The organism is Amycolatopsis sp. CFH S0740 (assembly GCF_004522315.1).
Taxonomy (GTDB): Bacteria; Actinomycetota; Actinomycetes; order Mycobacteriales; family Pseudonocardiaceae; genus Amycolatopsis; species Amycolatopsis nivea.
Genome location: NZ_SDLS01000019.1, coordinates 56,930 through 172,272, shown reverse-complemented (window position 1 = coordinate 172,272; position 115,343 = coordinate 56,930). Strand labels below are relative to the sequence as shown.

Annotated in this window: 91 protein-coding genes and 1 pseudogene (2 of these 92 running past the window's edge); 50 read left to right on the top strand and 42 right to left on the bottom strand. The window is 69.9% G+C overall.

What is annotated here, in order from left to right; all coding sequences use genetic code 11:
• The 3 genes in view from EIZ45_RS28815 to fahA are tightly spaced (each overlapping or abutting the next) and all read left to right on the top strand, a layout consistent with a single transcriptional unit that may run on beyond the window.
• Positions 1–1,063, top strand: partial view of a homogentisate 1,2-dioxygenase gene (locus EIZ45_RS28815; RefSeq protein ID WP_134666715.1) — the 3' portion only. It extends 137 nt beyond the left edge of the window; the window shows 1,063 of its 1,200 coding nt (coding positions 138–1,200); its start codon lies beyond the left edge, outside the window; the stop codon is at positions 1,061–1,063.
• On the top strand, positions 1,030–1,887 hold the full coding sequence (locus tag EIZ45_RS28810; RefSeq protein WP_134666909.1) for a hypothetical protein: 858 nt from the start codon (positions 1,030–1,032) through the stop codon (positions 1,885–1,887). Before EIZ45_RS28815 ends, EIZ45_RS28810 begins: the two co-directional genes overlap by 34 nt.
• On the top strand, positions 1,884–3,053 hold the full coding sequence (gene fahA, locus EIZ45_RS28805; protein WP_134666717.1) for a fumarylacetoacetase: 1,170 nt from the start codon (positions 1,884–1,886) through the stop codon (positions 3,051–3,053). Before EIZ45_RS28810 ends, fahA begins: the two co-directional genes overlap by 4 nt.
• A gap of 395 nt (positions 3,054–3,448) precedes the next feature.
• Here the strand turns inward: fahA and EIZ45_RS28800 are convergent, their stop codons facing one another.
• Complete coding sequence (locus EIZ45_RS28800; RefSeq protein WP_037812570.1) at positions 3,449–4,078, bottom strand: CoA transferase subunit B; 630 nt, start codon at positions 4,076–4,078, stop codon at positions 3,449–3,451.
• Positions 4,075–4,785 (bottom strand): CoA transferase subunit A, encoded by a 711-nt coding sequence (locus EIZ45_RS28795; RefSeq protein WP_134666719.1) that lies wholly within the window; start codon positions 4,783–4,785, stop codon positions 4,075–4,077. The genes EIZ45_RS28800 and EIZ45_RS28795 overlap by 4 nt, the downstream gene beginning before the upstream one ends.
• Before the next feature lie 157 nt (positions 4,786–4,942).
• On the opposite strand from EIZ45_RS28795, the gene EIZ45_RS28790 reads away from it, so the two are divergent.
• Positions 4,943–5,710 carry an IclR family transcriptional regulator gene (locus tag EIZ45_RS28790; RefSeq protein ID WP_240690789.1) on the top strand — a complete coding sequence of 256 codons (768 nt, stop codon included), beginning with the start codon at positions 4,943–4,945 and terminating at the stop codon, positions 5,708–5,710.
• Positions 5,711–5,742: 32 nt separating this feature from the next.
• On the opposite strand, the gene EIZ45_RS28785 is transcribed toward EIZ45_RS28790, so the two are convergent.
• A complete protein-coding gene (locus tag EIZ45_RS28785) occupies positions 5,743–6,114 on the bottom strand; it encodes a helix-turn-helix domain-containing protein (protein ID WP_037812581.1) in 372 nt (123 codons plus the stop codon).
• A 141-nt stretch (positions 6,115–6,255) separates the two neighbouring features.
• Between EIZ45_RS28785 and EIZ45_RS28780 the strand changes: the two genes are divergently transcribed.
• From EIZ45_RS28780 to EIZ45_RS28770, 4 genes are read left to right on the top strand one after another with little or no spacing between them, the layout of a single operon-like run.
• The gene (locus EIZ45_RS28780; protein WP_134666723.1) at positions 6,256–6,651 is read left to right on the top strand and encodes a hypothetical protein; all 396 of its coding nucleotides are present in this window, start codon (positions 6,256–6,258) and stop codon (positions 6,649–6,651) included.
• Positions 6,648–6,821 carry a hypothetical protein gene (locus EIZ45_RS46235; RefSeq protein WP_167756585.1) on the top strand — a complete coding sequence of 58 codons (174 nt, stop codon included), beginning with the start codon at positions 6,648–6,650 and terminating at the stop codon, positions 6,819–6,821. The genes EIZ45_RS28780 and EIZ45_RS46235 overlap by 4 nt, the downstream gene beginning before the upstream one ends.
• Positions 6,822–6,871: 50 nt before the next feature.
• Positions 6,872–7,552 (top strand): response regulator transcription factor, encoded by a 681-nt coding sequence (locus tag EIZ45_RS28775; RefSeq protein ID WP_134666725.1) that lies wholly within the window; start codon positions 6,872–6,874, stop codon positions 7,550–7,552.
• The gene (locus EIZ45_RS28770; protein ID WP_134666727.1) at positions 7,549–8,901 is read left to right on the top strand and encodes a sensor histidine kinase KdpD; all 1,353 of its coding nucleotides are present in this window, start codon (positions 7,549–7,551) and stop codon (positions 8,899–8,901) included. Before EIZ45_RS28775 ends, EIZ45_RS28770 begins: the two co-directional genes overlap by 4 nt.
• Before the next feature lie 64 nt (positions 8,902–8,965).
• Here EIZ45_RS28770 and EIZ45_RS28765 read toward each other — a convergent pair whose 3' ends face one another.
• Entirely contained in the window at positions 8,966–10,192 is a 1,227-nt protein-coding gene (locus EIZ45_RS28765; RefSeq protein WP_037812591.1) for an LCP family protein, read from the bottom strand.
• Positions 10,193–10,350: 158 nt separating this feature from the next.
• Entirely contained in the window at positions 10,351–11,094 is a 744-nt protein-coding gene (locus EIZ45_RS28760; RefSeq protein ID WP_134666729.1) for an SDR family NAD(P)-dependent oxidoreductase, read from the bottom strand.
• 100 nt (positions 11,095–11,194) lie between these two features.
• Here EIZ45_RS28760 and EIZ45_RS28755 point away from each other — a divergent pair, with 100 nt between their 5' ends.
• Genes EIZ45_RS28755 through EIZ45_RS28745 form a run of 3 tightly spaced genes read left to right on the top strand, consistent with a single transcriptional unit; the run spans position 11,195 to position 14,390 of the window.
• Positions 11,195–11,803 (top strand): TetR family transcriptional regulator, encoded by a 609-nt coding sequence (locus EIZ45_RS28755; protein WP_134666731.1) that lies wholly within the window; start codon positions 11,195–11,197, stop codon positions 11,801–11,803.
• A gap of 28 nt (positions 11,804–11,831) precedes the next feature.
• Positions 11,832–13,388 carry an MDR family MFS transporter gene (locus EIZ45_RS28750; protein WP_134666733.1) on the top strand — a complete coding sequence of 519 codons (1,557 nt, stop codon included), beginning with the start codon at positions 11,832–11,834 and terminating at the stop codon, positions 13,386–13,388.
• Positions 13,389–13,403: 15 nt separating this feature from the next.
• Positions 13,404–14,390 (top strand): RNA polymerase subunit sigma-70, encoded by a 987-nt coding sequence (locus EIZ45_RS28745; protein ID WP_134666735.1) that lies wholly within the window; start codon positions 13,404–13,406, stop codon positions 14,388–14,390.
• 132 nt (positions 14,391–14,522) lie between these two features.
• Here the strand turns inward: EIZ45_RS28745 and EIZ45_RS28740 are convergent, their stop codons facing one another.
• On the bottom strand, positions 14,523–14,792 hold the full coding sequence (locus EIZ45_RS28740; protein ID WP_037812602.1) for a WhiB family transcriptional regulator: 270 nt from the start codon (positions 14,790–14,792) through the stop codon (positions 14,523–14,525).
• Positions 14,793–15,214: 422 nt separating this feature from the next.
• On the opposite strand from EIZ45_RS28740, the pseudogene EIZ45_RS47685 reads away from it, so the two are divergent.
• Both EIZ45_RS47685 and shbA read left to right on the top strand, forming a co-directional pair.
• Positions 15,215–15,652, top strand: a pseudogene (locus tag EIZ45_RS47685) (RNA polymerase sigma factor); the annotation flags it as partial.
• A gap of 48 nt (positions 15,653–15,700) precedes the next feature.
• The gene (gene shbA / locus EIZ45_RS46970; protein WP_240690795.1) at positions 15,701–16,381 is read left to right on the top strand and encodes an RNA polymerase sigma factor ShbA; all 681 of its coding nucleotides are present in this window, start codon (positions 15,701–15,703) and stop codon (positions 16,379–16,381) included.
• Here shbA and EIZ45_RS28730 read toward each other — a convergent pair.
• On the bottom strand, positions 16,358–17,221 hold the full coding sequence (locus tag EIZ45_RS28730; protein WP_037812605.1) for a LysR substrate-binding domain-containing protein: 864 nt from the start codon (positions 17,219–17,221) through the stop codon (positions 16,358–16,360). The genes shbA and EIZ45_RS28730 overlap by 24 nt on opposite strands.
• A gap of 100 nt (positions 17,222–17,321) precedes the next feature.
• On the opposite strand from EIZ45_RS28730, the gene EIZ45_RS28725 reads away from it, so the two are divergent.
• The 17 genes from EIZ45_RS28725 (at position 17,322) to EIZ45_RS28645 (ending at position 55,241) form a co-directional block, all read left to right on the top strand.
• A complete protein-coding gene (locus EIZ45_RS28725) occupies positions 17,322–18,347 on the top strand; it encodes a bile acid:sodium symporter family protein (RefSeq protein WP_205670130.1) in 1,026 nt (341 codons plus the stop codon).
• A gap of 40 nt (positions 18,348–18,387) precedes the next feature.
• A complete protein-coding gene (locus tag EIZ45_RS28720; protein ID WP_134666737.1) occupies positions 18,388–19,068 on the top strand; it encodes an SAVMC3_10250 family protein in 681 nt (226 codons plus the stop codon).
• A gap of 182 nt (positions 19,069–19,250) precedes the next feature.
• Positions 19,251–19,799, top strand: coding sequence for a DUF1062 domain-containing protein (locus tag EIZ45_RS28715; RefSeq protein ID WP_134666739.1), 549 nt, complete (start codon positions 19,251–19,253; stop codon positions 19,797–19,799).
• Positions 19,800–20,354: 555 nt separating this feature from the next.
• On the top strand, positions 20,355–20,693 hold the full coding sequence (locus EIZ45_RS28710) for a WXG100 family type VII secretion target (protein ID WP_037812610.1): 339 nt from the start codon (positions 20,355–20,357) through the stop codon (positions 20,691–20,693).
• Positions 20,694–20,723: 30 nt separating this feature from the next.
• Positions 20,724–21,023: a WXG100 family type VII secretion target gene (locus EIZ45_RS28705; RefSeq protein ID WP_037812613.1), complete on the top strand. Its 300-nt coding sequence runs from the start codon at positions 20,724–20,726 to the stop codon at positions 21,021–21,023.
• Between the two features lie 46 nt (positions 21,024–21,069).
• Entirely contained in the window at positions 21,070–21,621 is a 552-nt protein-coding gene (locus EIZ45_RS28700) for a WXG100 family type VII secretion target (protein WP_037812616.1), read from the top strand.
• A 45-nt stretch (positions 21,622–21,666) separates the two neighbouring features.
• A complete protein-coding gene (locus EIZ45_RS46515; protein WP_134736085.1) occupies positions 21,667–26,100 on the top strand; it encodes a hypothetical protein in 4,434 nt (1,477 codons plus the stop codon).
• The gene (gene eccCa, locus EIZ45_RS28690; RefSeq protein WP_134666743.1) at positions 26,097–30,110 is read left to right on the top strand and encodes a type VII secretion protein EccCa; all 4,014 of its coding nucleotides are present in this window, start codon (positions 26,097–26,099) and stop codon (positions 30,108–30,110) included. Before EIZ45_RS46515 ends, eccCa begins: the two co-directional genes overlap by 4 nt.
• A complete protein-coding gene (gene eccD / locus EIZ45_RS28685) occupies positions 30,107–31,492 on the top strand; it encodes a type VII secretion integral membrane protein EccD (RefSeq protein ID WP_134666745.1) in 1,386 nt (461 codons plus the stop codon). Before eccCa ends, eccD begins: the two co-directional genes overlap by 4 nt.
• Before the next feature lie 16 nt (positions 31,493–31,508).
• Entirely contained in the window at positions 31,509–31,742 is a 234-nt protein-coding gene (locus EIZ45_RS28680) for a type VII secretion protein EccB (protein ID WP_037812626.1), read from the top strand.
• A 17-nt stretch (positions 31,743–31,759) separates the two neighbouring features.
• On the top strand, positions 31,760–34,222 hold the full coding sequence (locus EIZ45_RS28675; protein ID WP_205670131.1) for a hypothetical protein: 2,463 nt from the start codon (positions 31,760–31,762) through the stop codon (positions 34,220–34,222).
• A 19-nt stretch (positions 34,223–34,241) separates the two neighbouring features.
• Entirely contained in the window at positions 34,242–37,529 is a 3,288-nt protein-coding gene (locus tag EIZ45_RS28670; protein ID WP_134666748.1) for a right-handed parallel beta-helix repeat-containing protein, read from the top strand.
• Between the two features lie 19 nt (positions 37,530–37,548).
• Positions 37,549–37,947 (top strand): YbaB/EbfC family nucleoid-associated protein, encoded by a 399-nt coding sequence (locus EIZ45_RS28665; protein ID WP_043834115.1) that lies wholly within the window; start codon positions 37,549–37,551, stop codon positions 37,945–37,947.
• Entirely contained in the window at positions 37,944–38,687 is a 744-nt protein-coding gene (locus EIZ45_RS28660; RefSeq protein WP_134666750.1) for a hypothetical protein, read from the top strand. Before EIZ45_RS28665 ends, EIZ45_RS28660 begins: the two co-directional genes overlap by 4 nt.
• Before the next feature lie 28 nt (positions 38,688–38,715).
• Entirely contained in the window at positions 38,716–53,469 is a 14,754-nt protein-coding gene (locus tag EIZ45_RS28655; protein WP_134666752.1) for a hypothetical protein, read from the top strand.
• Positions 53,470–53,512: 43 nt separating this feature from the next.
• Positions 53,513–54,022: a type VII secretion system-associated protein gene (locus tag EIZ45_RS28650; RefSeq protein WP_205670132.1), complete on the top strand. Its 510-nt coding sequence runs from the start codon at positions 53,513–53,515 to the stop codon at positions 54,020–54,022.
• A gap of 103 nt (positions 54,023–54,125) precedes the next feature.
• On the top strand, positions 54,126–55,241 hold the full coding sequence (locus EIZ45_RS28645; RefSeq protein WP_134666756.1) for a hypothetical protein: 1,116 nt from the start codon (positions 54,126–54,128) through the stop codon (positions 55,239–55,241).
• A 694-nt stretch (positions 55,242–55,935) separates the two neighbouring features.
• Here EIZ45_RS28645 and EIZ45_RS28640 read toward each other — a convergent pair.
• Positions 55,936–56,946: a helix-turn-helix domain-containing protein gene (locus tag EIZ45_RS28640; protein ID WP_037812648.1), complete on the bottom strand. Its 1,011-nt coding sequence runs from the start codon at positions 56,944–56,946 to the stop codon at positions 55,936–55,938.
• A gap of 168 nt (positions 56,947–57,114) precedes the next feature.
• Here EIZ45_RS28640 and EIZ45_RS28635 point away from each other — a divergent pair, with 168 nt between their 5' ends.
• The gene (locus tag EIZ45_RS28635; protein WP_134666758.1) at positions 57,115–59,007 is read left to right on the top strand and encodes a putative Ig domain-containing protein; all 1,893 of its coding nucleotides are present in this window, start codon (positions 57,115–57,117) and stop codon (positions 59,005–59,007) included.
• Between the two features lie 279 nt (positions 59,008–59,286).
• Here EIZ45_RS28635 and EIZ45_RS28630 read toward each other — a convergent pair whose 3' ends face one another.
• From EIZ45_RS28630 to EIZ45_RS28615, 4 genes are read right to left on the bottom strand one after another with little or no spacing between them, the layout of a single operon-like run.
• Positions 59,287–60,210, bottom strand: a complete 924-nt coding sequence (locus tag EIZ45_RS28630) for a ribokinase (RefSeq protein ID WP_205670134.1) — start codon at positions 60,208–60,210, stop codon at positions 59,287–59,289.
• On the bottom strand, positions 60,207–61,241 hold the full coding sequence (locus EIZ45_RS28625) for a phosphotriesterase (protein WP_134666762.1): 1,035 nt from the start codon (positions 61,239–61,241) through the stop codon (positions 60,207–60,209). Before EIZ45_RS28625 ends, EIZ45_RS28630 begins: the two co-directional genes overlap by 4 nt.
• The gene (locus EIZ45_RS28620) at positions 61,234–62,229 is read right to left on the bottom strand and encodes a DMT family transporter (RefSeq protein ID WP_043834132.1); all 996 of its coding nucleotides are present in this window, start codon (positions 62,227–62,229) and stop codon (positions 61,234–61,236) included. Before EIZ45_RS28620 ends, EIZ45_RS28625 begins: the two co-directional genes overlap by 8 nt.
• Positions 62,230–62,260: 31 nt before the next feature.
• The gene (locus tag EIZ45_RS28615; protein ID WP_134666764.1) at positions 62,261–63,013 is read right to left on the bottom strand and encodes a glutamine amidotransferase; all 753 of its coding nucleotides are present in this window, start codon (positions 63,011–63,013) and stop codon (positions 62,261–62,263) included.
• 111 nt (positions 63,014–63,124) lie between these two features.
• On the opposite strand from EIZ45_RS28615, the gene EIZ45_RS28610 reads away from it, so the two are divergent.
• Positions 63,125–64,114 carry a LacI family DNA-binding transcriptional regulator gene (locus tag EIZ45_RS28610; protein WP_037812660.1) on the top strand — a complete coding sequence of 330 codons (990 nt, stop codon included), beginning with the start codon at positions 63,125–63,127 and terminating at the stop codon, positions 64,112–64,114.
• Entirely contained in the window at positions 64,111–65,169 is a 1,059-nt protein-coding gene (locus EIZ45_RS28605; protein WP_134666766.1) for a M20 family metallopeptidase, read from the top strand. The genes EIZ45_RS28610 and EIZ45_RS28605 overlap by 4 nt, the downstream gene beginning before the upstream one ends.
• 267 nt (positions 65,170–65,436) lie before the next feature.
• Here EIZ45_RS28605 and EIZ45_RS28600 read toward each other — a convergent pair whose 3' ends face one another.
• Genes EIZ45_RS28600 through EIZ45_RS28580 form a run of 5 tightly spaced genes read right to left on the bottom strand, consistent with a single transcriptional unit; the run spans position 65,437 to position 69,949 of the window.
• Entirely contained in the window at positions 65,437–66,126 is a 690-nt protein-coding gene (locus EIZ45_RS28600) for a GntR family transcriptional regulator (protein WP_199817629.1), read from the bottom strand.
• 25 nt (positions 66,127–66,151) lie between these two features.
• A complete protein-coding gene (locus tag EIZ45_RS28595; protein WP_037812664.1) occupies positions 66,152–66,616 on the bottom strand; it encodes a ribose-5-phosphate isomerase in 465 nt (154 codons plus the stop codon).
• Positions 66,613–68,295 carry a dihydroxyacetone kinase family protein gene (locus tag EIZ45_RS28590; protein WP_037812667.1) on the bottom strand — a complete coding sequence of 561 codons (1,683 nt, stop codon included), beginning with the start codon at positions 68,293–68,295 and terminating at the stop codon, positions 66,613–66,615. Before EIZ45_RS28590 ends, EIZ45_RS28595 begins: the two co-directional genes overlap by 4 nt.
• 27 nt (positions 68,296–68,322) lie before the next feature.
• Positions 68,323–69,096: an SDR family NAD(P)-dependent oxidoreductase gene (locus tag EIZ45_RS28585; RefSeq protein ID WP_134666768.1), complete on the bottom strand. Its 774-nt coding sequence runs from the start codon at positions 69,094–69,096 to the stop codon at positions 68,323–68,325.
• Between the two features lie 31 nt (positions 69,097–69,127).
• Positions 69,128–69,949, bottom strand: coding sequence for a sugar phosphate isomerase/epimerase (locus EIZ45_RS28580; RefSeq protein WP_134666770.1), 822 nt, complete (start codon positions 69,947–69,949; stop codon positions 69,128–69,130).
• 187 nt (positions 69,950–70,136) lie between these two features.
• Here EIZ45_RS28580 and EIZ45_RS28575 point away from each other — a divergent pair, with 187 nt between their 5' ends.
• From EIZ45_RS28575 to EIZ45_RS28565, 3 genes are read left to right on the top strand one after another with little or no spacing between them, the layout of a single operon-like run.
• Entirely contained in the window at positions 70,137–71,480 is a 1,344-nt protein-coding gene (locus EIZ45_RS28575; protein ID WP_043834145.1) for an MFS transporter, read from the top strand.
• 27 nt (positions 71,481–71,507) lie between these two features.
• Positions 71,508–72,392 (top strand): transketolase, encoded by an 885-nt coding sequence (locus EIZ45_RS28570; RefSeq protein WP_308196535.1) that lies wholly within the window; start codon positions 71,508–71,510, stop codon positions 72,390–72,392.
• On the top strand, positions 72,389–73,384 hold the full coding sequence (locus tag EIZ45_RS28565) for a transketolase family protein (RefSeq protein WP_134666771.1): 996 nt from the start codon (positions 72,389–72,391) through the stop codon (positions 73,382–73,384). Before EIZ45_RS28570 ends, EIZ45_RS28565 begins: the two co-directional genes overlap by 4 nt.
• 25 nt (positions 73,385–73,409) lie before the next feature.
• Here EIZ45_RS28565 and EIZ45_RS28560 read toward each other — a convergent pair whose 3' ends face one another.
• The 5 genes from EIZ45_RS28560 to EIZ45_RS28540 are packed head-to-tail and all read right to left on the bottom strand — an operon-like array spanning position 73,410 to position 81,825.
• Positions 73,410–74,138 (bottom strand): TetR family transcriptional regulator, encoded by a 729-nt coding sequence (locus EIZ45_RS28560; RefSeq protein ID WP_134666773.1) that lies wholly within the window; start codon positions 74,136–74,138, stop codon positions 73,410–73,412.
• 19 nt (positions 74,139–74,157) lie between these two features.
• The gene (locus EIZ45_RS28555) at positions 74,158–75,690 is read right to left on the bottom strand and encodes an FAD-dependent monooxygenase (RefSeq protein WP_134666775.1); all 1,533 of its coding nucleotides are present in this window, start codon (positions 75,688–75,690) and stop codon (positions 74,158–74,160) included.
• Positions 75,687–77,366, bottom strand: coding sequence for a (2,3-dihydroxybenzoyl)adenylate synthase (locus tag EIZ45_RS28550; RefSeq protein ID WP_134666777.1), 1,680 nt, complete (start codon positions 77,364–77,366; stop codon positions 75,687–75,689). The genes EIZ45_RS28555 and EIZ45_RS28550 overlap by 4 nt, the downstream gene beginning before the upstream one ends.
• A 10-nt stretch (positions 77,367–77,376) precedes the next feature.
• On the bottom strand, positions 77,377–79,698 hold the full coding sequence (locus EIZ45_RS28545) for a hydantoinase B/oxoprolinase family protein (RefSeq protein ID WP_134666779.1): 2,322 nt from the start codon (positions 79,696–79,698) through the stop codon (positions 77,377–77,379).
• Positions 79,699–79,716: 18 nt separating this feature from the next.
• Entirely contained in the window at positions 79,717–81,825 is a 2,109-nt protein-coding gene (locus tag EIZ45_RS28540) for a hydantoinase/oxoprolinase family protein (protein ID WP_134666781.1), read from the bottom strand.
• A gap of 195 nt (positions 81,826–82,020) precedes the next feature.
• Here EIZ45_RS28540 and EIZ45_RS28535 point away from each other — a divergent pair, with 195 nt between their 5' ends.
• From EIZ45_RS28535 to EIZ45_RS28520, 4 genes are read left to right on the top strand one after another with little or no spacing between them, the layout of a single operon-like run.
• The gene (locus EIZ45_RS28535) at positions 82,021–82,767 is read left to right on the top strand and encodes a maleate cis-trans isomerase (RefSeq protein WP_134666783.1); all 747 of its coding nucleotides are present in this window, start codon (positions 82,021–82,023) and stop codon (positions 82,765–82,767) included.
• Positions 82,768–82,790: 23 nt separating this feature from the next.
• The gene (locus tag EIZ45_RS28530; RefSeq protein WP_037812693.1) at positions 82,791–83,411 is read left to right on the top strand and encodes a VOC family protein; all 621 of its coding nucleotides are present in this window, start codon (positions 82,791–82,793) and stop codon (positions 83,409–83,411) included.
• Positions 83,408–83,653: a hypothetical protein gene (locus tag EIZ45_RS28525; protein ID WP_134666785.1), complete on the top strand. Its 246-nt coding sequence runs from the start codon at positions 83,408–83,410 to the stop codon at positions 83,651–83,653. Before EIZ45_RS28530 ends, EIZ45_RS28525 begins: the two co-directional genes overlap by 4 nt.
• Positions 83,650–84,879 carry an alpha/beta hydrolase gene (locus EIZ45_RS28520; protein WP_134666787.1) on the top strand — a complete coding sequence of 410 codons (1,230 nt, stop codon included), beginning with the start codon at positions 83,650–83,652 and terminating at the stop codon, positions 84,877–84,879. The genes EIZ45_RS28525 and EIZ45_RS28520 overlap by 4 nt, the downstream gene beginning before the upstream one ends.
• A 39-nt stretch (positions 84,880–84,918) precedes the next feature.
• On the opposite strand, the gene EIZ45_RS28515 is transcribed toward EIZ45_RS28520, so the two are convergent.
• Complete coding sequence (locus tag EIZ45_RS28515; protein ID WP_240690790.1) at positions 84,919–85,863, bottom strand: hypothetical protein; 945 nt, start codon at positions 85,861–85,863, stop codon at positions 84,919–84,921.
• 143 nt (positions 85,864–86,006) lie between these two features.
• Between EIZ45_RS28515 and EIZ45_RS28510 the strand changes: the two genes are divergently transcribed.
• Positions 86,007–87,272: an MFS transporter gene (locus EIZ45_RS28510; RefSeq protein WP_134666789.1), complete on the top strand. Its 1,266-nt coding sequence runs from the start codon at positions 86,007–86,009 to the stop codon at positions 87,270–87,272.
• Between the two features lie 36 nt (positions 87,273–87,308).
• On the opposite strand, the gene EIZ45_RS28505 is transcribed toward EIZ45_RS28510, so the two are convergent.
• Together EIZ45_RS28505 and EIZ45_RS28500 are read right to left on the bottom strand one after the other, a co-directional pair.
• Complete coding sequence (locus tag EIZ45_RS28505; protein ID WP_134666791.1) at positions 87,309–88,388, bottom strand: DUF6801 domain-containing protein; 1,080 nt, start codon at positions 88,386–88,388, stop codon at positions 87,309–87,311.
• Positions 88,389–88,455: 67 nt separating this feature from the next.
• Positions 88,456–89,715: a DUF6801 domain-containing protein gene (locus EIZ45_RS28500; protein WP_134666793.1), complete on the bottom strand. Its 1,260-nt coding sequence runs from the start codon at positions 89,713–89,715 to the stop codon at positions 88,456–88,458.
• Between the two features lie 320 nt (positions 89,716–90,035).
• On the opposite strand from EIZ45_RS28500, the gene EIZ45_RS28495 reads away from it, so the two are divergent.
• Genes EIZ45_RS28495 through EIZ45_RS28485 form a run of 3 tightly spaced genes read left to right on the top strand, consistent with a single transcriptional unit; the run spans position 90,036 to position 92,257 of the window.
• The gene (locus EIZ45_RS28495) at positions 90,036–90,599 is read left to right on the top strand and encodes a hypothetical protein (RefSeq protein ID WP_238605386.1); all 564 of its coding nucleotides are present in this window, start codon (positions 90,036–90,038) and stop codon (positions 90,597–90,599) included.
• Entirely contained in the window at positions 90,596–91,780 is a 1,185-nt protein-coding gene (locus EIZ45_RS28490) for a lipase family protein (protein ID WP_134666795.1), read from the top strand. Before EIZ45_RS28495 ends, EIZ45_RS28490 begins: the two co-directional genes overlap by 4 nt.
• A 3-nt stretch (positions 91,781–91,783) precedes the next feature.
• The gene (locus tag EIZ45_RS28485) at positions 91,784–92,257 is read left to right on the top strand and encodes a GtrA family protein (protein ID WP_134666797.1); all 474 of its coding nucleotides are present in this window, start codon (positions 91,784–91,786) and stop codon (positions 92,255–92,257) included.
• Between the two features lie 28 nt (positions 92,258–92,285).
• Here EIZ45_RS28485 and EIZ45_RS28480 read toward each other — a convergent pair whose 3' ends face one another.
• Positions 92,286–93,467, bottom strand: a complete 1,182-nt coding sequence (locus EIZ45_RS28480; protein ID WP_134666799.1) for a helix-turn-helix domain-containing protein — start codon at positions 93,465–93,467, stop codon at positions 92,286–92,288.
• A gap of 198 nt (positions 93,468–93,665) precedes the next feature.
• Between EIZ45_RS28480 and EIZ45_RS28475 the strand changes: the two genes are divergently transcribed.
• From EIZ45_RS28475 to EIZ45_RS28460, 4 genes are all read left to right on the top strand, one after another.
• Positions 93,666–94,865 carry a CdaR family transcriptional regulator gene (locus EIZ45_RS28475; RefSeq protein WP_134666801.1) on the top strand — a complete coding sequence of 400 codons (1,200 nt, stop codon included), beginning with the start codon at positions 93,666–93,668 and terminating at the stop codon, positions 94,863–94,865.
• An 823-nt stretch (positions 94,866–95,688) separates the two neighbouring features.
• The gene (locus EIZ45_RS28470; RefSeq protein WP_134666803.1) at positions 95,689–96,642 is read left to right on the top strand and encodes an alpha/beta fold hydrolase; all 954 of its coding nucleotides are present in this window, start codon (positions 95,689–95,691) and stop codon (positions 96,640–96,642) included.
• A 196-nt stretch (positions 96,643–96,838) separates the two neighbouring features.
• Positions 96,839–98,173, top strand: coding sequence for a helix-turn-helix domain-containing protein (locus EIZ45_RS28465; protein WP_134666805.1), 1,335 nt, complete (start codon positions 96,839–96,841; stop codon positions 98,171–98,173).
• 31 nt (positions 98,174–98,204) lie between these two features.
• Entirely contained in the window at positions 98,205–99,401 is a 1,197-nt protein-coding gene (locus tag EIZ45_RS28460; RefSeq protein WP_134666807.1) for a CdaR family transcriptional regulator, read from the top strand.
• Between the two features lie 87 nt (positions 99,402–99,488).
• Here EIZ45_RS28460 and EIZ45_RS28455 read toward each other — a convergent pair whose 3' ends face one another.
• The 12 genes from EIZ45_RS28455 to EIZ45_RS28400 form a co-directional block, all read right to left on the bottom strand.
• Positions 99,489–100,109, bottom strand: coding sequence for a hypothetical protein (locus tag EIZ45_RS28455; RefSeq protein WP_134666809.1), 621 nt, complete (start codon positions 100,107–100,109; stop codon positions 99,489–99,491).
• Positions 100,106–100,612, bottom strand: coding sequence for a hypothetical protein (locus tag EIZ45_RS28450; protein ID WP_134666811.1), 507 nt, complete (start codon positions 100,610–100,612; stop codon positions 100,106–100,108). Before EIZ45_RS28450 ends, EIZ45_RS28455 begins: the two co-directional genes overlap by 4 nt.
• Positions 100,609–101,715, bottom strand: a complete 1,107-nt coding sequence (locus EIZ45_RS28445; protein WP_134666813.1) for an MlaD family protein — start codon at positions 101,713–101,715, stop codon at positions 100,609–100,611. Before EIZ45_RS28445 ends, EIZ45_RS28450 begins: the two co-directional genes overlap by 4 nt.
• Positions 101,715–102,686 carry an MCE family protein gene (locus EIZ45_RS28440; protein ID WP_134666815.1) on the bottom strand — a complete coding sequence of 324 codons (972 nt, stop codon included), beginning with the start codon at positions 102,684–102,686 and terminating at the stop codon, positions 101,715–101,717. Before EIZ45_RS28440 ends, EIZ45_RS28445 begins: the two co-directional genes overlap by 1 nt.
• On the bottom strand, positions 102,683–103,681 hold the full coding sequence (locus EIZ45_RS28435; RefSeq protein WP_134666817.1) for an MCE family protein: 999 nt from the start codon (positions 103,679–103,681) through the stop codon (positions 102,683–102,685). The genes EIZ45_RS28440 and EIZ45_RS28435 overlap by 4 nt, the downstream gene beginning before the upstream one ends.
• Positions 103,681–104,691 carry an MCE family protein gene (locus EIZ45_RS28430; RefSeq protein WP_240690791.1) on the bottom strand — a complete coding sequence of 337 codons (1,011 nt, stop codon included), beginning with the start codon at positions 104,689–104,691 and terminating at the stop codon, positions 103,681–103,683. Before EIZ45_RS28430 ends, EIZ45_RS28435 begins: the two co-directional genes overlap by 1 nt.
• Positions 104,688–105,704, bottom strand: a complete 1,017-nt coding sequence (locus tag EIZ45_RS28425; protein WP_134666819.1) for an MCE family protein — start codon at positions 105,702–105,704, stop codon at positions 104,688–104,690. The genes EIZ45_RS28430 and EIZ45_RS28425 overlap by 4 nt, the downstream gene beginning before the upstream one ends.
• 172 nt (positions 105,705–105,876) lie before the next feature.
• Entirely contained in the window at positions 105,877–107,061 is a 1,185-nt protein-coding gene (locus EIZ45_RS28420) for an MCE family protein (protein ID WP_134666821.1), read from the bottom strand.
• Positions 107,058–107,873 (bottom strand): ABC transporter permease, encoded by an 816-nt coding sequence (locus tag EIZ45_RS28415; protein ID WP_134666823.1) that lies wholly within the window; start codon positions 107,871–107,873, stop codon positions 107,058–107,060. Before EIZ45_RS28415 ends, EIZ45_RS28420 begins: the two co-directional genes overlap by 4 nt.
• Positions 107,874–108,668, bottom strand: a complete 795-nt coding sequence (locus tag EIZ45_RS28410) for an ABC transporter permease (protein ID WP_134666825.1) — start codon at positions 108,666–108,668, stop codon at positions 107,874–107,876.
• Positions 108,665–109,411 carry a hypothetical protein gene (locus EIZ45_RS28405; protein ID WP_134666827.1) on the bottom strand — a complete coding sequence of 249 codons (747 nt, stop codon included), beginning with the start codon at positions 109,409–109,411 and terminating at the stop codon, positions 108,665–108,667. The genes EIZ45_RS28410 and EIZ45_RS28405 overlap by 4 nt, the downstream gene beginning before the upstream one ends.
• A gap of 110 nt (positions 109,412–109,521) precedes the next feature.
• Positions 109,522–111,132, bottom strand: a complete 1,611-nt coding sequence (locus EIZ45_RS28400) for a DUF6801 domain-containing protein (RefSeq protein ID WP_134666829.1) — start codon at positions 111,130–111,132, stop codon at positions 109,522–109,524.
• Between the two features lie 254 nt (positions 111,133–111,386).
• Here EIZ45_RS28400 and EIZ45_RS28395 point away from each other — a divergent pair, with 254 nt between their 5' ends.
• Positions 111,387–112,322 carry an ATP-binding cassette domain-containing protein gene (locus EIZ45_RS28395; protein WP_134666831.1) on the top strand — a complete coding sequence of 312 codons (936 nt, stop codon included), beginning with the start codon at positions 111,387–111,389 and terminating at the stop codon, positions 112,320–112,322.
• The gene (locus tag EIZ45_RS28390; RefSeq protein WP_134666833.1) at positions 112,319–113,152 is read left to right on the top strand and encodes an ABC transporter permease; all 834 of its coding nucleotides are present in this window, start codon (positions 112,319–112,321) and stop codon (positions 113,150–113,152) included. The genes EIZ45_RS28395 and EIZ45_RS28390 overlap by 4 nt, the downstream gene beginning before the upstream one ends.
• On the opposite strand, the gene EIZ45_RS28385 is transcribed toward EIZ45_RS28390, so the two are convergent.
• The 4 genes in view from EIZ45_RS28385 to EIZ45_RS28370 are tightly spaced (each overlapping or abutting the next) and all read right to left on the bottom strand, a layout consistent with a single transcriptional unit that may run on beyond the window.
• The gene (locus EIZ45_RS28385; protein ID WP_240690792.1) at positions 113,149–114,291 is read right to left on the bottom strand and encodes a glycosyltransferase; all 1,143 of its coding nucleotides are present in this window, start codon (positions 114,289–114,291) and stop codon (positions 113,149–113,151) included. The genes EIZ45_RS28390 and EIZ45_RS28385 overlap by 4 nt on opposite strands.
• Entirely contained in the window at positions 114,267–115,043 is a 777-nt protein-coding gene (locus EIZ45_RS28380; RefSeq protein ID WP_134666835.1) for an alpha/beta fold hydrolase, read from the bottom strand. The genes EIZ45_RS28385 and EIZ45_RS28380 overlap by 25 nt, the downstream gene beginning before the upstream one ends.
• Positions 115,031–115,321, bottom strand: a complete 291-nt coding sequence (locus tag EIZ45_RS28375; RefSeq protein WP_134666837.1) for a phosphopantetheine-binding protein — start codon at positions 115,319–115,321, stop codon at positions 115,031–115,033. The genes EIZ45_RS28380 and EIZ45_RS28375 overlap by 13 nt, the downstream gene beginning before the upstream one ends.
• Positions 115,318–115,343 carry the end of a type I polyketide synthase gene (locus tag EIZ45_RS28370; RefSeq protein ID WP_134666840.1) on the bottom strand. It continues 3,811 nt past the right edge of the window, so 26 of the gene's 3,837 nt are visible here — the last part of the coding sequence; its start codon lies beyond the right edge, outside the window — the gene reads right to left on this strand; it ends in the stop codon at positions 115,318–115,320. The genes EIZ45_RS28375 and EIZ45_RS28370 overlap by 4 nt, the downstream gene beginning before the upstream one ends.

The following is a 115,343-nucleotide window of genomic DNA, read 5'->3' as shown; positions in this document are numbered from 1 at the left end:
CGGCATCCCGTCCGCGATCGTCGACGCGACGCCGTGGGAACTGCCGGACCAGACGCTCACCGAGAACCGGCCGCTCAAGCCGCTGCACCTCAAGCTGCACACGCTGTTCCCCGGCCAGGAGTGGAAGAGCGCGGACGTCGTGAACAACCGGCGGCTCGTGCTCGGCAACGGCGACGTGCGGATCTCCTACGTCGCCGCCGGCGAGGCTTCCCCGTTGTACCGCAACGCGATCGGCGACGAATGCGTGTACGTCGAGTCCGGCGAAGCGGTCGTCGAGACGGTGTTCGGCGCGCTGCCCGCCCGCACCGGCGACTACGTGATCCTCCCCCGCGCCACCACGCACCGCTGGGTGCCGAAGGGCCCGGAACCGTTGCGCGCCTACGTGATCGAGGCGAACTCGCACATCGCGCCGCCGAAGCGCTACCTGTCGCGCTACGGCCAGTTGCTGGAGCACGCGCCCTACTGCGAGCGCGACCTGCACGGCCCGGCCGAACCGCTGCTCGCCGAAGGCACCGACGTCGAGGTTCTGGTGAAGCACCGCGGCTCGCGCGGCGTCGTCGGCACGCGTTACGTGTACCCGACGCACCCGTTCGACGTGGTCGGCTGGGACGGCTGCCTCTACCCGTACACGTTCAACGTCTCCGACTTCGAGCCCATCACCGGCCGCGTGCACCAGCCGCCGCCCGTGCACCAGGTGTTCGAGGGCAACAACTTCGTCATCTGCAACTTCGTCCCGCGCAAGGTCGACTACCACCCGCTCTCGATCCCGGTGCCGTACTACCACTCCAATGTGGACTCCGACGAGGTGATGTTCTACTGCGGCGGGAACTACGAGGCGCGCAAGGGATCCGGCATCGGACAGGGCTCGATCAGCCTGCACCCCGGCGGCCACAGCCACGGCCCGCAGCCCGGCGCGGTGGAACGCTCGCTCGGCGCGGAGTTCTTCGACGAACTGGCGGTCATGGTCGACACGTTCCGCCCGCTGGAGATCGGCGAGGGCGGCCACGCGAGCGACGACCCCGGCTACGCCTGGACCTGGGCAGGACGGGGACCGCAGTCGTGACCGACGCTCTTACCCGCGGCCTCCTGGACGACGCGGCGGTCTTCCCGCCCGGCCTCGCACCGCTGCCGGACGCCGTCGCCGCCCACGACCGGCACACCGCTTCGCCGTACGCCGCGATGGTCGGCCCGCTGGTCGTCGCCGCGTCCGGCTTGGCGGAGCTCGCCGAAGTCGTGGCAGGCCGCGAAACTCCGTTGCCGCTCACCGTGACGCTGCCAGCCGGGCCGGGCGGGATCGCCGACGTGCTCAAGGCGGTCGACGGGCTTCCGGTGTCGGTCGAATCGCTGGAAATCGCGGTGCCGCAAGGAATGACGGTGGATGAGTTCCTGTCCGCAGTGGACGGATGCCCGGTGCCGGTCGCCGTGGAGATCCCGCGCGACGAACGCCGGGTTCCGTTGCTGCGGGCGCTTTCCGGCACTCCGCACAAGGCGAAGTTCCGCACCGGCGGGACGTCGGCCGAGTACTACCCGGACGAAGTCGAGCTCGCCGCCGCGATCCGCGCGACCGCCGAGGCGGGCGTGCCGTTCAAGGCGACCGCGGGCCTGCACCACGCGATCCGCAACACCGACCCGAACACGGGATTCGAACAGCACGGTTTCTTGAACCTCTTGCTCGCCGCCGAAGCGGTCGACCGCGGTGCCGGCGACGCGGAAGTCGTTGCCCTGCTTGCCGAACGCGACGGTGCCGCGGTCGCCGACCGGATCCGCGCGCTGGCCCCGGAGCGCCTGGCGGCGGCGCGCGCTAAGTTCACCTCGTTCGGGACCTGCAGCATCACCGACCCGCTCACCGAACTGACAGATCTAGGCCTGATCGGAGCCCCCGCATGACCGTGCTCGACATTCCCGCCGGCTCCCCCTTCGGCGTCGAAAACCTGCCGTACGGCGTCTTCTCGGCAGGCGGCGGCAGTCCCCGGGTGGGCGTGCGCGTGGGCGAGCACGTGCTGGACCTGTCGATCGCCCTCGGCGACGAGGTGTTCGCCGAGCCGACGCTGAACGCCTTCATGGCACAGGGTTACGACCGCTGGGTCGAGGTCCGCTCGCGGCTGCAGACGCTCGTGACCGGCGAGGTGCCCGCCGAAGCCGTGCACGCGGTCGCCGACGTCAAGCTGCACCTGCCCATCGACGTCGCCGATTACGTGGACTTCTACGCCTCGGAACACCACGCGTCGAACGTCGGCCGCCTGTTCCGTCCGGACGCGGAACCGTTGCTGCCCAACTGGAAACACCTCCCGGTCGGCTACCACGGCCGCTCCGGAACGGTCTACGTGTCCGGCACCGACGTGGTCCGCCCGAGCGGCCAGCGCAAGGGCGAGGACGGCCCGGTCTTCGGCCCGAGCACCCGCCTGGACATCGAAGCGGAACTGGGCTTCATCGTCGGGGCGGGCACTCCGGCCAACACCCCGATCTCGCCGGACGACTTCCCTCGCCACGTTTTCGGCGCGGTCCTGCTGAACGACTGGTCGGCCCGCGACATCCAGGCCTGGGAGTACGTGCCGCTGGGCCCGAACCTGGGCAAGAGCTTCGCGACGTCGATCTCGCCGTGGGTGGTCCCGGTGCTGGCGCTGGCCGAGGCGCGGGTGCCGCTGCCCGGCCAGACCTCGCCGGTACCGCTGCCCTACCTGCGGGAATCGTCGCCGTGGGGCCTGGACATCACGCTCGCCGTGGAGTGGAACGGCCAGGAGGTGGCGCGCCCGCCGTACCGCGAGATGTACTGGTCGCCGGCCCAGATGCTGGCCCACCTGACCGTCAACGGCGCCTCGGCCCGCACCGGCGACCTCTACGGCTCGGGCACGATCTCCGGCGCGGACCCGGCGGAACGCGGCTCGTTCCTGGAACTCTCCTGGGGCGGCCGGGATCCGCTGACCGTCAAGGGCGAATCCCGCACCTTCCTCCAGGACGGGGACGAGGTCGCGATCACCGGCGCCGCCACCACGAGCAGCGGCGCGAAACTGGGCTTCGGCGAGGTCCGGGGGCGCATTCTTCCCGCGCAGTAACCAGCGCAACGTACGTGAGGGGCCCCTGAGGGAATCAGATTCCGTCAGGGGCCCCTCACGTACGTNGTAACCAGCGCAACGTACGTGAGGGGCCCCTGAGGGAATCAGATTCCGTCAGGGGCCCCTCACGTACGTCCCCAATGCCACATTGGGTGCATCTGACGCACCCAATGTGGCGTTCGGTGCGTCTCACGCACCCAATGCCACATTGGGGCGCTCGCCCGGCCACCCCACCGCAGCCAGTGCACCCAACGCGCCAACGCACCCACACTCCCCCGCACCCCGATACGAAGCCGAAACGCGGCGCGGGGGTGCTTGTCAAGGCATCTTTCCCGCCTTGACAAGCACCCCCGCGCCGTCGTCACGATCAAGCTTCGGGGTGCCCCGACCGCCGCTTACTCCGCGACCGGCGCCCCAGTCTTCTCCCGCACCTCGTCAAGAGAAACCCCCGGCGCCAGCTCCACCAGCTTCAGCCCGTCGTCCGTAACGTCCAGCACCGCCAGATTGGTGATGATCCGGTTCACCACTCCGGCCCCGGTCAACGGCAGCGTGCACTTCTCGACGATCTTCGGCGTCCCGTCCTTGGCGGTGTGATCGGTGATGATCACCACCCGGCGAGCCCCGGCGACGAGATCCATCGCCCCGCCCATCCCCTTGACCAGCGCGCCGGGCACCGTCCAGTTGGCCAGGTCGCCGTTGGCGCCGACCTGCAGCGCCCCGAGCAGCGCCAGGTCGATGTGCCCGCCGCGGATCATCGCGAACGACTCCGCGGAGTCGAACAGGCTGGCCCCGGGCTGCAACGTGACCGTCTGCTTGCCCGCGTTCACCAGGTCGGGGTCTTCCTCGCCCTCCCAGGGGAACGGTCCCAGCCCGAGAATCCCGTTCTCGCTGTGCAACGTCACCTGCACGCCGTCCGGAATGTGGTTCGCCACCTGGGTGGGAATCCCGATCCCGAGGTTCACGTAATCGCCGTCCCGCAGTTCGCGAGCCCCGATCGTGGCCATGTCGTCCCGAGTCCAGCTCACGCCGACGCCTCCTCACGCACGCGCACGGTCCGCTTTTCGATCTGCTTTTCCCGCGCAGTCGCCTGAATCAGCCGCTGCACGTAGATCCCCGGCGTCGTGATGCGCTCCGGATCCAGGTACTCGTCCGAAACCTGCTCGGCCTCGGCGACGGTCACCTTGCCGCAGGTCGCGACGAGCGGGTTGAAGTTCCGCGAGGCGTACCGGTAGACCAGGTTCCCGGCCGGGTCCGCGACGTACGCGTGCACCAGCGAAAGGTCCGCGACGATGCCGCGCTCCTGCACGTAGGTGACGCCGTCGAACTCGGCGTGCGGCTTGCCCTCGGCGATCGGCGTGCCGACGCCGGACTTGGTGTAGAACGCCGGGATCCCCGCGCCGCCTGCCCGCATCCGCTCGGCGAGCGTCCCCTGCGGGGTGAACTCGACCTCGACGGTCCCGTCGAGGTACTGCTGCGCGAACAGCTTGTTCTCGCCCACGTACGACGCGATCACCCGGCGCACCTGCCGGTTGTCGAGCAGAATGCCGAGCCCGGCCCCGTCGACTCCCATGTTGTTCGAGACGATCGTCAGATCGCGCACGCCCGAGTCCCGGACCGCCTCGATGAGGTCGTTCGGGTTCCCGGTGAGGCCGAAGCCCCCGACCGCGATCGTCAGCCCGTCCTCGAGCAGCCCGTCGAGGGCCTCCGCGGCGCTGCGGTACTTCGTCGGCACGGCATCCTCTCCACTTCGTTCGGTGAGTGGTCAGTCCCCGCATTCCACCCAGCGCAGGGGAAACGGGTCAACCGACACGCCGGGATCCCCGGCAAACCTCTCGCGCACCGAACACCCGCGCCCGATGCGTCCACTGAGCGGACGTACCCTCGTTCCCGTGCCCACCTCGCCTCCCGACCACGTCGTAGGACGGGTGTCCGCGGTCCTGCGCGCATTGTCCGCCTTCCGCGACGGAGCGTCGACCTCGCAGCTGGCGCGCCAGTGCGGCCTGGCCCGGCCGACGGTGCACCGGCTGCTCGCGTCGCTGGCCGCCGAGGGCTACGTCGACCGCGACCGGCAATCCGGCCGCTGGTACCTGGGCCCGGAGCTGTACCTGCTGGGCGAGGCGGCCGCCCCGCGCTACGACGTGACGCAGCAGGCGCGCGCGAGCGTCCACCGGCTGGCCGCGGCGACCGGGGAGAGCGCGTTCTTCTCCGCGCGCCGCGGCAACGAGACGGTCTGCCTGCTGCGCGAGGACGGCGACTTCCCGATCCGGTCGTTCGTCCTGTACGAGGGCGCCCGGTTCCCGCTGGGCGTGGTGTCGGCGGGGCTGGTGGTGCTGTCGATGCTGCCGGACCGGGAGGTCGAGGAGTATCTGTCCACAGTGGACCTGACGGCCGAATGGGGCCCCGCGCACCGGGCGGCGGACGTGCGGGCCCGGGTCGCGCGGACGCGGGAGGACGGGTACTCGACCAACCCCGGACTGGTGGTCGAAGGAAGCTGGGGGATGGCCGCGGCGGTGTTCACGCCCACCGGGGAGCCCGCGTGGGCATTGACGCTGACCGGCGTGGAGTCGCGGTTCCGGGCGGAGCGGCGGGGCGAACTGGGGGCGTTGCTGCTCAAGGAAGCGCATGCGTTGACGAACTTGCTGCGGCAGCCCTCGTGAGTGGCGGTGCCGGTTAGAACCGGCACCGCCACTCACGAGGCGGTAGCGGCGTTCTCCGCGTCGTAAGCCGCTCGGGCGGCCGTCACCTGGTCCATGTTCTGGCGGGCCCACCGGTCCAGCAGGTCCAGCGGCTCGGCGAGGTTGCGGCCCAGCTGGGTGAGCTCGTACTCGACCTTCGGCGGGATCACCGGGTACGCGGTGCGGATGAGGATGCCGTCGCGGACCAGGCTGCGCAGGGTTTGCGTGAGGACCTTCTGCGAGATCCCGTCGACGCGCTTGCCGATCTCGGTGAACCGCAGCGGGCCGTCGGTCAGGGCGCCGACGATCAGCACCGTCCACTGGTCGCCGATGCGGTCGAGCAGCTGGCGCGTCGGGCAGTCGCGGTCGTACGGGTTTCCGAGCACGGCGGCCTCCTCACTCTCCGCGAGAGAGTAACACTCCCCCGGGCCGGCAGGCTTTACCGAACCCGAACATTCGTCCCACACCCCTCGTACACCCGCGCGCGAGGGTGGTCTCCAGAACACCGACGCAGGAGGACGAGAACGATGCGAGGAACGAAGCGGCTGGCACTGGCGGGCTGCGGGATCGCGGCCGGACTGCTCGTGGCCGCGCCGATCGCCAGCGCCGACACGCAGGCGCCGGCCCCGGCTCCGGTCACGCTGAGCCCGCAGGAGGTGCAGCAGATGTGCACGGCCTGGGTGCCGAAACTGCACAAACAGGCCCAGAACCTGGCCAACCGGATCAACGGCGGGCCGGAGGTTTCCGGGTCGGTCGCGAATCTCAAGGCACGCGCGAACGACGCCCGCACGAAGGGGCACACCGCGCAGGCCGACCGGCTGCAGAAGCGGGCGGACAAGCGGCAGAGCCGGATCGGGGAGCTGGCGAACGCGACGAAGCAGCTCGACGCGTTCACCGCGGCGCACTGCCAGGCGCCGAAGTGAAACGGCTGATCGCGATCGCCGCCGCGGCCGCTGTCGTCTGGCTCGGCTGCGCGGCGTGCGACGACAGTTCGGCGCCGTCGTCGGGGGCGGCGCCGGACGGCGACCTGAGCAGCATCCAGTCCACGCTGGACTCGATCCAGTCCGACATGGCGGGCGACGGGCAGCGGTGACGCGCGTACCGTTTCCCCCGACGTAGCCGGCCGGAGGAACGGGAGCCCGCATGGGGTCAGCTGGCCGCGGTCTCGTCCTCGTCGTGGAGGACGAGACCGCGATCGCCGAGCTCGCCGCGCTGTACCTGCGGCGCGACGGGTTCGGGGTGGAGGTCGAGCCGGACGGCGCGAAGGCGCTCGACGCGATCCGCCGGTTGCGGCCGGTCGCGGTGGTGCTCGACATTGGACTGTCCGGAATGGACGGCATCGAGATCTGCCGGGCGCTGCGCGCGGCGGGCGACTGGACGCCGGTGCTGTTCGTGACCGCGCGCGACGACGAGCTGGATCGCTTGCTGGGCCTCGAAATCGGCGCGGACGACTATCTCACCAAACCGTTCAGCCCTCGCGAACTCGCCGCCCGCGTGCGGACTGTGCTGCGCCGCGCGTCCGGCGGTCCGGCCACGACACTGGCTTGCGGCGGTGTGCGCATCGACGTTCCCGGCCGTCGCGCTTGGGCAGGCGAGGCGGAGGTCACGCTCACCTCCACGGAGTTCGATCTGCTCGCTTACCTGCTGCGCCATCCCGGCCAGGTGTTGTCGCGCGATCAGCTGCTGAGCGCGGTCTGGGGCTACGCCGCGGCGGCCGGGACCCGCACGGTGGACGTGCATGTCGCGCAGCTGCGGGCAAAACTCGGCGACGACAGTCCGATTCGGACAGTCCGGGGCATCGGTTACGCGGCGGACGCCGGATGAAAACCACGCTCGCGCTCCGGATCACCGTGGTGTGCCTGGCAGTTGCCGGGATCGCGGTGCTCGTGGCCGGGCTGGTCGCGTCCCGGCTGGTCCGCAGCACCGCCGATTCGGTATTGCAGCAGTCGTTGCGGGACCAGGCGGACGTCGTCGCCGGGCAGCTCGACGGCACCGGCATCGGCAACCGGCTCGCGATCGGCAAAGTGGCCGCGGTCGTGCGGGGGCAGGGCATCGAGGTCGTCGTGCACCGGGTCAGCGGCCAGAATTCCGGGCAGGCGACGGCGGTGCGCGCGGCGGAACGGGCCGGGCTCACGTCCGGAAAGGACCGTTCGACGCGGGTCACGATCGGCAGTGTCGACTACCTCGTGGAGGTGCGCCCGGTCGGCCCGGAAGTCGCGTTCGCGCTCGTGCAGCCGGTGCGCAGCGCCGAATCCACGCAACATGCGTTGCTGCGCAACATCCTTCTGGCATTGGGCATCGGGCTTTTGGTCGCCGCCATCGCCGGATACGTCTCCGGTCGCTTGCTCGGCCGCCCCCTGCGCCGCGCGGCCGCCGCCGCGGGCAGCCTCAGCGCGGGCCGGCGCGACGTCCGGGTTCCGGTCGAAGGCCCAGCCGAGGTCGCGCAGGTCGCGGGCTCGTTGAACGAACTCGCCGACGCGCTGGCCCGCAGCGAATCCCGGCAACGGGAGTTCCTGCTGTCGGTGTCGCACGAACTTCGCACCCCGTTGACCGCGGTGACCGGTTTCGCCGAGGCGATCGCCGACGGAGTCGCGGAAGGCCCGGACGCCCGCCGCGCCGGCGAGACGATCCACCGCGAGGCCCAACGCCTGGAACGGCTCGTGTCCGACCTGCTGGAGCTCGCCCGTCTCGGGGCCGACGAATTCCAGCTCGACCTGGACGTTTTCGACTTCGCCGCGCTGGTCCGGGACTGCGCGGAGGTGTGGCAGCTGCGGTGCGCGCGCACGGACGTCCCGCTGACCGTCCAGACGCCCCCGGGAGCCGCGATGGTCACCGCCGACGCCCGGCGGCTGCACCAGGTCGTGGACGGGCTGGCGGAGAACGCCCTGCGCGTCACGCCCGCGGGTGCGCCGATGGTGTTCGCCCTGGCGGTCGCGGACGGCCACGCCCACCTGTCAGTCCGCGACGGCGGGCCCGGGCTCGCGCCGGAGGACTACCCGGTGGCTTTCGAGCGGGGCGTGCTCAATGCGCGGTACCGCGACAGCCGCCCCGTCGGATCCGGCATCGGGCTCGCGCTGGCACACGGGCTGGTGACGCGGATGGGCGGGACGCTCACTGCCGGACCGGCGCCCGAAGGCGGGGCCGCATTTACGATCACGCTGCCACTGGCCTAATTCACGCACCAGCAGCCCGTCGTCACCCCCGGGACCCGGCGTTCACCATCACACTGCCGCTCGCCTAATTCACGCACCCGCTGGCCGCCGTCATCTTCGGCTGCGCCGGGGTGCCTGCCGGAGGGGTCGGCGTCGTGGTCTCCGCGATCGGCCGCACCACCCCGCCGCTCGATGACGGGTGGACGGTGCCCGGGTCGGAGGTTCCTCCGGATGCCGCGGCGTCCGGCGAGCTGATCTGCGTCTGCACGAATTGCCGCACCTGCGCTGGATCCACCTTCACCGCGTCGCCGTCGGACGGGGTGGCCAGCGACAGGCTCTGCACCGGGATCGTGCCGAAGGAGATCGCGCCTGAGCTGAGGCCGTGCAGTTGCTGGGCGAAGCTCAGCAGGTTCCAGCCGTGGTCGAGCGTGACCGAACCTTCCAAAGCGTCCACCAGGGACGAAAGCCGCGCCGGATCGGCGAAGGTGCCGGAGCCCAGGACGGTTTTCGCCATCGCCGACATGAACGCCTGCTGCCGCGCGATCCGGTCCAGGTCGCCGTTGGGCAGGCCGTGCCGCTGCCGGACGAAGGCGAGCGCTTGCGTACCGGAAATGGTCTGCGTCCCGGCGGGGAAATCCGCGCCGGAGAAGGAATCGTGCACGGGGGCCTTCAGGCACACCTGCACCCCGCCGACCGCCTGGCTCAGCGCGGCGAATCCGGAGAGATTGACCGCCGCGTAATGATTGATGGTGAGCCCGGTGAGTTTCTGCACCGCGGCGATCGCCGATTTCGCCCCCGCGGCGTCCGCGGCGACTTCCAGTTCCGGGCCGCTCATTCCTTGCTGCGCAAGCTTTCCGCGCTGATCGGCCCGAGCGCGGCTGTACGCCGAATTGATCTTGTGCTTGCCGTACCCTGGAATGTCCACATAGGAATCGCGCGGGATCGAGATCGCGGTGGCGGCCGCCCCGCCGACCGGGACGTGCACCACGATCATCGTGTCGGTGGTGTTGCCGCCGTCGTCTCCCCCGCCCGCGTGCAGCGCGTCGAGCACGTTCTGCGGCAGCGGCGTCCCGTCCGGTTTGGTGCGGGAATCGAGACCTACCAACAGAATGTTCTGCGCGACGGTGAGCGGTTCCCCGGCCGGGGTGTCCGGGACCTGCGCGGACGGGGCGATGACGTCGGCGGTGACGAGGCTGGTGTCCAGCCGGTGCAGTTGCGACCACGCGAATCCGGTGGCGCCCAGCACGAGGGTGGACACCACCCCCAGCACCGCACGGCCGCCGATCCGGCGGCCCCGGGACGTGATCAGCACGGCCGGTTCCTCGCTTCCCGGGGGACGGATTTCGACCCCCGCGTTCGAGGATCACCGCGTTAGCTGGGAATAGCCTGAGAAACCTGTCGCGAACATGTGATGCTGCCCGTTCGGCGGAGTGCGCGGCGACAGCCGGTATCCCTTCGGGCACCGGGAGTTCAGCGCGGCATGCGCCGCCACACCGCGCGCGGCACGAACCGCATCGCCGCGAACACCAAGCGCAACATGCCCGGCACCCACACGACTTCCCGGCGGCGGCGCAAGGCGGCGACAGTCGCGTCGGCCACCTGATCGGCGGTGCTGGAGAACGGCGCGGGAGACATTCCTTCGGTCATCCGGCCGATCACGAAACCCGGGCGCACGAGGAGCAGGTGGACGCCGGTGCCGTGCAGCGCGTCGGACAGTCCCGAGGCGAACCCGTCGAGACCCGCTTTCGCCGAGCCGTACACGTAGTTCGCCCGCCGCACGCGAATCCCGGCGACGGACGAGAAGACGACCAGATTTCCGGAACCCTGAGTGCGCAACAGTTCCGCCGTGTGAGTGAGCACGGACACCTGTGCGACGTAATCGGTGTGCACGATCGCGGTGGCGTGCGCGGCGTCGGTCTCGGCGCGGGCTTGGTCGCCGAGGATGCCGAACGCCAGCACGACCGTCTCGAGCGGTCCATGCTCCTTGAGGACGCGCTCGAGCAGCGGACGGTGCGCGGAGAGGTCGTCGGCGTCGAAGTCCTCGGTCGCGACAACCTCCGCGCCCGCTTCACGCAGGGCGGCGGTCTGCTCGCTGAGGTCCGCGCCCGGTCGCGCGGCCAGCACGAACCGCTTCGCTCCCCCGCGCGCCAGCCGGACGGCCACCGCCGTCCCGATTTCGCTGCGTCCGCCTAGTACCAGCACCGTTCCGCTCACGGTGGGTGAGTCTGCCAGCCCGCTCCCGGAGCGGCACGAGGTGCCCTGATTCACAAACTGCAACTTTGCAGACTCTGCAAGATCTGGCTACGCTGATCAAGTGCCCTCTCCCGGACTTCGCGAGCGCAAGAAGCTCGAAACCCACCGCACGATCGCGCTCGCGGCGCTTCGGCTGATCGACGAGCGTGGTCTGGACCAGGTCACCGTCGACGACATCGCCGCCGAGGCGGGCGTGTCCGCGCGCACGTTCTTCAACTACTTCCCGGTCAAGGAAGACGCCGTGCTGCTCGCGTACGCCGACCACGCGGAGCGGGCCGAGCAGACGATCGCCCGGTTCCTCGCGCAGCCGGACGGGATCGACGCGTTTCCCGCGTTCATCGCGACTGTCCGGGACGACCTCGCCGACATCGAGCGGGACCGCGACGAGTGGCTGACCCGGCTGCGGATCATCCACGGCGACCCGTCGCTGCTCATCCGCGCGACGACGCTCAACTCCGGCTCGCGCGATCCGATGATCGCGGCCATCGCCCAGCGCTCCGGCACCGACGCGGAGAAGGACCTGTTCCCGTCGCTGCTGCTGGCCGTCGCGGGCGGAGTGCTCAACACCTCGCTCAGCCGGTGGGCCGCCCGCGACGGCGCCCAGCCGCTGCTCGAGATCTTCGACGAGGCCGCCGCCGCCGCTGCCGCCGGCCTGCCCGACCCGCGCTGACCCCTCCCGAGTCCGGAAAGGACTGTCCATGTCCCTGTCCACCGCGGAATCTCCCGCGCCTTCCCCGGCGATGAGCCACCGGCAAGTGCTGCAGGCGATGTCCGGCCTGATGATGGGCATTTTCGTCGCCATCCTCGCGTCCACTGTGGTCGCGAACGCGCTGCCGCGGATCGTGTCCGAGCTGGGCGGCAGCCAGTCGTCCTACACCTGGGTCGTCACCACCGAACTGCTCGCGATGACCGCGACCGTCCCGCTGTGGGGCAAGCTTTCCGACCTGTACAACAAGAAACTGCTGATCCAGCTCTCGCTCGGGCTGTTCGTCGTCGGGTCGCTGGTGGCCGGGTTCGCACAGAACATCGACGTGCTGATCCTCAGCCGGATCGCCCAGGGCATCGGCGGCGGCGGGCTCACCGCGCTCGCCCAGGTGATCATGGCGGCCATCGTTTCGCCGCGCGAGCTGGGCAAGTTCTCTGGCGTCTTCGGCGCGGTCTTCGCGGTCGGCACGGTCGCCGGACCGCTGATCGGCGGCGTGCTCGTGGACACCTCGTGGCTCGGCTGGCGCTGGTGCTTCTTCCTCGGCGTGCCGTTCGCGCTCGCCGCGATCCTGTTGCTGCAGCGCACCCTGGACCTGCCGACCCTGCGCCGCGAGGTGCACGTCGACTACCTCGGCGCGTTCCTGATCATGCTCGGCGTGTCGACGCTGCTGGTGTGGTCGTCGCTGGCCGGCTCGACCTTCGCATGGGGTTCCTGGCAGACCGCGGTGCTCGTGCCCGCCGGCGTGCTCGTGCTGGTGCTCGCGGTGTGGGTCGAGTCGAAGGTGCGCGAGCCGGTCGTGCCGCTGAAGCTGTTCCGCAACCGCACGGTCACGCTCGCCACTGTCGCGAGCTTCCTGGTCGGCGTCGCGATGTTCGGCGGCACCGTGTTCCTCTCGCAGTATTTCCAGCTGGCGCTCGGCAAATCGCCGACGGTGGCCGGGCTGATGAGCCTGCCGATGATCTTCGGCCTGCTGGTTTCGTCCACGGTGTCCGGCCAGCTGATCAGCCGCACCGGCAAGTGGAAGCCGTTCCTGCTGCTCGGCTCGGTGCTGATGGCGGCCGGGCTGGGCCTGCTCGGGCTGATCGACGCGCACACCTCGCTGGTGGAGCTGAGCCTGTTCATGCTGGTGCTCGGCGTCGGCGTGGGCATGCTCAACCAGAACCTGGTGCTGGTGACGCAGAACGACGTGCCCGCCGCCGACCTCGGCGCGGCGACCTCGACGCTGTCGTTCTTCCGCAGCCTCGGCGGGTCGATCGGCGTGAGCGCGCTCGGCGCGGTGCTGGCCAGCCGGGTCGGCACGCTCATCGCCGACGGGCTCGGGCCCGCCGCGTCCGCCGGGTCCGGCAGCGGCGGGAAGGTGCCCGACCTGGCGCAGCTGCCCGCTCCGGTCGTGACCGTGATCCGGGAGGCCTACGGGGTCGCGACCAGCGATCTGTTCCTGATCAGCGCGCCGATCGCGCTGCTCGTGGTGGTCGCGGTCGCGTTCCTGAAGCACCTGCCGCTCAAGACGAAGAGCGGGCTGGAACGGCTGGCGGACGAGGCCGCCTGAGCTACCGTTGCCCGGGTGACCAGCGACGAGGAGTTCGGCGCCCTGATCGAACGGCACCGGCGCGAGATCCGCGTGCACTGCTACCGGATGAGCGGTTCGTTCGAGGAGGCCGAGGACCTCACGCAGGAGGCGTTTCTCCGGGCCTGGAAAGGCCGCTCCGGCTTCGCCGGGCGGGCGAGCGTGCGGACGTGGCTGTACCGGATCGCCACGAACGTCTGCCTCGACGCGCTCGCCCGGCGGCCGCGGCGGGTGCTGCCGGACGAACTGGGCCCGGCGGCCGACCCGGCGGGCGCGATCTCCGCGCTCGACGTGCCGTGGCTGAGCCCGTTCCCCGATCTTCTGCTCGACCCCGCGGCGCCGGACGACACCGGCGCCGCGGTCGTCGAACGGGAAACCATCGAACTGGCGTTCCTCGCCACCATCCAGTTGCTCCCGCCGCGGCAGCGGGCCGCGCTGATCCTGCGCGACGTGCTCGATTGGTCCGCAAAGGACACTGCCGAACTGCTGGGCACCTCGGTGGCCTCGGCGAACAGCGCGCTGCAGCGGGGCCGGGAGACGTTGCGCGCCAAGCTCCCCGCCCGGCGCGCCGAGTGGTCCGCTCCGGACAGCACGACCGCCGAGGAAACGGCGCTGCTGCGGAAGTTCATCGCCGCCTACGAATCGGCGGACGTGCAGGCGGTGGCCGCTGTGCTCAGCGAGGACGCGCGTGCGGTGATGCCGCCGTACTCGTTGTGGTTCGACAATCGCGATCGGATTCTCGGCGCGCTCGGACCGAGTTTCGATCCGCGCTCGCCGTACTACCGGGGCAGTTTCCGGATGGCGCCGGTGCGGGCGAACCGGCAGCCCGCGGTCGCGACTTATCTGCGTCGGCCCGGCGAATCGGTTTATCGCGCTTTCGGCGTCAGCGTCCTCACCGTGCGAAACGGACTGGTCACGGCGATGGCCGCGTTCGAAACGGCGGCATTGGCGCCCTATGGACTCGCCGAAACGTTCGACGAATAAAACGCCCGGGCGGCGATCGCTGTGCTGCGATCGCCGCCCGGGCGCAACCACCGAGTTCCGGGCTTTGCGGCCGGTCGTGGTGGGGGAAACTGCTGGCGCCCTCGCCGCCGGGAAATGGTCACCGGCTCGCGGTCAGGCGACTCGATGCCGTGCGGCGGCGGAGCCGGTTCGCACCAGCTTCCGGCGCTCCAGCTCGGTAGTTCCCCCGAAGATCCCGTTGCCGAGACCGTTGTCGAGAGCATAGGAAAGGCATTCCGCGCGGACCGGGCATCGCGCGCAGACCGCCTTGGCCTTCGCGACCTGCTGCGCCCCCGGACCCATGTCGGAAATCGGGAAGAACAGTTCCGGGTCCTCGTCCTGGCACGCCGCGCGGGCGAGCCAGCTGGTGGCCGTGAGTTCCATTGTTGCTTTTCACCTCCTGTCCTCATTGTCGAACCGTGGTCAACCGACTTCTCCGCGCGCACGGGCACGCCATGCCTTCGGAGGGTGTTCGGTGGGCTTTTCGGCCGAACCGCCCCGGGCCGCGAAGGACCCGGCGGACGACCGGCTTTCCAAGTTACCACCGATCACCGCCCGCGCGCGAAATTTCGATTCAGCTCACATCGCGGACGCGGTTGGCACCGGACGTGCTACGGCCCCCGCGCCGGGCGCTCTCCGGGTCCGGAGAGTCCGGGTTTTCCTTTTCCGCGCACCGTTTCCCCCTTCCGCCGCGTCCGAGGCCGGCCTGCCCGTCCGACCCAGGTACCCGCCCGTCCCGGGGTTAACCACATTTCCGTGACCGGATCGTTACATCCCACGGGCGCGCCACCGCACCTGTTCGACAAGTGCGGGATCGGGAGGGGGTGCGCGTGGCGGGGTTCGACGGCTTCTTCCGGGGCGAATTCCCTCGCCTCGTGGCGTTCCTGTGCGCGGGCGGGCTCGGCCCGGCCACCGCGCGCGAGGTGGCGGTGGAGGCGTTCGTCCAGGAAACCGGGACGTGGCCGCCGCCGGGCGACCCGCGCGTCGCGGTGCGGCTGACCGCCGTCCGGCTCGCCGCCGAGCAGACGTGGTTCGACGGCGGCACGCCGTCCGCGGACCCGCCGGGCGACCGGCTGACCTCGGTCGTGGAACGGAACGCGCGCGGGGTCGAACTGCTTTCGACGCTGCCGGAAACCCAGCGCACGGTGCTGACCTGGTCGCTCAACGGGTTTTCGCCCGCCGCAATCGCCTCCGCGCTCGGCATGGCGGGCACCACAGTCCGCTCGAATCTGCGGCACGCGCGGGAACGGCTGAAGCACCGGCTCGGCCTGGCCGGGCGCGAGGAGTCGCTGATGACCGAGCTGCGCGAAGCCGAAGCCGCACTGGTCAACGCGCTGCGCTCGGCGCTCGACGTCGAAGAAGCGTTGACCCGGGTGAAAACCGAGGCGACCGCCTTGGCCGCGCCGCGCGCCCCGGCCGGCCGGTTCGGCTTCGACGGCCCGGTGCGCGCGGCGGTCGAGGGCGACCCGGACGCCGCGCAGGACCTGCTCGCCGCGGTGCAGCCGCTGATCGTGCGCTACTGCCGGGCCCGGCTCGGCGGCGCCGACGCATATTCGTCCGCGGACGACGTGGCGCAGGAAGTCTGTCTCGCGTTGCTGACCGCGCTGCCCGGTTACCGGCATCAGGGGCGGCCGTTTCTCGCTTTCGTTTACGGGATCGCGCAGCACAAAGTGGCGGACGCGCACCGGGCGCACGCGCGCAACCGGACCGAGACGGTGGCCGAGATGCCGGAGGCGGTCGATCTGGCCGACGGACCGGAGGAACGGGCGCTGCGCGCGGAGCTGAACCGGCAGCTGGCTCGGCTGCTGCAGCTGCTGCCGGAGCGACAGCGGGAGATTGTGTTGCTGCGCATAGTAGTCGGGCTCTCTGCCGACGAAGCGGCCGAAGCGGTCGACTCCACCCCGGGCGCGGTACGGGTGGCACAACACCGCGCGCTGCTGCGGCTCCGCTCAGCTCTCGAACGACGCCGCTGACCCGATCCGCGCCACCACGAACTCCGCCAGCGCCGCCACCGGGCCCTCGCTGCCGTCGCGCGACAGCAGGATGAAATCGACGTCGCCCGGATCCGGCAGGCCGAGTTCGGCGGGCAATTCGACCAGGTCGGACGGCACCAGGCTCCGCGCGTGCACGGTGATCCCGAGCCCGGCGGCCGCCGCCGCGCGCAGGCCGGTCAGGCTCGAGGTCTGGCAGGCCGCCCGCCATTCCAGCCCGGCGCGCTCGAGCGTTTCCACCGCCAGCTGCCGGGTGACCGACGGCATCGGGTACTGCACCAGCGGCACCGGATGGCCGGGCGTGAGGTCCGTCGCCGCCGAGCCGATCCACACCAGGGGTTCGCGGCGCAGCAGCCGCCCCGGGCCGGGCGCGCCCGGGCGGCGTTTGCCGAGCACCAGGTCGAGGCGGCCGTCGGCGATCCGGCGGGCGAGCACATCGGACAGTTCCACGTGCAGTTCGACGTCCACCAGCGGATGGCTTTCCCGCAGCCGCCGCAGGATGTCCGGCAGCTCGCCGAGCGCGAAGTCCTCCGACACCCCGAACCGGACCCGGCCGCGCACCTGCGCGCCGCGGAAATGCCGGGCCGCGCGGTCCTCGGTGTCCACAATGGTCTGCGCGAACCCGAGCATCGCCTGCCCGCGCGCGGTCAGGTCGACCGCGTGCGTGTCCCGGGCGAACAGCAATCCGCCCGCCTCGGACTCGAGCCGCCGGATGTGCTGGCTGATTGTGGGCTGCCCCACACCGAGCCGCCTCGCCGCCGCCGTGAAGCTGCGAGTTTCCGCCACGGCAAGGAAAGAACGGCACAACCGCGGATCCAGCATGCGTCACATCTTATCGGCTTTCACAATGACAGTCAGTACGGTCATCGGGGTTCCGAATGACCGTCGGCGACGGGAGAATGACCGGGAAAGGAGATCCACCGTGCTCGCTTCGTTCGCCCGCCCCGTCTCGGCTTTGCTCGCCAAGCTGCGGATCGACCCGTTCATCGCCCTGATCCTCGTCACCGTGGGCATCGCCTCGCTGCTGCCCGCCTCCGGCGCGGTCGCGACCGGATTCGGCGTGGTGACGAAGATCGCGGTCGGTCTGCTGTTCTTCCTTTACGGCGCAAGGCTTTCCAGCCAGGAAGCGGTCGAAGGGATGCGGCACTGGCGGTTGCACGTCACGGTGCTCTGCGCCACTTTCGTGCTCTTCCCGTTGCTGGGGCTCGCCGCGTCGTTCCTCTCCCCCGGGCTGCTGACCTCGCCGCTGTACACCGGCGTGCTGTTCCTCTGCCTGCTGCCCTCGACCGTCCAGTCGTCGATCGCGTTCACCTCGATCGCGAAGGGCAACGTCGCCGCGGCGATCTGCAGCGCGTCGCTGTCCAATCTGCTCGGCATCGTGCTGACGCCGCTGCTCGTCGCGCTGCTGCTGGCCACCGACGGACCGGGCGTGAGCGGTTCGGCGGTGCTGGACATCGTGCTGCAGCTGCTGGTGCCGTTCGTCGCCGGGCAGCTGGCACGCCGCTGGATCGGCGGATGGGTGCAGCGGCATTCCGCGCCGCTCAAGATCGTCGACCGCGGTTCGATCCTGCTGGTGGTCTACACCGCGTTCAGCGAGGGGATGACCGAGGGGATCTGGCACCAGCTGGACGTCGGCCCGCTGCTGGCGCTGGTCGCGGCCTGCTGCGTCCTGCTGGCGGCGGTGCTCGCCGCGACGAGCGGCGGCGCGCGGCTGCTCGGGTTCGCCCGCGCGGACCGGATCACGATCATGTTCTGCGGTTCGAAGAAGAGCCTGGCGAGCGGCCTGCCGATGGCGACGGTGCTGTTCGGGCACGCCGAGGTCGGGCTGATCGTGCTGCCGCTGATGCTGTTCCACCAGATTCAGCTGATCGTGTGCGCGGCGATGGCGCGCCGGTACGCCCGGCAGGAGGCCGCGCAGGAGCCGGGAGAACTGGCGGCGGTCGGCTGACGTTGACCGGGTGCCTCCGGGCCCGCCAGGATCGGTTCCCATGCGGGAACTGGTGTACGTCTCCGAGGCCAAGCTCAGCCAGTTCGAGAGCCAGGGGCTGGACAAGCACCTGGCCCGGGCGTCGGAGGTCGCCGGGAAGGTCCCGGGCGTCGAGCTTCGCGTGCACCTGTCCGGCCGGGCCGCCCATCCGGGGCTCGACCGGGCGGTCCGGAAGATCGGGACCTCCGCGCGGTGGTACACCGACGACGAGCTGGTCCCCGGGCAATGGGTGCAGTTCGAGGCGCGGCTGAACTACCGCGTCGTGCACGGCGGAAGCCACGGCGGACAGTCGGCCGCGCTGCTTTTCTGGGAGCCCGCGAACGGCGACGAGCCCCGGCTGCTCCTGCACGGTTCGCCGGAGCATCTGGTCGGCACGCGCACGCCCCCGCCCGCCGAAATGATCGGGCTGCCGATCTCGCACAGCGGCGGGATGGCGGATTTCCTCGACGAGCTGACCGGGAAGTCCTTCTCTCAGGCGCTGCACTTCCTGCTCGGGGACCTGGACCGGCGGACGCCGCCCGAACTGGCGGGCTGGATGGCGGGGTACGCGCGCCTGACGGCCGATCTGGCCGTCACGAACACCCCGGCCCATTTCACCCGGGAGGAACGCACCCCGCCGACCCGGGTGGTGCTGGCCAGTCCGCTGTATGTCGAGTACACGAGCGCGCCGGAGCCGGGCTGACGGAAAATCCGGTGGAGCCGCGCCCGCGTCCGCGGCTACTGTCGCCCGACCAGTGTCGGCTAGGCGAGGACGTGCCGTTGTACATCGCGTGAGGCATCCCAAGCTCTGATCCCGTCGCGCGCCGCGTTCGAGCGTCGCGCTTCTTCGTGCTGCGGAATTCTCACTGGAATCGGTGTACTCCTGTGCTCTTTCACTGGACAGTCCTGCCCACTTGCCTGCCGCTCGTCCGGCGGCGCTGCCATACGTGCTCGTCCGGGCTTTTCCGGGCGGACGGCAAGTTCCGGGTCAACGCCAACCACAAACTCGTCGACGCCTGGCTTCTCGTGCTCTGCACCGGTTGCGGGGAAACGGCGAAACTCACCGTGTTCGAACGGGCGAAGGTGCGCTCGGTCCGGCCGGATCTGCTGGACCGCTTGCACCACAACGATCCCGGCCTCGCCGCCGAACTCCTCCGGGACCCGGTCCTGCGACGGCGCAACCGCGTCGCGCTCGACTGGGAGGGCGCCTGGCGGCTCGACACCGGTGGTCCGGACCACTTGGACCAGGACGCGATCGACGTCTCGGTCGGCTTCGCGGCCCGGATCCCGGTCCGCCCGGTTCGGCTCATCGCCGAGGGCTGCCGTCTGCCCCGGGCTGAGGTCGAGCGGTTGCTCGCCGAGGGGAAGGTCGTGTCGGGAGTCCGGCTGAGCGGCAAGCTCTCCGGCGACTTCGCCTTCACGCTCAAGTACTGACCGCCGTGCGGGGAACCCTGATTCTCGCGGGTTCCCCGCCCGGACGGTCGGCGACGTCCGTCCACAACGGACACCGCAAGTCCGCCCGCGATTTCCGCTCGCATGAGCGCGAACCGCGAACGCGGGCACCAGCCAGTGCCTGAACGGGCAATCCGCAGCGGCCCCGCACCTCCAGGGGCCCTTCGCGGCTGATCGCGGAGGCGGCGTCCGTCCACAGAGGACCGCGCAAGTCCACTCGCGATTCCCGCTCGCATGAGCGCGAACGGCGAACCAGGGCAACGGCGGTGCCTGAACGGGCAATCGCGCGTAACCAGGTCCCGCGGAAAGCGTTGCCGCTGCCCGCGCCCCCCGGGTGGAGGAGCCCCTTGCCCCGCCGTCCGCGCACTGGTGTTCAGAAGGGAACAACGCGGCGACAACCCGTAGACCGGCGCTTACCGTAAGTCCGCAGTCTCCCCGTGCTCTGTCGTATCGGCCGAACGAAGGGCATCCGCGGCGACATCGGCGGTCTGGCATGCCAGTCCGTCATATCCGGAGAACCCGACCAGAGGAGAAAGCATGGCTTCGCAGGACGGCGCCCGCGTCGACACCAGCGTCATGCGCAAGGGCGCGCAGACGATCAGCGACACCGGGCAGAACATCACCGGGGTGAACCAGAAGGTCGACGGCACCATGCAGACGCTGTTCGGCACCTGGCGGTCGGACTCGGCGAACGTGTTCAACCAGGCGATGGGCCAGTTCGACCAGACGGTCCGCAAGATCGTGCAGAAGCTGGACGAGCTCGCGCAGAACGTGCAGACCTCGGCGAGCGAGTACGACAGCCGGGACTCGGACAACACCTCCACCGCCCACAACGCCGCGACGGTCATCGGCGGCGGCGGTCTGCAGGGCTTCTGATCCCCTTCCTTCCCACGAAAGGACATTCCCATGGCTTTGGGCCAGTTCCAGATCAGTTTCGCCACCATGCAGGACACCGTCGGGCAGGCGAAGCAGCAGTCCAACCAGATCACCGAGCTGCTGGACCAGATGAAGGCCGTCATCGAGGGCCAGCGCGAAAACTGGACCGGTGTCGCGGCGGACATGTTCCACGAGACCTACAACTACTGCCACCAGGCGGCGCTCACGCTGCCGCAGGCGCTCGACGCCGCCGCGCAGACCCTCGGCCAGATCAACGAGGGCACCTCGAACACCGAGGGCAACAACGCCAAGCGGTTCGCCGCCAACTGACGCCGCCCGCCTCGCCGCAACTGACCAGAAAGGAGGGTGAACGGCCATGGTCGCGCCAGGTGACACGAACTACGGGATGAACAACGATTCGCACACCCATCAGAAGACCTCGGACGACGGGAAGTTCCACAGTCCGGGCGACCAGACCCCGCCGGACGTGAAGAACGAGTGGATCCCGCCGGGCGACGTCGGCAAGCCGCCGCCGGTGCCGGGCGGTTCCGAGCATCCGGGCCGGGGCGTCACCGCGGTCAACACCGAGGCGATGCGCACGTTCGCGAAGAACATGCAGGCGCTCGCGGACGGGCCGCTGAAGGACCTGCCGGCGAAACTCGACGGCATCCAGCTCAAGCCCGGCGTGTTCCTGACGGCGCAGAGCAAGATCTTCACGCCGATCCAGGGCACGAACGCGCTGCGGGACACCACCCGCACGGCGATCCACGACCTCTGCAAGGCGCTCGACGAGGTCGCGGACGCGGTGAACAAGGCCTCGAAGGCGTACGACAACGCCGACGAGGTCAACAAGATGTCCGCCGACGACTACAACCAGTACTTCAACACCGTCAGCGGGCACATCACCGGCGCCGGTCAGAAACCCTGACCGGACGGGCGGCGGTCTCTCCGGGTTCGAAGCGATCGAGGGAAGATGGCGGACGACAACAACACCCACGGGTTCACCTCGGACGACAACGGGGTCTGGCCCGACACCACGCAGACCGGCAACCAGAACACCACTGGTGACCCGTCGAAGGATTTCGACGGCCTGACGTGGAAGCAGATCGAAGCGGCGATCCTCGGCGGCGGTTCGCTGTCGGGCGGCCAGGACAACCGGGACAAGGCCTACGGCAACGTCAACTGGCAGTCGCTTCAGGACGCGGCCGGGGTGTTTCAGGAGACGCAGCAGAACCTCGCGATGGTCGCTCAGTCCATTCAGGACCAGACCGCCGCCCTCGCCGGACCCGACGGTCCGTGGAAGGGCGACGCCGCGACGAAGTTCAAAGACATGATGACCGCGCTGGGCAACAAGTTCTCCGATCTGGCCGACCGGATCGGCGACGGCGGCGGGTCGAACAACGTGCCGACGAACCTCGTCAATTCCGCGGCCTATCTCAAGTGGGCGCAGGACACGATCCGCTACATCGACAGCTATTACGCCAGCCAGGTCCTCGCCCAGGGCAGCAAGTACCACCTCAGCGACGGGCGCGCGTACATCTCGCAGTTCCCCGAGGCCGTCGAGATGATGACCAACGACATGCGCAAGGTGGGCGGGCAGCTCGCGCAGAAGTACAACACCGTGCACGTCAACGCGGGCAAGACGACCCCGCCGCCGACCCCCGGCGGCGGTGACGTCAACACGCCCAAGCCTCCCCCGCCACCGCCTGCTCCGCCGCCACCGCCCACACCGCCGCCGCCTCCGCCGCCGGTGACTCCTCCTCCTCCCCCGCCGCCGGCTTCTCCGCCGCCGCCTCCGGTGACGCAGCCGCCGCCGACCCCGAAACCGCCGCCGGTGTCCCCGCCGCCGGGCGGTGGCAACGGCACTCCACCGCCGCCGGTGAACAAGGCCGCGATTCCGCCGCCGCCGAACGGCGTGAACGGTCCTGGCGGGAGCAATGTGCCGCCGCCGATCAAGAACGCGATGGTGCCGCCTCCGCCCGGGGACGTGAACGGTCCCGGCGGGAACAACGTGCCGCCGCCGATCAAGAACGCGATGGTGCCGCCTCCGCCCGGGGACGTGAACGGTCCCGGCGGGAACAACGTGCCGCCGCCGATCAAGAACGCGATGGTGCCGCCTCCGCCCGGGGACGTGAACGGTCCCGGCGGGAACAACGTGCCGCCGCCGATCAAGAACGCGATGGTGCCGCCTCCGCCCGGCGACCTCAACGGTCCCGGGGGCAACGGCACGCCGCCGCCGGTGAACGCTGCCTCCATTCCGCCGCCGCCCAACGGGGTCGGCGGGAACAACGTGAAGCAGCCGTCGGTCAAGCCGCCGGCCATTCCCGCGCCGCCGGGCGATTCGACGGGAGGGAACAACCTCAAGTCGCCGTCGATCCCGCCGCCGCCCGGGGCCTCGGGCAACAACCTGGGCGGGAACGTCAATCCGCCTTCGATCCCGGCTCCGCCGGGCAGCTCGGGCGGGTCGGGGCATGTGAACCCGCCTTCGATCCCCGCTCCGCCGGGCAGTTCCGGCGGATCCGGGCACGTGAACCCGCCTTCGATCCCCGCTCCGCCGGGCAGTTCCGGCGGATCCGGGCACGTGAACCCGCCTTCGATCCCCGCTCCGCCGGGCAGTTCCGGCGGATCCGGGCACGTGAACCCGCCTTCGATCCCCGCTCCGCCGGGCAGTTCCGGCGGATCCGGGCACGTGAACCCGCCTTCGATCCCCGCTCCGCCGGGCAGTTCCGGCGGATCCGGGCACGTGAACCCGCCTTCGATCCCCGCTCCGCCGGGCGATGCCGGCGGCAACCTGGCGAACAACGCGCTCAACCCGGCGCATCTGCCGCCGGGCCTCAACACCCCGCCGGGCAACCAGACGCCGGGCGGCAGCGGCATCCCGATGATGCCGCCGGGCGGCATGGGCGGCGGCGGTGGGCTGAACCCGCCGTCGGCGGAACGTCCGGACTCGTCCGGGCTGCTCGGCAACATCAAGAAACCGTGGGTGAGCCCTCCCCCGGACGGCATCGGCAACCCCGACGCACACGGCGACACCCCGCCGCTCAGCTCGGCCAAGTGGGCTCCGCCTCCTGGCGCGAGCGGAGGCGTCGGCGGACCCAGCACCAACGGTCTCGGCGGCCCCGGCGATGGCGTCGGCGGCCCTGGCGACTCCGGTCCGGGCGCGATCAAGGGCCTCGGCGAGAGCGATCTGCCGAAGATCCCGGACCCGGTCGGCAACCACGAGCAGGTCCCCGGCGGCGGAACCCCGCCGATGATCCCGCCGGGCGGCATGGGCGGCGGCAGCGGCTTGAACACGCCCTCCGCCGAACGTCCGGACTCGTCTGGATTGCTCGGCAACATCAAGAAACCGTGGGTAGGCGCTCCCCCGGACGGGATCGGCAACCCCGACGCGCACGGCGACACGCCGCCGCTCAGCTCGGCCGAATGGGCCCCGCCACCTGCCGCCGTCGGCGGCCCGGGCGGCGGAGCACCGGGCGTCAACGGTCTGGGCGGCGAGGAACCGACTGGGCCCGGAGTGAAGGGGCTCGGCGAGAGCGATCTGCCGAAGATGCCGGATCCGGTCGGCAACCACGAGCAGCAGCTTCCGGCTTCGGGAACGCCACCGATGGTCCCGCCGGGCGGCATGGGCGGCGGCAGCGGACTGAACACGCCCTCCGCCGAACGCCCGGATTCGTCTGGGCTGCTCGGCAACATCAAGAAACCGTGGGTAAGCGCTCCGCCAGAGGGCATCGGCAACCCCGACGCACACGGCGACACCCCACCGCTCAGCTCAGCCGAATGGGCCCCGCCGCCAGCCGCCATCGGCGGTCCCGGCGGCGAGGAACCGGCCGGGCCGGGAGTGAAGGGCCTCGGCGAAAGCAACCTGCCGAAGATGCCCGACTCCGTCAGCAACCACGAGCAGGCTTCCGGCGGCGGAACACCGCCGATGGTGCCGCCGGGCGGCGGCAGCGGTTTGAACACGCCCGCCGCGGAACGTCCGGATTCGGCTGGACTGCTCGGCAACGTGCAGGAGCCGTGGACGGCCGATCTGCCCGGCGGCGTCGGCGATCCGAGCGGCTTCGGGGAGACCCCGCCGAGCGAAGCGGCGGACTGGGCGAAGAACCAGGAGCCTCAAGGGCCTGGCATGCCGATGGTCCCGCCGGGCGGTGCCGGTGGCGGAGCGAACACGCCTGCCGCCGAACGACCCGACTCCGCCGGGATGCTCGGTGACGTCCAAGAACCGTGGGCAGCAAGCACGCCGGTGGGCATCGGAAATCCGAGTGCGCAAGGCGAAACCCTGCCCAGCGTCTCAGCCAGCTGGGCAAACGACCGGCAACCCGGCGGCGTCGGGAACGCCAGCGCCCCGAGCACCTCAGCCGACTGGGCAAACAACCGGCAACCCGGCGGCATCGGGAACCCCGGTGCCCCAAGCACCTCAGCCGACTGGGCGAACGACCGGCAACCCCGCGGCGTCGGCAATCCCAGCGCCTCGAGCACGGCCGACTGGGCGAAGCAAGCCCAAGGACCGGGCATGCCGATGGTCCCGCCCGGCAATGCGGGCAGCGGAGCGAACACGCCCGCCGCCGAACGACCCGACTCCGCCGGGCTCCTCGGCGACGTCCGGCAACCCTGGACGCCAGCCACACCGGTCGGCATCGGAAACCCCGGCGCACAAGGCGAAACCCCGCCCAGCACCGCAACCAGCTGGGCAAACGACCAGCAATCCGCCACACCCGTCGGCATCGGGAATCCCAGCGCCCCAAGCACCTCCGCCAACTGGGCAAACAACTGGCAACCCGGCGGCGTCGGGAACCCCAGCGCCCCGAGCACCACAGCCGACGGGGCGAACCAAACCCCGGGAGCCGCCATCCCGATAGTCCCGCTGAACACCCCAGGCAACAGCACAAAGCCCCCAGCCGAACGTCCCGACGCGGCCGAAATGCTGAGCGAGGCCCGGCAATCCTGGCTTCCTCAGTCCACTGTGGACACACCCGCGAACACCGGCTGGGGAACCGCAGCATCCCCCGAAGACGAGAGCGTGCGGATTGCCGTGGTCCAACCCCTCGACCACGAGGACATCTCCGCCTGGGACGTAGGCACCGCCGACTTCCTCCCCGCTCTCCTGCCGGTCACCACGCCAGCGGAGGACCGGGCTGAGGAGATCACCACCGACCACGTCCAGCGCTCCGACGAACCGTGGCGGCCCGACGAAGCGCTCGGCACCTACCAGCGGGTCCGCGGCGGACCGGCCGAAATCCTGCCTGACGAGCTGCCCACCTGCGGCGACGCACCAGAACCCCTGGAGCCCGAAGCCGACGAGGCGGACGAAGAGACCGAGGAAGAAGAGGAACGCACCATGGCCGACCTGCTCCGGCAGGACGATTCAGCCTGGGGCAGGCACCGCAGCTCTCCGGGGGTGCTCGAATGAGCACGGAAACCGTCAAGCGGGGCCCGCGCGCGGCGGGTCCGGAAATGCCCGAAGGACAGGAAGAACTGCAGGAACCGCCCGTCATGGCGGAACCGGCGGCGCGCGATTTCAACTCGCTGCTGATGATGCTGCCGATGGCCATCGGGTCGCTGGTGATGGTGCTGGCGTTCTCCGGGGTCGCGGGCAGTTCGCCGTTCACCTACGTGATCGGCGGCGGCATGGGCGTGTCCATGATCGCGATGAGCCTCGGACAGCTGTCCCGCGCGGCCGCCGAGCGCAAGCGCAAAATGCAGGCCGAGCGGCGGGACTACCTGCGCTACATCGGGCAGGTCCGCGAGCGGGCCCGTTCGACCGCCGAGGACCAGCGGCACGCGGTGGCCTGGAACAACCCGTCCCCGGACTCGCTGTGGTCGCTCGCGATGGGGCCGCGGCTGTGGGAGCGCCGGATCAGCCACGAGGACTTCGCGCGGGTGCGGATCGGGCTCGGCACGCAGCAGTCGGCGCTCGAACTCGTGCCGCCGGTGACCAAGCCGATCGAGGACCTCGAACCGCTGTCGGCGATCTCGCTGCGCCGGTTCACCGAGACCTACCGCACGTTGTCGGGCATTCCGACCGCGGTGGGGCTGCGCAGCTTCACCAGCGTCGAGTTCGACGGCGATCCGGACGCGGCCGTCGGGCTGGTCCGGGCGATGCTCGCGCAGCTGGTCGCCTTCCACTCGCCGGACGAACTGCGGCTCGCGGTGCTCACCACGGAGGCCGCGCAGGCGCAGTGGGACTGGGTGAAGTGGTTGCCGCACAACAACCATCCGACTCTGCGCGACGCGGCGGGCCCGCTCCGGCTCCTCGCCGCCGACCACGACGAGCTGATGGATCTCCTCGGCCCGGACGTCGCCGACCGCGACGACCACGACAAGACCGTCGGGCCGACGACGACCGAACCGTTCGTGGTGGTCGTCGCGCACCTGGCGACGATCCCGGAGTCCTCGCGGCTGGTCGGCGCGGGACTGCGCAACGTCGTGCTGCTCGACGTCACCGGCACGCTCCCGGGCGGCCCCAAGGTCCTGCGGCTGACCACCAAGGACGATCTGGTCGAGTTCCCGGCGGGCAGCGGCGTCGGTTCGGCGACCCGCGACGAGCTGTCGGTGACCCAGGTCGAGGGCCTCGCCCGGCTGCTCGCCCCGAAAAGGACCAGCGGCACCCTCGAGATCGCCGACCAGCCGCTGGAAAGCGATTTCGGCCTGACCGCGCTGCTCGGCATCAAGGACGTGCACACCTTCGACATCCCGGGCCAGTGGCGGCCGAGGTCGGCGCAGCGGGCCCGGATGTCGGTGCCGATCGGCGTGACCGAGGACGGCGAGATCGTCGAGCTGGACCTGAAGGAATCCGCGCAGGGCGGGATGGGCCCGCACGGGATGCTGATCGGCGCGACCGGTTCGGGCAAGTCGGAGCTGCTGCGCACGCTCGTGCTCGGGCTGGCCGCGACGCATTCGTCGGAGATCCTCAACTTCGTGCTCGTCGACTTCAAGGGCGGCGCGACGTTCCTCGGCATGGACCGGCTGCCGCACACCTCGGCGACGATCACCAACCTCGCCGACGAACTGCCGCTGGTCGACCGCATGCAGGACTCGCTCAACGGCGAAATGGTGCGGCGGCAGGAACAACTGCGCGCGAGCGGCTACCCGTCGCTGTACGAATACGAAAAGGCGCGCGCGGCCGGCGAACAGCTGGCCCCGATGCCGACGCTGTTCCTGGTGGTCGACGAGTTCTCCGAACTGCTGAGCGCCAAGCCGGAGTTCATGGAGCTGTTCGTCTCGGTCGGACGGCTGGGCCGCAGCCTCGGCGTGCACCTGCTGCTCGCCTCGCAGCGGCTGGACGAGGGCCGCATCCACCGCGTCGAAGGCCACCTGTCGTACCGGATCGCGCTGCGCACCTTCTCCTCGATGGAGTCCCGCAGCGTGATCGGTGCGGGCAGCGCCTACGAGCTGCCGCCGGAACCAGGCAACGGCTACCTGAAGATCGACACCACGAACCTGGTGCGGTTCAAGGCCGCTTACGTCTCCGGTCCGGTCCCCGCGGGCAACGGCGAAACGCACGTGGACGCCGCGCGCGTGAGCCGCGAGGTCGTCCCGTTCCGCACCGAGGCCCGGCCCGCCAAGCTGATCATCCGCGACGACGAACCGGAACCGGCCGAGAAACAGTCCGATGTGGACGCTCTCGAGGCCGCCGTGCCGGGCGGGCCGACGCTCGCCGACGCGTTCATCGACCGGCTGACCGGCGCGGGCCCGGCGGCGCGCCAGGTGTGGCTGCCGCCGCTGGCCGAATCGCCGAGCCTGGACTCGCTGCTGCCGAGCGTCACGCCGGACCCGGTGCGCGGCATGGCCGTCGCCGACCCGGCGCACTGGGGCAAGCTCCGGGTGCCGATGGGGATGATCGACCGGCCGTTCGAGCAGGTCCGCGAACTGCTGACGGCGGACCTGTCGTCGGCGGCCGGGCACGTCGCGGTGGTCGGCGGGCCGAAGACCGGCAAGTCGACGCTGCTGCGCACGCTCGTGCTGGCGCTGGCGATGACGCACACCCCGCAGGAGGTCCAGTTCTACGGGCTGGACTTCGGCGGCGGCGGGATCATGTCGCTGTCCGGGCTGCCGCACGTCGGTTCGGTCGCCACCCGCCTCGAACGCGACCGCGTCGTCCGGACCATCGAGGAAATCTCGCAGGTCATGGAAGGCCGCGAGACGCTGTTCTCCGAGCACGGCATCGAATCCATGGACGCTTACCGCGCGTTGCGCCGCAAGGGCCAGATCGAGGATCCGTTCGGCGACGTGTTCCTGGTGGTCGACGGCTGGTACAGCCTCAAGAACGACTACAGCGACCTGGAACAGAAGATCGGCGAGCTGGCCTCGCGCGGCCTGTCCTTCGGCGTGCACGTGGTGATCGGCGCGACCCGCTGGTCGGAGATCCGCCCGTACCTGCGCGACCTGCTGCAGACGCGGTTCGAGCTGCGGCTCGGCGATCCGATGGAGTCGGAAATCGGCTCGCGCAAGGCGAAAACGGTGCCGAACCAGCCCGGTCGCGGCCTGACCCCGGACGGACTCCATTTCCTGGCCGGGCTGCCGCGGATGGACGGCAGCGGGAACACCGACGACCTCGCCGCAGCGGCCAAGGCGGTCGCCGAGGAGGTCCACCTGTTCTGGCCGGGCGCGCCGGCCCCGGCGGTGCGGCTGCTGCCCGCGAAACTGCCGATGGCCCAGCTGCCCGCGCCGGACGGCGACCTGCGGATCGCGCTCGGCCAGGACGAGCAGCGGCTGCTGCCGGTGTGGCACGATTTCGCGGCCACTCCGCACCTGCTTGCCTTCGGCGACAACGAAACCGGCAAGACCAACCTGCTGCGGGTCGTCCTGCGGTCGGTCCTCACGCGCTACTCGCCGAGCGAGGCGAAGATCGTGCTGGCCGACCCGAGCCGCCAGCTCGACGCCGAAGTGCCCGAGGCCTACCGCGTCGGGTACGCGACCACCACCGAGGCACTGCAGGAATTGGCGCAGCAGGCCAGCGTTTCGCTCACTCCGCGGGTGCCGGACCAGACCATCACCGCGGACCGGCTCAAGCGCCGCGACTGGTGGACCGGTCCCCGGTTGTTCTTCGTGGTCGACGACTACCAACTGCTGACCAGCGGCATGGGCTCGCCGCTGGAACCGCTGTTGTCCTTGCTGTCGCAGGGTTCCTACATCGGGTTCCACCTGATCCTCAGCCGCAGCACCTCGGGCGCGATGCGGGCGCTGAGCGATTCGGTGGTCCGCCGGATCTGGGAGCTCGGCAGCCCGGGCGTGGTGTTCTCCTACCCCAAGGAGGAGGGCAAATTCCTCGGCGAGGCGGCGCCGCGCCCGCTGCCCGCCGGACGCGCGCAGCTGGTCACCCGCCGCGGCGTGAAGCTCGTGCAGACCGCGATCGCGGAAGAAGAACGGACCGGCGAGGGCTGGTCCCCGCTCGCGACGACCGAAGGAGGCGTGCGATGACCGCGTCGACCGGCGAACTGTGCCGGATCACCGTGTACGGGCCGCAGGGCAGGGCGGATCTGGCGGTGCCGATGTCCGTCCCGCTGACCAGCCTGCTGCCGGTGCTGCTGGAGCACACCGGCGGCCGCGACGACCTCGGCGAGGCCTGGGTGCTGCAGCGGCTCGGCGAGGAACCGCTCGACGCGTCCGGCACGCCGGAGTCGCTGGACTGGAAGGAGGGCGAGGAATTCCACCTGCGCCCTCGCGCGGATCCGTTGCCGGAACTGGACTTCGACGACATCGCGGACGGCATGGCCACCGCGGTGAGCCGCCATCCCGGCCGCTGGCGCCCGGAATTCAACCGCGGCCTGTTCCTCGGGTTCGCGATCTTCTCCCTCGTCGTGCTGGCCAAAGTGCTGCTTTACCCGGGTTCGTCCGGGCTGAGCGCGATCGGCGGCGGCGTGGTGTCGCTCGGGCTGCTCGTCGCGGCCGTGGCGACCGGGGTGCGTTCGGACGACAAGGCGCTGCTGGCCCTGCTCGGGCTCGGCGGGTGCGGGTTCGCGTTCCTCGCGGGCGCGGTCGCGGTGGCCGGGCTCGAGCCGGCGTTCGACCTCCAAGGCACGCCGGTCCTGACCGGCTGCCTGGCCTTCGCGCTGGCCGGCGGTCTGGTGCTCGGCGGACGGGCCGCCTGGTCGCACGCCATCCCGTTCGTGCCGTTCGGCGCGGTGGTCGCGACCGGGCTCGCCGGGGCGATCTCGCTGTGGCTGCACCTCGGCGCCGGGTTCACCACCGAGCAGGCGGCCGGGCTGGTGTCGTTCGTGCTGGTCGGGCTCATGGTGTTCGCGCCGCGGATCGGCATCCGGTTCGCGCGCATCCGCGGTCCGCAGCTGCCGCGTTCGGCCGGCGAACTGCAGTACGACATCGAGCCGATGCCGGCTGCGCAGATGGCGCGCCAGACCGGGTACGCCGACGGCTACCTCACCATCGCCTGCCTCGCCGCCACCGCCGTTTTCGTCGGCTGCTTCCCGTTCCTGGTCGGCCACGGGCTGTTCCCGGCCCTTCTCGGCGGTCTGGTGTCGGCGGCGGTGCTGATGCGGTCGCGGGCGCTGCTCGGCGTGTGGCAGCGGGTTCCGCTCGCCGTCGCCGGCGCGATCGGCCTGGTGCTGCTCGGGCTGGCGCTGATCCAGCCGCTGCCCGCGCAGTGGCGGGGCGCCTGCCTCGCCGGGCTGTGCCTGGTGTTCTTCCTGCTCCTGCTGGCGATGCTGCGCCCGCCGCCGCGGCGGCTGCTGCCGATCTGGGGGCATCTGGCGAACTGGCTGGAAACGCTGAGCGCGGTGGCGATGATCCCGATCCTGCTGCAGCTTTTCGGCGTCTACGCGTGGGCCGTCGGGCTCACCGAATAAGCGAAGGAGAGGTGCCATGGTGCAGACGCAGAAGGACCACGTCGAGGCGTATTCGTTCCTGATCGGGCGGATGACGTCGGCGCTGGTGCTCGGCGACGCGAGCCACCTCGACGTGCCCGCTCGGAGGGCCTGGGTGGGCCTGCTGGTCGGGCTCGTCCTCGGACTGCTGATCGCGGTCGGGTTCTTCGTGTACGGGCTGATCGCGCACCACACCGGCGGGGCGGCGCCCGCCGTCGGCCGCCGAGCCTGAGCGGAAGGAGGACAGCCATGGAACTCTCGCTGATCCGGCGCGACGACGGCGCTTTGGAGAAGAAGACCGTGGGCAACGCCCTGGTCGTGCACCTCGCCGAGGGGATGACCGGCGAGGCGCAGTCGCTCGCGCTCGGCGTCGCCGCCGATCCCGACCACGACCTGGTGGTCGTGGACCTGCCGGTGGATTCGCCGATCACGATGTGGGAATCGGTCGCCAAGGCGCTCCCCCGGCGCCGCCGCGGCGTGCGGCTGGTGATCGGCGGCCGTTCGCGCGAGACCACCGCGCTGGCCGGGCAGTGGCTGGCCGAGCGGATCAACCGCCCGGTGCTCGCGCCGGACGGGTCGGTGATCCCGAGCGCGGGCGGCGCGCTGTTCGTCCACGCCGGGCGCGGCGGCGGCTGGGTGCGCTTCCGGCCGGGCCGTCCGCCGACGTGGGAGGCGAAGCGGTTCCCGCGTCCGGCCTGGGATTCCGGGATCGCCGCCGAGCTGACCCCGACGAGTTCGCGCGGCGTCGCCGAACCGCTGCCGGGCGGCTTGTGGGTCCGTCCGGTCGGCTTCGACGCGCCCCAGCGGCACCACCGCCGCGCGCTGATCTCCCGGATGCCCGCCCAGCACGACACCATGACGATCGTGCTGGGCTGCCCCGGCTGTCCGCCGCTGGCGCTGGACGACGCGGCCCGGCTGTGGGTGCAGCTGCCGGAGAAGGTGCGGGCCAAGGCGCGGTTCGTCCAGTACGGCCCGATGCAGGTGCCCGGCGAGGCCGCGATCGGGCAGGCGCTGGCCGATCTGCTCGGCAAGCCGGTCGCGTTCTACGCGGGCGTGCCGGTCGGTTCGCCGCAGCTGCCGACCCTGCGGACGGTGCTGTACGACGGACGGCTCGGCTGGCGTCCGTTCACCACCGAACTCGGCTACGAACCGGGTTCGGATTCCGTCTTGCCTGAGCTGCTGTCGCACCGTCCGCCGATCCACGGGCTCGACCAGGTCTCTCCGGCGGTGTACTGGTACTCGCCGGACGCGGTGGTCGAGGTCGTGCAGTCCGGGCTGCTGGTGCGTCCGCCGCAGGGCGGTCCTTCGTCGGCCGCGATCCGCGAGATCGGCCTCGATGCCGCAGTGCACAATCTGACCTTTGACGCGGCGGACGAGGGCTCGGCGTCGCGGATGCGGTTGCTGGCGGAGGATTTGCTGGCGCGGCTGGACGAGCAGACTCGCCGGATGAGCCGGGTGCTGCCTGCTGCCGCGCTGCTTGCGGAGCGTGCGCGGCCGCGGGTGGTGGCGCGGGCGTTGGACGCGATCGAGTCCGGGCATCCGGTGCCGGTGGTGGCTGCGCCTGCTCCGGCGGCTTATCTGCCTGCGGCTCCGGCGGCGTTGGGGATTGCCGCGCCGACGGAGGTTCCCGGGGCGATCGCTGCTCCGGTTGCTCCCGTTGCTGCTCCGGTCGCTCCGGTCGCTGCTCCGGCGGAAACGCCCGCCGAGCCCCCGGTCAAGGTCTCCGCCGCTCCTCCGGCCGCGAAGCCGCTCACGCACCTCGCCCCGGCCGACGTCGCACCGGCCAAGCCCGTCGAACCACCGGTCGACAAGCCCTCGATTCCGGCGTCCACTTCGGACCAGCCGGAACCTCCGGCCAAAGCGGAGCCCGCGCCGAAACCGGCGAAAGCCCCGGCAGAGCTGCGTTTCCAGGAAACCCCCGGTGCGGAATCGACAGCGTTGCTGCCCAAACGCGGTGCCGACAAGGAACGCCAGTGGCTCCGTAAATCGCTCGGCGCGGAATACGGCCTGATGTCGAACACCGTCGCGCGGATCCTGTCCGAGCACCCGGGTTTCCAAGGCGTGCTGTCGACGTCGTCCTCGGCCGAGGTGCTGACCGACGCGGTAGCCGTGCAGCTTTACCTGTCCCCCAAGGGATCGACGATCGACGCGGGGCTGCGGCGCGGCGCGAACGGCCCGCACGTCCCGGTCGCCCGGTGCGTCGTGGCGGGGCTGAGCAGGCTGCCCTCGCACCGCGGACCGGCGACCTTCGCCACCGAGCTGCCGCCGTCCGCGTGGCCGCTGCTGGACGGGCGGAAAGTGCTGACCGAATGGGGTTTCCTCAACGCGCTGACCCAGCCGTCGTCCACAGTGGACGGGGAGACGGACGTGCTGGTGTGGTCGATCACCGGACGGCGCACCAAATTGCTGGAACCGAGCGAGGGCGGCGTCGAAAACCGCGTGCTGTTCGTGCCTGGGACCAGCTTCAAGGTGCTGGAAACGCGCAAACCGGCCGCCGGTGCGCGCGGCGCGGTGCTGCTGCGGGAGCTGACCGCGAGCGAGATCGACGAGACCGGACGGGTGGCGAACGACCGGGCTTCGCTGGACGAGCTGGCCATGAATTCGCTCCGGCAGACGGTGCAGACGTGGGCGGAAGCGGGCGAGGACCTGGTCCGGACCGTGATGGACGAGCAGGCCGCGGAGCGGTTCGGGGCGCTCCCGGGCCTGGCGTGAGTGCGGAGAGGCGGAGACGATGAACCGACAGCTGCTCGTGGTCGGCGGCGACCGGCCGGGTGCCTTCGGAACCATCGGCGCGGCGCTGGCGCAGGCGCAGCCGGGGGCGACGATCAGCGTGCACCCCGGCCGGTACGAGGAAAACCTCGTGGTGGACCGGATGGTGTCGCTGGTGGCCGAACAGGGCGCGGGCACCGTGGAAATCGTGGCGAACACCGGGAGCGTGCTCGTCGCGAACGCCGAGGCGGTGCAGCTCAGCGGGTTCGTCCTCACCGGCGTCGACGACCAGCTGGTCACGGTGGACGTCGTGCGCGGCGAGGCGGCGCTGGACGGCTGCCGGCTGTCCGGGACCTCGTGGGCGACGCTGCTGGCGCGGTTGGAGGGTTCGCTCGCGCTGCGCGGCTGCACGGTGACGAGCACCGGCGGTGCCGGGGTCGTGGTCGCGTCGCCGGCGCAATCGGCCATTGAGGACACTGAGATCGTCGACGCCGCGTCGTCCGGCGTTGTGGTGGCCGAGACCGGCTCGGTGCTGCTGCGCCGCTGCGTGGTGCGGGGCGCGGCGGGCAACGGGGTGTGCGTCAACGGCGAGGCGGTCGCGATTGTCGAGCAGTGCGAAATCGTCGGCGCGCAGAAGCCGGCGATGGTCGTGGAGCAGCAAGGACGCGCGACGATCACCGGGCTCACCGTGCGGGACAGCGCGAATGTCGACCTGTACGTGACCAGCAAGGGCCGGGTTTCCGTTGCGTCGTCGCAGTTCCGTTCGGCGCCGATGCAGGCCGCGCACATCGCCGCGTCCGCCGAGCCGTTACTGCGCGAATGCGTGTTCGCCGGGGCAGGTGCGAACGCGGTGCAGGCCACCGGAGCTGCCGCGCCGCAGTTCGTGGACTGCACTTTTGAAGGCTCGCCGGTCACGATCCTGGTCGACGATCAGGCACGGCCGCGGTTCGAACGCGCGACCGTGCGGGGCTCGACGCACACTGCGATGTCGGTCAGCGCCGACGCCGCGGTGACCGTCGGCGGGCTGCGGATGACTCCGGACAGCGGCGTCGGGATCATCCTTTCCGGACAGTCCACCTTGGACCTCGCGGACGCCTCCATCGACACCGGCCGGGAAACCGGGGTGCAGGTCACCGAGGACGCCCGGCTGACCGTGGCCGACCTTCGAGTCGATTCGACCTCCGACAAGGCGGTCTCGTTCGCTAGCGGCGCGCCGTCCTCGGCGAAGTCGGTGCAGGTGCGCGGCGGCGGTCTGCACCTTGGCGGTACTGCGGAAATCTCCTTGCAGGATTGCGAGATCATCGATTCCACTGGGGACGGAATCACCGTCGGTACGACGCTGACCGCTTCCCGCTGCCGGGTGCGCAATGCGCGCGGCAACGGCGTGTACGTCGCTGCTCAGGCGTCGTTCACCGAGTGCGAGATCCTCGGCGCGGGCGAGGACGGCTTCCACGTGGAAACCACCGAGCCGGTCAGCATCCGCGATTGCGTGGTCAACGACGCGTCGGGCGAACTCGTGAGCGGCGAGCACGCGGATGTGGACAACCTGAGCACCGATTCCGCCCGGACCGCGGAGCCGGTGCCCGCTGGTCCGCCGAGCGACTTCGCGACCGCCGACCAGACCGTGAGCGAGGCCGCCGGAGAGGTGCTCGAAGGCCCGTTGGGCGATCTGGAGGCGCTGGTCGGGCTCGCCGGGGTGAAGAAGGAAGTCACCGGCCTGATCAACCTGATCAAGATGTCGCAGATGCGCGAGCGGATGGGCCTGCCGATGCCGCCGATGTCGCGGCATCTGGTGTTCGCGGGACCGCCCGGCACCGGCAAAACGACCGTCGCCCGGCTGTACGGCACGGTGCTCGCCGAACTCGGGATCCTGTCGAAGGGGCACATGATCGAGGTGGCCCGCCAGGACCTGGTCGGCCAGTACATCGGGTCCACCGCGATCAAGACGACCGAGGTCGTCGAGAAGGCCGTCGGCGGGGTGCTGTTCATCGACGAGGCGTACACGCTGAGCGCGCCGACCGGCGGTTCCGGTCCGGACTTCGGGCAGGAAGCCATCGACGCGCTGATGAAGATCATGGAGGACCAGCGCGATTCGCTGGTGGTGATCGTCGCGGGCTATTCCGAGCAGATGGAACAGTTCCTGCAGTCGAACCCCGGTCTCGCTTCGCGGTTCACGCGCACCATCGAATTCCCGAACTACAGCGTCGACGAACTGGTCACCATCACGACCGGCCTGACCCGCAAGCACTACTACGAAATGACCGACGACGCGCTCGCCGCGCTGCGCGAGTATTTCGAACGGGTGCCGAAGAACTCGACATTCGGCAACGGTCGCGTCGCGCGCAAGCTGTTCGAGGCGATGGTGAACAACCAGGCGTCGCGACTGGCGCTTTATCCGCCGTCCAAAGACATCGAGCTGAACCGCCTCACCGCCGACGATCTTCAGGCCGAGCTGGCGCAACTTCCTTCCGCCGCGAAGTCAGCGGTTTCGGTCACTGCTGATCCCGCCGCCGCGGTTTCGACCAGCGCGGGCTGGAAACGCCTCAGCGGCTTGGTCGGCCAGAAATCGGTGCGAGAGAACGCCGAACGGCTGCTGCTCAAACTCGGCAGGCTCACCCACGAACGGCAACCGTTCGGCCACCAGGCCAACCTGGTGATCAGCGGCAAACGCGGCACCGGACGGTCGGAGTACGCGAAACTGTACGCGCAAATCCTCTCCGAATTCGGCATGGCTCCGATGGGCCAGCTGGTGCACCGCAACCTCGCCGAAGAGCTTTCCCCGCAATGGCCCGGCCAAGCCGAACACCTCGTCCGGGCCGCCGTGGAGGACGCTTCCGGCGGCACCCTGGTCGTCGACCTGGACGGCGATTGGGACACCTCGCCGCACACCCCCGGCATCGAAGCCCTGGAAGCACTGTCCGAAATGATCGCCCGCCGCCCCGCCGATCCGGTCGTGGTGTTCACCGGCGAAAGCGACCGCGTCGGCGAACTGCTCGCGCAACTGCCCACCCTGCGCGACGCGTTGCCGTACGGCTGGCAACTCGGCGAGTACACAGTGGACGAACTCGCCGAGATCGCCGTGCGGTTGCTGGTCCGCCGCGGCCACGAGGTCCCCGACGACGTCCGCGACGCCCTCGCCCACGAGTTGTCCGCCGCGTCCGACCACACCGCCTACGCCGCGCACGAACTGGCCCGCACGCTGTCGGCCGCCGCCGCGTCGCGCACGCTCGCCGCCGCCGACCTGCGCGGCATCCGCCCGCCCGACACCGGCGCCATGGCCCTCGGGCCCGGCCTCGCCTCGGTCGGCTGACCCCTCGGGAGGAGACCCGATGAGCACGCACTACGAAAAGATGCTCGAGGACGCGATGGCCGCTTACCAGCACCAGCGCGACCATTTCGACCAGGCCCGCCAGGACGTCGAAACCGCCACCAGCACCGTCACTTCGGCTCGCCGCGAGGTGACCGCGACCGTCGGCCGTACCGGCGAATTGACCGAACTTTCCTTCCCCACCAGCGCGTACAAACGCATGGCTCCCGCCGAACTGGCCTCGGTGATCGTGCAGACCGTCTCCGCCGCCCGGCAGAAATCCGTCGCCGCGGCCGCGGAAATGATGGCGCCCATGCTGCCGCCGGGCATTTCCGCGGAGGATCTGATGAGCGGAAAAGTGGACGTCAACGCCCTGTTCTCGGCGCGGGTGCCGGGATTCGACGAAGGGAACCTGCCGTGACCGACCAATTTTTCGTCGACGCCGACGGCCTGGACGGAGGCCGCGACGGCTTCGACGGCAAGAGCGCCGAACTGCGCACGCTGGCCCAGCGGGTGCAAAGCCTGGCGAACCCCAGCCGGATCCAGGACGCGGCCGGGAATGACAAGAACGGCAACGAATTCTCCAAAACCCACATCCAGTCGGCGGCCGAGATCTACAACGGCATCAACGCGTGGGCACTGGCGGTGGAAGCGACCCGCGACGCGATCGGCGACATGGCGACGTCGTTCCGCGAGGCCGACCAGGGTGCTTTCGACGGGTCGAATGCCCTGTTCAAGAACTTCACCGACCTGCACGAGAAGGTCACCAAGGCCGACCCCGGCGGCGGTTCGGACGCCCCTCCGACCGAGTACCGGCGCGGCGTGCGAATCCAAAACAGAGTGCTGGGCAAATCCCCGGAAGCCGAAGACGGCGACTGGACCGCCGCGAAGAGCGTCCGGGCCCGGATTCCGGATCGCGGCCAGGAGCCGTTGCCTGACGAGGAACCGCGTTTGAAGCACCTGTCGATCGGACGCCCGGTTCAGCACAAGGTCGTGACCCCGCTGCAGCCGACCGAATCGACCGTCTTCGTCCGCTCGCAAAAGCCGGTGGACGCGGTCGAGGGCGAAGTCACACACCCTCTGGAGCCCGCCGAACTCTGGGAACCCGCGAAGTCGATCCCCGCCCAGCCGCCGATCACCCCGGAAGAACCTGTTTCCTGATTTTTCGCGCTAAGGAGGTGCCCCCGCGATGAGTCTCATGGTGGACCCCAGCCTGAACTGGGTGTTCTACATCATCGCGGGCGACGCCTGGCCGCAGGGCGACGAGGACAAAGCCCGCGAACTGGCCGCCGAGTGGGATCAGGTCGCGCAGGAGATTTCCGCCGCTGGAACCGGTTTCAGCCAGCTGGCGGAGCAGGTAGTGTCCAATGTGGGCGGTGAGGTAGCGACCAACTTCGCCGACTACGCCAACAAACTCAGCACCATGGGCGCCGGTTTCTCCTACCGTGCCCAGCAGCAGGCCGCCGCCCTGCGCGAATACGCGTTGAATGTGGAAAACGCCAAATACGGCATCCTCATCTCCATCGCGGTCACCGCAGCGGATCTGATCTGGGCGATGACGAACCCGTTCACCGCCCCGCTGATCCCGGGAATCTGGGCAGCCGGGCGGACCGCGGTGATGCAGATCGAACGCTCGCTGATGTCGCGCCTGATGAGCCTGCTGTCGAGGGTCGCGCGAGAGGCCGCGCAGGAAGCCGCGGAAGAGGCGGCGGAGGAGATGCTGGCCGAGTTCATCCAGATCGCGCAGGGCAACCGGGACGGCTTCGACTGGAAACAAATCGGCCAGAACGCCGCGCTGGGCGCGATCGGCGGCGCGTTCGCCGCGGGCGCGCACAGCGGCCTGGGCAAATGGGGCCACAACGTCTTCGGCGCGGCCGGCGTCGAAGCGGCTACTGAGGTGGTAGTCGGCCTGGCCGGCGCGGGTTTGTTCGGCGGAGACCTGGACAGCCTGGGCTGGGGCGCCCTGAACGGCGGCCTCAGCGGCGCTGCGACTCACGGTGCCCATCACGCGGGCCAAAACCTGCACGACAAACTCACCGGCGGCGGTGGCGGCGGTGAGGGGAAGGGCCCGAACGACCCCGGCGGGGAGAACGGGACCGGGAACATCAAGGTGGACCCGGTCAACGGCCCTAACGGCCTTGGCGGTTCCGGCGATCCGAGGGGTCTCGGCCCTGGCGATTCGGGCGGCTCCGGTCCTGGTGGCTCTGGCCCTGGCGGCTCCAACGGCTCTGGCCCCCATGGCTCCGGCGGCACCGGCCCTGGCGGCGCTGGCCCTGGCGGCTCCAACAGCTCCGGTTCCCATGGCTCCGATGGCACCGGCCCTGGTGGCACCGGCTCCGGCGGCACCGGCCTGGGCGGCACCAACAGCTCCGATCCACACGGCTCCGGCGGCTCCGGTTCCCGTGGCTCTGGCCCTGGTGACGCCAACGCCCCCGGCAATTCCGGCCCGGGCGGCGCTAATAGTTCCAGCAACTCCGGCAACAACGCCCCGCACAGCGACGGCCAGAACAACTCCACCTCCCCAGACACCAACTCCGCCAGCAACTCGCCTGGCAGCCAGAACTCCCCCAACGGCTCGACGACCGGCGGTGCCTCGAACTCCGCGCCCGGCACGCCCAACCCCACACCCGACGCACACTCGACGAACGGCAACCCGTCGACCGGAGACCCCGCCACCAACTCAAGCTCAGCGAACGCCTCCCACACCCCAACCTCACCCGGTGCCAACTCCCCTTCAACGGGCGACCCCAACTCCGCGAACAACGCCCCCCACTCCGACCCCACCACCAGCAACGCTCCCGCGAACGGCTCGGCCAGCAATCCCGCGCCGCAGTCACCCGGCAGCAACCCCGCTGGTTCGTCCGGCAGCACGAACGACAACACCCCCGCCACTGGCTCGACCCCTCCCAGCAGCGGCCCCAGCACCGGAAACCAGGGCGGGAGCAACACCACCAGCCCCACCCCCGACCAGAACCCCGGCACGAATGGCGGCCACAACACTGGCCCTGGCACGAGCGCTGGAAACCCGAGCACCAGTCCCGACGCAAATGCCGGAAACCCCAGCACTAGTCCGAACCCCGGGGCAAACACCAATCCCAGTGGCAGCACAAGCCCGTCAACCAGCACAAACACCAGCCCAGGCTCCACTCCCGCCAGTCAAGGCACGAACGGTGCCGACCACCACGCCGCCCCGCCGCCGTCCACGCCGGACTCGGTCAAGACCGGGACCCCCACCCCGCCACCGTCCACACCCACCCCCGCCGGGCCACGAGACTCGACCCCCTCGACGGCGGATTCACCGGCCAACCCCGCCACCAGCCCATCACCGAGCGGCCACCCTGTCTCGCCGCCCGCGACCGGCGGCACCCACACGCCCACCCCGCACCACGACACCGGACTCCCCGGCTTCGGCGGCCAGAACGCGTCCCCGGACTCCGCCACCGACAACAGCCAGGCGAACGGCTCCTCGAACCCGAAGCCCCACCCCGGTCCGGACACCGCCCCCAACCCCTCCGGCCACACCGGCCCGGTCCCCGCGACCAACGCTTCTTCACACTCGTCACCCGGCCCGAACGTCACAGCCTCCCCGACCCCGTCCGCTCAGCACGGCCCCGAGACCAACTCATCCCCCGACTCCGTCCGCACCCCGAACACCAGCCCGAGTTCCACCAGCACCAACCCGGACCCGGCGACCGCCCAGCAGACCAAGCCGGTGCCTCCGCCGACGTCAACCAGCGTCAAGGGCATCGACTCCACCCCAAGCCCCTCCCCGAAAACCACCGTCGACGGCCCGAACCCCGCCACCGACCCGAGCCCCATCCGGACCTCGGTCACCGGCCCGACGACCGGCAACCTCAACCCGGCAACCAACCCGGGCTCCAGCACCGATCCGAACCCAGCCGCTAAACCCGTCTCGAGCCCTGCCCCCGGTCCGGAGCCGACGACCAAGCCGAGCCCCACCCCGGACCCGAGCCCCACCGCCGACCCGAGCGCCCACAGCAATCCGGCCACCAACCCCAGCCCAAGCCCGGCCCCCAGCCCGGATCTGGCAGCGAAGCCCAGCCCCGCCGCGGATCTGAATCTCACCCCGTCTCCCAACCCGAACGTCACTCCCAACCCGGGCACCGATTCGCATCCCGCCACTAACTCCGACCCATCTCCGGCGACCAAGCCCAGCCCCGCCACAAACCCGAACAACGCTGGCAACCTGGGCACCCGCACCAATCCCCATCCGGCCACCAACCCGAGCCCGACTACACACCCGGACCCGGCCGCCAACCCGAGCCCGGCTACCCGGCCGGACCCGGCCAGCAATCCGAACCTGGCACCGTCTCCGGGCCCGAACCTGACCACCAACCCGGATCCGAAGACAGGCACTAACCCCGCTGCCGAACCCAGCTCGAGGCCGAACGCTCCCGGCAGTCCAAGCCCTGACCGCTCCGCCAATCCCACCGGTGACCCGGTCACCGATTCCAGCCCGAAGCCGTCCGCCAACCCGGCGCCGGCCGTGAATCCGCGCGCAGCCACATCACCGAAACCCGGCTCGGATTCCACCAGCTCTGCGAAGCCCCAGCCGACTCCGGACGACGCCAACAACAACCAACCGCCGAACCCGGCGAAGCCGATCGGCACGAAGCCCACTCCGGCCCCGCGCTCCCGCGACAACACCACGCCGCGCCGGGACCTTCACACTCCAGTCGCGTCACCCAAGAGGCCCGCGGCAACACCCGAGAGCCCCAACCTCCACACCCCAGTCGCAGCGCCCAAAAAGCCCGCGACAACACCCCAAAGCAGCAACCTCCACACCCCAGTCGCAGCACCGAAAAAGCCGACCCCCGCCGCCGGCCCGGGGCCGAATGTCGGCAAGCAGCCGCCTATCACCGGCGGGAAGGGCGACTTCGCTCAGCACCTCAAGAACTTCAAGTTCACCGTCGTGCACGAAACCGGCATCATCGGCAACCTCGGCACCCGCAACGAGAACAACCAGGACAGCATCGGCGTCGTAGCCACCGTCGCCGCGACTCCGGACGACAATCTCCAGGCCATCGCGGAAAAGTACGCAGGCGGGTTCACCGGGAACTCCGCCGACGGACGGTTCGGCCTGGTCATCGGGATCAACGGCACACCAGGCTCGGAACAAGCGATCAACCAGAAAATCCAGCAATTCCAGAATACCTGGGACAACCGCTTCCCGGTAGCGATTATCGGATTCACTTGGAAACACCCGAGCAACCCGAACATCGACCAGAAGACCATCCCGTACGGCGGCATCCGCGAAACGATGGTCCGGAATCCAGTCACCGAACAGCTCGTCGGGCAAATCCGCGAAGCGGGCGGGATCAACGAGGTCTACCTGCACACCGGCGACGCCGACGTCCACTCCTTCAACACCCGCACCGGGCCGCTGTTCGACGCGGTCAATACCGTGGTCCAGCAGAACCCCGAAGGGCCGCCCGAGGTGATCAGCGGCGGGTACAACGTCCGGCCCGAGGACGGGGATCTCGCGAATCGCGCAGCGCAACTGGATCTCGACGTCCGGCAGGCGCTCGCCGGGGTCGATTCTCGGGCGGTTTACTTCCCGGAGCCGAACACTTTTGTCCGGATGGAGGGCAACAGGCTCGAGAACGACGCGACTTTTGGCACCAAGAATCCGAACACGGGGAATTTCGATTACGGAGCCAAAGAAGGCCAGGGTCTGGTCGATTCAGTGCTGTCGCAACGCAATCCGAGCTGGCAATACAGCGACCATCCGACGGCGATCGCGAAGTTCTCGTCCGATCTTGCCATCCAGACCAACGGCACCCGGATCGCGAGCAAGGTCGGCACCGATCCGAACGGGATCACCGCACTGACTCAAAGCCACGCCAACGAAACGACGTGGTCCGACCTCCTCGGCCACTATCTCGGCAACCACACGACGCTCGATCCCAATCTGGCGAAGATCGCCGCGAAAGCCGCGTTCCACGGGATCACTCCGAGCGGGCCGAATCCGAACCGGCCGGAGGTGTTTTCCGAGGTTGTCGCGAATCTGCCCAAGAACGAGCGCATGTCGCTGGTCAAAGGCATGAAGGAGAACGTCGAGGACGGCAAGAAGCTCGCCGATCTGACGCTCGCCACCCGGCAAGCGCTGGTCGACAATCTCAGCGGCAATCGTCCGGCGAACACGCAGACTCCCGCTGCTGCGCCCAAAAACAATGGGCAGGCAAAGGAAACGCCGAAGCCGAATCCGAAGACGCTGCCCGGGCCGAAGGACTGGAACGGTCGTCGCGACACTGCGCCGGTCACGCGGTTTTCCTCGGAGCGGTTCGATCCGATCAAGAAGATCGCCGATCAATTCACCGGAAACCGCGACGGGCTCAAGGGCGGGCAACTCGCCGGGGCGATGGCGCACATCCGGTTCGACGTGCGCCGGTTCGAGATCGCGCCGGGCCAGTGGGTGCGCGAGCACACCATCCCGATCGACCTGACCTCGCATTCCGGGTCGGTCACGCCCCAGCAGCGAGAGCAATTCGTCCAGGACCTTCGGCAGCATCTCGAGGACTGGGTCAACCAGTCGTCCCGGCTGCCCGGCGGAGACCAGCTGCATCTCCGGCTCGACGTCCGCGTCGCCGACGACATCCACCCGGACGACACCGGCTGGCAGGCTGACCCCAGCCGCCGGGTCCCGGTCAACGTGCACGATTCCACTGTGGACCCCGACACCCCGGACACGAACCAGCTCAACTGGGACGTCCACGACTCGCCCTTCGGCGTCACGCACGAGCTGATGCACTTCATCGGTCTCGGCGACGGCTACAAGAACGACGAAATTCTCTTCAACCGCCAGGACCAGCCTGGCGTGATGGGGCCGGACGCGTGGCACGATTCGCGGCTCAACCCGGGCAACCTCGCGCAGATCGAGCAGGTCTCGAACACCGCGAACATCCGCGACCACCACCTCGGCGACGCCCCCGCGCCGAACCCGACGCCGCACCAGGACGACCACCGCTCGGAGCCGGATCCGGACGGCAGGCCGAACCTGCACACCCCTATCAAGGCCCCGCAACCCGACAGCCAAACACCGAACCAGGACCACGCTCAGCCCGGGCCAGACCACAACGCCCCCACGAACACAGCGGAGCAAAACCAGAACCAGCAGGACGCCGTACTCGTAGCGGACGAGCAATCCGAGGAGGAGCCCGACACCCGTCCCCTCGCCGACCGGCTGCCCGAGTTCGTCCGCGACGGCAAAGCGCTCGGCTCCGTGGTCCCGGTCGACGTCCGCGGCGCCAAAGACGTCGGCACGAGCATCGAAAACCTGATCCAGCGCCTCAACCCGAAGCAGCAGAACCCGCCGCAAATACACGGCATCGACGCGATCACCGATTCCCTGTCCGGCCCTGAGTTCGAGTCCTTTATGGGCGACGGCCGCAAGCAAATGGTGCGCGCCGGCGAGAAATGGTACGAGGTGCACGTCACCGCGGAGCCGGACTTCAGCTCCGTCAACGCCGACCAGATCACCAAACTCCCGCAACCGACCATCGGCGACGTCAAGAACGAGGTCAAGACCACCCACGCAAGCCCGAACACCGACACTACCGCGAAAGTCGTCGGCTCCTCGTACTTCGCGTTGTTCCCGGCCGGACCGTACGCGTCCGTCGGCGGCACCGCGCAGCTCGCCAGCCCGTCCGCGGAGCACACCGGCACCACGACCGGGACCGACCAGCGGGTGATCCGCACGGCGGGCGACATGCAGCGGGCCGACGCTCCGGTCACCTACCGCATCACGGTCCGCAACGAAACCGGCGGCCTGGTTGGCTCCACAGTGGACGGACAAGTTGGACTCGTCCTCTCCACCGACCTGTCCAACCTGAAGCAGGAACCGACGGTCGGGCCCGCGGAGCCGAAGCCGGACTGGGCCAAGAAGATCGAATTCCTTTCGCCGGAAGCGGTCGACTTCGACGAGAACGCGCTCTTCGATCAGGTGAGCAAGAACCTGCATCCGTCGGTGACCAAATTCGGCGCCCCGGGCCGTACCTCGTTGCGGGAATTCCTCAGCCGCGGCGGGGTGCGCAGCATGCTCGGCACCGCGATGCAGGGCAGCCCGGTGGTGTCGAACGACCTGCTCAGCCCGCACGGTGCCCACCGTGACGCGGTACAGCTGGCGGCGCGGCCGACGAAGGTCGAATACCTCGGCACAATCCCTGGCGACAGCGAACTGCGCTTCAACGATTCCTCGGTAAACGGCGGAAGCACCACCGTCTCGTCGAAATACGGCGGCGAGGTCAATGCGATCTTCGGCGGCGGTTCCTATGTACCCGGGACGGTCGGCGGCGTCGGCGGGGTCAGCGGCAGTTATTCCCGGAAGGTCAATCAACAGTCCACAAGCGGCACCAGCTTCACCAACAAGTCCACAGTGAACGCGAAGGGCGACATCGGCCTGTACAAGGTCACCGTCGACCTCGATGTCACCACCTCAACCGGGGAAACGACCACGATCCAAGCCACTTCGTACACGCGAATGGGCTTGCCCGAGGCGAAAGCCCAGGGGCTTCCGGTGCCGAAGAAGACCTCGCCGAAGTTCAAGGACGTCGGCGCGCGCTACGAACCGCCCTATCTCGCGGCGGCCATGGCGGCGGGCACGGCGCGGCCCGGATCGTTCGAACCGGCGACGCGCGTCCAGCCGCAGATCGAAAACGCGCTGCGGAACCTCCCGGGTGCGGACAAGTTCCTGCCCCGCTGGGACAAATTCCAGGGCGACAACCAAGGCTCCAGCCGGGACATCTCCGAGCGGTTCGCGAACCTGCGGAAGATCGCCTCCACGTTCTCGGTCGCCTCGCTGCGGGGCAAAATGGACAGTCTGTTCACGCAAGGCGTTTCAGCGCAGTTGAAGCGGCGCGGGCTGTTCACCGACGAATACATCAACGTCACGGTGAAGGCGAAGCCGGGACCTGGCCGTCACCTCGGTCAGGCGGACGGCCGTTCGGTCAAGAACAGCAACGAAACCAGCCCCTCGCTGACCAGCGCGACCACCACCGAACGAGGCTGGTCGGTCGGTCTCGAAGGCCGCGTGATCATTCCGGGCGCCAGTGCCGGCGCGAACCTCGGCATCAGCCCGACCGTCAGCCCGCTGCAGTACTCGGACAACCGGACCTGGAAGAATTCCGGTGGCCCGACGGTGACCACGACGACCGGCAAGGGCGGCAGCCCGGATTCGCAGGTCTTCGAGCACGACGTCGAGTTCGAGGTCGAGATCACCAGCTACACCCGCCACCGGCCGTGGGTGCGGCGGCTGACGCCCGGCTCGCCGTTCCGGGTCACGCCGAAGGTGTCCACAGTGGCCAAAACCGGCGATCCCGGCCTGCCGAAGATCGACGGCAAAGTCGACTTGTGGATCAACGACGGCGCCGCGCTCGCCAAGGACCCGGCCGAATTCACACCGGGCAAGCCGGGCGTCGTCTCGATGTCGCCGAACGATACCCCGAGCATCGACGACCTGCTGACCCAGCAGCAGAACCAGACGCCGCCGAAGTTCCTGCACGTGGAAGCGTTTGCGAACACCGAGGCGCTGCGGGACGAGGCGCTGCGCCAGCTCCAGCGCGCGGCCGGCGGCGACGCGGTGCTCGGCCTGCCGGGCAGCGAAGCGCGCGCCCGCGTGGACCGGATGTTCTCCCCGGAAAACTTCCGCGGCCTCACGCCGAAGCTGCTCAAGCAGGGCGGTACCGCGAACGGATTCCGCTACGACCGCCGCGTCGCGGACCGAGTCGGCGGCCTCGGCGTGGGCGTCTCGCTGAGCAATCCGAAGCTCGTCGCGGTTTCGGAAACCGGCGGCGGGGACCGGACGTATTCCGGCGGCTCGAAAGCCAGTTACGAAGGCACGCACAAGCAATCCGTCGAAGCCAACGTGCAACTCGGCCTCACCATCCGGCCGCCGGGCAGCGACACCCACGGCCAGGGCCAGTTCTTCGGCACCGCGAAATGGAGCCCGTGGCAGCGCAGCTCCGGTTCGTCCCAGGAGATCACCGCGAGCGTCGACCACACCAACCGGTCCTCTTCGGACAGTCGCACCGTGCTGGTGCAGTACGATTCGAATGTCCGGCTGATCGCGGAAAGCCGCCAGGAAGGCCTGGTCAACGGATCGATTTCGCGCGCGGGTGCGGACGTCCATCTGCCGGGTTCGGTCTTCGTGGCGATGACCGAGGACGAGGCACGCGCGGAAGGATTGCTGCCGCCGGTCGAACCGCGCACCCCGGCACCCGGCACACTTTCGGCTCCGCCGCTGGTAGGCGGCAAGTCCAGCTCGCTCGGCTCGGCGGTGCTGGAAGACGCACCCAACCTGACGAAGCTGGTGCAGGACGCCCGGCAGCAGCTCGGCAAACTCGGCGACAGGCTGCTGCCGAAATCGGTGCTGAACGATTCGATGAACAACCTCCAGCGCACGCTCGACACTGCCTCTCCGGAAGCAGTCACGTCCCTTGTGGACAGTGCGCTCGACGGCGGCGTGTCCTTGCTGGCACAAGACGCGGGCGTGCTCTGGACCGACAATTACCAATTGCAGCTCAAAGCGAAGATCCTCGACACGCAGTTCCTGGGCGTGAAGCACGACGGCAGCGAGGTCGACCACGTCGTCAACTCGACTCAGACGGACAAAAAGAATTCCGGCCACGGCTCGTCTTACGGCGGACAAGTACGAGGCGCGGGCCGCGGTCTGTTCCAGGACAGCCAGCCCAAGGTCAGCGGCTACGACGGCGCGTACCTCGGCGCTACCGGGACCCGCGCGAAGACCGACCAGACCGTCGAGGCCAAGACCACGACCACCGCGTTGACCTCCTCCTCGAGCGGACCGTCGGCGCGGTACCAGCACCAGGTCCAGTTCGAGCTGGTCGTCGCCCGGGACGGGCGCACCTACCCGGTCGCTTCGCAGGAGGCGACCGTGACGTCGCGGTCGTCCGCGGACGACCACCGGATCTCCGGCGACGAGCAGTACCACACCAAACTGTACGGATCGCGGACGACCGAACTCAGCGCCACGGAGTCCACTCAGGACCGTCTCCAAGCGTGGCAGCAGGAAGGTTTCGGTCCCCTGCCGAAGTCTTCGACCGTGGAAGGGATCCGTGGCGCCGCGGATGTGCGGGCCGGCGCCATCCGCGCGTTGCGGCTCGCCGGCGCGGGCAACGGCCTCACCGGACCCGGCACTGGCGCGCACAACACGCTCTCGTCCTCAATCACCAACGAAACGCTGCAAGCGCATCTGCCGAACATGGTCGGCAAACCCTTCGCGACCCCGGATCTGCATTCCTCCGCGGTAACCGGCAGCAGCCACGCCTCGGTGAAGGTCTACACCCGCGTGGTGAAACCGGATCTGACCGGACTGAGCGATTCGGTCAAATTGGAGCGTTCGGACCAATCCGGATCCACTTTCACCGGCGAGGCCAAGGAAACGGTCACCGGCGAACAGCAGGGCAATATCGGCACCGGCGGCATCACCGACCCGGGCCGGAACACGCATGCCTGGGGCGGGCTCGACGTGCGCGGCCCGGTCGGGCAAAGCGATCCGACGTCCAGCACCGCCGCGGCGCAGCGGTCCGTCGTCGGCAAGGACAAGGGCCGGACCGGGCTGGTCGGGTTCGACGTCGAGTACCGGATCGTCGCGACGGTCGACGGCAAGACCGCGGCGGTCGAGGTGCGGGTGCCGCAGTCGTCGCGGACGCGGATGAGCGAAACGGACCTGGAACAGTCGCTCGGCCAGCCCTTGCCGGAGACGCTCACCTCGGCGCAGGACGCGGTGAAGAAGGCCGCCGAGGATTGGCGCACGGCGGAAGAGGAACTCGAAAAGGCACAGCGCGACTACGACGATGCGTGGCTGTCCGAAAACGACAACGTCCGCACTACGACCGACGGCGCACGCGGGCTGCACCTCCCGGCCGACGGCAATCCCGTGCAGCAAATGCGGCAAGCCGTACAGACGGCGCAGAACGAAGCTCGCGACGTGGGCCAAGCCTTGCGCGCAGGCAATGACGAGATCACCCGGCTCAACGAACTCGACGAGCAGCTTCTGTCGCTGGCTCTCGGCGAGGAACCGGGTTCTGTCGACCAAAGCGATCTGGTCGCGAGGGCCTGGGACGCGCAACGGCAGGTCCAGCAGATCCGGAACGAGCAGGCGAACCTGGTCCAGCAGCGGCAGGCCGCGCAGGATCGCGCCGCGGAAATCCTGGCTGTGCTGGACGAGTACCGCAACAATCACACCGACCACACCGCGCGGCAGGACGATGCGGCCAACCGGATCCAGGAAGCCCGCGACAAAGCCGACGAGGCGCTGCGGAAATGGTGGCAGGCTAAGTCCGAAGTGGACAGCCAGCTCAACGCGCACACCTGGCCGCGTCCGGCGGAGAACACTGTCGAAGAACATCGCGAAGGCACTGTCGAAGCGAACGACACAGTGTCCGGTTGGGACACTGACACCGACCGGCCGTACAGCTTCGACCCGCACGACATTCAGGTCCGCCAGATCACCGACGCCTCCGGCCGGGTTCGTGCTGTCTCGTTCCTTCCGGCGAACGAGCACACCGAAAGCGTCGAACGAGACTGGGTAGCCAGCAATTCCGGTACGGTCAGCACCCTTCCGGAGGGCGCGACGCCGGAGAAGTTCGATCCGCTTCTGAAGCAGGCCAACGCCAACGGGGCCACGCCGGAACTGTCCGGCCGCCGGTTCGGCGAGTGGGCCGACCACACCGCGGCACCGTGGGACGACGACTCCCTCTTCGTTTTCGCCCACGGACGCGAACAGTCGGTCAAGGTGACTTTGCTGGGCGGCAAGACTGTGCGAGTCGACGGCGATACGTTCGCCCGGATCGTCGCGCAGGCCGCGCCGCTGGCGCAGTCCCATTCGGTCACGCTCATCGCGTGCAGCACCGGCCAGACCGACGGACCAGGCGGCCTGGCCCACGACTTCCAGCGAGCACTCAGCGAACTCGGCGGTCCGTCCACAGTGCACGCGCCGACCAAGCCTGCGTTGTTCGGCCGGGATTCGGCGACACTCGGCAAGGCCATCGGCGCGAAGGACAGCTTCACCGCAGTCACCGACGGCGGGCATTTCCACACCTTCGGCGACCCTTCAGTGCAGTCCACAACAGACAGCGCGCCGCCCGTCGAGGAAACCCGCTATTCCTCGCCCGAGGACCTCGTGGCAGACCTTCGGCAGACCGCGGTCAACGGTCCGGCGCCAGCGCCGTTGCTGGGACCAGACCTGTTCGGCCTGTACCGCGCCCCGGAACCGCCGGAATTCCTGCGCGGACACGACTTCCGGACCCTCACCGCCGGACAGGGCATCAGCTTCCTGGACCTGCTGGACCTCGCCAAGGGCTACCAGCTGAGCAGCGAACACTTCGATCCCGCCAACCTGGACGACAATCGCGACTGGACCCTCGAGAAGGAACGACCCGACGAGAAACTGTCCACATGGGCGCCCGGCAACGTCGAACCGCTCGCCAAGACGACGTCCACCCCCTTGCTGATGCACTCGATCTGGCTGGGCGGACCGCTCAAGGACACCGGCACGATGCACGCCTTCCGCCGCAACTTCGGCGACGCGGCGGACCGGCTCGGCGACGGCATCGTCCCCGTACTGTGGACGGACGTCCCGCGCTGGCAAACCGAACTGGCTCTGACCACCACCGCCCCGGAAGAGGGCCCGGATCCGCTGCACGACGTCCGGGACCTGCTGCGCTGGGCCGGCGAGCACCGCGTCCAACTGGTCAATGTGGACGAAGTGTTCACCAGCGAGCATCCCATGCGGACACAGGAGTTCTATCTGTCCGAAGTGGCCAAACAGACCGGCCCAGGGTTCGCGGCGGCGAGCGACATCCTGCGGCTGGAGCTGATGCACCGGTTCGGCGGTCTCTACACCGACGGCGACAATGTCGTGCACGGCCTGGACGACGTCGTCCGCGCCGCCGAGTCCGACGCCGGCTACGCGGTGCACCGGGTCGGCGGGAACATCGCGAACTCGGCGTTCACCATGTCGAAAGGACACCCGTTCGCCTCGTCCTATTTGGACCAGCTGCGGGACAACTACGGGCAGACGCAAGCGAATCTGATGCCGCGCGAAGTGGACTCGCTCGGCCAGGGCTTCTTCGCCACGCCGCTGGGCCGGGTGCACCGGCAGTCGGTGATGTACCGTTCCGGCCCGGTCGCGATGACCGAAACGGCCCGGCGGATCGGCCTGAGCTCCGCGCTCGAACTCCCGGGCATGACGGAGATCCGGATGAACAGCGACCACAGCTGGCTCCTGCCGCCGCAGGGCGATCCGGCCCCGCTGGCGGACCGGTTCGAGACGCTGGAGCTAACCCAGCGCGTGATCCAGACGCTGGTGCGCGGCCTGCACAACCGGGACGGTGACCTGCATCTGACCGCGGTCGAACCCGCGGTGCGCCGGCACGCCGACCCAGATCTGGTGTGGCACGCGGCGTTGTCCTACATCGCGGCGAACCCGGAGCTGTCCGCCCTCGTCCGCACCGTGACCGACCGCAGCAGTTACACCGGCAAGGTGCACGACGTTCCGCTCCCGCCCGCTGCCCGCGCGCTGCTGACCGTCGACGACAGCCGCGTGCACTACCACCTCGGCGAGGTCCAGCGCGGCGCGACGATGCAAGCCGCAGACGCCGTCCTGGTGGCAGATACGCCGCTGGATAACCTGATCTCCCGCCTGCGTTCGACGGACGGCCCGGTCCCGCCGGTCGAGGTCACCGGAACCGGACCGAACGGCCGAGCACACGCCACCGCCGCGGCGCGCGAACTGGCCGGCAAGCTCGCCGATGCCTTGGGTTCCGACGTGCTGGACCGCGTCCCGGTGAAGATCCGAGTGTCCGAGGGGGACGGTCAAGTCAGGATCGCTTTCGGCCCGGGTATGTCGACTGGCACGCCAACGCCGAGGGTTTTCCGCGGCCTGGACGACTCCCCCGCACCCGCGACACCTCGGCCATGGACACCTGACGGCCGTACCGTGGGGGTCCACTACGGACCGTCCGATGTGTCCGTCCCTAATGGATCGTCCTTCTTGACCACTGACGCAACAGCGATCCGAAACTTCACCGAGCAGTTGCGTATCGACGGCACAGACCGTCCAGCCGACGCCGTCCGGCTGCCCGCGGCCGAACACCCGACTGCGGATTACTTGCTCAGCGGCACCCCCGACGCGGACCTGATGATCGAAGAACTGGTGCGCACCGCCACGCACCGCTGGTGGTTCCGTCCGACGCCGCCGGCCGGGCCGATCCCGCTGAACGACCGGGACGGCACCGCCAAGCTGCTCGGCTGGGTGCTCGCGGAACTCGGCCGCGGCGAATCGGCGGCTTCCCTCGCCGAGGACGTCGCGCGGCACGAACGACCGGACCTGATCTGGACCGCCGCCCGCGAACTCGCCGCGCTGTCCCCGCAACACGCCGACCTGGCCGAGCAGCACGCCGTCCTCCATCTGCACGGCGTGACCGACACCTTGCTGGGCAAGCCGGACGCCGCCGGAGTGCTCTCCGACCTCGCCCAAGCGACCCGAGACGGCGCGGACGTCACGCGGATCGCCGAGGCAGTCGAGGTCCTGGAACGGCATGGCGCCCTGGACGCCGTCCTGAGCGCCCCCGGCGGCCGAGCCTTGCTGCTCGAAGAACTCACCCGGCTCGCCAACCGTCCGAACCCCGATGGTTACGCCCGCGACCTGGCCGCCGTCATCCAGAAACTGGCCGCGAAGGATCTGCCCGCGGCCGCCTTCCGCACTGCGCTGCGGAATGCCCTCGACGGCCCGAGGACGCGCCCGAGGCCGCACCGGCTGAGCGTCGTCGGGCTGGGCTGGCTGGACCGTTGGCATACGGCCGCAGCCATCCGCCGGTACCAGGCGGAGGAACGCGCGGCGTCCGCTCGCCAGGCCGCTGAACTGGCCGAACTGGCGCAAGGAAGTCCCAGCCATGAGTGAAGCCCGCCCGGTAGATTCATCGGACGCGAAGGAGGCGCCAGCGATGTCCGAGGACCAGTGGGTGCTGCTGGTCGACCCAGCGTGGACGGCCGACGGCAGCGAGGCCCCGACCCCGCCGCCGGAGGCCGTGGTCGGCGGCTGGCTCGCGCGCGAAGACGGGTCCGTCAGCCGCTTCGAGCCCAACCCGTCCTACGAACCGTCGGCGGAAGACTCCCCGACCGACCCGCTGGACGCCGTGCTCCGCCTGACCGCGCGCGGCGAGGCGGACTTCGATCAACTGGCCGCCGTCTTCCGCGAATCGGCCTTCGCGGTGGCTGTGGATACCGATGAGTCTCCGCTCGTCGCGCCGTCGCCGGACAACATCCCTTGCCTGCTCGTCACGACCGCCCCGGCACACCGTCGCCGAGTGCGCGCCGCTGGTTGGCGTCCGGCTGGTCCTGTCGATCTGCTCCGTTTGCTGAACGACTACGACGGGGTTGACCTGCTTCTCAATCCTGGGGCGCCGGGGTGCCTTCGGCTGCTGGCTGACAGCGTGCGGGAGATCATGGGCTGACCAGAACTGGTTCACCCGCTCGGGTTCCCGCCGGGGCCCCGGTTTTTGTCGGTGGTGCGCGCGATGATGTGCCGGACAGCAGCCGACTTGGGGAGGAACGGCGATGAGAGTGTTGATGAGCGGCGAGGTCAGAGTCGAGTACGGACAGCTCTATGTGCGGACCTGGCCGGATCTGCCGGGGTTTTCCGAATGCTTCGGCGGGCAGCGAAACGGTCTGTGCGGTGCGGCAGTGCCGGGCGCGCTGTCACTGGTCACCGGACTGAGCCACGGCTACGTCCGCTTCCGGGCGGAACTGCACGACGAGGCCCCGCCCGTGGACGAAACATGGGAAGACATCGTCGAGGCGCCGTTCCGGCCGCGGGGCGAAACCGCACTGGTCGGCTTGAACGGCGAGAAACCCTGGCCGCTCGATCTTCCGGCCACCGGATATCGGGTCCGCTACAGCGGCAGCCGGATGGACGAGGCGCACCGGCTGGGCATCCCGGAGGGCGAGGAGTTCGAGCCTGACCGCTATCTGCTGCAGTTCTGGCCGGGTCCGCCGGAACCGGACCGGGTGATCAAACAGACCAGCGCGGCGGCCGCCTACTGGCATGGGGTCGCCAGGGAAACACCGCCGCCCCCGACTCTGGAGGAGAAAGCCGAAACCCGGCGCCGCGCCCGGCGGCAACGAGAACAAGCCACCGCGGAAGCGCGCCTCGAAGCCGAGATACGGGAGTGGGGCGGAAGCCTGCCGATCGAACGGCTGCGTCAACTGCGGGGCCACGCGCTGAGTGTGGCGAAGCTGGACCGGCCATTGGCCGACGCGCTCGCGGAGACGGACCCGGCGATCCAGCGGCAGGTCGCCCGGTGGACAGTCAGGCGCGCGTACGCCGAGGCGCAACTGACCGAGGTCGAGTGGATAGCACCCGCGCTGGCGGCGATGGAGCGGGACGACCCTCTGCCCCCGCCCTTCGACGACGACCGGCAAGCGTGGAACCTACTGCTCACTGACGAACGGGTCCCGCGCACGTTGGCCACGTCGCCGGACGGAACGAACGACAACTGCCTGCAGCAAGCGATGGCTTTTCCGGCGCTGTTCTCGGCTCGGGAACCGGACCCGCTCGCCGCTGCCTTCGAGGCGCTCTGGTCAGCCGCGGTGGCTTTCGGCTACGGACGGCACGGCGTGCTGTTCGCGAAGCTACGGCAGGCCTTTCCGGCGCTCGCGGACGGAGAGGGGTGAGCTGCGCCTGCCAGACGTCGGCCGGGTACTGGTGATTCGCGCCGAGGGGCCGCTGCTTGAGTGGGAAAACTGTTCGGCCGCAACCGCATCGGTGTAATCGAGGCGCGTTCCGATCGGAGCGGGACCGGCCGTGGCGGGCAAGATGCCGGGCTGGCTGTCCGCCGAAAGCCAGCCGGTTGCGAGGCGCTGTGCGGGGCGCGTCGAACGCGGTTCGCTGCTCGCGCGCGCCAACCGGGCATCCGGCACGCCGACCGCGCGCCGCTTTGGCGTCCATTCGGCCTAACCGGGACCGCACCGGGCTAGGGCGGGCCGGAAGGCAGGCAGCGGTGGCGAGTCGCCGTGCAGGGCGAGTCGAAAGCAGTTCCCAGCACGCCGACCGCGCGCAATCTTGCTGCCCATTCAACCCGAGAGCCAGCCGTTGCGGACCGCGTGCAGAGCGAGCCGGAAACGGTTCACCGCCCGCACGCGCCAACCGGCTCCCCAGCACGCCAGCCGCGCGCTACTCGGCGTCCATTCAGCCCAACCGAGACCACACCGACGAAGCACGGAGGAGACAAACCGAAAACCAGCCGTTGCGGGGCGCGTGCAAGGCGAGCCGAAGGCGGTTCACCCTGCACACGAGCCGCCCGGCTCACCAATACACCGAACCGCGCAGCTCATCGCGTCCGCTCAGCCCCGCCCGGAACCACCCGGCTCACAACGGCACCGACCGCACCGGCGAAGCGCCTGGCTGGCTGTCCACCGAAAGCCAGTCGTTCCGCGTTGCGTGCAGGGCGAGCTGGAACCGGTTCGCCGCGCCCGTGCGAGCCATCAGGTTTTCCAGGTACCGGAACATCGTCCGCCTGCTCACGCCGAGCACCCGGGCGACCTGGTCGTCGGTGAGGCCGGCGGCGAGCAATGCCAGCAGCCGTCGTTCGCTGGGGCGGATCTCCGGGCCGGAGGTGTCGTCGGCGAGGCCTAACGGCAGCGCGACTTGCCAGCACATGTCGAACAAGCCGGCCAGTGCGTCGAACAGGCCGCACGAGCGGATGAGCAGGACAGTGCGGTCCGCGCCGGACAGAGCTGCGCAGTCGTCGACGATCAGCAGTTTCACCGGGACCTCGGGCAGCACCCGGGCCTCCTCCCCGCGTTTGCCGCAGGGCAGGATGTTTTCCTCGACGTACTCGGGGCGTTCCAGCGCGAGCCGCCCGTAGACGGCGCGGTAGCGGACGCCGCGGGCCAGGTTCTCGAGTTCGATCTCGTTGGCGTCCGCGTCGGCGTAGTACGGCGGCGAGTCCAGGCCGCGGACCTCCTTCCGCGCCGCTCGTTCCAGTTGCTGCACCCGTTCGGCGGCGGTGGTTCCGCTGACCACCTCGATCATCGAGTCCGCGTCGTAACGCACCGCATGTCTTCGGTATTGCTCGTACAACCGGGTCATCGCCGCGCGGGCTCCGGCCAGCTCGGCCTCGCGTTGCCTGCTCAGCACTTCCAGCACCGGTTCCGGGCGCAGCGCGGACATCGGCGAGCCGGGGCCGTCGACCGGGCCGGCCAGTCCGATTCCGGCGAGCACCGTCAGCACGCGGCGCACTTCGCCGGGGTCGCGGCCGGTCTCGTGCGCTAGCCGATCAGGCGGAACCGGTCCCGACGAAAGTAGGTCGAGATAGATTTCTGCTTCGTCCGCTTTGAGCCCGAGCGTCAGGAGATGGCCGATTGCTTCGGGAACCATTCGGAGGCACCTCCACCGGGCTTGCCGACACCATTGCGCCACTGGCACCAGCGCGTCACCGCCAGGGCTGAACGAACTGTAGACAACGGGGCACCGAATGGCCCGACGCCGTTCGCAGGAAATTCCCTGGGAGGGATCGTGTCCCGTTCAGCCCGAAGAATCCTTGCCATGGCCGGTTTCGCGGCCTTGGCCTTGACCGCCCCGGCCCTGCCCGCCGTGGCCGCGCCCGCCGCGGCGCATCCGACCGCCCGCGTCTGCGCCGAGAAGGCGAAGCCCGGCATGGTCACGTGTTTCGCCGAACGCCAGACCGACACCATGCGCGCGCTGCTCTCCCCCGGCGCGCTGCCCAGCGGGTTCGGCCCCGCGGACCTGCGCTCCGCCTACAACCTCACCGCCGCCGGCAGCGCCTCGGCGACGGTGGCGATCGTCGACTCCAACGACGACCCGAACGCTGAATCGGACCTCGCGAGCTACCGCTCCACCTACGGGCTCCCGCCCTGCACCACCGCGAACGGCTGTTTCAAGAAAGTCAACGAAAACGGGCAAACCAGTCCGCTTCCGTCCGCCGATTCGGGCTGGGCGGGCGAAATCTCGCTCGACGTCGACATGGTTTCGGCGATCTGCCCGAATTGCCACATTCTGCTCGTCGAAGCGAACCAGCCGAGCATGGCCGATCTCGGCACCGCGGTGAACACCGCCGTGTCGATGGGCGCGAAGTACGTCTCGAACAGCTACGGCGGCGGCGAGGACGGCTCCGAACCCTCCTCCGACTCGAGCTACTTCCACCACCCCGGCGTCGCGATCACCGCGAGCACCGGCGACAACGGCTACGGCATCAGCTACCCGGCCTCGTCGCAGTACGTGACCGCGGTCGGCGGCACCTCGCTGACCCGCAACAGCAGCGCCCGCGGCTGGGGCGAAACCGCGTGGAGCGGCGCGGGCAGCGGCTGCTCGGGCTACGTGACCAAGCCCGCCTTCCAGAACGTGACGACCGCTTGCAGCAAGCGCGCGGTCGCCGACGTCTCGGCGGTGGCCGACCCGCAGACCGGCGTCGCGGTGTACCAGACCTACGGCGGCAGCGGCTGGGCCGTGTACGGCGGCACCAGCGCCTCCTCCCCGATCATCGCTTCGGTCTACGCCCTCGCCGGCACGCCCGGCGCGTCCGACACCCCCGCCGCCTACCCGTACTCGCACACCGGCAACCTCAACGACGTGACCTCCGGCAGCAACGGCAGCTGCTCGTCCTCGGTGCAGTGCAACGCCGGCCCGGGCTGGGACGGCCCGACCGGTCTCGGCACCCCGAACGGCACCGCGGCCTTCACCGCGGGCACCCCGAGCGGCGGCGTCACGGCGAACAACCCCGGCAGCCAGAACGGCGTCGTCGGCACCGCGGCGAAGCTGCAGCTCTCCGCGTCCGGCGGCAGCGGCGGCTACACCTGGACGGCGACCGGCCTGCCCGCCGGACTGTCGATCAGCTCCGGCGGCCTGATCTCCGGCACGCCGACCACCGCGGGCACGTACTCGGTGACCGCGACCGCCAAGGACTCCTCCGGCGCCACCGGCTCCACCACGTTCAGCTGGACGATCGCCCCGACCGGCGGCGGCACCTGCTCCGGCCAGAAGCTGGGCAACCCCGGCTTCGAGAACGGCACCAGCCCGTGGACCGCGTCCAGCGGAGTCGTCAGCACGTCGTCCAACGGCGAGCCCCCGCACAGCGGCAGCTACCTCGCCTACCTCGACGGCTACGGCAGCGCGCACACCGACACGGTCTCCCAGTCGGTGACCATCCCCTCGGGCTGCCACGCGACGCTGAGCTACTACCTGCACGTCGACACCGCCGAGACGACCACCTCGACGGCGTACGACAAGCTCACCGTCAAGGCTGGGTCGACCACGCTCGCCACCTACTCGAACCTGAACCAGGCGAACGGATACCAGCTGCGCACCGTTGACATGTCGGCGTACGCCGGCCAGACGGTGACGCTCACCTTCACCGGCACCGAAGACTCGAGCCTGCAGACGTCCTTCTGCCTCGACGACACGGCGCTGACCGTGAGCTGACTCTGTACCGACGGAAGGGCCGTCCCGTACGCGGGGCGGCCTTTCCTTGGTGGGCAAGGAACTTTCACCTCGCGCGGGTGCGGAATGCCTCAGCCGGGCTCGGCGGCAGGCGGATCCAGCAGGACGCCGCCCGGTCACTCGCCGAGCACCGCGCGGCCCTCGGCGCCCATCGGCGACCGGTTCAGCACACTGTCGCCGTCGATCATTGCCACGCCGTTGCCGTAGAACAAATCCGAGGCCACTCACCGGCGGCCGCTTCCCGGCCAGGAAGCCGCGGCGTCACACCTCGACCACCTCCGCCAGAGTCGGCAGCGAGGGATGCGCCCCGTGCCGCGTCACCACGACCGCGGCTACTTTCGCTGCGAAACCGCAGGCCGCCACCACATCCGCGGTCGTCGGCTCACCTCGGATTTCCGCGAGCCGGGCAGCCAGCGCCCCGACGAACGAATCCCCCGCGGCCGTGGTGTCGACCGCCCGGACCACAACGGCAGGGACATGCGCGGACGACGACGCGTCGAGCACCGCGCATCCCTCAGCCCCCAGCGTCACGATCACCCATCGGCAGCCCGCCGCGAACAGTTCGGCACTGCCGCGCCGCATACCGTTGCTGTCGAAGGGATCCTGGCCGGTGAGCTGCCGGAACTCGATTTCGTTCGACACCACCACATCGCTGAACGGCAGCAGCTTCCCGGCCACGTCGGCGGCGGGCGCGGTGTTGAGCACCGTCAGCACCCCGCGTGCGCGAGCAGCCGCGAACGCCCGTTCCGTCGCGTCGGCCGCCGCCTCCAACTGCCCTACTGCGACTCGAAGTCCTGGCATCGCGTCGATCGCCGCTTCGGCCGCTGTTGCGGGGATGTCGGCGTTCGCCCCGGCCACGACGACGATCGAGTTGATGCCCGCCGCGTCGACGGTGATCGCGGCCCGGCCGGTGGGCAGCGGCGACCTTCGCACGTGGGTGACGTCCGCGCCCTCGGCGGCGAGGGCTTTCAGGTACTCGTCGCCGTCCTCGTCCTGGCCGACGCATCCGATCACCGCGACGTCCGCGCCGAGCCGGGCGGCGGCGACGGCTTGGTTGCCGCCTTTTCCGCCCAGTTCCCGGCTCGCCGAGAATCCCATGAGGGTCTCCCCTGGTTCGGGAATCCGCGGTGCTTGGACGATGTGGTCGACGTTGAGCGACGCGACGACCGCTACGACGGGGCTCATGCGGTCAGCCATCGCGCCGGGACGTCCCGCATCAGCCGGGCCACCGCGTCGGCCGGGACGCCTTCGGCTTCGAGCAGATCGGCGAAAACAGTCGGCACGAAGACCAGCCCGTTCCCGCCGTTGTGCGTCCACATCTGCTTCAGGAACAGGTCGTGCGACAACATGATCTGCTCCCCGAAGCCCTCGTGCACCCACCGCGCCACGGCGTGCGCGGTCTGGGAAACCGTCGGGGCCACGCCTTCGCCGGGGAACGAAATGTCGAGGCCGATCATGTCGAACTCCAGCAGCACGCCGCGTTCGAGCAGCTCGCGCTGGTAGCCGGGATCGTCGCCGGACGGATCGCTGTGCGCCAGCGCGACTTTGCCCGGCAGCGCACCGCATTCGTCCAGCACCAGGTCGAGCACCTCGTGCCCGCGGCGTTGCCAGCCCGGCATGTGGATGTTGAGCCCGACGTTCGGCCGGGCCGCCTGCGCGAGCGCCGCGGCGCGCAGCGAAGCCCGTTCCCCGTCGGTGAACAGCGGCGAGACGCCGACCTCGCCGATGACGCCGGCCCGGATTCCCGTTTCGCCGACGCCCTCGTCCAGTTCCGAGAGAATGCGCGCGGTCTGCGCTTCGACGGCGACCGCGGTGATGCGCTCGCCCTCGAATTTCTCCAGGTACGCACCGGTGCCCATGATGACGGTGACCCCGGTGGCCTCGGCCACCGCCGCCAGCGCTCGCGGGTCGCGGCCGATCGCCGCGCTGCCGGTCGCGTCGACCACCGTGCCGCCGCCTGCCGCGGCGAACGCGGCCAGCTCGCGCACGACGCTCGCGTGGTCCTTCACCGCCACGTTGTCGGCGCAGCAGTAGGGATCCTGGCGAAGCAGGAACTGCCAGGCAGGCCCCACTTCCGCTTCGACGAGCCGCCGGGTGGAGGCGTAGGACGGTTCGGCGACGGCGGAGGACAGGTCGTTGAAGAGGTGCTCGTGCGGCAGCACCAGCCCGAGGTCCGCCGCGTCGACCGCACCGAGGACGCCGCGCACCTCAGCCACGATGCACCTCGGCGGGCTGGGCGAGGACCGCCGGTTCGGCCGTGTGCCGGGACGGAATCATCGCGATCGCCGCGGCGGCCAAAGCCACGAGCGCGCCGAGGACGGTGACCAGGTGCAGGCTGGATCCCGCCGCGGGAGCGACGACCTCGAGCAGCAGCGACCCGATGAGCTGGCCGGCTGTGGAGGCCAGCCCCAGCAGCAGCAGGCCCAATCCGCGCACCAGCAAGGCCATCAGCGCGATCGACAACAGGCCGAGCGGCCCGCCGAAGTACATCCACCACGTGCCCGGCAACGCGAAGTGCGCGCCCGAAGCCGCCATCCGCACGACGTACACGAGGCCGAGCGCCACGAAGCCGATGAGGAAGTTCCAGGTGATGGAGATGAACATCGAGCCGGACAGCAAGCCGATCTCGGAGTTGCCCGCGGGCTGCCAGCCGGCGAGCAGGCCGCCGACGAACGGCATGATCGCCAGCGCGATCATGTGCGGGGCCGACCAGTTCGGGGACACGACCAGCACCGTGGCGCAGATGGCGAGGATCGCCCCGGCGATGCGCGGCGCGCTCATCGCCTGCTTGAACGGGACGCCGATGCCGAGCCGGTCGCACACCACGCCGGAGATGACCATGCCGGAGATCAGCGAGGTCTGGAAGATCGCCACGCCGAGGAAGCCCACCGTCACGCCTTCGGAGAGCACGATCACCGCGCCGCACAGGCCCGCGAAGAAGTTCCACCGCGGGATCTCGCCGCGTACGAGCTGACCCGGCAGCCGGAAGAACGCGGCGCGCGTCCGGGCCCGCGCCAGCACGATGACCAGCATCAGCACCAGGCCGGTGCCGAAGGACACCAGCGCGGCGGCGTGCCCGTCGCCGAGTTCGGTGCCGAGATGTCCGTTGACCAGCGACTGCAACGGGCCGAGCATGCCGGCGAAGACGGTCGCGATCGTCAGCACGACGACCGAGGTCGCGCGCCGGGTGGGTGACGTACTCATCGAATCCTCCTTGATCCCGAGTGCGCGCGGCTCAGCTGTCGCGTCCGGCGAGCCAGGTCAGCGCCTGGGCGAAGAGCTTGCGGTAGCCGTCCCAGCTCATGAACTCCTCCGGAGCCCAGTGCGGGGAGATGTCCGAGGTGAACGCGAGGGTGCGGCCCTCGCCGAACCGCCGCGCGGCCAGCATGACGTCGCCCTCGACGGTGGCGAGCAGTTCGGCGTCCGGCTTCAGCGTGGTGTGCTGGTAGCCCAGCAGGATCGGCCATTCCTGATCGAGACCGGCGACCACCGGGTGGCCGGACTGCACGACCTGGGCGCGGACGCCCTCCGGGGTCTCGACGCGGTCGTCGAACGGGTCGATGTCGACCGGGAGGATCTCCTCGATCGGCGTCCGGTGGTAGTTGGCCTTGCCCTCGAAACCCTGGAAGCTCAGGTAGCCGCCCGCCATCATCAGGCCGCCGCCGCCCCGGACCCACTCGCGCAGCAGCTTGAGCCGGTTGGGCGTCGGGCGGCCGCGGGTGAACGTGTCCGGGTGCAGCAGCAGCGTGTTGGAGCCGACGTCGGAGAGCAGCACGACGTCGTAGGCCCCGAGTTCCTCCAGCGTCTGCGGGAACTTCTCGGCCACGTCGTGCGAACGCAGGTGAGTCACCTCGACCCCTTCCGCCGCCAGCACCGCCAGCAGCCGCTCGCACCCGATCTCCACCTGCGTGTGCGCGAACGGGTCGTATCCCTTGTGGTCGATCGTCGCACTGACCCACGACTCCCCGGCTAGCAGGACCTTGACCATCGACGACTCCTTCGGGCGAAAGCTTTAGCGTGTGTTGCGCAACATAGCGCAACAACGCCAATATAGGATGCGGTTGCAGTCGCCGTCAACGCTCGAACGGGGAGGAGCCGGATGTCGCTGGCGAAGGTGGCCCGAGAGGCCGGGGTGGCGGTGTCGACGGTGTCGAGGTACGTCCGGGGCGAGCTCAACGTCGCCTCCGAGACGGCCCGGCGCATCGATGCCGCACTGTCCGCCGAAGGGCATCCGCCCGTCCAGAAACAGGTGACCGGGCTCAGCCTCGGCCTGGTGGTCCCGTCGCTGGACAACCCGTATTTCTCCACGCTGGCGGACGCGGTGGCCGACGCCGCCGCGACGGACGGCATCGACGTGTTCACCGCGCTCACCGGCTCGTCGCCGTCGCGGGAGCGCGCCAGCGTCGAGCGCCTGATGCGGGTGCCGGACGTGGGCGGGCTCATTTATCTGGGGATGAACAGCACCAACGAGGCCTTCGCGGGCCGGCTGGCGGGCGATTTCCCGGTGGTCTTCCTCGACAAGTACGTCGAAGCCGCCGGACCGAGGATCGCGCACATCACCGCGAACAGCTTCGGCGGCGCGTACCAGGCGACCACCCACCTGATCTCCCAGGGCCACCGGCGCATCGCCCACGTCGGCGGCCCGGCCGGGCTGCGGACGGCCGACCAGCGCGAGGCCGGGTACCGCGCGGCGCTGAAGGCGCACGGGATCGAGGCCGACGAGGCGATGATCGTGCGCGGCACGTTCAGTTCGGCGTTCGGCATGAACTTCTTCGCGCACATGGCGCGAGCCGGCGCGGAGCCGACCGCGGTGTTCACCGCCAGCGACATCGCCGCGGTAGGCCTGCTCGAAGCCGCCCGCCGCGCCGGGGTCGCGGTGCCAGGGGACCTGTCGGTGATCGGCTGCGACGGCATCACCCTCGGCGAATGGACCTCGCCGCGCCTGACGACCGTTGCGCAACCGACCGAGCAGATGGCCCGCAAAGCAGTCGACGAGATCACCCGCCTCGCGGCCGGGGACAGCCCCGCCGACCACGTGCTCTCGATGCAGCTAGTCGTCCGCGAATCGACCCGGGAGTACTCCGCATGACCGACGACGCCCTTGACCTGCTGCGCGACCTCGTGCGCCAAGACACCACCTCCGGCAGCAACGCCGCACAGGCCGCCGCCCAGGAACTGGCGACCTCCTACGCCACGGCTATTGCGGGCGTACGCGTGCTGCAACGTTCCACCACCGGCCGCCCGTGGGTACTGCTCGGCACCGGATCGGGCAGCGGGCCACTGTTCGTATGCCACATCGACACCGTCCCGGTCGGCTCCCCCGATCTGTGGGACCGCACCCCGTTCTCCGCGGACACCGACGAGAAGTACCTGCACGGCCGAGGCAGCGTCGACATGAAGGGCGGCCTGGTAGCCGCCCTGGAAGCGTTGCGCAACGCCGCGGAAGCCGGTGCCGACGCACAAGTCCTGATCACCAGCGACGAAGAAATCGGCTGCCGCGGCGCGGCAGAGGCCGCAAACTCGCTGGAGCTGACGCCACAGATCGTCGTAGTACCCGAGGCGACGCAAAACCGCGTCTCGCTCGGCCATCGCGGAGCCACGTGGCTGCGCCTCGCCGCGTCCGGCCAAGCCGCTCACGGGTCCACACCGCACCTCGGCCGCAACGCGATCCAACTACTCGCCGAGCGGGCCCTAGGTGCGCTCGACTCGTTTCCGTTGTCCGATGAGGACTATCTGGGCAAGGAGACCGTCAACGTCGGCACCTTCGAGGGCGGAACCGCGACGAATATCGTTCCCGCTGCGGCAGTTCTGACGCTGGACGTGCGCACCGTAGACGGAGGAGCGCCCGCGATCGCCTGGGCGTCTTCGCTCGATCCGGCAATCAGTACCGAGGTGGATCTCGACCTGCCCGCCGTCCGGACCCCACGCCTGCCGGACGCGCTCTCCGACCAAGTCACCGCTCCAGCCGCCACCTACTTCACCGACGCCTCAGCATTGGCCGGATCGGTGGCCGGAGCCCCGATCGTGATCTGGGGACCAGGAGACCCACGCGAGATGCACGCAGCGAACGAAAAACTGGAACTGAAATCCTGGCAAGAGGCGTCGCGCAACTATCAAGAACTGGTACTTTCCGCCGCACGGTGACCCCACAGTCCAATATGGACTGAGACCCCGCCGCTCGACCCCCCAACCCAATACGCCCCCGCACCGATGCACCCAACGAGCGAGGCACCCACACCACCCCCGCACCCCGATACGAAGCTCTCCTGCGGTCTGGGGTGGCTTGTCAAGGCATCTTTCCCGCCTTGACAAGCCACCCCAGACCGTCAGCACAATCAAACTTCGGGGTGCCCCACGCAACCAATGGGCGCAATGTCGCCGCCAGGCGACGAGCCGAAGAAGAACAGCCGACTACCCAAGATCAATACGAGGCCGAGTCCGCACAGTCCCGAACAACAACGCCTGCCCAGTAGCCGCCATATGATCCGAAATCACCTGCTGAGTCTTAACCGGATCCCCCGACTCAATAGCAGTGACGATCTCCAAATGCCGCCCAGCACTCATATTCGACAGCGCCCGCTCAAGCCCCCGATACATGATGCACATCCGAATCGCCCCCTCGAGCAGCTTCCAGGACCGCACCAGCGCATCGTTGTCCGTAAGCTCCACAAGCAGCTCATGGAACGCCAGATCAGCCTCGATCTGCGCCTCCAGCGACACCCGCTCCGCACGAGCCATCGCATCGACCGCTTTCCGCAGCTTGGCGCAGTGCTCCTCCCGGTAGTAACTCGAGGCCAGCGTCTCCCCCGCGAGCGCCTCCAGCGCGGCGCGCACGGTGAAGGTGTTGATGATGTCCTTCTCGTTGATCGAGCGCACGGTGACGCGACCCCGCTCGCCGTACGAGACCAGGCCTTCCTGCTGCAGCTCGCGCAGTGCCTCGCGCAGGGTGCCCCGGCTGATCCCGAGCTGCTCGGACACCTGGACCTCGCCGAGGTGGCTGCCGGGCGGGAACTGGCCGGTGGTGATCGCCTCGCGCAGCGTGTCGACCGCCATCTGGCGCAGGTTGCGGCCGGGTTGGCTGGCCGAAGCCGGACGGCTCACCGCACGCCTCCTCTCTGACTCGGCGTCAGCACCGTTCGTAGTCGTCGAGCAACTGTACCTTCGCCGCGCTCGGCGACCGGTCGTCGAAGGCGTACCCGAGCCATTCGCGCACGAGCCGGCGGGCGAGTTCGAGACCGATCACGCGCTGGCCCAGGGCAAGCACCTGGCAGTTGTTGGACAGCACCGAGCGTTCCGCGGAGAACGAATCGTGCGCGGTGGCCGCGCGGATCCCGGGCACCTTGTTCGCCGAGAGCGCCATGCCGATCCCGGTCCCGCACACCAGCACCGCGCGGTCGACCGTGCCCGCCCGGATCGCCTCCCCCGCGGCGAGCCCGATCTCCGGGTACGGCCGGTGTTCGTCCTCGGCGCCGCGGTGCACGCCGAGGTCGAGCACCTCTGACACCCGCGGATCCGCGCGCAGGTCGCGGGCGAGTTGTTCCTTGTAGTCCAGGCCGGCGTCGTCGCAGCCGACCGCGATCCGGTAGGTCATCGGATTCCTTCCGCGAGAGTGCGCACGATCAGTGCGAGGGAAACGGCACCGGCGTCCGGGGTGCCGACACTGCGTTCGGCCAGCGGGCGCGCCCGGCCTTTCTTCGGGGTCAGCGCGGCGGTGTCCCGCGCCGCGGCTTCCGCGACCGCGGCCGCTTCCGCCCACGGCTTCCCCACCACCAGCGCGGTACGGAACGGTTCGAGCGCGTCGACCATCGTCTTGTCGCCCGGTTCGGCGCCGCCGAGTCGCACGACCCGGTCGGCGAACGCGTCGACCACGACCCGGACGTCGACGACCCCCGATTCCGCACCGATGGCCTCTCCTGCCGCGCGCAACCCGGCGCCCCACAGGACACCGGACGTGCCACCGGCCCGAGCGGCCCACTCGTCCCCGGCGGCCGCGAGGCAATCGCCCGCGCCCGCCCCGTCGTGCCAGGCGGACTCGGCGCCCGCGAGAGCAGCGTCGATGCCGCGGACCATGCCGCGTCCGTGGTCGCCGTCCCCTGCGACGGCATCGATGGCACCCAGCTCGGTTTCGGCTCCGTGCAAGGCTTTTCGGACCGCGCGCAGGCCGTCCAGCACCGCTTCGGCGAGCTTTCGCGACTCAGGCGAGGCAGCGGCGTAACGCGGCGCAGCGGGTTCGGCCACGACCTCGGCTGCCGGAGCGGCGGCCGGTTCGTGCCGGGTTTCGCCGCGACGGAAGGCGGGCGTGGCGGCGGGCGCGCGCCACCAGCGTTCCAGTTCCTCGTCCAGCCAGGTCACGGTGAGTGAAACGCCCGCCATGTCGAGGCTGGTGACCAGTTCGCCGACCTCCGGGAGCACCGGCGTGTGGCCGGATTCCCGCAGCAGCGCGGCGATCCGGGTCCACAGCACGAACAGTTCCTCGTGCTTGACCGAACCGAGGCCGTTGAGCACCACCGCGACGCGATCGCCCGCACCGCCGGGCTTTTCGGCGAGGATCCGGCCGACGAAGTCCTCGGCCAGGACGGCGGCGGACGGGAGCGGGAGGTCGCGCAGCCCGGGTTCGCCGTGAATGCCGAGGCCCAGCCCCATCTGCCCGTCCGGGACGGTGAACAGCGGGGTGTCCGAGCCGGGGAACGTGCAGCCGGAGAACGCGGTGCCGATCGTGCGGGTCGCCGCGTTGGCCTTGCGCCCGGCGCGCACGACCGCGTCGAGATCCAGGCCTTCTTCGGCGGCCGCGCCAAGGATTTTGAAGACCACGAAGTCGCCGGCGATGCCGCGCCGCTGCTCCGCTTGTTGCGGCGGGGCGCTGGCGATGTCGTCGGTGACCACGACGTGTTCCGCGCGGATCCCGCGTGCCCGCAGCGATTCCGCGGCGAGACCGAAGTTGAGCACGTCGCCCGCGTAGTTGCCGTAGCTGAACACCACTCCGGCGCCGGAATCCGCGGCTGCCGCCACCGAACAGGCGTCCTGCGCGGACGGCGAGGTGAAGAGGTTGCCGCTCACCGCGCCGTCGGCGAAACCCGGCCCGATCACGCCGTAGAACGCCGGGTAGTGCCCGGATCCGCCGCCCGGCAGCACCGCGACTTTCGGCCGGGCGGGCCGGTCCGCGCGCACCGCGCCGCCGGGCACCCGCCGCACCGCGCCTGCGTGCAGATCGCAGAACCCGGCGAGCGCGTCCTCGGCGAACGCCGCCGGATCGTCGTAGAGGTAGGTCATCGCGTGTGCTCCGTCCTCAAGGGAGGGTCAGTGGAGGAACGAGCCGCCGTTGACGTCGATCGTGGTGCCCTGCAGGTAGCCCGCGTCGTCGGTGGCGAGCCAGGCGATCACCCCGGCGACGTCGTCCGCGGTGGCCTGCCGGCCGAGCGGGACGCTGCGGGTGATCGCGGCTTCCAGTTCGGCGGTGGTCGATTCGGCGCGGATGTCGGTCTCGACCGCGCCGGGCGCGACCGCGTTCACCGTCACCCCGGCGTCGCCCAGTTCCCGCGCCAGCGCCTTGGTGAAGCCGAGGATCGCGGCTTTCGCCGTGCTGTACGGGGTCCGGCCGAACACGCCGCCGCCCTGCTGCGCCGACACCGAGGACATGTTCACGATCCGTCCCCAGCCCGCCTCGATCAGGTCGGGCAGGAACGCTTTCGTGACCAGGTAGGTGCCGGTCGCGTTGACCGCCAGCACCTTGTTCCACAGGTCGAGCGTCGTCTCCAGGAACGGCACCGGCGAGGTGATGCCCGCGATGTTGACGACCGCGCCGACGCCGGGCAGGCGGCCCGCGTCGACCTCGGCCCGCACGGCCGCGTACGCGGCGAGCACGGACGCTTCGTCGGCGACGTCGACGCCGTGCGAGAAGGCGGTCGCACCGGTCGCCGCGAGTTCGTCGGCCACTTCCTTCGCGGCGGGCTCGTCGAGGTCGAGCACGACGACCGCCCAGCCGTCCCTGGCGAAGCGGGCGGCGGTGGCGCGGCCGATTCCGCGGGGCGCGCCGGCTCCGGTGATCACGGCGGTGCGACGGGTTCCGGTCATGTCCGTTGTCTCCTTGGCGTCAGAAGGGAAATCAGAGAGCGGCGAGATAGGCGGCGGCTTTGACCGCGGCGGCCGGACGTTCCTCGTCGGTGACGTCCCGCGTCTCGAGTTCGAGAGAGCTGTGGCCGCGGTAGCCGGTGGCGCGCAGCGCGGCGAAGGTCGCGGCGAAGTCCACGTCGCCGTTGCCGATGCTCAGGTTGATCTGGCCCGGCGTCGCGTCGCGGAGGTGGACGTGCGCGATCCGTCCGGCGAACCGGTGCGCGAACGCGGCCGGGTCGCCGCCGGACGCGACGATGTGGCTGGTGTCGAGGACCAGCCCGACCGCCGGGTCGAGCCGGTCGGCCAGCTGCCCGGCGAGGTCGACCGTGTGGCAGAGCCGGTAAAGATGCGGCGCTTCGCACCACAGCTCGAGGCCCCGGCTCGCGGCCAGCGCCGCCGCCCGGCCCAACTGGTCGGCGACGAGGTCCAGGTCCGCTTCCAGGCTCGTCACCGGCTCGTGCGACGACGCGCCGCACGGCAGCACGAGCGCCCGCGCCCCGCACGCGGCGGCCAGGTCGAGCAGCCGCCGCAGATGGGCCGCCCGGTCCGCCGCCTCCGCCGGGACGAGCGGGCGGTTCAGGTCGCCGACGTCGCCGTTGACCGAGCGCACCGCCAGCCCGGACGCGCGCACCTGCCCGGCGACGATGCGCACCGCCGCGTCGGTGAGGTCGTACGGCACGTGGTCGCAGACCCCGGGCAGCGCGCCGAGGTCGATCTCGGCGAAGCCGCAGTCCGCGACAACCGCCAGCGCGGCGGGGAGAGGCAGGTGCCGGAAGCTGATCGTGGAGCAGCCCGGCGCGGGGAGGCGTTCCATGGTCGGCAATGTTAACAGAGAAGTGTCAACAGACAAGCCGATGACCAATGATCAGTTCTCACAAGGGATTCTCTCCGGAATTCACTGTTGACAGAGCAGTCAGCAGAGCGCACGATACGCTCCATTGTTGACAGCCAGGCAGCTCGATTACTGTCGAGACGGCCGCTGGAAGAGAGAGGCGATCGACATGCGCAGCGAAGCGCTCACCATGCGGGGCCCGGTGCACGGCACCGCGGACGCCCGCCGGGTGGCCTGGGGCTCCACCGCCGGGGCCGTGATCGAGAGCTACGACTTCATCGGGTTCGGCACCGCCGCGGCGCTCTACCTCGGCCACGCCTTCTTCCCCGGCGCGTCGCCCATCGCCGGCACGCTGTCGGCGTTCGCGACCCTCGGCGTCGGATTCATCGCGCGGCCGCTCGGCGGGATCGTCGGCGGGCACCTCGGCGACCGGATCGGGCGCAAGCCGGTGCTGGTGGCGTCGCTCATCATCATGGGATTGGCGACCTTCGCCATCGGCCTGCTGCCGACCTACGCGACGGCGGGCGTGCTCGCGCCGGTCCTGCTGGTGACCGTCCGGATCGTGCAGGGCCTCGCCTACGGCGCCGAGTGGAGCGGCGCGATCCTGATGACCTACGAGCACGCGCCGTGGCTGCGCAAGGGCAGGTTCACCGGGATCGTGCAGTCCGGGTTCCCGATCGGGCTGCTGCTGGCGAACCTGGTGTTCCTCGTGTCGGTGAACCTGCCCGGCGACTGGGCGTGGCGGGTACCGTTCCTGGCCAGCCTGGTGCTGGTGATCGTCGGGCTGGTGCTGCGGGCGAAGGTGCCGGAATCGCCGGTGTTCCAGGACGTGCGCGACAGCGGCGACCTGGTGAAGGCCCCGATCGCGGCGGTGCTGCGCGACGACTGGCGCAACGTGGTGCGCGGCATCGGCCTGCGGATCGCCGAGACGGCGGGCTACGCGGTGTCGATCACCTACCTGATCTCGTACCTGAAGTCGGAAAAGCTCGCCAGCAGCGGGGAAACGATCCTGGCGCTGTGCATCGCCTCGGCGATCGGCATCGCCGCGACCGTCGGCTGGGGCGCGCTCACCGACCGGGTCGGCCGCCGCTCGGTGTACGTCTGGGTGACGCTGTTCGCCGCGCTGTGGGCGATCCCGATGTTCCTGCTCGTCAACACCGGCACGCTGATCGCGATCGTGTGCACCGTCGTCGTCTCCTACGGCGTCTGCCAGAACGCGCTCGCCGGATCGCAGGGCGCGTGGTTCCCGGAGCTGTTCCAGGCGGGCACCCGCTCCTCGGGCGCCGCGCTGGCCTATCAGATCTCGGCGATGATCTCCGGTCTCACCCCGTTCGTCACGACGCTGCTGTTCCTCGGCATGGGCTGGCTCGGCCCGGCGCTGCTGTTCCTCGCGTTCTCGCTGCTCGGCCTCGTCTCGGCGCTGGTGACCCGGGAAACCTGGGGCCGCGCGGAGCGCGAGGCGGCCCGCGCGGCGGTCGCGAGCTCCGCGCCGGCCGCCCAGCCCGCCGCCTGAATCCCTGTCGCCGAAAGGAAAATCGCTGTGAGTCTCGACCTGATGACGCCGACTTCGTTCCGGCGACGGCTGGACGCCTGCGCGGAATCGGCGTACCGCATCCGGATGGGCGTCCTCGACGAGGGCGAAGCGCAGGGCGAGGGCTACGTCGGGCAGGCGCTCGGCGCGGCCGACCTTCTCGCCGTGCTCTACCGCGACGTCCTGCGCTTCGACCCGGCGGATCCGGAGTGGCCGGACCGCGACCGGTTCCTCCTGTCCGTCGGCCACTACGCCCTGCTGCTCTACTCCGCACTCGCCGAGGCCGGGGTGCTCCCCCGCGAAGAACTGGCGACCTACGCCGCGGACGGCTCGCGGCTGCCGATGTCGGCGATGGCCACCTACACGCCCGGCGCCGAGATCTCCGGCGGTTCGCTCGGCCACGGGCTGGGGCTCGCCGTCGGGATGTGCCTCGGGCTGCGCGCGCAAGGCCGGACCGGGCAACGGGTCTTCACGCTGTTCAGCGACGGCGAACTCAACGAAGGGTCGACGTGGGAGGCCGCGATGAGCGCGGCGAGCTGGCAGCTCGGCAACCTCGTCGCGTTCGTCGACATGAACGGGCTGCAAGCGGACGGACCGACCCGTGACGTCCTCGCCCTCGACCGCCAAGAAGACCGCTGGCGCGCCTTCGGCTGGCACGTGCAACGCGTCGACGGCAACGATCCCGAGGCGTTGCTGCGCGCGGTGGACGAGGCGACCGGCAACGCGTCGGCCGTCGGACAGCCGCACCTGGTCATCTGCGACACCGTGGTCGGCAAGGGCGTCCCGTTGCTCGAAGGCCGGGAAAAGCTCCACTTCATGAAGATCGCCGCCGAGGAATGGCCTGTGTGCAAAGAGCAGCTGACCGCCGGACACGAGAAGAGGACCCGCCGATGACCGTCGCCCAGCCGCAGCGCTCGGCCGCGATGATCGCCTCGATCGCCGACCCCGGGGTGCGCACGACGCGGGCCCCGTTCGGCGACGCGCTCGTCAAGGCGGCCGAGGCGGACCAGCGGATCGTCGGGCTCGCCGCGGATCTGGCGAAATACACCGACATGCACGTGTTCGCCCGCGCGTTCCCGGACCGGTTCTTCCAGATGGGCATGGCCGAGCAGGTGATGATGGCCGCCGCCGCGGGCATGGCCGAGGTCGGCCAGATCCCGTTCGCCGCCACCTATTCGGTGTTCGCCACCCGGCGCGCCTACGACTTCCTGTGCCTCGACATGGCCGAACCGGGGCTCAACGTCAACATCGTCGCGGCGTTGCCCGGCCTCACCACCGGCTACGGCCCGAGCCACCAGGCGACCGAGGACGTCGCGATCCTGCGCGGGATGCCCGGACTGACCATTGTGGACCCGTGCGACGCGGTGGACATCGAGCAGGCCGTGCCCCAGCTCGCCGCGGCCCCCGGCCCGAGCTACACCCGGCTGCTGCGCGGCGCGGTCCCCCGGATCCTCGACGACTACGACTACTCCTTCGAACTCGGCAAAGCGAAACTGGTCCGGCCCGGCGACGACGCCGTTTTCGTGGCCTCCGGCCTGATGACCATGCGTGGCCTCCTCGCCGCCGAACAGCTGGCGAAGCGGGGAATCGACGTGGCGGTCGTGCATTGCGCGACGCTCAAGCCGTTCGACGAGGAGACCGTGCTCGCCCAGATCGCGGGCGACCGTCCGGTGTTCACCCTCGAAAACCACAGCGTGATCGGCGGCCTGTTCGAGACCGTCGCCGCCGCCCTCGCCCGGTGCGGCATCGGCAAGAAGGTCGTGCCGATCGCCCTGCCGGACGAATTCCTGGCCGCCGGCGCGCTCCCGACGTTGCACGACCGCTACGGCATTTCGACGAACGCCGTGACCGACCGGGTCCGAAAGGAGCTGTCCGCGCGGGCCTGACCGAACTGGCCGCGCGCCGGACGTCTTACGCCCGCCCGGATTCGTCCGGGCGGGCCAGCCTCTCGACCAGATCCAGCTCGAGCCGGACGTTGGCGAGAATCCCTTCCACCGTCGGGGATTCCGGTGCGCGGTCGTCGCTCCGGACGGTGCGCACGGCCATCTCCGCGAGCTGGTCGGCGGTTTCCTGGTCGTCGCCGCCTTCCTGGTGCCACCAGGCGATCCAGTTGAGCATGCCGATGACGCCGAGCGCCGCGGTGCGCGCGTTGACGTTGCGGAAGCTTCCGTCGGCGATGCCGCCGTCGATCACCTCGACGAGTTCCTTCAGCACGCGCCTTCGGCTCGCCCGGTAGGATTTCGCGAGGTGCTCCGGCAGGTCGGATTCCGACCGGATCATCAGCCGGAACCGGTCCGGGTCGGCCATCTGGTGCAGCGCCAGCGTCTGTGCCATGCGCCGCAGCTTCGCGGACGGGCTCAGGTCCGTCAGCGCGTTGATCTCGCGCAGCAGCTGGGCGGGCTGGTCGGCGATCTCGCTGACCAGCTGGGCGAACAGGTCGTCCTTGCTCGCCACGTAGTGGTAGACCGCCTGGCGGGTCAGGCCGGTCGCGTCGGCGATGTCCTGCAGCGTCGTCCCGGCGACCCCGCGCTCGGCGAACAGCCGGGCGGCGTTCTCCTTGATCTCCCGTTCGACCAGTTCGCGCCGCACGCTGGGGCGGCCCCGGCGTTTGGGCGGCGGGTCGGCGGCAGGGGAAGTCATAGCGGCCAAGGCTAGTCCATCACCCGGTGAAGGCCACGAGATCGACACGCTCGCTGGCGAGCGCGCCCGCGGCGACGGCCCGGAACCCGGCGGGCACGTCCGCGACCAGGAGCGCGCCGGTCGCGCGGCGGATGCGCTCGCCGAGGTCCAGCCGGTCGAGGGTCGCCTCCCGGTCGCCGGGGCCGGTCAGCCAGTACGCGCTCGCGGGTGGCAGGCCCGCGATCAGTTCGGCCGCCTCGGGGCTCCACGGCCGGACCGAGATCTCGACCGGCAGCGTCCCGGCCGCGGTCCGCAGCGCCTCCGGAGCGGTGCGGCCGGGGAACCTCCGCCCGCCCGCGGTCAGTGGCCGGTCGAGGATCCACTCCGTGACCGAGGCCGGGCACGGGACCTCGTCGGTCCCGACCCCGCCGAACGCGGCGAGACCGGGGACGGCGACCTGCGGCGCGGACTCCGCGAACCGGTCGACGGGCACCTTCCCGGCCCGCGTCATGTACGCGACCATCAGCTGCTCCACCGGCATCGACAGGCGCTCCGGGAACGAGTCCCACCACGCCATCGAGCGTTCGGCGATGGACTGCAGGTGTTCGACGGCGGGCCGCCGCTCCGCCTCGTATGCGGCGAGCGCGTCGTCGAGGCCGTCGGCGACGAGCACGGCCCGGTCGAGCGCGATCGCGTCCTCCATGGCGAGTTTCGTCCCGGAACCGATCGAGTAATGCGCGGTGTGCGCGGCGTCTCCGAGCAGGACCACGTTGCGCGTGTGCCAGCGGCGGCACCGGATCGTGCGGAACCGGAGCCATTTGGTTCGATTGCCGATCAGCCGGTTTCCTTGCAGGGTCTCGGAAAACGCCTCCTGGAGGTAGCCGAGCGAGCGCTGGTCGCTGTCTCCGTTGGGCGTCTCGCGGGTCGAAACGTCGAATCCCGCCCGCCGCCACGTCTGCTCGTCGGTTTCGATCAGGAAGGTGCTGCGGTCGGCGGCGTACGGATAGGCGTGCGCGACGAAGGTGCCGTGCTCGGTAGTGACCGGGGTGAAGATCGCCCGCGGCAGCGCGAAGTCGGTGCCGCACCACAGATACAGGCCCTCGCCCTCGGCGATCTCCGGACCGAACTCCTCGGCCAGGTCGGTCCGGGTCGCGCTCGAAATCCCGTCGGCGGCGACGATCAGGTCGGCATCGAGCTCCGACACCGCCCGGCGCTCGCCGAAGCGCAGCTCCACTCCGGCGGCTTCGGCGTGCTTTTGCAGTACGGACAACAAGGTCGCGCGTCCGATGGCGAGCAGTTCGCCGTGCGCGAGACGCACCTCCGAGTCGCCGACGCGCATCGACATCTCGTGCCCGTGCGAGGCGGCGACGATGCTGTCGAGCGATTCCTCGTCGGCGAGCCGCAAATTCCGCTGCGTCCGCGATGCCAGCCCGACGCCGAATCCGAAGGTCTTGTCCGGCACGCCTTGTTCGTAAACCGTCACCTCGGCGCCGGGATGACTGCGTTTGAGCAGCCGGGCGGCGTACAGGCCGCCCGGCCCTCCGCCGAGGACGGCGATGGTGTCGAGCTTCATGCTCCGGCTCCTCGCGGGGTCGGTCCGGCCGCGAGCGGTGCCGCCGCTTCGGCCCGGAGGCGCTTCTTGTCGATCTTCCCGACGTTGGTCTTCGGCAGTTCCGGCACCCAGACCAGGCGTTCGGGCCACTTGAACTTGGCCACGCCGAGCCCGTCCAGATGCCGCTGCACCTCGGGCATCGTCAGGGTCTGCCCGGTCGCGGACACCAGGAACGCGCAGGCCTTCTCCCCCAGCCGCGCGTCGGGCATCGCGACCACCGAGGCGATCGCGACGTCCGGGTGCTTCATCAGCAGCACCTCGACCTCCTCGGCGTTGACCTTCTCGCCGCCGCGGTTGATCAGGTCCTTGATCCGGCCCTCGATCGACACATGCCGGCGGCCGTCGACGACGTGGACCGCGGCGAGGTCGCCGGTGCGGTAGAAGCCGTCCGAGGTGAACGCGACCGCGTTGTGCTCGGGCGCGTCGAAGTAGCCCGGGATCGTGTACGGGCCGCGGCAGCACAACTCGCCGACCGCGCCGTCCGGCACTTCGGTCTCGGTGCCCGGTTCGAGGATCCGGACTTCGTCCGAAGGCGCGATCGGCGTGCCGACGGTCGTCGTGCGCAGGGCTTCCGGATCGCCGGCCCGGCTCGCCAGGAACATCCCCTCGGACATCCCGAACATCTGTCCGGCCCACCGCGTTTCGCCGTCGTCCACGCGCCGGAACACGTCCGGCGGAACCTTCGCCCCGGACAGCACCGTGCGCCGGACCGTGGGGAGGACCGCGTCGAACTCGGCTGATCGGAGCGCCTGGTAGTGGCCGTGCCCGATGAGGACGTCGGTCACGCCGTGCTCCGCCATCAGCGCGAACGCGGCGACGTGGTCGGGATTGGCCAGGATCAGGGTCGCGCCGACCGAGTGGGCGGCGTGCAGTGCGCAGGAGATGCCGGCGTTGTGGATGACCGGGATGAGGTGCGCGAGCCGGGTGTCGGCGTCCCATCCCAGCGCCTGGGCGTACAGGAGCGCGTTGTTCCAGTACTCGGCGTGGATCCGCGGGATCACCTTCGGCACTCCCGTTGTCCCGCCGGACAATTGGAACACCGCGACGTCCTGCGGATCGGTTTCCGCCTCGACGCTTTCGACGAACGCCCGTGCTCGCGCCGGATCGATCCCGGCGCCGAGGTCCTCGATCCGGTGCGTTCCTTCCGGCGCGCCGACGGTGAGGACGGTGCGCAGCGTCGGATGTCCCTCGGCGACCTGGCGGGCGAACGCGACCAGGTCGAACCCGAGCCCGGCCTCGACCAGATGCGCCGCCGCGCCGACCTTGCGGCTGATGTGGCCGATCTCGTGCATCCGGTGCTGCGCCAGCGTCGCCACCGGCACCAGGCCCGCCTTGAGACAGCCGTACCAGGCGAGCACGATCGCCGTCCGGTTGGTCGACTGGAACAGCACCGGGTCGAGCCGGCGCAGGCCCAGGCTGCGCAGCCCGGCGGCGATCCGGTCAGTGCGCTCGTCGAGTTCGCGGTAGGTGAGGGCACCTTCTGCGGTAATGAGCGCGGGGCGATCGCCTTGCCGCAGCGCGGATTCGTGCAGCCGCGCGCTGATCGGCAGGTCGCTCCATTCGCCGCTCTCCCGGTAGCGGCGGGCGCGATCGGCGGGGTACCGGACCACTCGCCCGTCCCAGTCGGATGCGGTCACTGAATGCTCCTCAGTCGATCGGCGCGGCGGTCAGCAGCGCGGTCAGTTCGCCGACGTGGTCGGGGTGGTCGGCCGGAACGACGCCGGAGTAGACCGCCGACCAGCAGCCCGGGCAGCACTGCTGGCGGAACACGACCTCGGCGTCGACGTACTCCGACGGAGCCGAAACCACCTGCGGTCCCGCCGCGCTCGACGGCCCCTCGTAGCGGGCCAGCGCCAGCTTCCCGGATTTGGTGTCGCCCAGCAGCCGGCCGCAGTGCGCACAGGCGATCACGCGGGCCTCGCCGATGGTGACCTCGGCCAGGTTGTCGTCGATCCGGCGCGCGTTGCGCAGATCCACTGTCGCCTCTTGGGAAAGCGGCGTCTCGGAACGGTCGCGCCGCTCGTCCAGCATCCTCGCGCGCAACTCGGCGGTGGCGGACTCGTCGAGTTCGCCGTTCGCGATCACGACGCCGTAGTTGGTGCGGGCACCTTCAGCGGTCACCTTGCCGTTGGCCACATCCCAGGCGACCGCGTCGGCATCGCGGCGCAGCGGATCGCCGTAGCCTCCGCCGCCCTGCCAGTGCATGTACAGCACCTCGCCGGGAGCCAGGTAGCTCTCCGCGTAGCAAGCGCCGATTTCCTTGGTGCCATTGAGTTCTTCGAGGTTGCCCGGCAGCTGGCCCGACGAAAGCAGTTCCTGCACTCCGGAATCGCGCGCCAGGATCTCGAGACCGGTGTTGCCGGGGAGTCCGCCCGCGAGGCCGCCGTTCTGCGCAACGGCCTTCCCTGCGGACGCGAACACCAGCCCCATCGGCAAGCTGCTGCCGTACGGGGTCACGGCGAGCGACGCGCTCACCCCGCCGCGCATCCGCCCCGGTCCGCCCGAGTCGGGTTCTTCCCGGCGCCAGAGCGTCAGCAACGGGTAGAGGAATTCGGTCATTTCGGTGTCCGGGATCCGACCCATCGGAATGCAGAACAGGCCGCCGGTGTCCATGCCGTCGGCCACCGGACGCGCGCCGTAGCCGCCCGCCATCGGCTCCATCAGGATGTTCAGGAACGGTGCCGGCTGCTCGCCGCGCTCGTCCAGCCCGGCCACGATCGCGGTGTCCCACGTCCCGCAGCACGACGCCTGGACGCTCTTGCCGAGGTCGACGTCGCGGTCGAGCATCTGCGCGAGGCATTCGGCGATCAGGTTCCCGGTGAGCCAGGCAGGTCCGATCGGGCCCCGGCTGACCGCGGCGGGGAAGGTGGCGTTGTTGATGGTGCCCTCTTCGGAGATCAGCTCGAAGCAGCGCATCAGCCCGCCCGCGGCCCACGGGATGTCGCCGGCCAGCACCGGCAGCACAGCGAGCATGACTCCGCCGCGCATCCCGGCGTAGGTGCAGTTGATGACGCCCGCCTGCGGGTCGGTGCCGGTGAAATCGAAGACCAGGCGATCGTCCGATTTGGTCATCGCGACGGTGATCTTGTGCAGCCGGCGGTCGCCGGTCGACGCCTGGTCCTGGTAACCGGTGGCCTTCCAGGTGCCGTCCGGCAGCCCGCGCAGCTTGGTGCGCAACCGCGCCTCGGAGTCGTTCATCATCCGCTTCATCACGGCCTTGACGGTGTCCGCGCCGTACTGCTCGATCACCGCGAGGAGCCGGTCGCGGCCGACGGTGTTGGCCCCGATCTTGGCGCGCAGGTCGAGGCCCACAAGCATCGGGACGCGCGAGCGGCGGGTCCAGGCGTCGGCGACGTCGCGCTGCAGGACGCGGTCGCGGACCACCTTGATCGGCGGCGTCGGCACCGATTCGGAGAAGACGTCCTTGGCTCCCGGGTCGAACGAACCGAGGCCGGAACCGCCGAGATCAGGTTCGTGGCAGATCGCGCTGGTCCACGCGAACAGCTTGCCGTCGTGGAAAATCGGCTGGTACACGATGACGTCGCTCTGGTGCAGCCCGCCGCCGACCCAGGGGTCGTTGCACAGGAACATGTCGCCGTCGGCGATGCCGGGGTTGGCGGAGCGGTGCTCCAGCGTCCAGTAGATCGCGAGGTCGACGGCCCCGACGAGCATCGTGTTGTAAAGGCCCACCTGGACCTCTTGGCCCACCTCGTCGCTGACGGCGAAGTCGAAGTCGTTGGCGTCGGTGACGATCGGGGAACCGGACATGCGCTTGAGCGCCTCTCCCATCTCGTCGGTGACCGACCACAGCCGGTGCCGGATCACCTCGTAGGTGAGCGGGTCGACGGCGTCGATCTGGTCCTGGGTGACGGTGTGCAGCGGGACGGTCCCGCCGACGGCCCGGCTGAGCGCGTCGGGGTCGAGCGGGCGGCTGGAGAAGATTTCCGAGCCGGGGATCGGTGCGGTCATGCCAGTTCTCCTTGGGGCTCAGGCCTGGTCGAGAGCGATGTGCAGGTTGCCGAGCCGGTCGACGGTCCCGGTCGTGCCGTGCGGGACCACGACGGTGGTGGTGGGCACCTCGATCACCGCGGGACCGCGCAGCACGTGGCCCGCGCGGAGCTTCGTGTAGTCGTAGATGGCGGTGTCGGCGTAGCCCTGGCTCGCGCCGAGGCACACCTTCCGGGTGCCGGTGAGCGCCGGGGACGCGTCCGCGGAGTCCGCCTTTTCGAGTTCGGGCAGGGTCGGCGAGAACGGCAGGACGCCGGTGCCGCGGACGCGGTAGGTGATGGCCTGGATGCCGGCCTCGCGGAATCCGCTGTCCTGCCCGAAAAGCGTGGCGTAGCGGGCTTCGAAGAGATCCGCCGCCTTCGCCACGTCCTCGGCGGCCAGGTCGCCGCTGGGGATCGGGGTCGCCACCTCGGCCAGCTGCATGGTGTAGCGCATGTCGATCTCGCGCTCGATTTCGACGGCCGAGAACTGCATGCCCTGACGTTCGAGCATCTCGCGGACCTCGGACTCGAGCTCCTCGAAGTTGCGCTGCACGCGGACCGGGTCGAGCGGAAGCGCCGCCGGGTCGGAAAGTTCCTTGGCCAGCACGATGTCCGACGAGGCGAGCCCGTACGCGGAGAACGCGGAAGCGACTTGGCCGAGCGGCACCACGACGTCCGTGGCGCCGATCTCCTGCGCGTACCGGCCGCAGTGCGCGGGGCCGGAACCGCCGAAGGCGTAGACGATGAAGTCGCGCGGGTCGTGTCCGGCCTCGACCACGGTTTTCCGCAGCAGGTCGCCGGTCTGCGCGTTCTGCACCTCGTAGATCGCCGCGGCGGCTTCTTCGACGCTCAGCCCGAGCGGTTCGGCGATGCGGGTACGGATCGCGTCGCGGGCCAGTCCGACGTCGAGCGCGCGCCGCCCGCCCAGCAGGCCGCGTTCGGGGATGATGCCCAGCACCAGATTCGCGTCGGTGTTGGTGGGTTCGGTGCCGCCGTTGCCGTAGCAGGCCGGGCCGGGGACCGCCTGCGCGCTGTGCGGGCCGATCTGAAGATTGCCGCCCGCGTCGATCCACGCGATCGCGCCGCCGCCGGAGCCGATGGCGTGCACCTCGAGGGTGGGCACGTTGATCGGATGGTGGTTGATGATCGTGGTCGACGACCGCACCGGTTCGCCGTCGACGACGAGCCCGGCCAGGAAGGTGGTCCCGCCCGCGTCGGTGGCGATGATGTTGCGGTGGCCCAGCTGCTCGCCGAGCGACACCGCGCCGACCACGCCGCCGGTGAGCACCGAGCCGACGGTGGAGATCGCGTTGCCCGGAGCCTCGGAAGCGGCGACGGCCCCGCCGTTGCTCTGCATCACCAGCAGCGGACCGGCGAGCTTTTTCTTGCGCAGCTTGCTCTCCAGCTCGCCGAGGTAGTCGCGCAGGCCCGGGCCGACCTGGGTGCTCATGATGGTGGTCGCGTTGCGCGCGAACTCCCGGATGCGCGGGGACACCTCGCTGGAGATCGCGACGAACAGGCCGGGGTCGATCTCGTGCGCGATCTCCCGGATCCGCTGTTCGTGCGCGGGATTGCGGAACGACCACAGCAGCGACACCGCGATCGCGGAGATGCCGTCGGAGACGATGGCGCGCACGGCGGCGCGGACCTCGTCCTCGTTCAGCGGGACGACGACCCGGCCGTCGCGGTCGACGCGCTCGGTGACCTCCAGCGCGTGGCGCTTGCGGACCAGCCCGTGCGATTTGCTCTGCCCGATCGGGTTCTGCAGTTCCTCCGGCGCGCGCCCGAGGTAGCGGCCCTCGACGTTCATGATGTAGATCGAGTCGCGGTGGCCCTTGGTCGTCAGGAAGCCGATGTCCGGGACCTGGTTCATCACCAGCGCGTTGAGCGACGAGGTGGTGCCGTGCGCGATGTGGTGGGTGCGGGACAGCATCTCCGCCACCGGGACGCCCAGCTGCTCCGCGAGCACGCCGAGCACGTCCATCACGCCGTCCGAGTAGTCCGGCGGGGTGGAGGCGGTCTTGCCCGCGAGCACCAGGCCCTCGCCGTCGTCGAGGACGGCGTCCGTGAACGTGCCGCCGACGTCCACTCCGATTACGTATGCCATGAGCTCCGCTCTCCCTTGAGCTGAACGATCCTAGGTGACCCAGATCACTGGTTCGACTACTATGACGATTATTCGACGCTTGCGCAGAAAAAGTCAAGGGGATGTGTGCATCGCCCTCTGCCTGCGCGGACGACTTGACTGTTTTACATGAGCGTCGAATACTCGTCGTAGACGCAAGGAAGTGAGGGGACCCGCATGAGCACCCACCGGATCGGGCTCGTCGTACCGAGCAGCAACGTCACCGTCGAGACCGAGATGCCGGCCCTCCTCGCGAGGCACCCCTCCGCGGAGTTCTCGTTCCACTCGACGCGGATGCGCATGCACACCGTCTCGCCGGCAGGCCTCGCGGCGATGAACGCCCAGCGCGAGCGATGCGTCCTGGAGATCGCGGACGCTTCGCCGGAGGTGATCCTGTACGCGTGCCTGGTGGCCGTCATGGTCGGCGGCCCGGGTGAGCACCGGCGGGTCGAGTCCGCCGTCGCCGAGCAGCTCGCCACCGGCGGGTCCGAGGCCCTCGTCCGGTCCAGCGCCGGTGCGCTGACGGAAGGTCTGCGCGCACTCGGCGCCCGGCGGGTCGCCTTGGTGACGCCGTACCTGAAGCCGCTCGCGCAGCAGGTCGTGGACTATCTCGAGGCGGAGGGGTTCGAGATCGCCGGCTGGCGGGCGCTCGAAGTGTCCGACAACAACGAGGTCGGCTGCATCCCTGGCGAACGGGTGATGGCGGCCGCCCGGTCGCTTGATCTGTCCGATGTGGACGCTCTGGTGCTCAGCTGCTGCGTGCAGATGCCCTCGCTCAGCCTGATCGAACCCGCGGAGCAGGAGTTCGGGATTCCCGTCCTCTCCGCCGCGACCGCCGGCGCGTACAGCATTTTGCGCAGCCTCGGCCTCGACGTCTCGATCGACGGCGCGGGCAGTCTCCTGCGCGCCCGCGCCACTGTCTGATACCGCCGGAAAGGAGAACCAGCATGTCCGAAACACACCTGGTGAAGGGCGTCGACCACGTCGCCTTCCCCACGTTCGACCCGGCCGGGACGGTCCGCTTCTACCGGGACACCCTCGGTTTCCCCGTGGTGCACTCGATCTGCGCCGCGGGCTGGGGCCCGGAGCAGCACCCGGATTTCATCCACTTCTTCTTCGACATCGGCAACAACGACCGGCTCGCGTTCTTCTACTACTTCGGGCTGGACCAGTTCGACGGCGGCCCGCAGGGCGACGTGTACGCGAAGTTCGCCGAAGACGTGCCGCTCTTCTTCATCCGCTCGCGCCACCTCGCGATCCACGTGGACAGCGAGGAGCACCTCCTGGAGTACCGCCGCCGGCTCGACGCGAGCGAGTGGCCGGTCGAAATGCAGATCCAGCACGAGACCATCGAGTCGATCTACACGCACGACCCCAACGGCTACATGGTCGAGATCACCCGGGCACTGCGTCCGGTGACGCCGCAGGAAGACCTCGACGCGAACCTCACCATCGACGCCCTCCTCGACGTCGTGTCCGGCCCGGCGCCGTCGATGGACGCACTGCTGGTCCGCAAGGCGGAACTCATCGTCGAGCGGTCTTCGGCGGCGGAGGTGCCCGCGCGATGACTGCCGTGTTCTTGTTGGATGTTCCCGAAAACCAGCCGATCGTGGCGGTCGCGGCCCAAGCCGACACCGTCACCGTCGACCGGGTCGGCGCGTATTTCAAACTCAGCGCACCGGGTCCGATCGTGATCGATCGCCGCGCCACCGGCTGCCGGCACGCTGTCTGGTACAGCAGCATCGCGGGCCTGCTGGACGCGAAAATCACGCAGTGGGACAAGGACGCGCTGCGGTTGGAAGCACGATGACCGCGCGACTTGGCGCCGGACGGTATGTCGACAACGTCGAAATCCCTTCTGGCACCGTCACTTCCGCCCATGAACTGACCACATTAGACGGTGCGAAAGTCTCCGGCGTGCTGCGCGCACTGCCCGGTGCCGACACCGTCGTGTCGATCATGCATCCGCGGATGGACACGACCCACCACGTGCTCGTCCCGGAACTGGTGGCACGGGGTTTCGCGGTGTGGACGCAAGGCACGCGCTCGCCGAACAACGACCTGAACCTGATCCACGAACAGGCCCTGCTGGACGTCGCCGCCGGTCAGGTTTTCCTGCGGGAGAAGGGATTCTCCGCGCGCGTCACGCTAGGCCACTCCGGCGGCGGCACCCTGTTCGCGTTCTACCACCAGCAAGCAGGACTGCCTCCAGAACGACGACTCACCGCCGCCCCGTCCGGCCGACCGGTCGACCTGGCGTCCGCAGACCTGCCCGCCCCGGACGGCGCCGTGTTTCTCGCCCCGCACCCCGGCCAAGGCGCGCTGCTGCAACGGCTGATCGACCCGTCAGTCGCCGACGAGTCGGATCCGCTCTCTGTGCTCCCAGACCTGGACCCGTTCTCGGCCGCCAACGGTTTCGCCCCTCCCCCGTCGTCTTCGGCTTATTCCGCTGACTTCATCGAGCGCTACCGCACAGCTCAAGCCGCCCGGATCGCCCGCATCGACGCGGAAGCCCGCGCCCGCGTCGCCCTCGCCGCCGAAGCCCGCGCCCGGTTCAAGACCACCCAGGACCCCGCGGACCGCCGAGCGTCACTGGCACCCCGGATCCTGACGATCTACCGCACCGACGCCGACCTGCGTTTCGTCGACCTGTCCCTGGACCCGAACGAGCGCCCGTACGGCTCGCTGTTCGGCCGCCGCCCCGACCTGACCGACTACGGCCTGGTCGGCTTCGCCCGACTGGTGACCCCGGAAGCGTGGCTGTCGACCTGGTCGGCGAACACGAGCAATGCGTCCTTCCTGCGCTGCGCGCCGGGCGTGCGGACTCCGTCGCTGTTCGTGGAACTGACCGGAGACGCGGCTTGTTTCCCTGACGACGCGAAAGCGATGGTCGCTGCGTTGGGTGCCGAGGATGTCGAGCATCGTCAGGTACCGGGGACCCATTTCGGCGGCCCGCTTCGGCCTGGCGAACCTACCGGGGCCAGTCTGGCGGCGGCGGAGATCGGCGAATGGCTTTCGGCTCGGTTTCCGGGGTGAAGGTGCGCTCACCGCGGTGTCGCAGGGACTCCGCCGACCTCAGCGCTTCACCACAACCCTGCGGTAATCGCGAATCCCCACGACGGTCAATGCCACCACGATCACCCCGGCGGAGCAAACCTGCGCGAGCACTATCTCGTCGAACGGAATGATGCCGTTCTTCAGCACCAGGTTCTGGACCAACGCCAGCGCGATGCACAGGGCCAGCGCGAACGTCCATGCCGGGCGTGGTTCGGAGCGGAGCCGGAGCAGCAGGTAGCCGGCTCCGGCGATCGCGCACAGCCAGACGAGCGGGGACAACCCGGTGAGCCGGTCGAGGCCGCCGGGGAGCCCGAACCTGAGCGCGAGGACGGGCGCGAGGAGCAGGCTTCCGCCGATGGCCCACCACCACGGTCGCGTCGGGGGCAGTGGGGCGTCGGAGTGGAAGGCTGGCAGCAACAGCACCAGCGGGAGCCACTGCGGAGCGAAGTACGCGGCCGCTTCCGGGCTGGGATGTTTGATCAGGAACCAGATCGCGCCGGCGGTCAGGATCGTCACGCAAGCGACCCGCGCCAGGCGGCGCCAGCCGTCGACCAGCAGGACGAGCGGGATCAGCGCGGCGGCCAGCGGGATGAGCTCGGTGATCAGGTCCGACGTCAGCGCGGCGCGGAAGGTGCTCGGGTAGGAGCCGGAGAGGGTGCGGAGCATCCAGAGCGTGTTGCTGGCGTTGCAGGCCGATTTGAGCACGTCCCAGAGCAGGCCGAGGAGCGCGACCTGCCGCACGAGATCACCGAGGGCGACTGTTCGGGCGGGTGCCGCCCGGGCTGCCAACCGGGTGCGTACGCCCAGCGCCAGCACCGCCCACAGTTCGCTCCACAGCGCCTTGCGATCCTGCTCGTCATGCAGGTCGAGCAGGGCTCCGACCATCTCCTCGGCTCGGTCGGCGCGGTACCAGGCCGGGAGGACGCGGACCAGGGCGCGGTACTTCGTCTCGGCGCCGATCATGCTCGTGCTTCCGCTGCGTGCGGGCTTCGCACCATGCTCCACATATATCCTAGGACGATATATAGCGGCGTACGTTGCTTCGTCGTCCGCGAAACTTCGCCGAAGCGGCGTTGAGGCTGTTCATCCGCCCCTACGGTCACTCCATGAAGTCTTTGCGGGATGCCCTCTCGCTGGATGAACTCAGGGGGAAGAAGGAACGGTTCTTTGCGGTCTCGATGGCGATCCTTTACCTCGGCACCGGCCTGTCCTACTCCTCGCTGGCGATCTACCTGATCCGCTACGCCGGCCTGTCTCCCTCGGTCTACGGGGCGGGCATGAGTGTCGCCGCGGTGGTGGGGATCGCGGCGGGGCCGCTGGCGGGATGGCTGGCCGATCGGCGCGACGGACACGCCGTTTACGCGGCGCTGGTGTGGCTGATGGGCATAGCCACCTTGAGCTTCACCGTCGCGCCGGGCTGGGTGGCGCTCGTTCTGCTGAGCGTGCTGGTGGCATGCGGCCGAGGCAGTGCGGCGGTGATCGGTGCGCTGATCGGACGGGCTGTCGATGCCGAACATCGGGTGCCGTACCGAGCGGTGCTGAAATCGCTGAGCAATGTCGCGATGGTTGTCGGCCTCAGCCTTGGCGCGCTGGTGCTGGGATTCGGGTCGATTGTCGCGTTCCGGGTCAGTTTTGCCGTCGAGGCAATGACTTTCGTGGTCGCCGGGATGCTGGTTCGGACAGCCGGGAAGCGCCTCGCGCCGAAGCGGACGGATCCGGCGCGGGCGGACGAGCCGGGTGCGGGCCGGGCGAACGTGGTGCGGGACCGGCGGTTCGTGCTGCTGACGATCGCCAACGGCGTGCTGACGTTGTCGGAGTCGATGATCACCATCGCGTTGCCGTTGTGGGTTCTCGGCCGGATGCACGTCCCGCTGTGGCTGGTCTCGGTGGCGCTGGTCGTGCAGACAGGCGGCATCGTGGTCTGCCAGATCCCGGTGAGCCGCCGGGTGACCGGTGTGCCGACGGCAGCCAGGGCGGCCCGGCTCGGCGCGCTCCTCCTCGCCGCGGCTGCCGTGCTGTTTCCGGTCGGGGCGCTCGCCGATCGCGGTGCTATCGCTGTCGCCGCGATCGTCGGGATCGCGCTGGCCGTCGTAGGCGGAGAAGTGCTGTACGGCACCGCTTCCTGGTGCTTTCTCTACGACCTGGCACCCGAGTCGGCGCTCGGCCGGTACCAGGGCTTCTACAACATGGGATTCGACCTGAGCATGATCGTCGCACCGTCCCTGTTCGGCTGGTTCGCGAGCACCGGCACCCAGATAGGCTGGTTCAGCCTGGCAGCGGTGTTTCTCGTGACCGGACTCGCGTTGACGCCACTCACCCGCCGGAGACCACCCCGCGCGCAGCCGGAACACGGCGCTCGCCCGACAGCCTAGGCGAGCACCGCGCCCCGCTTCCCGATCCCCCGGGGTCTACCGTGCCGTCAACGCGACAGCGAAAGCGTTCCCTTCCCCCCGAAACAACGAGCTGAGGTACCCGGTGAAGGCACCGCAGTCAGTCAACGGCGGGATCGCATACATCCCGGTCACCGGGCCACCGGCGGCCAACGCGAACCCGGTGCCAGTGCGCAAGTCGACTGGGATCGGGGCGCTCGTGCGGCAGTTCTGGTCCGCGACGGGCAGGCCGAACAGCGATACTTGCGGAACCGCCAACGTGAGGCTCGTGTGCGCGACGAAACCCCCGTCGCCCAACGAGCCGGTTTGCTCGCCGTCTGGGGCGAAGCGCAGTTCGGCGGTGCCTGGCACGAATCCGAAGAGCTTGAACGCCGCTTGAGCCGGGTCGAATGCCGGGCGGTCGCTGAAAGACGGCTCCGTGGTGACGGCGAAAGAACCGTTGAGCGGCACCGTCGTGCCCAATGCCTTCACCGTCGTCGTGCCGGTGAGGCTGTAGTGGTAGCCGCTCTGCGTGGTGCCGACGTCGAAGCTCAGCAGGACCGAATCCTGACCCGGGTCGAGTGTGCAGTCCGAGGTGAACGAGCCCAGTCCGGTGAACGATCCGTCGGCCTTCTTCGGGGTCAGCCGGGTGCTGAAGCCGCCGAGAGTGACCGTCGTCTTGCCTGCGTTCGGGACCACTATCGGCGGTACCGAGCCGGTCGCTTGAGCGGTGAACGGACCCGACTGCGGCAGCGTCGTCTTCGCCACGGTGAGCGGCACGGTTACCGGCAGAGTCAGGGAGCCGTTGGCCAGCGTTACTTCTGCGGCGGCAGTCCCCTCGACGCCCGCTGCGCCGACTAGTGCCAAGCCGCGCGTGGCTTTGTCCGGAACGACCACCGAGACGGCGAGACCCGACGTCGTGAGCGTGCCGCCCGGTGCGGACGGTACGTCGAACGACGCCTTCACCTCGACGTCCAGTTTCTGTTCCCCGATCAGGGGAAACGGGCAGGTGTAGCTCAGCTTCTTGTCGACCTGCGTCGCCGCGGCCGAGGGAGAAGCCAGGCAGGCGACGGCGAGGCAGGCGAGACCCGCCGCGAGCAACCACCGGGCTTTCGGCACGGTTTCCCCCTTTCCGAGGGCATGGCACCGGTCCCCGCCGCGGCGCGGCGGGGACCGGCAGATCGGATTACTGGCGGGCGAGGTTCAGGTCGAGCGTGTTGCCGTCGCTCTTGGCGAACGCGCTGATCCAGTCGTTGAACGAACCGCAGTTCTGGAACGCCGACAGCGCGTAGGTCCCGGTCAGTTTCCCGCCCTTGAGCAGGTCGAAACCGTCGCCGGTGCTCATCTCGCTGGTCGACGGGCTGACCGTGCCGCACTTCGGGTCGGTGCTGATCGGGAAGCCGAACAGGTTGACCGTGGGCAGGAAGACGTCGAACTTGATGTGCGCCTTGAACCCGGTGCCGACCAGTTCGCCGCTCTGCGTGCCGTTCTGCACGACCTTGACGTCCGCGCTGCCCGGCAGGAACCCGAGCAGCTTGAAGTCGGTCTTGGTCGCGTCGAGCTTCAGCGAGCCGGTGAACTTCTTGGCCGCGATGTCCACGTCGGCGTCGAAACCGCCCTTGATCGGCGCGGTGCTGCCGAGCGCTTTCAGCGCGGTCTTCCCGTCGATGCCGAACACGAACTTCGTGCCCCCGGGCGGCGGCGTGTCCGACGTCGGCGGCGGGGTGGCCGAGGTCGGCGGCGGGGTGGCCGAGGTCGGCGGCGGCGTGTCGGACGTCGGGGGCGGCGTGTCCGAGGTCGGCGGCGGGGTCGAGGTCCCGCCGCCGCCGTTGATGGTGATCGTGGCGAGGGTGTTGTTCTGGCCCGGGTCCTGGGTGCACGGCGCGTTGATGGTGCCGTCCGGGGTGATCCCGGTGACCGAGCCGTCCGCCTTGCGCGGGGTGACCTTGAGCGCGAGGTCGCCCACGGTGATCTTCGCCTGGCCGGGCTGGGTGAACGTGAGCGACGGCGTCTTGCCGGTCGCGTTGATGTTCATCTCGCCCGACGGCGGGATGTTCGTCTTGTCCAGCGCGATCGGGACGCTGACCGGGAGGTCGAGGCCGGGTGCGGCCACCTTCGCGCTCGCGGTCGCGCTGCCTTCCAGGGTCGTGGCCCCGATCAGGCCGAGCCCGCTGACCGTGTCCGCGTTGATCGTGGACACGGCCTTGATGTCGAACGCCCCGGTCGCCTGCCCGGCGTTCACCGCGGGCGGCAGATCGGTGTTGATCACCACCTTCAGCGACTGCGATCCGACCAGCGGGAAGGTGCAGTGGTAGTTCAGGGTCAGCGAGATCGGGTCGGCGGCACTGGCCTGGGCCCCGACCACCAGCGCGGCGGCGACGAGCCCCGCCGCGCCCGCGGCCGCGGCGGCCACGACCGTCTTCTTCTTGCCTCTTGGGTGACTCACGATGGTCCTTCCGGGTATCAACAGTGATACGAAAAGGCGGAGCGGTAAAACGGTAATCGCTACCGGTCAGCAAGCTAGCGAGCGAGGAGAGCGCCGATCAAGGGCTGGCGCGTAAATCTCCCGGGCAGTCCGGCAAATTGTCATCCCGGCACGCCGTGCGGGCCGTTTTCCTAGCAGGCGCAGACGACTTTCCCCGCGACCGCCGCACGAACGGGGCGCTGACGCGGGTGACAAAACCGAATCCGGAAATGTTTATGCGCGTGCCAATCGGGCATTCCTTTCTTGCCCGTCCGCGACCGTGCTGCGTAGCCTCGAAAACCATGAACAGAATGCACAGCGCGGTGCTGGCGACGTCGGCCGCCGTGCTCATCTCGTGCGCCGCCTGCTCCTCGGCCGCGCCCGCCGACACCGGCCGGCACGCCGACCCCGCGGCGCTCGCGTGGGTCGACAAGGTGTGCACCAGCGTGGCCGCGGGCTCGGCGAAGCTCTCGCAGCCGCCCGCCGCCGACAGCGCCGCGCCCGGCAAGACGCGGGACGCGATGGTCGCCTTCCTCGACCGGCTGGGCTCGGCACTCGGCGACATGGCGAGCGGTCTTCGCGCGGCGGGCGTGCCGCCCGTCCCGGACGGACAGTCCGCAGTGGACAAAGCCGCCGCCAACCTGAGCGAGACCACGAACAAGATCGCCGCGACGAAGGCCACGATGGAGCAGGCGAAGGTCGACGACCAGGCGAGCCTGCACCAGGCGATCGCCGCCGCCGACGCGACGATGGGCCAGCTCACCGACCCGGAGGGGCCGATCAAGGACCTCAAGGCGAACCCCGAGCTGAACCTCGCCTTCGCCGAATCCCCCACCTGCAAGCGCGTTTACGGGACGAGTTCGTGACCGCCCACCGCGCGCTCGCCGCGCTGGTCGCGCTCGTCCTCGCCGCGGCGCTCGCCCCGGCCGCCGCGGCGGAGCCCAGCCCCGGCCCGCCCGACGACTCGTTCTACACGCCGCCTTCCCCGCTGCCCGCGGGCAAACCCGGCGACGTGATCCGCTGGCGGCCGTCGAAGGCCGGGCCGCGCAAGGCGTCTGTCGACGCCTGGCAGGTGATGTACTTGTCCACCAACGCACTCGGGAAGCCGGACGCGGTCACCGGCACCGTGCTGGTGCCGAAGAACGCGGACCGGGCCAGCGCGCCGGTCGTCGCGTTCGCCCCCGGCACGCACGGTCCGGCCTTCGCCTGCGCTCCGTCGAAGATGATCGACATGGGCGCTTTCTACGAGCAACCCGGCCTCGACGACCTGCTCGACGCGGGCTACGCCGTCGCGGTCCCGGATTACGAGGGCTACCAAAGCTCCCCCAAGACGACGTACGTCGTGGGGCGGTCCGAAGGCCCGGCCGTGATCGACGCGGTCCGCGCGGCACAACGGCTCACGCCCGCCGGGCTCTCCAGCACGTCGAAGGTGGTCTTCCGCGGCTACTCCCAAGGCGGCGGCGCGGCGGTGTGGGCGGGCGAACTGCAACCGTCGTACGCGCCGGAGCTGAATCTCGCCGGGATCGCCGCCGGCGGGGTGCCCGCCGACCTGGTCCAGGTGACGCTGCAACTCGACGGCAAGTTCGGTTTCGGCGTCTTCGCCTACGCCCTGCTCGGCCTCGACCAGGCCTACCCGGAGCTGAAACTCGATTCGTTCCTCAGCGACAACGGCCGTGCGAAGCTCGCCGAGATGAAGCAGAGTGCGTGCACGTTCGAGCTGCTGACGACGTACGCGAATCAGAAGATCGCCGACTACACCACGAGTCCCGGCTACATCCAGCCCGCGTGGGCGGCTCGGCTGGCCGAGAACAAGCTCGGCGCCACCCCGCCGAAGGCCCCGTTGTTCCTGTATCACGCCACCGGCGACCAGCTGGTGCAGTTCGCGCAGGCCGACGCCCTGCACAAGACGTACTGCGCCGCCGGCGTCCAGGAGACCTGGAAGACCTACGACACCGACCACATCACGCTGGTCTACACCGGCAACGCCGACGTGCTGTCCTTCATCAAGGACCGGATCGCCGGCAAACCGGCCACGTCGAACTGCTGATCCGTGCCCGGGCCGCGCGCACTGTTCCGCTTCGCCGTCGTCGGAGCGGCCGCCTACGGGGTCACCGTGCTGGTCGACTACAGCCTCAAACTCACTGTGCTGCAAGAGAAACCGGTGACCGCACTGGCGATCGCGACGGTCGCGTCGACGGCCTTCGCGTACTTCCTGTCCCGGCAATGGTCGTTCGTGGACAGAGGCGGCCACGGACGGCTGCGAGAGGCGACGCTGTTCTTCGCGGTCAATGCCGGTGCGGTCGCGGTGAATCTCGTGCCGCTGCTGGTATCGCGGTACGTGCTTCGTCTCGAAGAGCCGCATATCGGGTATCTGGCGCAGGAAATCGCCGACTTCGTCGCGGGGATGATCCTGGGCACGGCGGCGGGCACGGCGTTCCGCTGGTTCGGTTACCGGCGGTGGGTCTTTCCGCGACCGGCTCGTCCGAAGGAGATCGACGGCGAGCTGGTCGCTAAACTTCCGTAAATATCGCCCGGCGGAACGGGCGCTCCCGTCAGCCCCGCTCCGGGAGCGCCCGTTCCGCCAGCAACGCCAGCTCGAGCCGGAGCCGCTCGCCGGGGTCGGTCAATCGGTTCCCGAACAATTCCGCGAGTGTTTTCAGCCGTGCGCGGATCGTTTGCGGGTGCAGGTCCAGCATCCGCGCGAGCTCCGGGGCGCTGCCTCGCGTCCGGACCAGCGCCAGCAGCGTCTCCGCCAGGTGCTCGCGCCGTTTCTCCGGAAGCCCGGCGAGCGGGGCCAGCGTCGTCTCGGCCAGCTGCGCCGCCAGGAATTCGTCGGCGAGCAGCAACAGGGCGGGCACGTGGTCGCGGCACCAGACCACCGGGCCCGGCGCGTCCAGCAGCCCCCGGGCCGCCAGGCCGGCCGCGCGGCGGGCGACCCGGAACGATTCGGCTGCCGAGCCGGACGGCACCAGCGGGCCGACCGCCGCGGTCCAGCCCGCGGGCAGCCCGGCGAGTCCCGCCAGGTCGGCGTCCGGCGCGGCGGTGAGCGCCGCGGGCGGATCGCCCGCCAGGTCCGCGATGACGTGGTCCGGAAGCAGGTCCGGCGGAAGCCCGGGCGCTCCCGGCACCGCGCGGAACACCACCGCCGCGACCCGCTCGGGCAGCCCGGCCGGACTGTCCTCTTCGGTCCGTTGCCGGTCGCCGAGCAACGCGCGGAGCACCCGGCGGTTGCGCTCGCCGTCGCCGGACAGCTCCGCTTCGGCCGCGCTGTAGCCCTCCGCGACCGCCGTCATCGCCGTCTCGACGTCGCCGAGCATGCCCTCGGCCATCCCGTAGACGACGTCGCCGGACAGGCCGGTTTCCTGGGCTATTTCGGCGATCCAGCGCCACATGACCCGGCTCGCGACGCGCACCGCGGCCTGCACCGACTCCCGGCTGAGCCCCTCGTGGAACGCCGTCCGCCCGTGCGCGCGGAAATCGGCGAGCCGGTCGCTCTGCCACATCGCGGGAGCGCCCACGCGGTCGATGTCCCGCTCGATCCCCCGCCGGGTCTGCTCGATCGCGGCGCCCCGCCCGGGTTCGCGGCCGAAGCAACCGGAATATTCCGGGATCTCGGCGGCGATGGCGTCGACGCACGCCCGGGCGATCTCCGGGATCCGCGGGCGCACCGCGTCGCCCAGCCGGCGCGGGATCCGCGCCCACACCGAGCCGTCGGAAGCGGCGGAACTGCGCATGGCGATTTAATCCCTCACTCGGAAATTGAAGTTTCAGGAATAACCGGCACCAGCTGGCACGGAGCGTAGAACGCGCACTCGTCCGTGTCAAAAGGACAGGTTCGCGTCGCTCTTTCGGGCGCCGATCGTTCATTTTTAGTGACGCACGTTTTCAGCTACGCTCACCTCCCTCCGTCCCAGCGCCTCGAAGGGGGATTCGTGGTCGAGTACCGCAGCTTCGCTCTGCTGGCCTCGCTGCCGCGCGCGCTCGGCGCGTGCCTGCGCCCGCACGCGGCGCACGCCGCCGCCGCGATGATCCAGGAGACCCAGCGCGCGGTCCCGGCCTACGGCCAGCCGCTCAAGGGGGTTTTCGGGAAGGTGCTGGTCCGCAGCGTCGAGTACGCGGTGCTGCACTGCGTGGACTCGATGGGCGCGCCGGACCTGCCGCACGAGCAGTGGATCGCGTTCTACCGCGCCCGCGGCGCGATGGAGTTCAGCGAGGGCCGCAACCTCGACGCGCTGCAGGACACCGCGACGATCGGGGCCAGGGTCGCGTGGCGGGCGATGCACCCCGCGGTGGTCGCCGCGGGCGTCGACCCGGCCGTGATCTCGGTCGGCGCGGAAGCGATCTTCGCCTACGTCGACGAGCTGTGCGCCACCGCGATCGCCGGCTACCAGCAGGCCCAAACGGACGCCGAGGGCGCCGTGCCCGCCCGGCGGCGACGGCTGCTGGAGCTGATCGTCCAGGCCCCGGAAGGCGCGGCGAGCAGCATCGCCGAACTGGCGAACGGGGCGGGCTGGCCGCTGCCCGAAACGGCCGCGATGGTCGCCCTCGAGCGCGGTCCCGAGGCCGGCGACTTCCCGGCCGAACTGCTCGGCGGCGGCGTGCTCGCCGACCTCGACGGCCCGGAGCCGCATCTGCTCGCCGTCGATCCGGACGCCGACCTGGCCCCGCTTGCGGCGATGCCCGGCGGCTGGCGGGCCGCGGTGTCGCCGACCGTGCCGCTGGCCGACGCGCCGGCCGCGTTGCGCACCGCGCGCCGGGCGCTGCAGCTGTCCGGGCCGGAAACTCCCGGGCCGGTCATCTGGTGCCGCGACCACCTGGCCACGCTCTGGCTGCTCGCCGAGGACTTCCTGGCCGCCGAACTGGCCCGGCAGAGCCTCGACCCGTTCGCCTCGCTGAGCGCCAAGCAACGCGACCGGCTGAGCGAAACCCTGCTGGCCTGGCTGGAAACCCGGGGCGGGGCGCCGGAGATCGCGCAGCGCCTCGGCGTGCACCCGCAGACGGTCCGCAACCGGCTGCGGCAGCTGGAGGAGCTGTTCGGCGACCGGCTCAAGGACGCCGATGACCGGCTCGGCATGCAATTGGCCCTGCGCGCCCAGCGCCTCATGCGGGCACACCGTCCGACGGACAACTGACCGGCGACCAGTCCACGGGCGCGCCCCGGTGTCGCGAACGTCCGTAAAGGACTCCTTTTCGGCGACTGGCTCGGCATGCAACTCACCCTGCGCGCCCAACGCCTCATGCGGGCGCACCGTCCGACGGACAACTGACCGGCGACCGGTCCATGCGCGCGCTCCGGCGCCGCGAACGTCCGTGAAGGACTCCTTTTCGGCGACCGGCCCAAGGACACCGACGACCGGCTCGGCACGCAACTCGCCCTGCGCGCCCAGCGCCTCATGCGGGCACACCGTCCAACGGAGAACTAACCCGCGACCGGCCCACGCGCGCGGTCCTGCGCCGCGAACGTCCGTGAAGGGCTCCTTGAGGGAATCTGAGTCCGGCAAGGAGCCCTTCACGGACCTCAGCGAAGCGTGGCGCGCCCCCAGGGCCGCGCCGCCGGGCGCGCCGGAACAGGCGGAGCAGCCGCGCGGTCGTCATCCGGGGCATTCCCCGGCCGGTGCCCCGCTCCAGCCTGCTCGCGGGCATTGGCAGCACCCGCCGCCACGGTCTCCCGAGCGGCCGCGGCGAGGGCGGCCGGTGCTCTTGGCGGGCGAAATGAATCCTCGCGCGGCACGACATCAGTGCGTCCGGTGCGTCATTGCGACCATGCGTCGAGGATGACCCGGACCCCGCCGCGATGTCGACAAGCCGTTCGGCGGTCCCGGAAAATCCGCACCCGCGAACGTTTTTTCGTTTCTTTTACTGTCACGCGCGTCCCGAATTCCCGGAAAGTGGCGTTTGCCACAGCGGGGAAAGCGAGCGGCTGCCCTAATTTCGGATTCGCGAGAAAGGCTGCCGATGACACTCGAGACGTACACCCTCGTCCTCCACGGCCGACGGGTCCGGCTGCGCGAATACCGGCCCGCCACCGACACCGGCGACGAAGCAGTCGTGCTGCTGCACGGAATCGCGGGCAGCATGGCGACCTGGACCCCGGTTTTCGACCGCCGCGCCACCTTCGACCGCCGCGTGCTGGCACTGGATCTGCCCGGCCACGGCGATTCGGACGCACCCCGCGCGGACTACGGGCTCGGCGCGATGGCGAGCATCGTGCGGGATGTGCTCGCGGTGTCCGGCGTCCGGCACGCGACCGTCGTCGGGCATTCGCTGGGCGGCGGCATCGCGATGCAGTTCTCCTACCAATTCCCGGAAATGTGCGACCGGCTGGTCCTGGTCGGCAGCGCCGGGCTCGGCACGGAGGTGAGCCCGGCGCTCCGGGCCGCCGCGTTGCCCGGCGCGGCCGCTTTCCTCGCGCTGGCCGTCAACCCGGCGACGCTCGCGCTCGCCCGCGAGGCGGCGCGGCTCGGCAGGCGGCTCGGCGGGTCATTGAAAACTGAAACACGAGAGCTGGCCCGGCATTTCGGCTCCCTCGCCGATCCCGGGCGGCGGCGGGCGTTCCTGTCCATCGCGGGCAGCCTGATCGACCTGCGCGGCCAGCGCGCGAGCGCCGCGGAGAAGCTGTACCTGGCCGAATCGGTGCCGATGCTGCTGGTCTGGGGCGCGCGCGACCCGCTCATCCCGGTCGCGCACGGGCGGCGGACCGCCGAGCTCCTGCCGCACAGCAGGCTCGTCGTCCAGGAAAACGCGAAACACTTTCCACACGTGGCCGACCCGGACGGGTTTTGCCTGCTGCTCAACGAGTTCCTCGCCGACACCGAGCCCGCGCGGCTCACCGTCGCCGACGTCGCCGCCCGGCTCGCCGCCTCGAGCGGGGACGCGAAAAGGCCCGCCGGAAAATTGTCATCCGGATAGCATTCGCGGCGTCCGGAGGTATCACCTCCACCCAGGTGTTTCCACCCGTTCGGGTGTAGTCCGGACGGGCGACGGACCCGGCGGTCACCGGCCCGTTGACAGTGCCGTTCCGGGGAAATTATGTTGCCTGTGCCGCAAAATCTGGATCGGCTTCGACCGCGAAGAGGCCGGTTTTGTTGCCAGCAAGGATAAAAACATGACCGACGTGGACTCCGGGTTCGTCCGTCCCGCACCGCTGGGCTACCGGCCGCACCCCGGCGAACGCACTGCCGGACCTTCCGCCCGCCCGCGTTCCGGGCCGGTCCCGCCCGCCCCCCGGAGCCCCGCGGAAACCCGGCCGGTCCGGGCTTCCAGCGCGCTCGGGCTGTGGGCGTCGCTCCCCCGCGAGCTGGCGGTCCGCTTCACGCCGCGGGTCGATCCGCTGGCGACGGCCATCCTGCGCGAGGTCCAGCTGGCGGTGCCGGAGTACCGGCAGCCGATCGAAGGCGCGTTCGGGCACGTCATCACCCAGGGCGTGCGGCAGGCGATCGTGCAGTGCCTCGACAGCGTCGGCAAGCCCGCGGCCGCTCCCGCCGCCGCCTGGTCGGCGGTCTTCCGCGACCTGGGCAAGATCGAGTTCGCCGAGGGCCGCAGCCTCGACTGCCTGCAGACCGCTTACCGGGTCGGCGGGCGGGTGGCGTGGCGGCACCTCTCGGAGTTCGGGCAGACCGCCGGGCTCCCCGCGGAAACGCTCTGCACCAGCGCGGAAGCCATTTTCGCCTACGTCGACGAGATCTCCGCGCTGTCGATCGAGGGCTACACGGCGGCGCAGACCCGCGCGGCCGGGAATCTGGCCCGCCGCCGGCGCCGGCTGCTCGACCTGCTGCTCGCCGATCCGCCGTCCGCGCCGCAGACCATCGCCGCGCAGGCCGCCGCCGCGCAGTGGGCGCTCCCGGAAGAGGTCACTGTCGTCGCCCTCGAACCGCGTTCCGGGCAGCATCGCCTCGCCACCCCCGACCTCCATCCGGACGTCCTCGTCGACTTCGAAGGCGCCGAACCGTGCCTGGTCACCGGAGCCCCGGACGAGCATCTGGCCGACCTCGCCGAGCGGCTGCCCGGCTGGCGCGCGGTGCTCGGCCCCGCCGTCCGGCTCGCCGACGCGCCCCGGTCGCTGCTCTGGGCGCGCCGGACGCTGCGGCTGGTCCAGCGCGGCGTGCTGCCGGACGCGCCGGTCACGCACTGCGCGGACCACCTGTCGACGCTGTGGCTTCTCGCCGACGAATTCCTGGTCCGCGAACTGTGCGAGCGCAGCCTGGAGCCGTTCCGGGACCTCACGCCGAAACAGCGCGCACGGCTCGGCGAGACCCTGCTGATCTGGCTGCAGTCCCGGGGCAGCGCGCCCGAGATCGCGAAGATCCTCAAGGTGCATCCGCAGACCGTCCGGTACCGCATGCACCAGCTCACCGAACTGTTCGGCGCGCGGCTCGACAACGCCGACGACCGGCTCGACCTGGAGATCGCCCTGCGCGCGGAAGCGCTGCTCGGCTCCTGAACCGCGTCATCCCAGCGAAGTGGTGAGGCATGTGACAGGACTGTCCGGCGAGACAGCCTTCGGACCGATGCTGAGCGGAGACGGACGGCCGGGGCGGCTGTGGGCGATGCTCCCCCGCGAACTGGCCGCCGTTTTCCGGCCTCGGCTGCTGGACGTCGCCGACGAGGTGCTGCGCGAAATCCAACGCACCGTGCCCGGCTACGCGCAACCCCTCGAAGGTCCGTTCGGCAAAGCTCTGCGCGGCGGCGTGCAGACGGCGCTCCTGCAGTTCGTCGACCGGATCGCGGCGGCGGGCGCGGTGGCCGACGACCGCCGGAGGGTGTTCGTCGCACTGGGCGTGCACGAGTTCGAGCAGGGCCGCAACCTCGACGTCCTGCAAGCGGCGTACCGGGTCGGCGCGCGCGTGACCTGGCGGCGGATGGCCGAGGTCGGCACCCGGGCCGGGGTGCCGTCGGCGACATTGTGCCTGCTGGCCGAAGCGATTTTCGCCTACATCGACGAGCTGTCGGCGTTGTCGGTGGAAGGACACGCAGCCGCACGGGCTCGGGCGACGGGCGCGCGGGAACGCCGCCGGCGCCGGCTGCTGGATCTGCTGCTCTCCGACCCGCCGACCCCCATCCAGATCCTCGAGGAAGCCGCCTCGGACGCGGCGTGGCCGTTGCCAGGGCGGTTGGTCGCGGTCGCTTTCGACGGACCGGCCGACGTCGTCGGGCTCGACGCTCTCGAAGACCTCGAAGACGCGGCACCGCGGCTGTTGCTGGCGATGCCCGAGGAACGAGGCCCGCTCGCCGACGCCTTGTCCGGACATCGGGCGGCAGTCGGCCCGCCGGTGCCCCCGCACCGCGCGGGCCGCTCGCTGACGGCGGCCCGGGAGGCGTTGCAACTGGTCGCCGCCAACGTGCTCCCCGACAAGCCGCTGACCTGGTGCGCGGATCATCTCTCAACCCTGTTGCTGCACAAGGATCCATTGCTCCCGGCGAATGTCTCCCGCCGCAGGCTGGCTCCGCTGGCCGCCTTGACGGCGAAGCAGTACAGCCGGTTGGCCAGGACGTTGCTGGCCTGGCTGGAGACGCGCGGGAACGTCCGCGAGGTGGCGGACCGGCTGGCGATCCATCCGCAGACCGTGCGCGCTCGCGCCCAGGAGCTGGAGACGATGTTCGAGGGCCGGTTGTGGGACCCGGACGACCGTTTCGAGCTGATCCTCGCCCTCCGCGCGACCCTGGTCTGAACGCTGCCCCGGCGCGGAGATGCGTGAGGGGAACCCTGACGGAATCTGATTCCCGCAGGGTTCCCCTCACGCACTTTGCCGGAGCGTTCAGGCGGCGGACATCCCGGTGATCCGCCACTTCCCGTCGATCCGCTCGGCGGTGACGCTCAGCTGCGCGGCCCCGGTGCTGCGCTGCCCGTCGCCGCGCGTGCCGGTCTGGTCGAGGAACACCAGCAGGGCCGCGCGATCGCCGTCCAGGGCCTTCACCCCGGACGCGACGGCGGTCGAGGTCACGACGAGCTTCTGTTCGGCGGCGAGCTGGCGGACCTGGCCGAACAACCGGGTGTACTGGGTGAGCGCGGACCCGGTCAGCAGGTCCTTGGCCGCCCGGTCGTTGCGGGCCGGATCGTCGTAGCGGTAGGAGAAAAGCGTGCCGAGCGCGGCGCTGATCTGTTTGCCCGCGTCCGCGGTGCCCGACACGTCGGACAACGCGGTGTTGTGCGCCACCACCGCGTTCGTGTCGCGCGCCTCGACGGTGAACCACACCGCCAGCGCGGCCATCACGACCGCGACGGCCGCGAAAACCAGTGGTGCTCGGCGTTTCCGCGGCGGCGAAGCTGGCTCCTCGACCGGTGCCGCTGGCTCTTCGACGGTGTCGTCCGGTTCCGGTGCCGGATCACCGTGGCGTCCGGCTACTTTCACGGTCCGCTTCTTCGTTCGCGTGGTCACGGTGTCTCCCCTGCCGGGACTTGGCCTAGCGCGGTCACCCGCCATCCGTCCGGAGCGCGGGTCAGCTCGGCCTGGAACCGGGACCGTTTGGTCACCGCCTCCTGACCGGCGGGCGTCACGACCAGTTCCACGGAGGTGATCAGCTTCGCCGTGCCCGCGCCAGTGTCCACTTCGGTCACCGCGGCGTCGGTCACCTTCCCGGTGGTGACGGTTTTCGCCTGGGCGATCCGGTCGAGGCTGCCTTGGCGGTCTTGCGCCAGCTCGTCGTGCAGTGCGCCGCCGGACACGTCCAGCCAATGCTGGTATCCGGCCGCCGCCTGCCGGTAGTCCAAAGTGGTCAGTCCGGCGATCGCGGAACGCCCGGCTTGCAAGGCATCCTCCCGGACGACCGCGCGCGCGACGCCGTCATCGTGCGCGGCTTGCCACCAGGTGTACCCGGTCCAGCCGGCCGCCGCGGTCGCGAGGGCCGCGGCGATCTGGGCCAGCGACGCGAAAATCCTCACGGCTGTCCTCCCGGTGCGTTCTGCGAGCCGCGCACGCTCGTCGGATCGCCCTTCGGCAGCGCGCAGCGTGCGGCGGTGTTCAGCGGTCTGGTCGAGGTGTCGAGACCGTCGCGGTACGGCGTCGTGTATCCCGTCGTGCACGGCGGCGGGTCGAAGAACGACAGCGACAGTCCGAAATGCGCCCCGTCCGGCCGGACGACCGCGCTGGCCGCGCCGACTGCCCGCGGCGCGGTGATCAGCAGCTGCCGGATCCCGCTTTGCCGGGATTCGAGGACGTCCGCGGTGGTGAGCAGGTTCGCGAGCAGCACGCCCAGCTGCGGCCCGGAGTCGCGGATCAGCGAACCCACCTCGTTCGCCGCGGCGGGCACTGCCGGAATGAGCTTGCGGAGGTCTCCGTCGGATTGCTTCAACGTCGATGCGAGCAGTTTGGCGTTGGCGCCGAAGCTGCGGATCGCGTCCGCCTGCTGCGCCTGGGTGTCCAGCACGGTGTGTGCGTCGGTGACGAGCTGGGTCAGGGGCGCGACGTGCGCGCTCGCGGCTTGCACGAACTCGATGCCGCGGCCGACCAGCTGGTCCAGCGCGGGACCGGCGCCGGACGTCGCGTTGTACAGCTCGTCGACGACGGTGCGCAGGGCGGGCTTGGGCACCGACGACGCGAAAGAGTCCACAGTAGACAGCACAGTGTCCACCGGAAGCGGGATTTTCGTGTTGTCCTGGGTGATCACCGAACCGTCGTGCAGCATCGGCCCGCCAGCGGTGCGCGGCCGCAGGTCGACGTACTGCTCGCCGACTGCCGACCGATCGGCGACGACGGCCTCGGTGTCGGCGGGGACGGATGCGGTGCCGGAATCGATCTCGAGATCCGCTTCCATTCCAGCGGACGTGAGCCGGAGCTGCCCGACCCGGCCGATCGGCACTCCCCGATACGTGACCTCGGCGTTGGTGAAAATGCCGCCGCCAGTGGGGAATTGCGCCTTCACGGTGTAACCGCGGCCGAAAAACACCTTGTCCAGACCGGCATAAGTGGCCCCGACGTAGGCCACGCCGACAACGGCGATGACGACGAACAGCGTCACCTGGACGCGCACGAACCGGGTCAGCATCAGTGGCCTGTCTTCAGGAAGCCGTTGAGGTAGTCGCCGCGGATCGCGTCCAGCGTCGCGTCCGGGAACGGGAAGGTGAAGATCATCTCCATCGCCTTCGGCAGCTTGTCCCCGGAATCGGCCAGCCGCCGCAGCAGGGGCGCGAGGGCCTGGAGGTCGGCGACCAGGTCGTCCTTGCTGCGGTTGACCGTGGTGACGGCGACCGAGGTCAGCCCGTCGAGCGATTTGAGCATCCCGACCAGCGCCTCCCGTTGCTGGTTGAGCACGCTGATGCCCGGGGTCAGGCCGTTGAGCGTCGTGGCGATCTGGTCGGTGTGCGCGTTCAGCGTTTCGGCGAGCCGGTTGACGCTCTCGATCGCCCGGGTGATCTCGCCGCGTTGTTCGTCGAGCCCCTTCACCAGCGTGTCCAAACTGGACAGCAGGCTGCGGGCCGCGGTTTCCTTGCCGCCGAGCGCCGCGTTGAGCTGATGGCTGATGTTCTGGACTTGTGCCACGCCGCCGCCGTTGAGCAGCAGGGAAAGCGCGCCGAAGACCTCCTCGATCTGCGGGGTCAGTGTGGAGCGGTCGAGCGGGATGACCGCGCGGTCCACCAGCCTGCCTGTCGGGGTCGCGTCGGGCGGCGGGGCCAGTTCGACGAACTTCTCGCCGAGGATGCTGGCCTGCCGCAGCCGCGCGACGGCGTTGGCGGGCAGGTCGACGTCGCCGTTGAGCACCAGGTCCACGATCGCGCTGTGCCCGTCCGGCGCGAGCCGCACCTTGGTGACCTGGCCGACCGGCACGTCGTTGACCTTGACGCCGGACTGCGGCACGAGGTCCAGCACGTCGGCGAAGCTCGCGGTGACGTGGATCGGGTGGTCGCCGAGCGCGGCGCCGCCGGGCAGCGGGAGGTCGTACACGCTCACCCCGGTCCCGCATCCGGTGGTGACCAGGACCAGCGTCAGCACCGCGGCGGCCTTCGCCAGGGATTTCATTTCGTCTCCGGGAATTCGAGGAGGTTGCCGCGGCCGTCGATGACGCCGGCGTCCGGGTCGTAGGCTCCGAGCAGGTTGGTCAGCGCGTTCGGGGCGGCGCTCAGCGCCTCGGCGAGCGAGTCCTTCTGGTTCACCAGCACCTTCGTGACCCCGGCCAGTTTGTCCACATCGGACTGGACCTTGCCCCGGTTGTCCTTGATGAATCCCTGCACGACGCCGAGCGCCTGGGTCAGTTCGGTCAGCGCGCCGGAGAACTGGTCGCGCTGGTCGGCGAGGACCTTGCTGAGCGACGAGATCTGCGCGATAGCCTGCTTCACCTGGCCGTCGTTCGCCGCGAGCATCGCGGTGAACTTGCTGATGTTGTCCACCGAGCTGAACAGGTCGTCCTTGGAATCGCTCGCCGCGCGGGCGAATTCGCCGAGATTCTTGATCGCCTGCCCGATCGTCGCGCCGTTGCCGTCGAGGTACGCGGCCGACTTCGTGACGACGTCGCTGACCGCGCCGTCCTTGTTGGCGCCCTGTGGGCCGAGCGCCGCCATCAGCTGGTTGAGGCTGCGCAGCAGATCGTCGACCTCGACCGGCGTCGCGGTGCGCTCGCGCGGGATCGACGCGCCGTCGGGCAGCTCGGGCCCGCCGGTGAAGACGGGCGTGAGCTGCACGTACCGGTCGGCGACCAGGCTGGGCGTGATGACGACCGCGCCGGCGTTCGCGGGCAACCGCACGTCGGGCTTGAGCGTCATGGTCACTTTGACGTCGGTGCCGTTCGGCTCCACTTGGGACACCGAGCCGATGGCGACCCCGAGGACGCGCACGTCCGAGTTCGGGTAGATGCCGACGGCGGCGCTGAAATACGCGGTGACAGTGCGCTCGCGCGGCGCGGTCGCCAGCTGCCATCCCGCCGTGACCAGGAGCGCGCACACCACGCCGAGCGCGAGCGCGCGCAGCCGGGCCCGCCGTCGCGCGTGGGCTCCCAGGTCGATGAGCTGATGCGCCATCAGCGTCCCCCGTTCTTCGGTGGCAGGCAGCTGCCCGGTGCGGCGCCGTTCGGGACGAGCCCGCACAGATAGGTGTCGATCCAGCGGCCGTTGCCGACGGCGTTGCCGAGCAGCCGGTAGAACGGTCCGGCCAGGCGGAGGCTGTCTTCGAGCCGCCCCTGGTTCCGCTGGAGCACGGTCGCGACGCGGTCGAGCTGGTCGAGTGCGGGACCCAGGGTCTTCTGGTTCTCCGCGACCAGTCCGCGCAGCTGGATCGACAGGTTCTTGATACCGCTGAACAGCTTCGCGATCGCGTCCTTGCGGTCGTTCAGTTCCTTGAGCAGCGTGGTGCCGTCGCGGATGAGGGCCTGGATCTGACCGGAGCGCTCGCCGAGCGTCTTCGAGACCTTGTTGGTGTTCTGGAACAGCTTCACCAGCTCGTCGTCGCGGGACGCGAGTGTTTGGGACAGGGCGGCGATCCCGTTGAACGCGGTCCGGACGTCGCTGGGCGCCGACGCGCCGAGCGTCTCGGACAGCGTGCGGAACGCCTGTGCCAGCTGGCCGGTGTCGATGGCTCCGACGGTTCCGGCCAGGTCGTTGAAAACCGCGGTGACGTCGTACGGCGAACTCGTGCGCTCGACCGGGATCGGCTGGTCCGGGTTCAGCTCGCCGTTGCCGACCGGGTCCAGCACGAGGTTCTTCTGGCCCAGCAGGGTCTTGATCTTGATCGCCGCAGTCGTCCGGTTGCCCACCCAGGCGTCCTTGACACGGAACAGCACCTCGACGTGGTCGCCCGCCAGCCCGACCTCGGTGACCTCGCCGACCTTCACCCCGGCGACCCGGACCTCATCGTTCGGCCGGAGCCCGGCGGCCTCGCGGAACTCCGCCTTGTAAGTCGTGCCGCCGCCGATGATCGGCAGGTCGTCGGAGAAGAAGGTCGCGGTGCCGATCAGCGCCATGACCAGCGCGGTCACCGCACCGACAGCGATGGGGTTGCGCAGCCGGAACGGCTTGATGCGCGGCGGTTTCACCGGCACCTCGCAGCGGTCACCGGAATGCCAGGCATCGGTCCGCCCGGCGCGGGCTTCGCGTCGGTCTGCACGGAGCAGAGGTAGAAGTTCGCCCAGGAGCCGTAGGAGAAGATCGTGCCGATGCGGTCGAGTTTCTTCGGCAGGTTGGCGAGGAACTGCTCGAACACCGGGGTGTTGTCGGCGAGGTTCTTGGACAGGTCGCCGAGCGCGGAGATGCTGTCCTTGAGCGGCTGGCGGCCGTCCTGCAGCAGCCCGGCGGTGGATGTCGTGAGTTCGCCGAGGCCGCCGATGGCCTGGCCGATCGGTTTCGCGTCCGCGGCGAGGCCGGTGACCAGTTGTGCTGTCGTGTCCACGAGCGCGTCGAACTGGTCGCCCTGCGCGTTCACGGTGTCGAGGAGCGTGTTGAGGTTGCCGATCACTTTGCCGATGACCGCGTCCTTTCCGGCCAAGGTGGACGTCAGCGACGCCGTGTGCTGCAGCAGGCTTTCGATCGTGCTGCCCTCGCCTTGCAGGACCTGGATGATCTCGAAGGACAGCTGGTTGACGTCTTTTGGCGACAGGGCTTGGAAAAGCGGTTTGAAGCCGTTGAACAACGTGGTCAGGTCGAGCGCCGGTTTCGTCTTGTCCGGCGGGATCAGCGCGCCGTCGCCGAGCACCGGGGCCGTTTCGGCGGCGCCGGGGTCGACCGAGAGGTAGCGCTGCCCGACCAGGTTGCGGTAGCGGATCACGACCGAGGCCGCGGCGGTGAGCCGGTGGGTCCGGTCGACGGAGAAGGTGACGTCGGCGAGCCGGTGCTCGACCACGCGCACCTCGTCGACCTGGCCGATCCGCACGCCGGCCATCCGGACCTCGTCGCCGGGGTTGACCGAGGTCGCGTCGGTGAAGCGGGCGGTGTAGCCGACCGTCGTGCCGACGCCCGAGTTCGCGATCGTGATCGCCAGCACCGCGGTGGCGCACACGGTGACGACAAAGAAAAGCAACCCCTTGAACGCAGGCCCCACGACGCTCCTCATCGGCAATCCCCGGAGCTCAAGGCGACGCGCGTCGATCCGGCTCGGCGACGGTTCGTGAGGGGAACCCTGAGGGAATCTGATTCCCTCAGGGTTCCCCTCACGAACGGCAGGCCGCGAGTACCGGTCGGGAGTCCGCTTCGGGCTGGGCGAGTGCGGCGCCAGACAGTGCTCCTCATCGGACAGTCACCTCCGTTCCGCGCAGTGCCGGTCCGATGAGGACACTGCTCCAATCCGGCACTTCCCCCAACGAGGGCCGTAAAAGTTCGGCAACCAGCTGGCGCTCCCCCGGCGAGTTGGCCGGGCCGAGATCGCCTCCCGGAGCCGCGCCGCCGCCGTAGCACTTCGGGCCGCCGGTCGCGTCGTAGCGCGGGCTGTCGCGGCCGGGCACGTACTTGTCGCGCGGGTCCTGCACGGTCAGCGTCACGTGCAGGCCCGGTTCGTTCGTTCCCTTGCCAAGCGCCTTCTCCATCAACGGCTTGAGCCGGTTGACGGCGTCGAACAGGCACGGAAACTCGGGCGAGTACCGCGACAGCAGCTCCAGCGACGGCCTGCTCGCGGCGGACACCCCGATGAGGTTGTCCGCGTTCTTCCGCAGGAAATCGTTCAGGTTCCCGGCTGCCCCGGTCACGCTCGAGTAGAGACTGCCCAGGTCGGCGCGAGTGTCCACAATGGTCTTCGCGGTAGTCGACAAATCGCTCAAGGCCTGGAGGATGTCCGGCGCCGCGCCGGTGTAGACGTCGGCGGCGTCGGCGAGTCCGGTGATGTCCGCCTTGAACTGCGGCAGCAACGGGTTCAGCTTGGCCAGCAGGTCCTGCAGCTGCACGATGCTGTCGCCGAGCGGTTTCCCGCGGTTGTCGAGGGCGAGCGAGATCGCGCCGAGCGAGCTGTTCAGCTTCTCCGGCTGGACCGCCCGCAGCAGCGGCAGCAGATCGCCCAGCACGCGCTCCAGTTCGATCGCGTTGGCCGAGCGGTCCTGTGTGATGACGTCGCCCGCACGCAGCGCGCCGACCGGGCGAGCGGGCAGCACGAGGTTGACGTACCGCTCGCCGAACACCGTCTTCGGCAGCAGCCGCGCGGAGACGTTGCCCGGCAGCTGCCCGATCTTCGCCGGGTCGAGGGCCAGGTCGATCTCGGCTCCGGACGGCGTGCTGCGCACCGCCCGGACCTCGCCGAAGGGCACCCCCTTGACCTTCACCTCGGCCGTCGGCGCGAGCTGGCTGCCGACCCGGTCCGCCTCCAGCGTGACCAGCACCGAGTCGTCGAAATCCTTGTCGTAGATCGCCACCGCGAGGTACCCGAGCAGGGCGAGCACGCCGAGGAACGCGACCCCGGCCAGCTGCGTGGCCGCCCGGTTCATCCGGACACCTTGACCGTGGTGGTCGCGCCCCAGATCGCGAGCGAGAGGAACAGGTCGAGCACGCTGATCAGCACGATGGACGTCCGCACGGCCCGGCCCACCGCGACGCCGACGCCGGCCGGTCCGCCGCTCGCGCGGTAACCGTAGAAACAGTGCGTGAGGATCACGCCGACGCTGAAGACCAGCACTTTCCCGAAGGACCACAGCACGTCGCCCGGCGGCAGGAACAGCGTGAAGTAATGGTCGTAGGTGCCGCCGGACTGTCCGAAGAAGACGACCGTGGTCAGCCGGGAGCCGAGGTAGGAGATCAGCAAACCGATGACGTACAGCGGGATGATCGCGACGAACCCGGCGACGATCCGCGTCGTCACCAGGTACGGCATGCTCCGCACGGCCATCACCTCGAGCGCGTCGATTTCCTCGGAGATCCGCATCGCGCCGAGCTGGGCGGTGAACCCGCTGCCCACTGTGGACGAAAGCGCGAGCCCGGCGACGAGCGGCGCGATCTCCCGGGTGTTGAAGTACGCGGTGAGGAAGCCCGTCATCGCCGAGATGTTGATCTGGTTGAGCGCGCTGAATCCCTGCAGCCCCACCGTGACGCCGGTGAACACGCACAGCCCGACCATCACGCCGATCGTGCCGCCGATCACCGCGAGCGCGCCGCTGCCGAACGTCACCTCGGCCAGCAGCCGCACGACCTCGCGCGAGTAGCGGGTCACCGCGAGCGGGACGGCCGCGAGCGCGCGGACGTAGAACAGCAGCTGGTCGCCGAGGTCGAACAGCTTGTCGCCGGGCTTGCTGAGGTTGACCACTCAGGTTCCCTTCGCCGGAACGAGTTGCAGGTACAGGGCGGTCAGCACGGTGTTGACGAAGAACAGCAGCAGGAACGTGATGACGACCGACTGGTTGACGACGTCGCCGACCCCCTTCGGCCCGCCCTTCGGGTTCAGGCCGCGATAGGACGCCACCACCCCGGCGAGGAAGCCGAAGATGACCGCTTTCACCGAGCTGGCAACGAGATCGGACAGCTGCGCGAGCGCGTTGAAGCTGGCCAGATAGGCGCCGGGAGTGCCGCCCTGGACGATGACGTTGAAGAAGTAGCCGCCGAGCACGCCGACCACGCTGACCAGTCCGTTGAGCAGGACGCACGCGAGAACCGCCGCCTGCACGCGCGGCACGACCAGCCGCTGGATCACCGAAACGCCGAGCACCTCCATCGCGTCGATCTCCTCGCGGATGGTGCGCGCGCCGAGGTCGGCGCAGATCGCGCTGCCGCCCGCGCCGGAGATGATCAGCGTCGTGACGATCGGGCTGGCCTGCTGCACGACGGCCAGCACGCTCGCCGCGCCGTTGAACTGCTGCGCGCCGATCTGGCTGGTGAGCGAGCCGAGCTGCAGCGAGATCACCGCGCCGAACGGGATGGAAACGAGGATCGCCGGCGAGATGGACACGCTGGCGATGAACCAGAACTGCTGCACGAATTCCCGGACCTGGTAGGGACGGCGGAACATCGCGAGAATGATGTCCAGCCCCATCGCGCACATCCGGCCGAACTCGCGCAGGCCGCTCGCCGCTCGCTGCGGGAGCTGGGTCAGCAGGGTCGTCACGGCGCCGTCCCGCACCCGTTCGGGCCCGAGCTGCCGACGCAGCGGAGCACCAGATCGGTCGTCAAAGTGTTGCCCGGCCCGGAAACCAGCCCGGTGAACAGGCGGCTGTAGTCCTCATGGCCGACGCAGCCGGCGAACGGCGGCGTCGTGAAGGTGGTCGTCACCTTCGCCGGCAGTGCGGGGAAAGCCAGCGGCAGCAAGGCTTTCAGGGTCACCTCGGCGGGCTGCGCGGTGCGGCAGTCCGGGCCGACGTCGAGCGGCTTGCCGTCCACTTTGACGTTCGACAGCTTCACGAAGACCTTCGCGGTGACCTCGGAATCGGCGCAGAGGTTGGTCCCCGTCTGCTTGCAGTTGGTGTCCTTGCCGGTCAGCACCTGGGTGGTGCCGGTGACGTCGCCGTCCGGGACGAGCTCGACCGTGCCGGTGGCGGGCATGAAGCGGAAGGCGACGAAATAGCTTTCGGTCACGGGGATGCTGAGCTTGCCGGTCAGCGGCACGCGGCCGCTGAGGCCGAGCAGGGCGCCGTCGAACCGGCCCTGCGGAAAGCTGATGTCCGAACCCAGCTTCGCGACGTGGCTGGTGGTGGGCTGCTGTGCGTCGCCGACATAGAACCCGACGGGGAAATTGACGGCAGCGGGCGCCGGTGCTGGCGCGTTGTCGCCGGGCGCGGCTTGCGCGGAGCCCAGCGAGAACGCGGCCAGCACCAGCACCAGCGGCAGCGAGAACCGGGTCAGCGCAGACATTCGGACTTCCTCATCGAAGGCGATCCTTTCCGAAGCTAATGCCGATTCTCGTTGCCGCACAAGGATTTTCGCGTTCTTGTCACGCCGGTCGGCGTTTTCGCGGGACGAATTCACTTCCGGGTGAGCGTCACGTCCAGTTTGTTGCCCGGACCGGAGGCGAGATCGGTGATCAGCCCGGTCAGGAAACCGCAGCCGGTGAATGCCGGAATGGCGTAGGTCGCGGTCAGCTTGCCGCCCGCGGCGGGGTCGAACCCGGACGCCGACGCGAGCGGCACCACGGCCGGAGTTTTCGTGCGGCAGGAGTTCGAGGTCATGACCGGGAAGCCGAGCAGGCGCACCTTGGCGAGCCGAACGTCCACCTTGGCGTTCGCCTTGGCCGTCCCGTTGGCGAGGGTGCCGTCGATCGCGCCGGCCTGGCTCAGCTTGACCGTCGCGGAGGCGGGGAGGAAGCCGAACAGCCGGAAGTGCACGTCCGACGCGGGCAGCGCGAACCGGGCGTCGAACGTGCCCGCGGCCGCGTCGAGTTTCGCTTCGAGCTTGCCGGGGCCGAGCGGCAGGGTGGCGTGCAGTTGCTTGAGCGTGGTTTTGCCGCGGAGCGAGTAGGTGAAGGAGGTGCTGCCCGGCGGCGTGGTGGTGGGCTGGGTCGGCTGGGTGGTCGGTTCCGTGGATTGGGTCGGGGACGTCGGCTGGGTCGGGGACGTCGGCTGGGTTGGTTCGGTGGAGGAGGTCGGCGAGGTCGGTTGGGTCGAGGACGTGGGCTGGGTCGGCTCGGTCGACGACGTCGGTGAGGTTGGCGAGGTGGGCTGCGTCGGCTCGGTGGACGACGTCGGTGAGGTTGGCGACGTGGGCTGCGTCGGTTCCGCGGAGGACGTCGGCTGGGTCGAGGAAGTGGGCTGCGTCGGTTCCGTGGACGACGTCGGCTGGGTGGGCGAAGTCGGCTGCGTCGACGTGGGCTCGGTCGGAGACGTCGGCTGAGTGGGCTCGGTGGACGACGTCGGTGACGTTGGCGAGGTCGGTGAGGTGGGCTGGGTCGGCTCGGTGGACGAGGTCGGCACGGTCGAGGAGGTCGAGGAAGTCGGGGAGGTCGGCGTCGTCGTGCCGCCGCCGGGCTTGATCTCGAAGGTGCCCAGCTGCTGGTTCTGGCCGGGGACGACGACGCAGTCCGAGGTGAACGTGCCGAGGTCGGTGGGCTGGCCGGACGCGGTGCGCGGGGTCATCGTCGTGCTGAAGTTCCCGACGGTCACCGACGCGGTGCCCGCGCTGGGGAACGTCACGGCCGGGGCCTGGCCGCTGGTCTTGACGTGGAACGCGCCAGACGGCGGCACCGGCGTCGAGGGGATCGTGAGCGGGAGGCCGAGGTTGAGCGTCTTGTCGACGGGATACTTGAGTTGGGCCGCTGCCTTGGCCGAACCGTCCAAGGTCGTGGCGCCGACCAGCGCAAGGCCTTCGGTCGCGGTCTCCGGGACGGTGACGTCCACGTCGAACTTGATCGGGGTGGACGCCGAACCCGCGACCGCGTTGTCCGGCAGGTTGGTGTCGATCTTCACCGCGAGCACCTGGTCGCCGATGAGCGGGAACGGGCAGGTGTAGTTCAGGGTCAGGCTGGCCGGCGCGGCTTGCGACAGCCCGGCCCCGGCCAGCGTGGCGGCCGCCGCGGCGCTCGCGACGGTCAGGGCGGCCAGCGCACCGGCCGCTTTTCTCGACTTCCACGGAAACTTCACGGCTCGTCACCTCGGGGAATCGGGACAATGTTTCCGGAAAATACCGCCGCGATTGCCCGCGCACCACCTCCCGGACATTTCTTTGTCACACCGGCCGGAATGTCCTGGCATAAAAGGGTCACCTGGCTCATGACTTGTCACGCGCGTGCTATTCGCCGCGCGGAAAACTGTTACGCCGGGGACAGCGGGCGACCGGATTCTTGCTTTTCCCGGCGGCCTCTCGTTACCTTTTCCGGGAATGGGAAGGAGCGGCCATGCGCCCGCCGGTCATCGCCGTGACGGACCTCGTCAAGAAGTACCGCGAAGTCACCGCGCTCGCGGGGATCAGCCTCGCCGTCGCCCCCGGGACTGTGCTCGCGGTCCTCGGGCACAACGGAGCCGGGAAAACCACCCTGATCGACATTCTCAGCACGCGGATCCGGCCGAGTTCCGGCACCGCCCGGGTTTGCGGGCACGACGTCGTCCGGCGCGGGCGCGCGATCCGGCGGCGGATCGGGGTCACCGGGCAGTTCGCCGCGGTCGACGACGCGTTGTCCGGACGCGGGAATCTGCGGCTGATCGCGCGGCTGCTGGGTGCGAAACCGGCGCAGGCGCGAGCGCGCGCCGCCGAACTGATCGCGTCGTTCGGGCTCGAGGACGCGGCGGACCGGCCCGCCGGGTCCTACTCCGGCGGCATGCGGCGGCGGCTCGACCTGGCCGCCGGGCTGGTGGGCGCGCCGGAAGTGCTGTTCCTCGACGAGCCGACCACCGGACTCGACCCGGTGAGCCGGGCCGCGTTGTGGAACGTCGTCGAGGAACTGGCCGCGCGCGGCACCACGATCGTGCTGACCACCCAGTACCTCGAAGAGGCGGACCGGCTGGCCGACCACGTCGTCGTGCTCGGGCTCGGGCGCATCACCGTCTCAGGCACGCCCGCCCAGCTCAAAGCGCGGCTCGGCAGCCGCACCGCGACGCTGACCCTGGGCAGCGAACTCACCGTGCGCCGCGCGGTGGACGCGGTGTCCCGCCTCGGTCTTTCAGCGGGCCGCGCCGGGCTGACGCTGACCGTCCCGCTGCGCGGGCCTGGCGACATCACGATGCTGGTGCGCGCACTCGACGCGGCCGAAGCTCCGCTGCGGGATCTGACGGTGACCGAGCCGACGCTCGACGACGTGTACCTGTCCCTGCACACGGCTGCCGCGAACTCGTGACGCAATCCCGCCACCGCGCACCGGCCGCGGTCCTCGCCGATCCGCCGAGGTGGCCCGAAACCACCTTCTGGACCCAGGTCCGCGTACTCGCCGCCCGCTCGCTGCGCACCGCGTTCGGCGACTGGCGGCTGGTGTTCTTCGGCTTGCTGCAACCGGTGGTCCTGCTGCTGCTCTTCAGCCAGGTGTTCAGCGGCGTCGGCGCGCTGCCGAGTGTCGCGGCCTATCAGGGATACGTGAACTTCCTGGTGCCCGCGACGCTGGTCAACATCTCGATGACGACCGCGATGAGTTCGGGCGCGGGTCTGCTCGCGGAGATCTACAGCGGGTTCACCGCGCGGCTGCGCTGCCTGCCGATCTCGCTGTTCTCGGTGCTGGTGGCCCGCACCCTCGCCGATTCCGCGCGGCTGTGCGTGCAACTGGTCGTGACCTCGGCCGCGAGCGTGCTGTTCCTCGGCTTCCGCCCGGCCGGCGGAGTGCTCGGGCTCAGCCTGGCCCTGGTGCTGACGCTGGTCGTGGGCTGGTGCCTGAGCTGGGTGTTCGTCGCGATCACGACGTGGCTGCGCAAGGCCGAGACGCTTCAGGCCGCGTCGTTCGTGGTGATGTTCCCGCTGATGTTCTCCTCCAGCGCGTACATGCCGCTGGACTCGATGCCGCAGTGGGTCCGCGCGGTGTCGGCGGTCAACCCGCTGACGTACGCGATCGACGCGACCCGGGCGCTGGCCTTGGCCCGCCCGATCGGCTGGTCGGTCGCGGCGGCACTGGCGATCGCGGCGGTGGCTGCGGTGGTGGGGAGTACGTTGGCTGCGCGGACGTTCCGCGACCGCAGCTAACCCGCCCGCGCCAACGCCTCCAACCGAGACGCAGCCTCCGGCGCACCCCCAGCCGCGGCGAACGACGCGCCGATCCGCGCCGCACCCGCGCGATACTTCTCGGCCGACTCCACCGCCGCACGGATGTCGGCAGCGCGAGCACGATCGAAACGCAACCGAACCCCCGCCTGCGCCGCGACCACCTGCTGAGCCAGCATCGACTGGTCATCACGAATCGGAGCGAGCACCAGCGGCAACCCAGCCGCCAATGCTTCGCACACCGTGTTGTGTCCGCCGTGGCAAACCACCACCGACGCCTGCGAGAACACCTCGACCTGCGGGATCCGCCACGCCAGCGCGACTTCCTCGCTCTCCAGCGTGCCGGTCGGGTCGACGACCAGCCCTTGGACGTGCGGCATTCCGGCCAGCGCGGCGACGCTCTCGGCGAGAAACCGCTCTCCCGCCGCAGCATTCGACGTGCCGAGAGTCACCACCACGAGCGGTCGAGTGTCCACAAAGGACCGCGCGAACCCGTTGGGGGAAGCGGGAAGCACCGGGCCGACGTAACAGACCGGTGCGGAAACCCGTGGCCGCCCAGCCAAGGCGCGCGTCGTGAAGGCCAGCACCAGGTGCGGCGAGAACCGCAGGTCGGCGACGCGGGCTCCGTGCCGTGCGCACAATCCCGTCTGGAGCCCGGCCACCCACGACGCGATCCTCGGCATCGAGGCGAGCGGATCGGCCAGTTCGGTGGACGTCGAGGCCGACGTCGCCCACGGCAGCCCGTGGCGCGCGGCGACCAGCGGGCCCGCCAGCGCCTGCTGGTCGGCCACGACGACGTCGGGGCGGAAAGCGTCGACGGCGAGCTGGACGCCCGGAACCATCGCGTCGGCGAGCGGGACCAGATAGGACTCCCAGAGGTACTTCAACGCGGCGAACCCGCGCAGCTCCGGAGGCCGCAGCGCCACCGAAAACGGCCGGGAGTCGCCCGCCGCGAACACCTGCCCGGCGACCAGTCCGGACACTCCCGGCGAGGGCCCGCACCAAGCCACCTCGTGGCCGCGCGCGGACAGCTCCTCGGCCACCCCGCGCAGCGGTGCGATGTGCCCGGCCAGCGGCGGGACGACGAGCAGGAACCTCATGCCGAATGCCGTCCGATCCATTCCAGCACCAGCTTGCGCACCTCGCGATGCTGTTCCACGAGCACCGAATGCCCCTGCCCTTCGAACACGTGCAGTTCGCCGCGCGGGAGCATCGAGGTGAGCGCTTCGAGGTCGTCGGCCTGGTAGCCGTGGCTGCCCAGCACGGACAGCACCGGGCAGCCGATCGCCGCCACCTGTTCCCAGGAGAGCAGCGGCCCGAGCGGCACCTCCTCGGCCATTTTCGTGGACGTGATCCGCTCGGCGGCCAGCCGCGCCAGCCGCCGGTGGTGTGCGCTGAAGTTCGCCTCGATCCAGTCGAAGCTTTCCTCCTCCTGGAGGAAACGCACGGTGTGCGCGAGGATTTCGCTCATTTTCCCGGCCCACGCCTCGGTCGCGGGCTCCGACTCGATGCAGACGATGCTGCGGACCCGCGACGGGTTGGCGACCGCGTAGCTGTAGGCGAGTGTCCCGCCGAAGCTGTTGCCCACCAGGTGCACCGGCTGCTCGACACCGAGCTGCCCCAGCAGATCGTCGAGGTCGGCGACGAAATCGGCCAGCGTGTACCCGCGCACCGGCCGCTCGGTCTTGCCGTGGCCGCGCAGGTCGTAGCTGATCACGTCGATGCCCGCGGCCGCGACCGGGGGCGCGAGCGTCAGGTAGAAGCTCGCGAGGCTGTCGGTGCCCATGCCGTGCAGGAAGACCACGGTCTCGGCGCCGCCCGCGCGGACGAGCTGCACGTTGGTGCGCAGCCCGTTCACCGTCATCGTGGGCACGTGCGCTCCCCCACGAACCGGGCGATGTCGCCGACGGTCAGCCCGATGACGTCGTCGAGGTCCTTCTCCGCCAGGTACTCGGCGAGGTTGACGTCCTCGCCGAAGTGCTCGGCCAGGATGCTCGCGAAGGTCACCAGGTCGATGCTTTCCAGCTGCAGGTCTTCGTGGAACGTCGTGTCGGGCGTGATCTCGGCGCCGAGCACGTCGGCGTCGCCGACCAGCTCGCCGAGCAGTTCCGCGACGACGTCGAAGACAGCCGAGGCGTGGTCGATGGTCATGTCGTGCTCCTGAGTTGTGCGA

Bases quoted from the DNA above. Each gene is read 5' to 3' on its own strand.
- EIZ45_RS28510 (WP_134666789.1), top strand. From the start codon at position 86,007: ATGAAGTCTTTGCGGGATGCCCTCTCGCTGGATGAACTCAGGGGGAAG.
- EIZ45_RS28405 (WP_134666827.1), bottom strand. From the start codon at position 109,411: ATGTCTGCGCTGACCCGGTTCTCGCTGCCGCTGGTGCTGGTGCTGGCC.
- EIZ45_RS28470 (WP_134666803.1), top strand. From the start codon at position 95,689: ATGACACTCGAGACGTACACCCTCGTCCTCCACGGCCGACGGGTCCGG.
- EIZ45_RS28700 (WP_037812616.1), top strand. From the start codon at position 21,070: ATGGTCGCGCCAGGTGACACGAACTACGGGATGAACAACGATTCGCAC.
- EIZ45_RS28640 (WP_037812648.1), bottom strand. From the start codon at position 56,946: ATGGTTCCCGAAGCAATCGGCCATCTCCTGACGCTCGGGCTCAAAGCG.
- EIZ45_RS28775 (WP_134666725.1), top strand. From the start codon at position 6,872: ATGGGGTCAGCTGGCCGCGGTCTCGTCCTCGTCGTGGAGGACGAGACC.
- EIZ45_RS28665 (WP_043834115.1), top strand. From the start codon at position 37,549: ATGAGCACGCACTACGAAAAGATGCTCGAGGACGCGATGGCCGCTTAC.
- EIZ45_RS28385 (WP_240690792.1), bottom strand. From the start codon at position 114,291: ATGGATCGGACGGCATTCGGCATGAGGTTCCTGCTCGTCGTCCCGCCG.
- EIZ45_RS28675 (WP_205670131.1), top strand. From the start codon at position 31,760: ATGGAACTCTCGCTGATCCGGCGCGACGACGGCGCTTTGGAGAAGAAG.
- EIZ45_RS28520 (WP_134666787.1), top strand. From the start codon at position 83,650: ATGACCGCGCGACTTGGCGCCGGACGGTATGTCGACAACGTCGAAATC.
- EIZ45_RS28545 (WP_134666779.1), bottom strand. From the start codon at position 79,698: ATGACCGCACCGATCCCCGGCTCGGAAATCTTCTCCAGCCGCCCGCTC.
- EIZ45_RS28605 (WP_134666766.1), top strand. From the start codon at position 64,111: ATGACCGACGACGCCCTTGACCTGCTGCGCGACCTCGTGCGCCAAGAC.
- EIZ45_RS28580 (WP_134666770.1), bottom strand. From the start codon at position 69,949: ATGGAACGCCTCCCCGCGCCGGGCTGCTCCACGATCAGCTTCCGGCAC.
- EIZ45_RS28630 (WP_205670134.1), bottom strand. From the start codon at position 60,210: ATGAGCCCCGTCGTAGCGGTCGTCGCGTCGCTCAACGTCGACCACATC.
- EIZ45_RS28575 (WP_043834145.1), top strand. From the start codon at position 70,137: ATGCGCAGCGAAGCGCTCACCATGCGGGGCCCGGTGCACGGCACCGCG.
- EIZ45_RS28650 (WP_205670132.1), top strand. From the start codon at position 53,513: ATGTCCGAGGACCAGTGGGTGCTGCTGGTCGACCCAGCGTGGACGGCC.
- EIZ45_RS28590 (WP_037812667.1), bottom strand. From the start codon at position 68,295: ATGACCTACCTCTACGACGATCCGGCGGCGTTCGCCGAGGACGCGCTC.
- EIZ45_RS28480 (WP_134666799.1), bottom strand. From the start codon at position 93,467: ATGCGCAGTTCCGCCGCTTCCGACGGCTCGGTGTGGGCGCGGATCCCG.
- fahA (WP_134666717.1), top strand. From the start codon at position 1,884: ATGACCGTGCTCGACATTCCCGCCGGCTCCCCCTTCGGCGTCGAAAAC.
- EIZ45_RS28465 (WP_134666805.1), top strand. From the start codon at position 96,839: ATGACCGACGTGGACTCCGGGTTCGTCCGTCCCGCACCGCTGGGCTAC.
- EIZ45_RS28635 (WP_134666758.1), top strand. From the start codon at position 57,115: ATGGCCGGTTTCGCGGCCTTGGCCTTGACCGCCCCGGCCCTGCCCGCC.
- EIZ45_RS28750 (WP_134666733.1), top strand. From the start codon at position 11,832: ATGTCCCTGTCCACCGCGGAATCTCCCGCGCCTTCCCCGGCGATGAGC.
- EIZ45_RS28730 (WP_037812605.1), bottom strand. From the start codon at position 17,221: ATGCTGGATCCGCGGTTGTGCCGTTCTTTCCTTGCCGTGGCGGAAACT.
- EIZ45_RS28705 (WP_037812613.1), top strand. From the start codon at position 20,724: ATGGCTTTGGGCCAGTTCCAGATCAGTTTCGCCACCATGCAGGACACC.
- EIZ45_RS28535 (WP_134666783.1), top strand. From the start codon at position 82,021: ATGAGCACCCACCGGATCGGGCTCGTCGTACCGAGCAGCAACGTCACC.
- eccD (WP_134666745.1), top strand. From the start codon at position 30,107: ATGACCGCGTCGACCGGCGAACTGTGCCGGATCACCGTGTACGGGCCG.
- EIZ45_RS28780 (WP_134666723.1), top strand. From the start codon at position 6,256: ATGCGAGGAACGAAGCGGCTGGCACTGGCGGGCTGCGGGATCGCGGCC.
- EIZ45_RS28540 (WP_134666781.1), bottom strand. From the start codon at position 81,825: ATGGCATACGTAATCGGAGTGGACGTCGGCGGCACGTTCACGGACGCC.
- EIZ45_RS28395 (WP_134666831.1), top strand. From the start codon at position 111,387: ATGCGCCCGCCGGTCATCGCCGTGACGGACCTCGTCAAGAAGTACCGC.
- EIZ45_RS28615 (WP_134666764.1), bottom strand. From the start codon at position 63,013: ATGGTCAAGGTCCTGCTAGCCGGGGAGTCGTGGGTCAGTGCGACGATC.
- EIZ45_RS28525 (WP_134666785.1), top strand. From the start codon at position 83,408: ATGACTGCCGTGTTCTTGTTGGATGTTCCCGAAAACCAGCCGATCGTG.
- EIZ45_RS28425 (WP_134666819.1), bottom strand. From the start codon at position 105,704: ATGAGGAGCGTCGTGGGGCCTGCGTTCAAGGGGTTGCTTTTCTTTGTC.
- eccCa (WP_134666743.1), top strand. From the start codon at position 26,097: ATGAGCACGGAAACCGTCAAGCGGGGCCCGCGCGCGGCGGGTCCGGAA.
- EIZ45_RS28645 (WP_134666756.1), top strand. From the start codon at position 54,126: ATGAGAGTGTTGATGAGCGGCGAGGTCAGAGTCGAGTACGGACAGCTC.
- EIZ45_RS28515 (WP_240690790.1), bottom strand. From the start codon at position 85,863: ATGATCGGCGCCGAGACGAAGTACCGCGCCCTGGTCCGCGTCCTCCCG.
- EIZ45_RS28565 (WP_134666771.1), top strand. From the start codon at position 72,389: ATGACCGTCGCCCAGCCGCAGCGCTCGGCCGCGATGATCGCCTCGATC.
- shbA (WP_240690795.1), top strand. From the start codon at position 15,701: ATGACCGAGCTGCGCGAAGCCGAAGCCGCACTGGTCAACGCGCTGCGC.
- EIZ45_RS28375 (WP_134666837.1), bottom strand. From the start codon at position 115,321: ATGACCATCGACCACGCCTCGGCTGTCTTCGACGTCGTCGCGGAACTG.
- EIZ45_RS28585 (WP_134666768.1), bottom strand. From the start codon at position 69,096: ATGACCGGAACCCGTCGCACCGCCGTGATCACCGGAGCCGGCGCGCCC.
- EIZ45_RS28670 (WP_134666748.1), top strand. From the start codon at position 34,242: ATGAACCGACAGCTGCTCGTGGTCGGCGGCGACCGGCCGGGTGCCTTC.
- EIZ45_RS28770 (WP_134666727.1), top strand. From the start codon at position 7,549: ATGAAAACCACGCTCGCGCTCCGGATCACCGTGGTGTGCCTGGCAGTT.
- EIZ45_RS28495 (WP_238605386.1), top strand. From the start codon at position 90,036: ATGAACAGAATGCACAGCGCGGTGCTGGCGACGTCGGCCGCCGTGCTC.
- EIZ45_RS28710 (WP_037812610.1), top strand. From the start codon at position 20,355: ATGGCTTCGCAGGACGGCGCCCGCGTCGACACCAGCGTCATGCGCAAG.
- EIZ45_RS28530 (WP_037812693.1), top strand. From the start codon at position 82,791: ATGTCCGAAACACACCTGGTGAAGGGCGTCGACCACGTCGCCTTCCCC.
- EIZ45_RS28440 (WP_134666815.1), bottom strand. From the start codon at position 102,686: ATGAAATCCCTGGCGAAGGCCGCCGCGGTGCTGACGCTGGTCCTGGTC.
- EIZ45_RS28435 (WP_134666817.1), bottom strand. From the start codon at position 103,681: ATGGCGCATCAGCTCATCGACCTGGGAGCCCACGCGCGACGGCGGGCC.
- EIZ45_RS28445 (WP_134666813.1), bottom strand. From the start codon at position 101,715: ATGCTGACCCGGTTCGTGCGCGTCCAGGTGACGCTGTTCGTCGTCATC.
- EIZ45_RS28655 (WP_134666752.1), top strand. From the start codon at position 38,716: ATGAGTCTCATGGTGGACCCCAGCCTGAACTGGGTGTTCTACATCATC.
- EIZ45_RS28555 (WP_134666775.1), bottom strand. From the start codon at position 75,690: ATGAAGCTCGACACCATCGCCGTCCTCGGCGGAGGGCCGGGCGGCCTG.
- EIZ45_RS28620 (WP_043834132.1), bottom strand. From the start codon at position 62,229: ATGAGTACGTCACCCACCCGGCGCGCGACCTCGGTCGTCGTGCTGACG.
- EIZ45_RS28740 (WP_037812602.1), bottom strand. From the start codon at position 14,792: ATGGAACTCACGGCCACCAGCTGGCTCGCCCGCGCGGCGTGCCAGGAC.
- EIZ45_RS28720 (WP_134666737.1), top strand. From the start codon at position 18,388: ATGCGGGAACTGGTGTACGTCTCCGAGGCCAAGCTCAGCCAGTTCGAG.
- EIZ45_RS28560 (WP_134666773.1), bottom strand. From the start codon at position 74,138: ATGACTTCCCCTGCCGCCGACCCGCCGCCCAAACGCCGGGGCCGCCCC.
- EIZ45_RS28610 (WP_037812660.1), top strand. From the start codon at position 63,125: ATGTCGCTGGCGAAGGTGGCCCGAGAGGCCGGGGTGGCGGTGTCGACG.
- EIZ45_RS46515 (WP_134736085.1), top strand. From the start codon at position 21,667: ATGGCGGACGACAACAACACCCACGGGTTCACCTCGGACGACAACGGG.
- EIZ45_RS28680 (WP_037812626.1), top strand. From the start codon at position 31,509: ATGGTGCAGACGCAGAAGGACCACGTCGAGGCGTATTCGTTCCTGATC.
- EIZ45_RS28420 (WP_134666821.1), bottom strand. From the start codon at position 107,061: ATGAACCGGGCGGCCACGCAGCTGGCCGGGGTCGCGTTCCTCGGCGTG.
- EIZ45_RS28595 (WP_037812664.1), bottom strand. From the start codon at position 66,616: ATGACCTACCGGATCGCGGTCGGCTGCGACGACGCCGGCCTGGACTAC.